This is a genomic window from Legionella rubrilucens (assembly GCF_001468125.1).
Taxonomy (GTDB): domain Bacteria; phylum Pseudomonadota; class Gammaproteobacteria; order Legionellales; family Legionellaceae; genus Legionella_C; species Legionella_C rubrilucens.
This window is the reverse complement of record NZ_LNYT01000004.1, coordinates 1-102,663: the sequence shown is the minus strand read 5'-3', so window position 1 is coordinate 102,663 and position 102,663 is coordinate 1. Positions and strand designations below refer to the sequence as shown.

Sequence of the window (102,663 nt, the reverse complement as noted above, 5' to 3'; positions counted from 1 at the left end):
CTTTAATCTCCTTTTGATCGTCAAATCAAGGAGTTAGATTACTCTAACTTAGATTAAAGTGCCCCCTCAAATGAGAAAGAGCCTTTCTATTCAGTACAATCTGATGTATATTCCAAAATATCTCCTGGTTGGCAGGATAAATAATTACAAATGGCATCAAGGGTTGATAAACGAATTGCCCTGGCTTTACCGGTTTTTAATATTGATAAGTTTTGTTCCGTTATGCCAATTGCTTCTGAAAGCTCTTTTGAGCGAATTTTTCGTTTAGCTAACATGACATCTAAATTTACTATAATAGGCATAAGTGTTTCCTTATACAGTCAGCTGTTGTTCTTCGCGTAATTTACATCCTTCTACCATAATCCAGGAAATTAGAATTACAATCAGTGCTATTAATACCACTCCAATGTTTGTTTGATCTAAAGTTATCGCCGCAAAACGGTGTCCTGGCGGGTTATATCTTGTTAATGCAAAACCCATCGCCCCCTGATATATGGGATCAATGATTTGTGTTATTAATAAGGCATATCCGATATTCCGAATATAGCGAACATTATTAATGGAGAAGATTTCGCCGTTTTCGTATAACTTAAATAATTTGATTAACGCAAATAAAATATATAATTGAACAAACATTGGAATACTACTGAGGCATAAACCCAAGAATTTTTCTGAACCACTTAGTGTATGTAAAATACGATTGGCATAAGCAGCGGGAATATAATTGAGATTAATAGCCCCACCTATGATCATAAGTGTTCCTGACGATTTGACCCATGCCACAATTAAAAATAGAGGTAAAGCAACAAATAGCACTTGAAATAACACTCTGAAAAATAAACTTATTCGTTGAATTTTTCCCATCTTGATCTCCTCAGTTAACCAAAACAGGGCACATTGTGTGCCCATTGCTTACCCAAACACTCCACCATAAGAACGACAACTAATTTCATGCGCTGATAACGAAAACGCTAATGTGCCAGTAGCTTTTGTTTTATCTGTCGTCATTGAGCATTGCTTTGGTTGATTAAATTGATTAGCGGATAAGGGTAACTCATGGCCATTTACTGACAGAATAATTACTCCAGCTAAATCATAATTATTCATATCAATTGGGAAAGTAGTGTTTTTACTGATCTCCATCGATTGAGGCTCGCCAAGAACAGGCTGACTGTTATGATTTAGATGAGCAATGCGAAATATAATTTTCATTGACTGATTTGCAGTAAATAGTACTTCATTAGCATGAACTCCCATGGTTATTCCGAATAAACCACAAGCTAAAACACTTAATTTTCTTAATTTCATTTAGACCTCTTACTGTATAGAAATATAATTTATCATCGATGACGCGGAGAATATAAGCGATTAATTATCGAAAAACAATAAATTTTTATTAAATAAAATTAATATTCGAATTTTTTGGGTGTTCATTTCAATAATTCAGGAAGTATTATTGTCTAGAACTACCAGTAAGATGCTTAATTAACGATCAATTGTTGAAGTGACTGGTAGAGAACTTGAGGAAGTTATACTTCACCGGATGGCCTGCCGTGACTTAAAAACCTGCTACCCCTGATTGCCGAGCGACGGCACGTGTCGCAGTAGAGCTTATACGCTTGAAACGGAAGTTGCGACGATGCCCCGCCGCATGTCACTGGCCGGTATTCAGGACAAACAATTTATGCGCAGAGATTTAATTGAAGTGGTTTGGGTTTTTTACCTTTGACATTTACAAAAGCGCTGCTTCTTTCCAATTTGCAAACAGTAGGCTGGGATGTTGCTGAGAGTACAATCAAGTTCATGAGGTACTCCTACATTTTTAACCCTTGGTCGTTCTTTTGCATAAATGATGCCATGCTATCCAAAGTGTATATATGGATTTCTTTCTGTTATAATCCTGCGCAAAACCAATTGAGACAGCCATGCCCTCAGACACTATTGATTACAGAGAAAAGCTCATCCAAAACGGCATTAAACGGAATTTAATCCCTCCCGCGCTGACTAATGATCAATGCCAGGTGCTGTTTAACAAATTAAAATTTTTCCGCATCTCCTGGATTGAGGAAACATGGCAATTATTGGCGATTCTTGGTGATGAAGCAACGTATAAAAATGTCGATCGAAAAGACAGTTATGATTTGAACATGGCGCATTACGCTGTTTTGTCTGGCGATCTCCAGCGATTGAATCAGGTTCTGGCGCAAAGGCCCACTCTTTTTTATCAATTTGATGCAGAGAGAAGAGGCGCCGCGCATTATGCCGCCCTGTCAGGCAACCTTGTGGTGTTGCAATGGATTAAAGACAATAAGCCTGCCTTATTGAACACAATTGACAAGGCGGGCTGGACTATCGCGCATTATGCCGCACATTCGGGCAACCCTAAGGTATTGCGATGGATTAAAAAAAATCACCTTGAGGCATTATTGATGGATAAGAATGCTCGGGATACTTTCTTAATCGCTGCCGCGCATTCCGGTAATGGAGAGCAACTCAATCTGGCCTTGGCCCTTTGCGGTAACCCCAGCGAAATCAATTTCAGCCGTTTAACCGCTGAAAATTCCACTGCTCTTTCTACTCTGCGCGAGGCGCTTCAAAGCAATTACACATTAACGAGTGTGGTATACCCCTATTTCAGTGAGCTATGGGATGAAGTAGAGACGTTACTTGAAAAGAATGAAGTGATCATTCTTCGACTGAACAAGCTGAGTGACGATTTTACTGTTTTATGTCAACAGGATAAAACAGGTGCGCGAACCTGCCCTTTATCAAAAGACGCGTTATTAGCCCTGTTCACAACGGCTGCCCAGGCCATCTCGCCCCGTATTCCAGAGAAAGACATCAAAGCGCAGTTTTATAAAATCTATAACAACAGCATTCCTTTAAAACATGATGCTGCTTTGGCCGCGAAAGGAAAAATCCTGGACTTTAAAATTAAATCGGAGACATTAACTGGATTTCGCGCCTGTTTTATCAACAAGAAAGTGGCTCAGCTTAAACGGCACGCCATGTCTGATCTTAAGGCATTAATCCTTAAGGCCGATACGTTTACTGAAAACGACTTACGGCAGTGGTATCTGGAGCACCAAGAGTCAGTTAACCGACAAACCAATACCTTGACTGGGTTTTTTTTCAAAACACGTGAAACGGCCTCCCGCGCATTGGTGAGAAACATCTGTAAGGATTTTGGCTTTGATGAGCAACGAATCACGGCTAATCCTGAGAATGAGCATTCAGGTGAAGAGGCGATTGCAGTACTCCGTTAAATTGGCAATTAGGTAAATTTTTCCATACTATCGCTCAACAGAGCCCATTGAGGGCTGCATTTTATTGGGTATAACAATGAAATTTTTTTTATTTCAAATAGTAACGATGGGTTTAATGTCTTTCAATGCCTGGGCGGGTGATTGCAGTCAGGTTTATACCATTGGCGCTTACGACGAAGCGTTTGAGAACCATGCTGTGGTTTCAAAACTGGGAGCAATCCCCGCTTCGGAAGTACCGCCTGCAATACCACCCTCGTTTTTAGAAAATGATGGTTCCTATGGGGGTGGGGAAGCAACTTGTTCTATTGCAGAAGCCTGCCAATTACTCAAAACGCAACTGGCATCAGGTTTATTGGACAGTAAGGAAAATTGGCATATCTATCTTCTTGAGGCTGTCTGGGGTAAAGACACTTATTTATTACACCCGAATGATTATCGTCTTAAGCATCCTGTGAAGGTGGTGGCGCTCGTTAAGAAAGACTGTTAGTAGACCCCCGGGTTACAAGTTCCCGGAAACCCCTTTTTCAATCCTCGAAACCAACGTCCCATCCATCAAAAAACAAATAAACTGAATGGAGTAGCGAATATGCCACAGGTTGCTTTTGAATTTTCTGGGATTGGTCATCAACTTCTTCAGACAAAAGGCAAGCCAGAAATACCATTTGATTAACACGATGGGGAGGCTTTCAGACAAGGGGTTTTCTGTGGGGAGAGGGTAGGTGTCCATGAAGGCCTGCCGTTTCGTCTCATCCAGTGAGACGCTGCGATGATCATAAACCGTGCACCAGGCGAGCAGCGTATCGAGGTAATCGGCCGTCTGGTCAAACAGGCCCACCGTTTCCCAGTCGACCACCCAAAAATGGTCGTTTTCCCAAAGCACATTCTTAGGCTTTAAATCATTATGACAAAGGACGGTGCCTTTGAGCGCGCTCAGGGCATCCAATAAAGTATCCCTGTGGGTTACAAGGTAAGTCGAGAGGGCATTGATTTTGGGGAAAAAATAAGCGGGATGAGTACAGGACGACAGTTTATCCCACACCGAAAGGGTTATGATTTTTTCGCCAATCGCCTTGTAAATGGTAAATTTTTCCTGCGCCAAGGCCTCATTAAACTGCAATGGCGTCCGGTGCAGTTGAGCGAGAAACCCGGCAATCTGCCGCACATGGCTGCTCGACAGGTCATGATTTTCGCGTACCACGGCATCAAGCTCTGGATAGAGTAAAATTAAATCATTGGCTGTCTGAACAAGGCAATTGTCGCCAGCGAAATAAGCCGACATCACATGCCCTGTTCCTGATAACTGCGAGGCAATCTGTTCGCTAAACCGGAGTGATTCCGTCAGTTTTTCAAGTTCAACCGCGTAGTCCTGAACGTACTTCGCTTTATTAATTGTCTTGACCACGTAACGTGTTGAACCGCAGGCTGCCTGATAAGCCGAATTGACATCGCCGCCACCGAGCGGTTTGATGATTTTGAGTGGATTCGGCAACCCCAATGTTTGGGTTATAAAGGTCAGTTCCTCTGGTTTAAGCATACAACAGGTGGTCCTTGTTGTTTATTTAAAGTACTTATAGTAAGGATGGGTCGCATAATCAAGAATGGCCTTGTCCCCGCTGCTGTCGCCATACGCGTAAACCGTTCGGGGTGTATGACCGATTAATTGAAGAACCCGTTGCAGTTTTTCTTCACCATAACAGCTTTTTCCTTCCAGGGTACCTGTGGCCTGGTTGTGTTCATCAAAGGCAATTTTTGTGGAAGCCAGACCATTGAAAGCATGACACAGGGACCAATGCGTCATGTACAAATCGTAGGCCGCCGTAGCCAGGATGCAATAATGGCCCTGGCTTTTATGCCAGCGTAACCGTTGATAGGCGCTGTCCCTTATCAAGGAAGGCAGTACGGTGTCAGAGAACAGTTTACCCTGCTGAAAAAGATAATCACGGGAGAGGTTGGTAAAAAAAGAGCGGGCAATGATGTGATTTAACTCATCGAGTTCCATGCGATTGAAGTGATATAAAAGCAAGGCGTGCAATTGGCGCGCGGCTTTGATAAAGACGGAGGTACCAAAGACAAAGCGCAGAAACGGCACCGTCGTGCTTTTGCGAGTGATGGTGCCGTCAAAATCAAAAATAGCGACCGGTTGCCTGTCACCTGGCTGCTCAATCATGTCTACCCTCTTGCCTGTAAAGCCATTGGTTTTGCCGATACCTGCATTGATTATAGCGTATCCTGTGATTGAGCCTTTATCCAGACGAACCACGAGATACCCGCTCTGCGGTGAAAATGCTCCATAGTTAAACATTATGTCTTTTTTTGGTTTTAATGATGGTCAATCAGTTAGCAACGTTGTTACTTGATCGAATCCTTCGTCATGCTCAAACCCAACCCGAAAAGATAGCCTTAAAATTTCTGAAAGAGGATTATAAAACCAGCCAGACACTGACTTACGCCCAACTTGTTGACCAGGTGGTGTCTTTAACCGACGCCATACTTCAAGCCCAGCAGCAAAGAAACCTGCCCTTAACCCAGCAATCGATATTATTAATTTTTGATTCAAGCATTGAATACATCATCTCCTTTTTAGCCGTTATACACTCTGGAAATATTGCCATCAAGGTCTACCCCCCCATCAGGCGATGACCAGCGACACCCGCGAAGGCCCGTACTTAAGAACGGGCGATTTGGGATTTGTTTTCAATCAATACAAAGTGGGTGAGGATAGTCGGCTGTTTCATTCAGCCGATTATCTTATTCCTTCGCTCCTTGAAAAAGGTGAAAGGAAAGTCACCATTTGGAATTATCCTAACCCTGAAAAATTGAATCTGCTGGTGCGAAGCAGTTCCTTGGGAGACAGGATGGGACTGGCCTTCAACCCACGTTTTTTCAGTGAGGAAGAAGCTGGTTTATTTTTGAACAACCTCTTGCATGCCATCCAGTCGAGTCTTGATTGATAGCGGGTGTTTGCCTTGAGTTTGGCAAAATCAACGGGTTTGCGCGCTAAAGTCCTGCGCAAACCCGGCTTCGCTGCTAGTAATAGTCATAGTCAATGGAGGTCGCGGAGATGTCCGTGTAAGTATCCATTGGTTCCTGTTCGATGTAGGTGACTGAATTGTAAACAGGCGTACTGCGTACAACGGTGGAGCCGCAGCAGCTGTTAGTCACGACCGGTGTAGTGACTACTGACGTACAGCATCGCTTGACAACGGGTCTGACGACTGTGGTGGGGCAACAGGCACTGGACACGTAGTTTGTTCCGCAACAGGGCCTGGTGACGACATAATCATTAACAGAGGTATTGACATAACCACAGGCCGTTAAGCCCATGATAATTGGCGCTAAAATGATCCCTTTCATGATGAATTCTCCCAGCCTTATTCACTAAGCATAAGTGTATAATATTTGATCACGAGTTGCCAGTTAGCCTTGGTTTATTTTTACTTTTTATGTGTCATTTTTAATCTGCAAGGGCTTGATAAAATCAATAATTTGCTCATTAAAAAAACAATTTGGCTAGTTTAAGTCAAAAAGCGGTCATTATGATCTATAATTAATCATAGTGGACAAACGGAGTTGGCCATGACTGAGAAACTGGAATTGGAAGAGTACTTAACGACCTTACTGTCTGGTGAATATCGCACATCTAGACCCTTCGATAAAAAATCCGATATTACTGCAGTAATGGGACCGGAAGCGAAAGCACTGAAAATTCCTGACATTCCCATGGAACAGATAATCCCACCTCGAGAGATGATCGTAAAAGGTATCTATCTTTTGCTTGAACCAGTATTGAATGAACTGGTAAAAAACAGTGCCTTTGATTGGCAATTATCATATGGCTCGTTATCAGCAAAGGATGTCGCTAAAGGGTACCTCTTCAACGCGATCACCAGTTCCATGCTCAGAGACAGACCCTTCACTCCTCAGGAATTGGGTTTACAGATTTTTCTGCGTCACGTCAGCGATGCCTATGTTGACGGCATCAGCGCAGAAAAAGCCATCTCTACCTTTGCTGGTAAACCCCATGTGCAAAGCCAATTCGGCTCCATGGTCATCTCCATGTCCCTTACGCGGCCGACCAAGCAGGATTTAATCAGGAGTTACCTGACCGATAACCGTTTTGTTATGGCCTATCAAGCCAGTTTGTTTGATGAAAGCGAGTTTGAAAAAGGGGTCTGCGATGATTTAAAGCAGACCCTGCTGGCGGTTATGGATATCGTCAAAAAACACTATAAACCGCATTTCTGGAATAAAACCAAAGAAGCATTCAGTTTAAGTCCCAGGATCATTCATGAGACGACGGGTATGCCCGCCTTGCTGTACTATTTTTCTACCGTATTGAAGGAAATCCGCAAAACCAATTCGCGTACGTTTATGGATGATACGTTAACAGAAATTAAAAAATCCTCCTTCTTCCTGCAACACAGTGTGGATTTAACCGATGACAGCCGTCAGGAATTAAAAATGGCTATGGATAAACTCATTAAAGAAATTGACGATGTGAATGAAAAATTAACCAGCAGCAAAATCAAGGAAGGTCTCACTTCCTGGACGCCTGCTTATCCGCAGCCAACAACCGGTTTCAGGGGGAGTATTTAACAAGGGATGAGCTTATCAACCTCAAAGAGTAGCGATTACTCAGGGTATTTTTACAGAATGTAATGCGTAATCCCTCTGTTCGCAAAATGCCAATTCCTCGACTATTCTTAAAGAGTGTTGTAAGTCGGAAGTGAATATGGATACACGTTTTGGATTACCTGTTTCTACCAGTTCAATGGAAATTGTTGCCGCGCTTGATCACTTTCACCACCAAATTATTGCTTCTGGCCCCGCAGCGAATGACATCCTGTCTACGGTAGAAAATAACCCCCAGGAGGTGCTGGTGCAGGTCTACTGTGCTGCTTTTTATCTTTATGGTCAGAACAGCGAATCGACGGCGCTTGCCCGCACGCATCTGCTTCAGGCTGAAAAGTATTTAAGCGGCGCTAATTTAAGGGAGCAATTGCTTTTTGAAGCGGTTAAAAACTGGATGAATCTGGATTATGACGCGGCGATCATCGTCTTGACCGCTTTAATTCGTCTTTATCCCCGCGACACGCTGGCCTTAAAATTTTCGGAATGGCTGTTTTACTGTACTGGTCAGGCTTATCAGGCTAAGCGCTATTTGGCGCTCTGTGAAAGCATGGTCAATGAAAACAAGGCAGACCCGCATTTTCTGGCCATGTACTCCTTTGCTTTGGAGTTAAGCGGTCACCTGACGCGGGCCTGTGCGGTGGCTCAGGAAGCCGTAGCGATAGAGCGTGTGTCCCCCTGGGCTCATCATACTCTGGCCCACTACTATTTAAATACCAATCAGATTGAATCAGGCCGTAAACACCTGGAAGACTTTAAACCTACCTGGGACAGCATTCTGCCCCTGCTTAAAGGCCACAATACCTGGCATATTGCCTTGTTTTATCTAGCCATGCGGGATGAAGAGCAGGTGATGCTGCTGTTTCCGCAGATTTTTGGCCCGCTGCCTGATCTGTGTACCGAGCAGTTAGACGGCATTTCCCTGTTGTGGCGGCTCGAACTGGCCGGCTTGCCGCAGGCCTATGGTACGACCTACATTGCAGAATACCTTGATAATTATCCTTACGAACAGTACACCGGATTTAATAATATTCATTACATCTATTGCCTGGCCCGCGCAGAACAGGAAGCGCAGGTACAGCGTGCCATCCAGTCCGTCATGGACTACGCCAGGAATTTACCGCAAGGGAAAAGTCATTCTCTATGGCAACACATCATCCTGCCTTTTTGCCAGGCGACTTATGCCTACACACAGGATAATTATGACCGCGCTCACCAGATATTAGCGCCAATCATTATGAAATTTAATCAATTGGGGGGAAGCGATGCCCAGGGTGAGTTATTTACCCAGACTTATTTGACCTGTTTGTTAAAGTTGCATAAAAAAGACGAGGCCCGGAAATTCTTCCTGCAATACCTGCCTCATTATCGAGGTACAGCCCTGGAATCGTATTGGTTTCAGTAATCTGTCAAGCCTTGCGTTGAAAAGGAAATGAGTATGGGAAATGATCGAATAACCAATGCAAAAAACTATTTTCTGGATTTACAAAGCAGGATCTGCGCACAGCTTGGCCGGTTTGAGGCAGTGCAGGAATTTAAGAAAGACCCCTGGTCCAGTGCGGTAGGCGAGGGATTGACATGTGTGCTGGAGCGCGGCTCGGTTATTGAGAAGGGGGGCGTGGACGTTTCCTATGTCCATTCGGCCACCCTACCGCCTGCATCCCTGGTGCATAGAAAAGAACTGGCCGGTTTACCATTTTCCAGCACGGGCATTTCCATTGTCATCCACCCGCAAAATCCTTACGTACCCACATCCCATGCCAATTTGCGTCTATTTTACATGGAAAGGGAAAACAAGGGGCCGCTTTGGTGGTTTGGCGGCGGCTTTGATTTAACACCTTACTATGGTTTCGTCGAGGATTGCCAGTTATGGCATCAAAAAGCGTTTGAAGCATGCGAACCCTTTGGCAAGGACTGTTATTTGGAATTTAAAGAGAGGGCCGATCACTATTTTTACATTAAACATCGTAAGGAACCGAGAGGGATTGGGGGGCTTTTTTTTGATGATTTAAACCGTTGGGATTTCGACACGACGTTTAATTTTGTTAAACGGGTAGGAGAAAAATACCTGGAGGCCTATCTCCCCATCGTTGAAAAAAGACACACCATAGACTATGGGGAACGGGAGCGTCATTTTCAATTGTACCGCCGCGGACGTTATGTGGAATTCAATCTCGTCTATGACCGTGGTACCTTGTTTGGATTGCAGTTTGGCGGCAGGACTGAATCGATTCTGATGTCGTTGCCGCCGTATGTGAGCTGGTCTTATGAAAACCCGGTTCAGAAACAGAGTGCTGAGGCAGAATTAGTGGATTATTATTTAAAAACCAGGGATTGGATTAATCTTTAACCCTTCTATACTTACATTTTCTACTGAATAACCCAGAGGGTTTATGATGACAAAGAACATTCGTTTGGCTACACGGGCATCGAAACTGGCCCTGATTCAAGCTGAGATTGTAAAAAGCAGGCTGGAGCAGTTTCTCGACAAGCGCGCAACCGTCTCGATCGTGCCATTAACCACACAAGGCGACAGGGATTTAACCAAACCCCTGCATGAAATTGGTGGTAAAGGGATCTTTATTAAGGAAATAGAACAGGCTTTGCTTGATGATCTGGCGGATATCGCGGTACATAGTCTGAAAGACATTACCACCAATCTCGCGAAAGGGTTGCAGTTGTCGGGGTTTTTAAAACCGGAAGGGCAGCGCGATGTTCTGGTGTTTAAAGAAAAAAAGGTGACATTCAATACCTTGCCGGAACAGGCCATCATTGCCACCGGCAGTTTAAGACGCAAAGCCCTGCTCAAGTATTTACGCCCGGATATCCAAACACTTCCCATCCGCGGCAATGTATTGACTCGGCTGGATAAAATAAAAGAAATGCCTGTTCAGGGAATCCTGCTGTCAGAAGCGGGTTTGATTCGCCTTGAATTAACCGATCTGATTCAGGAAGCGCTGGATCCCAATCGTTTTATTCCGGCACCAGGGCAAGGGGTTATTGCCTTGCAAACCCGACATGGGGATGATTTCGCCATTGAATGTTGCCAAGCCATCAATGACAGCCATCAGGAACTGATTTCCACCTCTGATCTTCATTTTTTAAGCCATGTAGGCCTCGACTGCAAAGCGCCGCTGGGTTTATACACCACGGAAGAGAAGGATTCATTACGGATGAAATTGTTTTTATCCAATGAAAAACTCACTCATTTTTATCTCAATGAAGTGGATTTCCCCAAAAAAGACCGTTTAAGGGCCATCGATGAATTGGCCAGAAACACATTGGAGTGGCTTAAAGCGCATGAACACTAACCCGCTTCCTTTGAATAACCGGCGTATTATCCTGCTTCGCAGCCCGGAGAAAAGCCAGAAAATAGCTGACATGGTGAGAAAATGGGGAGGGACGCCCCTGTTTCATCCGATGCTGGACTTAATCCCCACGCCATTTCTTGAAAAAGTTACACGCGAATTGATCAACGCGCATGACACCATCATTTTTGCCAGCGCCAATGCCGTCGATTTTTTTCTTAACCAACTTAAACAGGACAATGACAATCCTCAGGGTCTCCTGGCAAACCACCGCATCATTCCTGTAGGCCAGGAAACAGCCAACCATCTGCTTTCCCTGCACATCAAGCCGTCTTTGGTGCCTGAAGAGTACAGCCAGGAGGGCATTCTGGCGGCTTTACCGACTGATCTGGAAGGATGGAGAATATTGCTGCCCAATAATCTCGATTCAAGAAAGCATCTGGAAGACGTCTTGCGTGAACGCAAGGCCAAGGTGACCTCCCTGCCTGTTTACCAGAGTGTACCGGTCTCTCATGCTTCGCCGCTGACACTGAATGACCATGATTTTATTGTGTTCAGCAGCAGTCTCATTGCCCGATTTTTTTTTGAATCCCAGGGAAAATTACCCCACATTATTCCAGTGGCGCTGGGGCAGTCAACGCTTCAAACCATTAGCAACTATTATCATGGCCCAGTCTTGTTAGCCAGGGAAAGTTCCCTGGCAGGAACGATAGAAGCCATCCGGGTTTATTGTGAACAGACGGCTGAAAACCATTAGCCAGAAGCGCCATGGAGGCAGTGATGCCCGTGTTCTATAGTTAATTAACGTGCTGAATTATCAAGCCACTGCATAAGGAATATCAACCATGACCTTATCTACTCAATACTTTGATCAGGCACAAACCCTTTTTCCGGGTGGTGTGAACTCACCGGTGAGAGCCTTTAAGTCGGTGGGTGGAACACCTGTTTTTTTTAAAGAAGGGCGAGGGGCTTATCTGATCGATGTCGATGGCAATGAATACATTGATTATGTCGGTTCCTGGGGACCCATGATTTTAGGGCATTGCAATAAGGACGTGGTGGAAGCGGCCCGTGAAGCGCTGGGTCATTTTTTAAGTTTTGGCGCACCCAGCGTACAGGAAATCCAATTAGGCGAACGAATCACTGAACTGATGCCTGCTCTGGAAAAAATCCGCCTGATGAATTCAGGCACGGAGGCGGCAATGACCGCCATTCGGTTGGCGCGTGGCTACACCGGGCGCAATAAAATCATTAAGTTCAAAGGCTGTTACCATGGTCATAGCGATTGCCTGCTGGCAAAAGCCGGATCGGGTGTGTTGACCTTAGGCATCCCCTCAACCCCGGGCGTTCCGGCCAGCGTCACGGAGCATACGCTCATTGCCAACTACAATCAGTTGGACGAGGTGGCCATGCTGTTTGACACCTACAGTGAGGATATCGCCGCCATCATTGTTGAGCCCATCTGCGGAAACATGGGATTTGTATTGCCTGAGGACGGGTTTTTGCAAGGGCTTAGGACTTTGTGCGACCAGCATGACGCCGTATTGATATTGGATGAAGTGATGACTGGGTTTCGGGTGGCCTTAGGCGGGGCGCAATCCCTGTTTAACATCAGGCCCGACCTGACCATCCTCGGTAAAGTCATCGGTGGTGGGATGCCGGTGGGGGCGTTGGGCGGCCGTGCGGACATCATGGACTGCCTGGCCCCGGTAGGCGGCGTTTACCAGGCTGGAACCCTGTCGGGTAATCCTTTTGTTATGACCGTGGGGTTAGCTACGATCAATCAATTGACTGAGCCTGGCTTTTTTGAACGCCTTACGCAAACCACCGATTCATTAATCCAGGGTTTTAATGACCTGGGCGAACGGTTAGGGGTTCCTCTGCATGCCGCATCGAGAGGGGGGATGTTTGGTTACTTTTTTAACCCTGATAAATCGATTGCCAATTTTGATGACGTGGCCAAGGGCGATGAAACGTTATTTAACCGTTTTTTCCATGGCATGCTTAACAAAGGAGTCTATCTTGCTCCGTCCATGTTTGAGGCAGGATTTGTTTCCATCTGCCATGGTCGTCAGGAGATAGAAAAAACCCTGTCGGCGGCCGAAGATACGTTAAAAGAAACCCTGAAAAAATAAAGCCTGGGAGTTAAACGCCGCTGGCATCGCGGATGGCCCCATCCATCAGCTTAATGTCTTTGTCGGCGGTCCTTGCGTAATCCAGGTTGTGAGTGACCACCAGCACGGCTTTTTGTTCTTCATGCGCGAGCGTCATCAACAGATTAATGACAATTTCGGCATTGGTGGAGTCCAGGTTTCCAGTCGGTTCATCCGCGATGATAATGGCAGGATTATTCGCCAACGCTCTGGCTATGGCCACGCGTTGCCGTTCCCCCCCTGAAAGTTCATTGGGTCTTCGGTTAATTTTTTTCTCAAGCCCAAAATGTGCCAACAGGCTTTTGGCCCGATCATAAGCCGCGCTATCCCCGTAGCGATTGAGCCTGCGCATCGGCAGCAAAACATTTTCGATGGCCGTAAATTCCTGGATTAGGAAATGAAATTGAAACACAAAGCCTATTTTTTCAAGCCGCAACTGCGCCAATTGTTCCGAATTCATTTGATTGGTGATCTGGTTGTCAATCATCAACGTGCCGGAGGTGGGTTTGTCCAGCAGCCCCAATAGAAAAAGCAGGGAGGATTTACCGGAGCCGGATGGTCCGGTGATGGTGGCAAATTCCCCGGGGTAGATGGCCAGATCCACTCCCCTTACCAATTGAACGGGTTGCGGTTTTAAGTGCAGGACTTTATTTAACGCGACCGCTTGCAGTACGGGTTGTTGCTGGCTCATCAAGTGTCCCCCCGAATAATATCAACTGGCAATAACGCGGAAGCCTTTCGAGCGGGCAGGATGGCGGCTAAGATGGAGATGCTGAAGGCAAACAAGGCGGAAATGAGGTAATTGGAATAGCTTTTGTTCAGAACAAACCCTTGTGTTCGGGTAAATCCTGAATTCTCAAAGCGAATGGCGGATAAGCCTTCCACCAGGGTAAAACCGATTAACCAGCCGAGCAGGCAACCTGTCACGCCGATGGTGATGCCCTGAAGTAAAAAAATGGTTCGAATGTCGGTGACCTGAAAACCCATGGATTTTAATATGGCGATGTCTTTCTTTTTTTCATTGACGATGGTGGAAATAATGTTGTACATACTGAACAGGGCGATGGCCAACAAGGCTGCGGTACAGGTGTACAACACGCCATTCTGAATGGTGAAGACTCTGAAAATGTTTTGATTGAGCTCTTGCCAGCTTTGGGTTTTGTATAAATACGTGTTTTCAATCTCTTCGGCAATGTTGTTGGCTTTTTGGACATCGCCAGTCACCCGCATTTTAATCTGGTTCAACGTGTTTTTTTTCTTAACCAAAACCTGAACTTTATTCAGCAGCATGTAACACTGCTGGTCGTCCTGAGAAGCAATGCCGCTGCGGAATAAGCCGATGACTTTGGTGTTCAGTTTATTCCCTTGATTGGACGTCGCAAACAGGCTGTCCCCTTCTTTGACGCCAAGCTTTTTGGCCAGTCCCTCGCCAAGAATAATGCCATTGGGCGTGGTGTAGAAGTCCGATAATTTGGCGCCGTTGAGCAGTTGTTCGTTCAGGTGGGTGATCTTTTCTTCTTTTTTAGGAATGATGCCATACAACAACGCAGTCACCGTCCGGCTGCCCACCTGTAAAAAGATTTCCTCACTCAATACCGGAGATATTTCTATGTCTGAACGCTGCGTCAAGCCGCTGATGATCTTTTGAGAGCCGCGTATGCCGCGGTTATCGTTTTTGGGTTTTAAACCCATCATCTCGACGTTATCCGGATTGGCAAAGTAGAGTTCGGAAGGTTGTTTGGATACTGTACGGAACTCGTCTTTCAGGACGATATGCGGCGAGTTATTAATCACCTGCTCGGTAAAATACTGTTGCAGTCCCTGCAGCAGGGCCGCGAGCGCGATGTAAAATCCTACGCCAATCGCTACCCCAAGCACTGCCACGGTGGTTGCGCGGCGGTGATAATTTAAATACTTGTTTGCAATCGACAACAGGAAGAACATAATCAGTGCCTCAACGATTGGGCAGGGTTTAATAGCAGGCGGTCTGTTGCTTTGACATTGTCGGTGATGATTTGGACTTTTTGCAGGGTGGTAATGCCGGTCTTGACGGCAATCGGTTCATAGCCCTGTGCGGTTTTGCGGTAGACTTTTCCTTCATAGACGGCACTTAAGGGAACCATCAGTGCGTCATCCACCACCTCGGTCACGATGTTGATCTCCACCGTCATGCCTATCATTAACGGGGTATTGTTGGGCAGACTGATCCGCACCCGGAATTGACGGGTTTCAGGATCCCCCTTGGGTGTCATTTTCTTTATTTTTCCAGTCATGACCTGATTGGGGTAGGCATCCGATTTAATGAGGACCAACTGGCCAATCTTCACCAGGGGAATGTCTTCTTCATCCACGAGTGCGGTAATTTGCAGAGGTTTGGGCTTACCAACCCAAAAAATGGTGGTGCCGCTTTTGGCCAACTCGCCAAGCTCAATGTCTTTTCGTAACAGGATGCCGTCAATGGGTGACACCAGCGTTATCCGGTCAAGCAATTTCTTCTGGCCCTCGTAATTGGCCAGGGCCTGTTCATAATTACTGAGCGCTTCTTCTGCGGCAGTGACGCTGACTAAGTTTTTTTTGAGCAGGGTCTGATACCGTTCATTTTCTTTTTTTAAATAATCCAGTCGTGAAAGAAAACTCGTGAGAGCGGCTTTTTCAACCCGATTATTCTGGTAGGCCAGCACCTGGCCTGCTTTAATTTCCTGTCCCTCGACCACATTGATTTGTTCGACAGTCGCGGTTTTACTGGCGGCAATCTTGGCCCACTTGACCGGTTCGACTTCGCCCGTGGCATAAACGATTTTTTCGGCTTTTTCTACCCGGGGATGAATGGTTTCTACTTCTTTAGTACGTAGAAAAAAATAAAGGGAGAAACCAACCAGCAGAAATAAAGCCATGAAGACTATTTTTTTCATGTCGTTTTCTCTTGTAATGGCTGGGTTGCCTTAAAACGGCCTGACCTCCACCATAATGACGATTAAAATCAACAGGAGCGTTGGAAATTCATTGAACGCCCGAAAAAAAAGGGTGGATCGGGTATTTTTATCTTCAGCAAACAAACGCCTATAATGCCCGGAAAGCAGATGGTAAGCCCACAAGACCACCACGGCCGTGAGCTTGACATGCATCCAGGTCTGAGAAAGGTAGTAAGACCAATTGGCGTACAACAGGATTAAACCCAACACGGTGGCAATAATGCCGGCAGGATAAATAATGCCGAAATATAAACGCCGTTCCATGATTTTAAATCGCTCAATGCTGATTTGATCGCTGCTTTGTGTATGGTAAACGAATAACCGTGGTAAATAGAGCAAGCCGCCAAACCAGGCGACAATGGCAACGATGTGAAACGATTTAACCCATAAAAACCACATACCAGTTCCTTGTTGTTATACCAATGGTTTTTTTATTATCGATTGACATTTAAGCCAATGCATTCTCTTATCCATGATATAACATCTTCACAGGATGAATTCAAATTAAGTCATGTTCAGCTTGCTGGCTGACAGTTGAATCAGCATGCGCCTCAACGATTCGTATTTCATCTGTTCAGGTTGGAATTCCTCGTCGGAAGAATACCTTAAGATAATGGATTTATTGACCATGATTTCAGCAATGTATCCCATAGACCAGAAGGGAAAATCCCTTTCGACGATGTCTTGACAGCCAATCAGTAAGACATCGTGATGCCTTTTATCCTGGGTAATGAGATGATACAGGCTCGATATGGCGGCGCAATCCCCCTCCAGTATCTGCACAAATTTAAACTTATTAAACAGTAATACACCAGTGACGCCGTGTTTTTTATTATTCACCGTCGACTGCTCCCAGATGTCTTCAATGTCCTGAGTCTTGACTTGAGGTAGTGCCTTGCTGGTGTAAATCAACTGTTTTAAATGCATGTCATTCCCTTTACTGGTTACTTGCCTTTAACTGTCATTGACTTTTTTAGTCAACAAATAGTTGTTGTTGTGCTTTTCAATCAATGCCCGTAGGTCATTAATGGTTTTCATGTCATTGTCTTTACAACAACGCCGTAACAGTATAGTACACAAATGCAGCATGGTACCGGACAATTCCTTAGTTAATTTTTTGACATGTTTTTCAGGGTTGGCCTTGAAGTCGGCATCGTTAATGGTTTTAGCCACAACATTGTCCAGGTATTGTTTGAGAATTTCCCGTTGCGGCTCGATGATTTTGCTCATGTAAGATTTGTCCAGTATCTGTTGCAATGAAAGAACTTCTCTATTAATAAGCCCGTCGAGATATTGGTCAAGATTACCATATTTGCTTTTATTCTCTTTTTCAGAGAGAGAGGCTAAGTCATCGACATCAAAGTATCTTACATTGCCGTAACGTCGGATTGACGTGTCGAAACTGCGAGGCAAAGACGCATCCGCGATATAAATTTGCCTGTTCGGATTAAAATGGCAATAGTCCCTGTCTTTTAAAATAGGTTCAGTGGTATTCGTTGCAGAAAAAATAACATCGGTATTGAAAAGGTACGGTGCAATGTCGTTGATGTGAATCACCGTGGCCACCTGTCTTAACTCGGCGCAGACTCTTTCCGGATTATGGGATGCGACAACGATTTGGTTCGGTTGATAAGGAATGAGATTCGTCAGGACTTCCTTAACCAGTTTACCAGTCCCTATAAAAAGGTAATTTTTGTCATACCGGTCGCTGTATTGCGCTTCAAGTTCATGAAAAAAGCATTGCGTTATCGATGACATGGGTAATGCAATGTGATTTTGAATGGCTTTTGACACTTGAAAGCTGTAGGCGTAGATGGTTTCCAGCGTATGGCCTATGAGATTATTTTTTTTCGCCTCTAAAAAGGCCTGTTTGACCTGGCCATTGATGTTTTTTTCACCGTAGATTTTGGCTTCCAATCCAGCAACGACCCGCATGATGTGTTTTAAGGCATCCATGCCGGACAGGTCGACGAAATAGTTCAATAACTCATCAAGGCTGGTCTTCGTTCTTAACGAAAGCCATGAGAACACAATGCTGGGGTCGGAGACGATACAAACAATCTCAAACCGGTTACAGGTGTTGAGAATACAGGCCTCATTGACTGTTTCAAGCTCGCATAACTCATTCAAAGCGAGCGAACACTGTTCTGGGGACATGCTAAATCGACTACGCACCTGAATATCATAATTTTTATGAGATAAGCTGATACAATGCAATCTCTTCATACATACCGCCACCTTAAAAGTTAAAAAGTACTCGGCAATTAGGTTAAGATTTAAGGGACATACACAGGGTATAGCCAATTATTTGCCATATAGCAAGAAAATTGATCAGTTATTGTCTATAATTATTCCACATGTTTTCTCGTGGAGAATTTATGTCTTTTTTTCCCGGTACACGCCTCAGAAGACTGCGCCATAACCCTGGTATAAGAGACCTGGTACGGGAAAACCACATCCATTTAGACCATCTGATTTACCCCCTTTTTGTGACGCATGGTAAAAAAATAAAAAAGGAAATATCAGCCATGCCGGGTTGTTATCAATTGTCGAAAGACATGCTGCTGCTGGAACTGAAGGAGGTCATTGCGTTAGGGATCAAAGCGATACTGTTATTTGGTCTGCCCGAGCATAAAGACAACCTGGGTTCCGGTGCCTGGAATAAAGAGGAAGTCATCCCTCAGGCGGTGGCCGCCATTAAAAAGGAATTTCCTGAATTAGTCGTGATGACCGATCTGTGTTTTTGCGAATACACCACCCATGGCCATTGCGGTGTCGTGGACAATCTGCTGGGTCATCCGGATGTCAACAATGATGCCACTTTGCCCCTGTTGGCAAAACAAGCCGTCGTTCATGCTGAAGCGGGGGTGGATGTCGTCGCGCCGAGCGGCATGATGGATGGCATGATTGATTCCATTCGCAAAGGATTGGACGCCGCCGGTTTTTCACATTTACCCATTATGAGTTATTCAGCCAAATATGCTTCTTCGCTCTACAGTCCCTTTCGAACGGCGGTGGATTCAATGCCTTCCCAGGGCAATAGAAAATCCTATCAGATGGATCCGGCCAATAGTGCTCAGGCCTTCAGCGAAACCGCTTTGGATGTTGCCGAAGGCGCGGACATCGTGATGGTGAAGCCTGCGCTGTTCTACCTGGATATCATTGCCAAAATGAAAATGTCGTTTCCCCACGTCCCCCTGGCTGCTTATTGTGTAGGGGGGGAATATGCCATGATAAAAGCGGCAGCTAAAGCCGGGTGGATTAATGAGCGTGATGTGGTTCTCGAACAGACGCTGGCGGTTAAAAGAGCCGGTGCGGATTTAATCATTACCTATTCAGCCAAGCAGATTGCGACCTGGCTTAAACCGATCTGAGCATTGTCACTACTGAGGAGCGGCGGTATGGATACGAATTATCGATTCATTCGGGCATTAAGACGAGAACCGGTGGATAAAACCCCCATCTGGATTATGAGGCAGGCCGGGCGGTATTTACCGGAATACTTAAAGACCCGCGACAGGGCTGGTGATTTTATGACGCTTTGCAAAACGCCCGAATTGGCCTGCGAAGTGACCATGCAGCCCATTACCCGGTATGAGTTGGATGCGGCCATTTTGTTTTCTGATATTTTAACCATTCCCGATGCCATGGGCATGGGGGTGAGTATTATCGAACAGCGGGGACCGGTCTTGGCGAAAACCATTCAATCTTTGGCTGACGTTGAGGAGTTGCCGTCCATCGATCCGGGCAGTGAGTTAAAGTATGTCATGGATGCAGTCCAGTTGATTAAAACCTCATTGGCAGGCCGCCTGCCGCTCATTGGTTTCTCCGGCAGCCCGTTTACTCTGGCGACGTACATGGTGGAAGGGCAGGCGACCCATGCCTTTTATGCCATTAAAAAAATGCTTTACAGCGCGCCGGAGGTCCTGCACCGGCTGCTTGCCAAACTAACAGCCTCTGTTCAGTCTTATCTGCATGCACAAATCAGCCACGGGGTGGATGCCGTCATGGTTTTTGATACCTGGGGCGGGGTGCTTTCCACGCGGGATTACCAACAGTTTTCTTTGGTTTATATGCAAAACATTGTCCATTATCTTAAACAACATGCCCCGGATATTCCCATCATTCTTTTTACAAAAGGCGGGGGGCAATGGTTGGAGACTATCGCGGAAACGGGTTGCCAGTGTGTGGGGCTGGATTGGACCACGGACATTAATGACGCGAAACGCCGGGTAGGGAAGCAGGTTGCCTTGCAGGGCAATCTCGATCCGGTGACGTTGTTAGCGCCTCCTTCTGTAATAATCGAGAGAACCAAACAATTACTGGACGATTACGGTGAGGGATCCGGTCATGTTTTTAATCTTGGCCACGGCATCCTTCCTCACATCCCGCCTGAACACGTAACGGCACTGGTTGAAACAGTCAATGAATACAGCCGGAAGTTTCATAAAAGTCGACTGTGAACAGGTTTCTGGTTTAAGCAGCGTGCCTTTCCGTACCTGAAGGCACGCTGAAAAAAACTTAAGCCGTGATGCCCAGGGGCAGGATAATATTAATGGAGTTGCTCGATTGCCATTGCACCGCACCCCCTTTGCCATTAGTCAGGTAATAGGAGACGGTAAAGCGGGGTTCAGTCGGCAGATTGCTGACGTAACCGCAGGTGACACGGCCTGTGGTGCTGTTGTAATTAACCATTTCATTGAAATAATTAGTCAACTGTGTCGGTAAATCCGTGGGCACTGAATCGGATTTAAAATAAATCAGATTATTCTGTGACAAGAGATTTTCATAACCGTAACCGGCAATGTAATCACCAAAATTGGTTAACGCGTTGCTTCCCATCGCCATAGGGCAGAAAATATCCACGGTCACGCCAATGGGGCTGGCATGGACAAAGGAAGTTAACGCCAAACCAGAAATTAACGACACCAACGCTTTCTTTTTCATTATCCGTCCTTCTGTTGTTAATACCGCTTCCGTAAAGTGAAAATTAATAATGGGGGAGGGCGAATGCGTTGTCAATCCGCCTAAAAAAATATTTATTTTCAGTGAGATGGGTATCGATGATGGGGGCTAGACTGTTCTTTATTGTAAGGTGTGTGTGCCTGAATGGCCCACGTAATGATCATCGGTATAGTGCTCGACAATGTAATTGACCATCGCAATGAAGGGCAAATCGTTGAGGTAAAGGGGGTTGCTTTTCAAGGAAAAAATGATGTCACGAATAATCTGGCTTTCCTCCTCGTCCTCGGGATAGCCTCTGGCTATGGAAAATGCCACCTCCTTCAGGTGTCCAATCGAATCCTCATTTGCTTTAAAAAACGTGGAAAGGTGATTTTCCGGCGGAAGATAATCTTTCAACAGGGAGAAAACAGCGGCTAACGGTTTAAGGCAGTCTGAAGCGATGAAGTGGGCTTTAAGGTGGCAGGCTATCGCGAGTTGTTTTGTGGCTTTCGCGATAGCCATGGCTTCCAGAAGGATGTCTTTCGCAACGGCATTATCCGTAGTCAGTTTGCAAAGTTGAAAGACAATCGCACTCTGTCCGGCACGGACGGCCATTTTTAAAAACTGACCTGCAGCCTGTTTGCCAGGTTCCTGCAGGGCGATTATGTTCTGAAAAACATCCCATTGTGCGTTTTTCGCCGCATGATGAAGCATGAAATCGACGCCGAGTTGGTGTGGTCTTAATCCGGCCGCATAGAGACTGTCGATGGCCCGCCATTGCAAGGCCTTGGCGAGCTCTGTAAAAACCAGAGTACGCCTATCTTCGCTGATTCCCATGCGGCATAAGCAGATCATCAATTCCCATTTGTGTGAGGAGTTCAGGGTTATTGCTGTCTGAAAGGCGGCATGGATGGTGTCGGTGCCCGGAAAAAGAGGGGGTTTCAGCTGCAAAAGACGTCTGACCACTCCGGTTCGTTCGGAAGAAACAGCTGCAAGCAGAACCTTGTCGAGGCATTTCTCACTGACGTGGTGGTCGTGACATCGGGCATGGCATAATATGTCAACGATTTGCCAGCACTGCTCCGCCTTCAGGGGATTGTTATCTTTAAAAAGAACCGCTCCCTGCAGGGCGTTCAACACCGCCTGGTCCAATACATCCCTTGGAATGTGGATCAACCTATAGGGCTCGCAAAGGGATTGAACGGTATTGATCAAGCCATTTCCTGATGCGCGAATCAACCGTTCAGGGTTAATTTTAACTGCCATGCGTTACAACAACTCGATCAGGGGCTCCTTTAATTTTAGACCATATATAAATCACAGGATGGGCATCAACGAGCCCTGGATAGTGCATTTGAAACCACGCTGTTAATCCTTGATCACTTAATGTCCCTCCAAGAAAGTGCTATGCTAGTGCCTCTGAAATTTGATCTTGAATGCCTATGCTGGTATCGAAACATACCGCTGTTCTGATTGAGAACTGCATTAAACAGACTCACATCAATGTGACATGCTCCTATCCCGCACAGGCTGTTTTGAATATATCCGGCGGGGCAGCCTGTTTTTCTGGAACAGACTCGTTTCTGACGCAGGTGATTGGTTGGGGATTTGCCACCGAAAGAGCACAGTTTGGTGATGACATTGCAGCGATAGAACAATTTTATCGTCAACAGGGTAATCCTCAGGTGGATATCGAGCTTTGCCCCCTGGTGCCTGATTGGTTGCCTTTACAACTCGGCAAACGCGGTTACCGGTTAACGGAAATGAATACCGTTTCGATTATCGACTTAAGGCAGCAGGAAGGGCAATGGCATTCAAACACTACCTCTTGCCTTATACGTCCGGTGGAAAAAAGTGAGTTGAGTGCCTGGGCAAGAGTGGTCGCGCATGGCTTCAACTGCCTGGAGGCAGAGGAGCATTTCTATCATTACGCCAGTGCAGCCAATGTGACGGCATTTGCTGCCCTGGTAGACAACAACCTGGTGGCGGGAGGAACGATCGCTATTCATGATGGCATCGGCGATTTGGGAGTTACCAGTACCCTGCCCCTTTACCGAGGGAAGGGCCTGCAAAAAGCCCTGCTTTTAAACCGGCTGCAATTTGCAAAAGAGCAGGGCGCCAAGCTTGCAGCCGTGACGACCGCGCCTGGATCGGTGTCTGAATTAAATTGCCAGAAAACGGGGTTTCATTGTGCCTATACCCGGGTAAAATTGACGTTAGGTCTTGAATAATAACCTCTTTTTTAATTTTTGATTGCCCTGTCGTGATTTATTTTGATATTATTTGTTAAATTTTTAACCTTTTGAGGGGCTATGAGCTATTTAGCCAGTGCATTGGCCATGGTGCTTAGTCTGTTCATGGTCAGCGAATCGGAGGCTTCAGACAGCCGTTTGCGGGACAAGATTGGGCAAATGCTTATTGTGGGTTTTGAAGGGAAAACCGTGGGTAAGCACTCCCCCATCCTCCAGGCCATTGCAGAAGAAAACATTGGTGGGGTGATTTTATTTGACTACAGTGACCAGACCGAGACCTTTAATAAAAACATTGAAAGTCCCAAACAGGTTCAGCGCTTAAACCGGGCGCTGCAGCACGCCGCAGACAAGGCCAACCGCCGCCATCATCGCAAACCCTTGCCTTTGCTGATTTCAGTCGATTATGAGGGCGGCGAAGTGAACCGCCTGAATGCAAAATACGGCTTTCCAGCCATCCCGTCAGCGGAGGCTTTCGCCAGACTAAACGATGCCAAGGCTCATCAACTGGCCGAAACCATAGCGGTGACCTTAAGCAGCAACGGCTTTAATCTGGATTTTGCCCCGTTGATTGATGTGAATGTGAACCCGGACAACCCTGTTATTGGTCAGTTGCACCGCAGTTTTTCCGCTGATCCCACGGTGGTGGCCCATTATGCCGGTGTCGTTGCCAGTCATTTACGGGCGCATGGTCTGCAATGCGCCTATAAGCATTTTCCCGGTCATGGCAGTTCGACTGCCGACTCGCATGTCGGATTTGTCGATGTGTCTCAAACCTGGAAAACCATGGAATTACGTCCTTACCGGCAATTACTGCATCAGCAGTCCTCCTGCGGTATGATCATGACTGCCCATATCGTTAACCGCCAACTCGACGAATCGGGTTTACCTGCCACGTTATCCCACAAAGTATTAACCGGACTTTTACGTGACAAGTTAAAATTTGATGGCGTGATTGTCACCGATGATATGCAAATGAAAGCCATCAGCGATCATTATGGTCTTGAGAAGGCACTGACATTGGCGATTAATGCCGGCGCTGACATGATTATGTTTGGTAATCAGTTAAGCGATAAGCCTCAGGAAACCAAAGCCCTGGTTGATCTCATTGAAGCGAAAGTCAAGGCAGGTGAAATCAGCGAAAAACGCATAGACGAGGCGTATCGGCATATCGTTGCTTTTAAGAGCTCACTTAAAAAGGATTAATTTCAATTGCAGAAAACACTGGCACGTTGCATGGCCCTGGATGTGTTTCGCGGATTGACAGTGGCTTTGATGGTTATTGTCAACAGTCCTGGAAACCAAACGGCTTATCCCTGGCTTGAGCATTCACCCTGGCATGGGTGTACCCTGGCGGATCTGGTTTTTCCGTTTTTTATTCTGATGGTGGGGACGTCCTCTGTATTCAGCTTGTCTCAGGCCCTGTCACGTGGTCTTACTGTCAGGCAATTGCTGCCAAAAATAATTAAACGCACGGCCATGCTGTTTTTAATCGGTCTGCTGCTGAACGCCTTTCCTCATTTTGATTGGCCTAATCTGCGCGTTTATGGCGTATTGCAGCGTATCGCCCTGTGTTATTTGGCTGCTTCCCTGTTGTATTTAACCTGTACAGTAAGAACTCAGGCTTTCCTCGCTGCCGCCTTATTGCTGGGGTATTGGCTTCTTCTTTGTTTTATTCCTGTGCCTGACCAGGGTTTCATTACCTTAAGCCTTAAAGGAAACTGGGTAGGATATATTGACCGTGTGTTATGGGCTCCCGGTCATTTATATACCGGCCCTTTTGATCCGGAAGGTTTGCTGAGCACTCTTCCTGCAATCGCCACGGCCCTGATAGGGAATTTATTAGGCGTAAGGCTGCTTGACGAATCACGCCCTGATCACAAAGCCCGCCTTATCCTGATCATCGGCTTGGGTTTAATGTTTGTCGGGGCGCTCTGGGGCCATTTTTTTCCCATTAACAAGGCGTTATGGACAAGCTCCTACGTGGCGTGGACGGGTGGTATGGCCTTACTCCTTTTCAGCGGTTGTTACTGGCTTATGGATGTCAAAGGCTTAAGGGGTTGGGGACAACCTCTCGTGGTGTTGGGTACTCAGGCGCTGGCGGTTTATGTTCTCCACGTCCTGTTTCTAAAACTCCAGGCCATGATGAAATGGACTCTGGCTGACGGGACGGTGGTGAGTGCAAAACTGATGATCACCCGAACGTTGTTTAGCTGGGCGAACGAAGAAAATGCCTCTTTGTTCTATGCCTTGCTTTACTGCGCCTTATGGTGGGCCGTGGCCTTTATAAGACAGAAAAACAGGGCATCAGGCGGGGTCCTGCGTGTGACTCCGGGCGAGCCGTAATTATTTTTTATTAATGACCAGTGTTAACCCGTGTCGGTAAGCCTGGCAGGCACCTGCCGGATCATTTAATTCCTGCAGCAATTGCCCCAACTCGTTATAAGCCTGGGGGGTGGGTTCCAGCTCCAGACTCTTTTCAAAATAGGTGCGGGCTTTCCCCCATAAATGATTGTGTGTGCTTAATCGGCCGAGGCAAAGCAACAGCTCCGGGGAATCCGGGTATTTTTTTAACAGGGATTCCGCGAAGGTGAGTTGGGATTCGCTGACTTTCAATTGCCCATACAGATCAATCAGAAGCGGACTGTATTGTTTACGCAGGGCTTGTCTTAAAATGGATTCTGCCTGCGTTTCCTGCCCCTGTTTGGCTAAGTAGCGGCTATATTCAGCCATCAGTTCAGGATCATAAGTCAAGGCTCTGGGCAGGTTGTTTACCAACTGGGTCAGGGCGTCGCTTTGACCGGCTTTTGCCAGATCGCACAGGGCCTGCAGATAAGTCTGATGCTGTAAATTGTCATAGTCGGCACCAGTGACCACACGGTATTTTTTCAATTCCGGCAAAAGCGCAATCAATTGCGGCCAATCCCTCACTTCCCGGTAAAGATGGATTAACAGCTTTAAAACATAGGGGTGTTTAGGCGCTAAATCCTGAAGATGCCTTAACGTGGCCAAGGCCTGTTCCCATTGTTTGTTGGCCAACTGCAATTGGGCCTGGGTTAGTTCAACGGCAATTTTAGCTTCAGGCATGGATTGCTGGGCCTCACGTAAATAATCATCGCGCAGTTGATTGTCGCCCATTTCCTGCGCCGCACGTGCGGCAGTCAGGTAATTCAGTAAAGGGGTTTCCGCATTGGGAAGGGCCTTTATCAGGTTATTGCGGGCCTCTGACCAATAGCCCTCACTGAATTCAATCAAGCCCCGCCGGGTCTGTTCCTGTGCATGCTGGGTACGCCGTTTATGCCGCCAGGCTTTGTAGGCGCGGGGAGTTCGGCTTAGACGGGCGCCTAAAAGAAGCAGGTAATGAAGCAGAAAAAAGCCAAGCAGCGCTAAGATTATCGCTACCCACAGGGTGGTTTCCACTGTCCAGTGATTAATGGCAATCAGCAGATAGCCCGGGTCGTGGCTTAATTGAATGCCCAGCCAGACGGAGGCTAAGAGGACAATGAAAATGAAAAAGAGCCGTATCATCATCAGTTATCCTTTTGAGTGGAAGCCGGTTGCTCGGCAGAAGGGGTGGCTGCCGTGTTGCTTTCAATCAATTGATTCAAAAGCGGCAGGGATTGGCCGATCACCGGGCGGGCAGGATTTAATGCCGTTTGTTTTAAGGTATGCAGTTCGTTGAGCAACGATTGAGTGGCCGGCGCCTTTTTTTCAAAGGTGCGGTTGATGTCTTTCAAGGCCTGGGCCAGTGATTGTTGATAAACCTGCTCGTTATTCTGCAGCAGTGCCCACTGGGCTTCCTGCAGATTCATACGGATGCTTTCCCTGAGCAAGGCCTGATGGAGCGGTGAAAGAATGGGTTTGATGTCGTCTGTCTGATGGCGGACCACGACCAGTTTTTCCAGGAGGTTCAGGCTTTCCCTAAGCCTTTCCCGCCAGGCGGAAGGCGTGCCTTTTTGCGCGGCAGGCAGCGCATTGGACGAGGGACTGCTGATACTTTGCTTAATCGGCAACTTGGAAACGAGGCTTTGCGCCGCATCGAGCTGGCTCATTAATCCAGCAATATCCAGGGTGGGAGAGGATTTCACTTCGGCAATTTCTTTGGCAATGGCCTGGCGGATCTCATAGATGCGCTGATCAGACAGGGTTTTCAGCAATTCATCGGCCTGTTGCAAAAGAGCCGCGGTGGTTTCCTGATTGTCTGTCCAATGCGCGTTGATTTGCGCCAGTTCAAGATAATAGCGCGCCTTAAGCAAGACCCAATCCTGCTTTTGGTAGAGCCGCTGTGCCATGGCGGTGTTGACGTGGTTGTTTAACTCAGTCAGGCGCTCCTGCAACCGGGTTTGCGCGCTTTTAACCTGTTGCTGTAACTGGCTCAGTTGCTGCACATGACGTTGCTGCTCCTGGCTGATGTTTTCAAATGCAGTCTGAAGATTCTGCTTGTCTTCATTGAACTGGCGGGACTCTGAAAGGGCATACCAGGCTAACATCAGTGACAGGACCGCGACCCCCAGGGCGGCCAGAGAGAGCGGCGACCAGTGTGAACGACGAGACTCGCTTTTTGCTTCAGGACGCTCAGGCATTGCTTCGGAAGGCAAAGAGGGATGAGCGTCATCACGGTGTTTAGTCATGGGCAAGTCCTTGTTGAATTTGATTGAATATCCATTATCGCGTGAAGTGACGGACGATAATTGTTCCTATAAGAAACAGGAAGTTATAACCTGTTCTTAGTATAATATCCAAGGTGCCATTGCGCCACGCCGATTATGCAAATTTTTACGTAAGATGAAGGGTACATCCTGTCGCGGCTCAGGCTTGACATTGAACGGGCGGTAGTCAATTCTTGCTGTTACAGTCAGTCTGAAGGGATGCGGATGGGCAATTTCAAAAAGGCGGTGACCTATCTTGATCATTCAATGCAGCGCAGCCTGTCGCATGCTGCACACCAGCTCGTTGCTGTAGGGATACTTGCTTTTGCAGGGTTTCCTTTATTCTACTGGATTTGGACAGACTGGTTTCCGCAACCCTATGAAAATTTAAGCTTAAGGCTTGTTGCAAGCCTGCTGGGTTTAGGTCTGGCCTTAACGCCGTACTGGCCTTTGCGATTAAAGCCGTACCTGCCCTGGTACTGGTTCATAACCATTCTTTATGCGTTGCCTTTTTTTTATTCCTACTTCTTTTTAATGAGTCATGCCAGCGTGATATCGGCCATGTCGCTTTTATGCAGTGTGTTTCTTCTGGTGTTGCTCGTTGATGTGCCCACGATGATTATTCTGCTGGTGCTGGGCTGGGGATTGGCACTGCTTTGCCATTACCTGTCAGCGCCCGTGGTCTATTTTGGCGAAGAACATGTCGAGATGCTGCTGGTGGTGAGCTTTGTCATTATTGTGGGTTCAACGGTAAACTACAAAACGGCCATGCTGCAACAGCAGCGTTTAGACGGGATGGCAGCGGCTGCCGGAATGATTGCGCATGAACTGCGAACGCCGCTGCTCGGCATTAAAAGCGGGGCTGTCGCCATGGCACGGTATTCGCCGCAACTTGTTCAAGCCTATCATTTAGCCAGTGAAAACGGGTTGCTCAACAACGCCATCAGGCCCAACCGATTGCAACAATTAGCCGGTATCCATGAGCGCATCGTCAGTGAAATTGATTATGCCAATACCATCATTGACATGCTGCTGGTCAAAGCTGGCCGTGAAAATTCGCTGCAAAACTGTACGCTGGAGGCCTGCTCTATTGCGGATTGCCTTGAGCAAGCCCTGGAGCGTTATCCTTTTAAAAGCAATGAAGAACGTCAGCTCATCAGCTGGCATGGTAATTTTAACTTTTATGGTTCAAGGCTGTTAATGCAGCATGTGTTATTTAATCTTATTAAGAATGCTTTGTATGCCATCGCCACGGTGCAGAAAGGGGATGTGGTGATCTGGGCTGAGCAAGGGGAAAAGTGCAATTTCCTTTATTTCAGGGATTCCGCAAAAGGCATGTCTGAACAACAATTGGCTCGGTTGTTTAATCATTTTTATACCACCACGTTTATGGGGACGGGTCTTGGATTGTCTTTTTGCAAACTGGTTATGCAGCGTTTTGGGGGGGATATTCAATGTGAATCGCAAGAAGGGGTCTATACTCAGTTCTTATTGACATTCCCCAAGTACGACTGATTTTTATTTGGCAAAAAGATTAGCCTATGTTATTTTTTATAAACACGTTGTAAGGCCTGATCATTCAGGTGACACGGACATCACCTGTTCCGCAGTAAATACCATTTTGTCAGCGCTTATAACTGGTATTGTTATTGGAACGCTTGCTCAGGAGGAGCTATGCAACATTATTCAATTCCCACCTGTTATTTTCCAAGTACTGCCCTGTTTGTTGACGACAGCCGCGATTTTTTGCTGAATTTCGTGCTGCAATTGGATGAAGGATTGGCTTATCGCATGTTCGATTCACCGTTTGATGCACTGGATTGCATTCACAGAAAACGGGGTGAATCCGAGATGCTGAGCCAGCGCTGCTTAAGCGAATACACGGAAGCTAAACATTGTCCGCTGACCAATCAAACCATTAATTTGAATCTGGCAGCCATTCACGCGGAAATTTATAATCCCCGACGGTTCGCGGAAATTTCCGTGGTGGTCGTGGATTATGCCATGCCCGGCATGGATGGCATTGAATTTTGCCGCCGCATTGCCGACACCAACATTAAAAAAATACTGCTCACGGGTAAGGCGGATGAAAAAGTAGCCATTGAGGCCTTCAATGAAGGATTGATCCATCGTTACATTCAGAAAAGTGATCCGCTGGCAGCCGAATTGATCACCAAGAGTATTTATGAACTGCAATGGCAGTATTTTCAGGCGATGTCGGAAATGATTGTGCGCATGCTGTCAGTGACTTCGCCCAGTTGCCTTTATGATAAACATTTTGCCGAATTTTTTAAGCAATTGCGCGAAGAAAAAGGCATTGTCGAATATTACCTCGCGGATAATTCCGGCAGTTTCCTGTTGCTGGATGACGATGCCCGTGTGAGCTTCCTGATTGTAAAAAACCAATCGGATTTACGTTTGCACTATGATCTGGCACGTGACAACGGAGTGGATGGGCCGGTCCTTGAGCAACTGTTAAGCGGGGAAAAAATTCCCTGCCTCTGGCAGGCCAACAGTTTAAATTCAAACTGGGAGAATAATCTCGTGCCTGCCTACCCACTCAAGGGCGAGGACACCTATTATTACGCCTATGTTCAAGGCACGGCATTGTTTGATGTCAAGGAAGACAGGATACTGTCTTATCATCGTCACCTCGAGGAGGTGGATGCTGAGGAATTGCTGTTGCTTTAATACTGATTCCCGGTGTGCCTTGACGCTGGAAATGCGCCGGGCTTACCGGTATCATTTTGATTAATTTATTTTATGAGGTACACGCCATGCGCTTTGGCATTTTTATTTTGCTCATAGCCTTATCATCAGGTATCTATGCGGTGGATGATTTTGACAAGCAGCAGATTATTAACCGCATCAAACCAGTAGGCAGCGTGCGTGTCCAGAAAGAAGAGCAGGCGCAAACGCCATCCACGCAGCCCGTGCAGACCGCTGCGGTAGAAAAAAAGGAACCGGGTCAGGCGGTTTATGATCAGTATTGCAGCGTCTGCCATCGTGACGGTGTGGCCGGGGCGCCCAAATTTCGTGTCGAAGCCGAATGGAAAGCACGGATCGCCGCTCGAAAAGATATTAATGGTCTGACAGCCTCCGCGATCAAAGGCATCAATGCCATGCCGCCGAAAGGAACCTGTGTGGATTGCAGTGATGAGGACATCAAAAACGCGATTTTATACATGTTGCCTCAATCATGAATTATTCGTTTTACCGTTACTGGCAATTGTTCCTGGTGTTTGTAACCCTGTTTGTGCTGGCAGCCTCCTTCTATTTTCAACTGGTCAAGGACTTAACGCCCTGTCCGCTTTGCCTGATGCAGCGTTTCAGTGTCATGGCCTTATTGGCTTTCACCATGATGTCCTGGTTTTGGGGAGTAAGTCGTGGAGGAAAATACATCGCGGGATTGATCATTGCCTTTGCGGCAGCAGGGTTTTATTTTGCAGCGCGCCAGATCTGGCTGCAATCCCTGCCGCCGGAACAAACCCCGGCTTGCCTGCCGGGTCTGGATGTCTTAATCCGCTATTTTCCCTGGCAGGATGTGGTGCATGCCCTGTTCTTAGGCGCTGGGGATTGTGCCGAAATCACCTGGACCTGGTTGGGATTGTCCATGCCGGCCTGGTCTGCACTTTATTTTCTTGGCATGATCGCCGCCGGAGTAATCAACTGGCTGGTGTTGAGCAAACGCTAGAGTTTCTGGTCAAGTGGCGCGCAGTTGGCTATTATGGCTTATTTGCAACAGGCATTAACCAATCATGAGTTCATTTCACTGCGAAGTCCTGCACGCTTATCCCCATAATAAAGCCCGGGTGACCCGCGTTAAAACAGCCCATGGCGAATTCATCACGCCCGTATTCATGCCGGTAGGCACCCGTGCCGGGGTAAATAATATGATGCCGGACGAATTAACAGAGGCCGGCAGCCAAATCATATTGGGCGGCAACACCTACCACATGCTTTGCGCACCCGGAATGACAGTGATTGAAAAGGCGGGTGGCATGCACCCCTTCATGAATTGGCATGGGCCGATGTTGACCGATAGCGGCGGTTTTCAGGTATTCAGCCTCTCACGAAACAAGGAGATTTGTACGATTGATGAAGAGGGGGCGCATTTTAAATTACCTGATGGCGACCGGGTTATTCACATGACTCCGGAAATGTCGCTTGAAACCCAGAAAATCATTGGTGCCGATATCATCATGGCTTTTGATCAATGCACGCCCGATGCCTTAAGCAGAGAAGAAGCTCAGCACATCATGACGCGTACTCACCGCTGGCTGAAACAATCCATTGCCTACCATCAGGAACATCCCGATTCACGCTACGGTTATTCCCAGGCTTTGTTTGGCATTATCCAGGGCGGCATTTACGAGGATTTACGCCGCGAGAGTGCAGCGTTTGTCAGCTCGGTTACGACTGACGGCGTGGCAATTGGCGGCGAAACCGTTGGTTTTGACATGGAAAAAACGGTGGAAATCATCCGCTGGGTCCATGCGTTTCTCCCCGAAAACAAACCGCGTTATACCATGGGAGTCGGCATGTCGCCTCAGGATTTACTCGATGTTGTCAAAGAGGGCGTTGACATGTTTGATTGTGTGGCCCCTACCCGCAATGCCCGCCATGGGGCCTTGTATTGCGGCGAAGTGATTAAAGAAGGGCATTGGCTTAAGTTTGACAGTCCTCATGAAAATCAACGGATCCAGATAAAAAAGGCGCAATATGCCAAGGACGATAGCCCAATCATGCCGGGATGCCAATGCTACACCTGCCGACATTATTCACGGGCTTTTCTGCACCATCTGTTCAAACAGAAAGCCACGTTATTTACCGCCTTGGCGAGTATTCATAATATTCATGTCATGCACGATGTTTGTGCTAAAATGCGTGATTTGATTTTATCGTCGTCCAATGACGAGCGTCATGTTTAACTGAAGAGGAGTAAGAATGGTCATTATTTCAACGTCAATGGGCGATATCCATGTCGAACTGGATAAGGAAAATACCCCGGTTACCGCCGATAATTTTCTGGAGTATGTCCGCAGCGGGTTCTATAACGATACCCTGTTTCATCGCGTGATTGATAAATTCATGATCCAGGGTGGTGGATTGACCGCGGACATGGAGCAGAAAAAAGGCAATGCGCCGATCAAAAACGAAGCAAAGAATGCCAAGCCCAACAAACGCGGGACGATTGCCATGGCAAGAACCATGGATCCGCATTCCGCTACCTCCCAATTCTTCATCAATGTGGTGGATAATGCCTTCCTGAATTTTACCGGGGAGCACCCGCAAGGCTATGGTTACTGCGTATTTGGCGAAGTGGTTGAGGGTATGGATGTGGTCGATGCCATCGTCAAAGTCAAAACAGGCCAGCGCATGGGGCATGGCGATGTACCGCTTGAAGACGTGGTCATTCGCGAGGTCCGCGAAGCCTGATGCAGGAAGGCAATAAACACCCCGTTTATTGCCTTCGCCGTTTACTTAAACTGGCAGAATAATCGAATTTTGGCATTTCAATATGAAAGAAAATGGCCACTAATCGAGTGATAAAGATGGCTGCCATGGTGATTAAAATGGTCAGATGGTTGCTGACTTGAAAATGCTCAAGGGTAATGTACAGTACAGCGCCAGCCAGTGCGATGACGGCATAAAGTTCCTTACGAAGTACCAGGGGAATGTCATTGCACAGAATGTCGCGTAACATCCCGCCGCTGATGCCGGTCAACATGCCGCTGATGACGGCAATGCTCGGGGTTAACCCATTGGCCAGTGCCTTTTGTGTGCCAATGATCACAAAAGTAGAGAGGCCTAAGGCATCAAGAATTAAAAAGACTTTCATGATACGGGCTAATGAGCTGGCAATAAAAATGGTCAGAAAGGCAAAAAGACAGGTGTATAACAGGTATTCCGGATGGGCGACCCAGGTAATTGGATGCGTATTAAACAACATGTCTCGAACAGTGCCGCCACCCAGTGCAGTGATGCAGGCTATCACCATCACGCCAAAGAAGTCCATTTTTTTGCGCCCGGCAGCAATGGCGCCGGTCATGGCCTCAACACAAATCCCGAGAATGAATAACAAATGCAGTAACATGATGAGCGCTGTTCGTAAAAAAGACAATGATAGCATTTATTGCCAAACTGACAAACCAGGCTGCATACGCTAATCTAAATACATAAACCGCGTGATGATGGAGAGAGAGAATGAGTGATAATCCAGCTGTTCAAATTCAGAATGTGGATAAAGAGACCCACGATAATATCATGCGTCTTAATCAAAAATTAAAAGGCCTTCAGGTTGAAATTGAAGCCAAAATGGAGGCGTTGGCGATGGAGCCTGCCAATTCACAAACAAACGAACGACGCCAACGCCTGCAAACCCTGGCGGAAGAGGTGCAAAAGGCCATTGATGCGATCAAAACCTTAGTCAGCATGACCACTGGTCCTGATCAATACGGATTTAGCGGCGATGATCTCCACTCCTTCAGCAACATGCTCAAAGACAGCGTCGATCAACTGGCCAAGATCAGAGAAAACTTCTAGTCGGTCGACGCGGCTAAAACAGGCTGTGAGGGTTTTCATCGATTGCCTGCATTTCCATCATGGTTTCCAAACCCAGTTCAATGGCAGCAGTCACGGCGTGGCTGGTTGCCTCCTTGTTATCGGAAAAGGAAGCCCTGTCATCGCCAATGATGGCAAGAATGGCGCCGGCCAAAATGGTTTGATCTGGACTTTGGGGGTGCAATTGCCGGTTGCGTGCAGACAATAACGACGACAAGGTAAATAGCTGGGCACATTCCATTTCAGTAGCCAACACCCCGGCCTGGCGTATCCCATCCATGTAATGGCGGTTTTCTTCTGTCAGGCTTAAATTAAATTCCCGTGCAAACAGCGAGCTTTTGGAATGCACCAGACCAAAATGGGCTTTACTGGAAACCGTCTTTTTTTTAATTGCCCGACCTGCGGCGACTTGAAATTCCAGAGAAGCCACGGCCGGGTATTCACGATAAATATAGTCCCAGGAGGCTTTGTCATCACGAACGGCGCCGGTAGCGATGACCAGATCGCCAACATTGACCCGTTCAGCCTGGAGGGAGGCGGCAGTGCCGATTCGTAATAATCGTCGGGCGCCCAAAGCGATCAGTTCATTAATGATAATGTCGGCGCTCGGGCCCCCCATCCCGGTGGAAATGGCACCTGCGTCAATCATGCCGTTTTGGCCTGGCAGGGTGCCTAGATAAAAGTTATGCTGGCGAGGGTGGCGTTTGACAACAGCCTGGGTAAATCGCTCGCTGATCTGTTGCGCTCTCTCATCAGAACCGGTCAGAAAAAGGTAGCGTCCCTTTCCGCCGTTGCCAAGAAGGTCATCCATCGTGGCATTCATGTGCTGGGGTTTAACTTCGCTCATGCGGGATCCTCGTTCATGACGTCTCCTCAACGGAGGCAAGTTTCATACCATGTGGCCACTCATATGTTATATAATGAACACTTCGACAGTATTAGTCACACATTAACGCAGGCAGGTCAGCTATGGGACTCTCCAAGAACGAAAAACAGCCCCTTGATTTTCAAGTCTTGCAGGAGAAAGCTGTAAAATGGATGGATGAAAAAACCAAACTGGCTCCCAGTGCATTAGAAAAATACAGGAAAAAAATAGGTGATTTTTTTAGTTTGCCGGTTAATGAACAGTTGGAATTGATCAGTGATTTATCGGCGATTAAACATTTACCCAAAGCAATAAAAAACCTGACGGACCACTATCCCTATTTTCAGACTATGCCTAACGATGCCCTGAAAGTCATTAGCTCTTACTTTGAAAAAGAGAAGGATATCAGCGCCTTCATTGCGACTCATAAACGATTCCGTACCTTACTCCAGCCAGCGAGACTCGATGATCTGTTACTACTGAATGTTGTCAATGGAAACCAGAAAAAGGTAGAGGCCATCGTAGCCATGCATCCTGAATTACTGTTAGTACCGAGTACAGTCACGGATTATTCGTTGCGAACCTTCAAACAGATTACTCCCTATGAATACGCCTACTGGGCAAAGGACACTCACATGCGTCGTCTGCTTGAGAAGTATATGGATGCCGATACGGCCGCTGAGATACTTACGCGTTGTGAGGACATGGATAAGAATGGGGTGAGCTACATGCAAAACGGAGTGGAGGTGAAAGGCTCTGTTCATTTTGATTTCACCCCGCTTAAAACAGCAATGAAAGAATATATCGACATCAGACTTCACACTCATAATCCGGATGCACTACAGCAAATCTGGTTAAAGGTCGGTATCGCGCAATACGACGCACCCGTCCATGTAGCCAATGAATATTGCCGGACTGATCAGTCGTTTCATTCGTCCAACTTTGTTCACAAGGAGCTGCCTAGAAAACTCTCCCTTTTCAAGCATGGAACGGGCAAAAATAATCCTTGTTTTTATTCCAGTGAACTGGGGACTCAATTTGCTTACCTGCGTGCAATGAGCCACCAGGTTGAGACGCTGCAACACCCTCATGGCGATTGGGTCGCGATTGATCTTGCTGCGATTGAGCGTCTGGATAAGGTGAGAACCGGGGAGCTCGCTGAGTCGCTGGAAACCCTGCGCTCCCTATCGCAAAAGAAGCCAACCAACTCAGGCTGACATGGAGTGCGCTATTAATTTATGCCATACTCGAACGTGTAAGCTTGGCATCTTTAGCGACCATTATTGCGCTTGTACTATAAGGATAGGGTATGAAAAATAAAATTCTTGGTTTTGCCTTATTGACTGTCGCGGCAGGGTATGTCATTCCCACGATGGCTAATCATGACAGTGAACAATTGTCGAAACAGGGGTTGCAGAAAGTCATTGACAATTATTTGGTTCACAAAGGGAAAATCGAAGACGTCACGGGTATTGCTGCTGCCGTTTTTTTGCCTGAGAAAAAAGGTGCTGACAAAGGCTCTGTTTATAGTTTTTATGCTGGCGTCAGTGGCCGTTCACCCTACAACAAGCCGATCAATTCAAGCAGCCTGTTTGAGATTGGCAGCATAACCAAGTCGTTTGTGGCCGCGATTATTTTACAACTGGAGGGCGAGGGTCGATTATCGATTAAGGATCCAGTGGGCAAATGGTTGCCGCAATACCCTCACTGGAAGGACGTCACCATCGAACAGTTGCTGAATATGACCAGCGGTATCCCTAATTACACCGCGAGTGAAGAATTTGGAAAGAAAGAAGACGAGTCTGATTTTAAAGTGCAATGGACTGATGCGGAACTGTTGAATTATGCTTCCCCCGCCAAGCCGCTGCCGCCTCCGCCAAAGAATCGCTTCGATTATTCCAACTCCAATTATATTCTCGCGGCCCTGATTATTGAAACGGTCACCGGCAATTCATTTGCACAGGAATTGCAGGAGCGGATTATCAAGCCGCATCACCTGCAAAACACGTTTTACCCTGCTGGTGCGGAAGGTGAGAAAGTGCATGAGCAAATCATGCCGCGCATGGCGCATGGCTATGTCTACGATACCGATAAAAAAGCGCTGGTGGATATTACTGAAAATAATTTATCCTGGGCAGGCGGCGCAGGCGCCATCATTGCCGACATGCCGGATGTGGTTCACTGGGTGCAACTCCTCTATCATGGCAAATTGTTTCGTCCTGAACACCGTGAAAAAGCCTTGCAGGAATTAAAATCGGTTGTCTCCATGGAAACGGGAAGCCCCATCGACACGGTCACTGCCGATGATCCGCGAGGCTTTGGGCTGGGTGTGGGTTATTATTACGATAAATCAACAAAAAACCGTTTCTGGGTATACGAAGGGAGTACTTTGGGCTATCGCGTGATGTACGTCTGGAGTGAATGCAATAACATCGCGGTGGCTGTGGCGCTTAACAGCAAGGCCGGGGAAGGCAATCCCGACTCGAAAAAAGGGGATGGCATTCCCGATTTAACCCTAGAACTCTACCAAAATGTCATCGCAACCCATCCCTCCTATGCCTGTACGAATTGATCGCGTCAAGGTCAACCGCCATATCGTGGTTGACCTTGAACAGGCCTTGTTAAAAACCCAATGGCTCAACCAGTGGTTGCAATAATTGCGCACAGTAGTAACCCATTTTGCCGAGATCCCGGCTGATGTCACCCGTTTCGGTGTCCTTATGGCTGGCATAAGAAAAAACAAGCGGCTGGTGTTTATTGGCAACGGCGAGTGAATGCCCTCGCCGGTAATGGGTTTTTAACTGCTTGTAGTAGAACAACTCATGGTAGCAGGCCGGATGATAAAGACTCTGCCAGCCGGCAAAACCCTGTTTGGTTATCCAGGTAAGCGAATAACTTTGATCAAAGCGCCACAAATGCCGGCTGAAGAGATTAAATTCAAGCGCCGGCGTAGAGGACAGGATAAGCAGTTGCTGCTGCGGGCTGACGAAACCTATGGCGAGATGATCCACGTCATGCAGGCCCAGCACATCATTAAATACACGCGCGCTGCGTTGTCTGCAGGCAAACAACACCTCCAGAAGTTGGGGATGGGGTGTTATTGAATTGCAGCCGGTATTCATGAGGTTCCCGTGACGCCCGTGTTATTGGTTGAAGTAATTGGCGGAAGACAGGGCGAGATCAATGATCTTTTTTGATTGCTCCTCCGAGGCGCTGATCAGACTGACATCATTGACCAGATTGGTCAGAAAGGCCGCGGTATCTTCCGTTTCGGCGGCATTATATAAAGCCTTAGCCTGTAAAAAAATATAGTGAAGTAGTTTCTTGTCAATTGTCAGTTTTTGCGCATTTTGCGAAGGGTAAGGCTCGCCAAAAAGCAGCCACCCTGGTGAGGTGTTTAATTTTTCAGCCAGTTCAATCAGCTTGATGGGCTCAGGAATGGCTTCTCCCCGCAGGTAGCGCCGGCAAATCTGTAAGGAGTAACGGGTAATTTCGGCCAGTTGATGAATACAGACGCCGGAAGTCGAACGGGTAGAGGTTAGGCCGGCGCTTATCATGGCCTCCTTCAGACGGCAGGCGAATTGTTTGGCTAAACCGGTTTTATCCATGCTTGAACTTCAATGGTAAAGGAATGAAGTGTAGCAAAGCTTGACTTTGGCTGTAAATCATAACCAAACGAAACTGATGGTTTCGTTTGGAAATCAATGGTTGACAAATCGGGGGTGTTTGCTACCATTGCCGCGAAACCCAGTGTTTCGAGTCCAGCAGAAGGGAGGATGCAGGGAGCGCCTTACCTTCCAGAACGAAGTGGTTTAACCATAGCGGTTAACCTCGCCAAGCCGGGCCTTGGGGCCTGGCTTGTTTTCACGGGATAAGAGCGGTAGTGAGATGAAAATAATGTTTGCTTTGTCGAGATAGCTTTTATATAATCTCCGCCATTCGCAAATAGTGACGAATTCTAGGCACGTAGCTCAGTGGTAGAGCACCACCTTGACATGGTGGTGGTCGGTGGTTCGATCCCACTCGTGCCTACCATCTTAACCCTGCTTTGCAGGGTTTTTTTTTGGGTCTTGCGTCTGACAAAAAATGGATGGGAAATGGTCCAGTGACCGTATGTAAAACCCGATTGCTATCGATCCCTAAATTCAGTATAAATGAGAGCCTGGTAGGGGGAAGGAGAACAACATGCCAAACATTAAACTGCCTGATGGTCAAATAAAGCATTTTGAACAGGCTGTTTCTGTCTTTGATGTGGCTAACAGCATTAGCCCGGGTCTGGCTAAAGCCACGCTTGCCGGCAAGGTGAACAATCAATTAGTCGATACCAGTTTCATCATTGAAAACGACAGTGATTTGCTGTTAATCACCGACAAACAGGAAGAAAGTCTGGAGGTTATCCGCCATTCGACTGCCCACCTGCTTGCCCAGGCGGTGAAAAGTTTATTCCCCAGCGCTCAGGTTACCATCGGTCCGGTGATTGAAGACGGTTTTTATTACGATTTCGCTTTTGGCCGTCCATTTACTCCGGACGACCTCGATCGCATCGAAGCTAAAATGGCCGAGTTGGCCAAAGCCGATTACCCGGTCACACGACGGGAAATGCCGCGTGATGAAGCCATTGCCTATTTCCGTAGTATAGGCGAAGAATATAAAGCAAAAATCATTGCCGACATCCCTGCCGGTGAAGTGATTTCCCTTTACAGACAAGGCGATTTTGAAGATCTATGCCGTGGTCCGCATGTGCCTTCTACCGGCCGTTTAAAAGCGTTTAAACTCACCAAGGTGGCGGGTGCCTACTGGCGCGGTGATGCCAATAATGAAATGCTGCAGCGCATTTACGGTACGGCCTGGGGTGATAAAAAAGCGCTGGAAAGTTACCTGCATCGCATTGAGGAAGCCGAAAAGCGCGACCATCGCAAACTGGGCAAGGCTCTGGATTTGTTTCATTTTCAGGAAATTGCTCCGGGAATGGTATTCTGGCACCCGAAAGGTTGGACAATTTATCAAATGCTTGAGCAGTACATGCGCGAGCGCCTGCGTCATTTTGGGTATCAGGAAATCAGAACACCTCAATTGGTGGATAGAACATTGTGGGAGAAATCAGGCCACTGGGATAATTTCCGTGACGAGATGTTTGTCACCGAGACGGAAAATCGTCATTACGCAGTTAAACCCATGAACTGCCCCTGTCATGTTCAGGTCTATAATAATGGTTTAAAAAGTTATCGGGATTTGCCCTTGCGCTTTTCCGAATTTGGCAACTGTCACCGTTGCGAACCTTCCGGCTCCCTGCATGGTTTAATGCGGGTACGCAACATGGTGCAGGATGATGCACATATTTTTTGTACGGAAGAGCAAATCCAGTCGGAAGTGGCGATGATGCTCGAGCTGGTTCAATCGGTTTATGCTGATTTTGGTTTTAATGAAATCAAGTACCGTCTTGCGCTGCGTCCTGAAAAGCGGGTAGGCAGTAATGCCGTTTGGGATAAAGCGGAAGGTGCTTTGCAGGAAGCGATGCGCAGTCGCGGCATTACCTGGGTTGACGCGCCGGGAGAAGGGGCTTTTTACGGTCCGAAAATTGAATGCTCGCTGGCTGATTCATTAGGCCGTATCTGGCAGTGTGGTACAATTCAGGTTGATTTCTCCATGCCGGATCGCCTGGAGGCCAGTTATGTGGCTGAGGATGGCAGTAAAAAAACACCGGTCATGCTGCACCGGGCTATTTTAGGTTCGTTTGAACGCTTCATGGGCATTCTCATCGAACATTACGCTGGGAAGTTCCCTTTATGGCTGGCGCCGGTCCAGGCGATGGTGCTGACCATCAGTGAAAAGCAGGATGCTTTTGCCACGAAAGTTACCGAAATTTTGCAAAAACAAGGTATTCGTGCAAATTTTGACTTGAGAAATGAGAAAATAGGCTTTAAAATTCGCGAGCATACTCTGCAAAAGGTTCCCTATTTGCTGGTTATAGGCGACAAAGAAGTCGAAAGCGGCTCTGTTGCTGTCAGGACTCGTGAAGGAGCTGATCTGGGAGTCATGAGTATTGATAAAATTGGCGAGACTCTGCAGCAGGAAATCGCTGCGAAGAGCCGCATGTAAACCCAAGTTTGGAGGATAAGACCATTAGTGTAACAAACAAGCGTGATAATGATCGCGCACGAGTTAATGAACAGATCAATGTACCCGAAGTACGTTTAATTGATGCTGATGGCAACCAAGCAGGTATTATTTCAACGCGTGAAGCGTTGCGCGCAGCGGAGGAAAGCGGTTTAGATTTGGTGGAGATTTCACCGACTGCCAAACCTCCTGTTTGCCGCATCATGGATTATGGTAAATTTCTCTTTGAGTTGAGTAAAAAACAGGCTGAAGCACGTAAAAAGCAGAAGCAGATTCAAGTTAAAGAGCTGAAATTCCGTCCTACGACGGAAGATGGGGATTATCAGGTCAAGCTACGCAACCTGATACGTTTCCTAAATCATGGGGACAAAGTCAAAGTCACGCTGCGGTTCCGTGGTCGTGAAATGGCTCACCAGGATATTGGTATGAAAATCATGGAGCGTTTGCAACAAGACACCGCCGAATACGGCGTGGTTGAACAGCAGGCGAAACGTGAAGGACGCCAGTTATTGATGGTGTTGTCGCCTAAGAAAAAGTAGAGTGGTTTTCTGACGTCCGGGATGTAATCACCCCAATTGTCCAGCAGTCACTTCATCGTGTATGTAGCAAAATAAAAATGCGGAGTATATTTTTATGCCTAAATTAAAGTCACATCGTGGAGCGAGCAAACGCTTCCGTAAGACAGCGAGTGGTTCTATCAAGCGTCGCGGCGCTTACAGGAATCACATCCTCACTAAAAAATCCACCAAGCAAAAGCGCCATTTGCGTGTTGCGTCCGGTCGTTTGAAAGATTGTGATGCCAAGTTGGCCGCTCGTATGTTGCATGGTAGTTAAGGGGAGGATAAAAAATGCCAAGAGTTAAACGTGGTGTGACTGCGAAAGCCCGTCACAAAAAAATATTAGATCAAGCCAAAGGGTATTACGGTGCCCGGAGCCGGACCTATCGCGTAGCCAAGCAGGCCGTTATCAAAGCGGGTCAGTATGCTTACCGTGACAGACGTCAGAAAAAACGCCAGTTCCGTGCTTTGTGGATTACCCGTATCAATGCCCAGGCGCGTGAGTGCGGTATTTCTTACAGCCAATTGATTAATGGTTTGAAAAAGGCCGCAATCGAGCTGGATCGTAAAATCCTCGCCGATATGGCTGTTTATGATAAACCTGCATTTGCAGCTCTTGCTGAGCAAGCGAAAGCCGCCCTTGCAAAATAAACTGAGTGTTTGTTGAATAACGAGGAGGCTTTTGCCTCCTTTTTTACATGTAGGCAAAATCATGCAAGATATTATCGAGTTGCAGCAACATGCGTCGGAAGCCATCCGCCAGGCCCAGGATATCAATGCGCTGGAAGGGATACGTGTTGACTATTTGGGTAAAAAAGGTCGGCTTACAGAAATTCTGAAAGGATTAGCCGCTCTGCCGCCCGAGGAAAAACCGCGTGTTGGTCAATTGGTTAATCAGGCGAAGCAAGCCATCAGCGCGCTGATTGAAGACAAGATGCTGGCATTGAAAGAAGACCTGCTTCAGAAAAAACTCGAATCAGAACGCATTGATATCACCTTAAAGGGTCGGCAGCCCAAGTATGGTTCTCAGCACCCGGTCACCCAGGTTAAGCAATTCATTAATGATTACTTCAGCCGATTGGGTTTTGATATTGTCAGCGGCCCGGAAATTGAAACTGAATTTTATAATTTCGAAGCATTGAATATTCCTGGACATCACCCCGCACGCGCGATGCATGATACCTTTTATTTTGGTGATGGCCATTTACTGCGTACTCATACGTCCCCGGTGCAGATTCGCACCATGGAAACCCGTCAACCGCCCCTGCGTCTTATTGCGCCCGGACGCGTTTACCGTTGTGATTCCGATTTAACGCACACCCCCATGTTCCATCAGGTTGAAGGATTGCTGGTGGATAAGGAAGCGACTTTAACCGGACTACGTGGCCTACTGCATGATTTCTTCGCCGCTTTTTTTGGCCGCGAACTGGCTTTACGATTCAGGCCGTCTTATTTCCCTTTTACAGAACCTTCAGCGGAAGTCGATATCGAATGCACCCAATGTTCTGGAGCGGGTTGCCGTTCCTGCAAATTCACTGGCTGGCTTGAAGTCTTAGGCTGCGGCATGGTGCATCCTAATGTGTTGGCTGCGGTGAATATTTCACCCGAAGACTATCAGGGATGGGCATTTGGTATGGGTATGGACCGATTGGCCATGCTGTATTTTGGCATTGACGATCTGCGCATGATGTTTGAAAACGATTTAACCTTTTTAAAGCAATTCTAGTCGTTGCCAAGCTCGGCAACGGATGGAAAGTCTCCAAACAGTGGACAGGTATTGACGATGAAAGTTAGTGAATTATGGTTACGTGAATGGGTAAATCCTGCAAAAAACGCAGAAGAACTGGCTGCACTTTTAACAATGGCAGGTTTGGAAGTCGACGCAGTCAATCCGGTTGCCGGGGCTTTTGATAAAGTCATTGTGGCGCAGGTGAAGCAGACGACGCCCCATCCGCAGGCCGATAAGCTGACTTTGTGCGAAGTGGATACAGGCAGCAAGCGGCTTAAAGTGGTTTGCGGTGCCTCCAATGTCCGCACGGGCTTAAAGGTGGCTTTAGCCCAGGTGGGCGCCACACTCCCGGGAGGATTGACCATCAAGGAATCGACCCTGCGCGGTGAATTGTCACAGGGCATGCTGTGTTCTGCTGCTGAGCTTGGGTTGGCGGATGCGTCAGAAGGCATCATCGAATTGGATGAGGACGCGCCTATCGGACAGGACCTCAGAGACTACCTGATGCTTAATGATCAGGTACTGGACATTGATTTGACGCCTAACCGTGCTGATTGCCTGAGTGTGTTGGGGATAGCCCGTGAGGTAGCGGCCATCAGTCGATTACCCTTAAAAAAACCGGCTGCGGCCCATTGCCCGCCCGCCATGGATGAAGAAATCAGCATTGAACTGCTCGACAGGGAAGGTTGTCCGCAATATTACGGCCGCGTTATCCGCGGTATTAACCCCCAGGCGAAAACGCCTTTGTGGATGCGTGAAAAACTTCGCCGTTCAGGAATTCGCGCCATTCATCCTGTGGTTGATATCACCAACTATGTGATGCTGGAACTTGGACAACCCATGCACGCATTTGATTTAAAACTGGTCGAGAGCGGCATCCGGGTACGTAAGAGTCAGAAAGGGGAGGTGATTGAGTTACTCGATGGTCAGCAGGCCGAACTGACGGGCAATGAACTGGTCATTGCCAATGCCAGTCAGCCGGTGGCTATTGCCGGAGTCATGGGCGGCGCTCACAGCGGTGTGACAGAAGAAACCGTGGATATCTTTTTGGAAAGTGCTTTCTTTAATCCGGTTACCATTGCTGGCGTTGCGCGGCGTTACGGTTTGAGTACGGATTCCTCCCAGCGTTTTGAACGCGGTGTGGATCCCGCTTTACAAGGCTTAGCCATCGAAAGGGCTACCGAATTGTTGCTGAATATCACAGGAGGAAAGGCAGGTCCGGTATCGCGGGTCAGCCAGGTTGAACATTTGCCGCAAAACAAAGTGATTGAATTGAAACCCGGCAAGGTCAAACAATTGACTGGCCTTGAGGTGGGGCCCCAGGACATGTTGGACATGCTGCAGGGATTGGGCATGACGGTTGATCATCAGGGCGCTGTCTGGAAAGTGACCCCGCCGACTCATCGTTTCGACATGCGGCTGGATGTCGATCTGATTGAAGAAATCGTGCGTTTATACGGTTATGATCGGATTCCCGGCGATAAAATGATTACCACCGTGCAGGCTGGCGTCATTAACCCGCTGGAAACCCTGAGCAAGCAATTGTCACAGTTTTTTATGGCTCGCGGTTATCATGAAACCATCAGCTACAGCTTTGTTGACCCTGAATTGCAGGCCGCCCTTTATCCGGCCAATGAGTTCATGAACCTGCTGAATCCCATTTCTTCGGAACTGTCGCAAATGAGGGCAGGCATGTGGCCTGGCCTCATCGCATCGATGGTGTACAACATCCATCGCCAGCAGCCAACGATTAAATTTTTTGAAAACGGCGTTGTTTTTGATGTGAAACACGGCAAGCTGACCGAGCAGGCTTGTTTTGCCGGTCTGTTAACCGGACAGAGTGGGGCGGTAAACTGGCTTGAGCAGACGCGTGCTTTTGATTTTTATGATGCTAAAGGGGATTTGGAAGCGCTGTTTGCTTCGCTGCATCTCAAGGACATTGCCTTTCAAAAAGCAGATCATGACGCGCTTCATCCCGGTAAATCAGCCCATATCATGCGGGATGGGAAAGCCATCGGCTGGTGCGGTGTGCTTCACCCCCGATTGGCACAGGCGCTGGATGTTAGCGACGAAGTCATTCTGTTTGAGCTGACATTGGCAGCGCTTGCTCAGGTGGCGCCAGTCAGGTATCAGCCGATTTCGAAATTCCCGCAAATCCGCCGTGATTTATCCCTCCTGGTCGATGAACAGGTCTCTGTGGCTGCCATTGAAGCCCTGATTCAGAGTACCGTTGCCAACGGCTGGCTTAAATCATTTGATGTGTTTGACGTCTACACCGGCGATTCAATCCCGGCTGGCAAGAAAAGCATTGCGATCGCACTGACCCTGCAGGATGATAAGCGCACCCTGATTGATCATGAGATCAATGAGATAATCAGTGCTATAATCAAAAAACTGGATGAGAAATTTGCTATAACATTGAGGGAGTAATCGTGAACGCTCTAAGTAAAGCAATGATCGCAGAAACATTATGCAATGAATTGGGGCTGCCTAAGCCGGAAGCCAAAATCATGGTGGAACAGTTTTTTGAAACCATTCGCCATGCCTTGGAAAACGGCAGGCATGTGAAACTCTCTGGTTTTGGTAATTTCACCCTGCGCGACAAACCGCAGCGTCCAGGCAGAAACCCCAAGACCGGGGAAGAAATTCCAGTGGTTGCCCGAAGGGTAGTGACCTTTAAACCCGGGTTGAAGTTAAAAACAAAAATTGAAGAACGAGGCAAGTAACCCTTGAATCATTACACCCGACATGTTTTTCTGTGCACCAACCAGAAGCCGGCAGGTAAAACCTGCTGCGCCAATCACGGTGGTGAGCCTTATTTTGCCTACCTGAAAGAGAAATTGCTGGAACTTGAAGTCCACGGTCCAGGCAAGATCCGCGTCAGCAAATCCGGGTGTCTCGGCCGTTGCAGCTTAGGCCCCTGCGTTGTGATTTACCCCGAGGGCGTGTGGTATACCTATTCATCATTTGAAGACATAGATGAAATAATTGATACTCACTTGCTGAAGAATGGCACAGTGGACCGACTGTTAATTCAGGGTTAAGGAGTTTGGTTATACCTTGCATCCTGTTTACTGATCCAGTGTCTGCTTTTCGGTCTGGATTTTACCCCAGATTAAACCCAATACGGCTGCTGTAAATGAGCCAATTAATACCCCAAGCTTTGCCGCATTTTGTAGATTGTGATCCTCAAAGGCCAGCATTGTAATAAAAATAGACATAGTAAATCCTATGCCAGCAAGAAGACCTACTAGCGTGATACCTTTCCAGGTCACATCAGGCGGCAATTGGCCCCACCGCATCCGAACAGAAATCCAACTCATGCTCAGAATGCCAACTGATTTTCCTATTACCAGAGCAATGACAACGCCAAGAATAATTCGTATTTCATGATCACCAGAAAAAGACTTGCTACTTATGCTCACACCAGCATTGGCTAATGCAAATAATGGCATGATTATGTAAGCAACCCAGGGATGCAAAGCCTTCTGAACACGAACAACCGGGGGCAACAATTCACGCTGTGCGAGCTTAAGCTTTCGAAGCGAGCGGGCCAACTTGTGTTCGTATTCCATTTTTATATTTTGACCAGTGAGTTCGTTTGCAATACGGGATAGAGTATCCAAAGGGCGCTCCGGCATGGGGACTGATACGACGGGTGTCATTAATCCAAGAACAACACCAGCGAGAGTGGGGTGGGCACCGGTGATCAGCATCCCAGTCCAGATAATGGCTCCGGGAATAATGTAACCAAAGGCGGAGCCGATGCCAATGCGCTGAAAGCCCAGTACCAGCATGATGCCAAAACCAGCTATCAGAAAACCTGTGTAATCCAGGCCGCCGGAATAAAACAGGGCGATAATAAGTACAGCAATAATGTCGTCAATGATGGCCAGGGTTAGCAGGAATATGCGAATATTTCCCGGTATAGAGCGTCCCAGCAATGCAAGCATACCCAATGCAAAGGCTATATCGGTGGCTGTTGGAATCGCCCAACCATTTCGCAGAATCGGCTGAAAATTAAATCCTAGAAAAATCAATGCAGGTAAAACCACTCCCCCCAGCGCTGCAATAACAGGAAGTATCGCCTGCCTCCTATCGCTTAATGAACCTTCATGAATCTCACGGCGTATCTCCATTCCCACTACGAGGAAGAAAAAAGTCATTAGGGCATCATTGATCCAAAAATGCAGGGAGTGAGAAAATTCAAATTGACCTAAACGGATTGAGAGAGGGGTGTGCCAAATACGTGTATAGCTTGCAGCAAAAGGTGAATTAGACCATACCAATGCGATAGCTGCTGCGATGAGCAGAACAATGCCACTGGCGGCTTCGATGTGTAGAAAGCGTTCGATTGAAGCGAAAGCACGCGCTGCTAAAAGTTGAGTACGAGGCAACTCAGCCTGCTTACGTGGGGTTTTCATGCTCATAAATTGTGTCAATCCTTGAAATCAGCAGCCTTGCATAAAAACGGGGTATATCGCATAAGACGGTCTGACTCATGCTATCAAAGATCCCGTTATTCGCCTAGTGACGGTGGTTATGAAATCAAATGTGTCAGCCGCACAATGTTAAATGAACGAGTATGATATTTATGTCGTTACTCTCAACCGGGGGTCTATAATCAACCGTCTGTGCCCCTGCCAACAAGACTCAGTGCAAAAAATTTGCATTCCTGTGCGCTGCACCAAGAAAACAGGACTTGAAAAATTATTCATAGTTGAGTATTCTTCGAAGGTTTATAAGTATTGTTTTCTTCCAAATTGTATTCAAATCCAGCTGCTCCAGCGGGGCGTCTGCGACGAGGTTGTGTCGGAGTTAAACAAGAACTTTTATTATTGATGACCATTAATTACAAGTTTTATTTGTAATTGACTTGTAGGTTATTGCAGTTTTGGTTAAAATCGCCCGTCCAAGATTGAAAGATTACCAATGTAGGCGGTACGGAGTTAATTAATGAAGACATTTAGCGCCAAGTCTCACGAAGTCAAACGTGACTGGTACGTAGTCGATGCGAGTGATAAAACACTAGGTCGCCTGGCTACTGAAATTGCACGTCGCTTGAGAGGCAAGCATAAGCCTGAATATACCCCGCATGTTGATACAGGCGATTATATCGTTGTAACAAATGCTGAAAAGGTGACAGTCACAGGCCGAAAATTCAAAAACAAGATGTATTATCATCACACCGGTTTCCCCGGTGGTATCAAGTCAGAATCCTTCGATAAAATGCAGGCCCGCAAACCCGAGCGCATTATCGAACTGGCTGTTAAGGGCATGCTGCCTAAAAATCCTTTAGGTAGAGAAATGTATCGAAAATTAAAGGTTTACGCTGGCAATGAGCATCCCCATGCTGCACAACAACCTAAGCAACTAGAGATTGAGGAATAAGTATTATGGCTGAAATGCAGCAATACTATGGCACTGGTCGTAGAAAAAGTTCAACGGCTCGTGTGTTTTTACGACAGGGCAAGGGTGAAATCAAGATTAACAATCGCAAGCTGGAAGAGTATTTCGGCCGTGAAACGTCTTGCATGATCGTTCGTCAGCCTCTTGAGACAGTTGATCAATTAGACAATTTTGATCTTTACATTACAGTAACCGGCGGCGGTATCTCTGGTCAGGCCGGTGCTATTCGCCTGGGCATAGCCCGTGCATTGGTCGCTTACGATGAGGAAGGTCTGGCGGAAGACGCAGAAGCCAACCCCAATTCTTACCGCAGAAAATTACGCGCCCGCGGATTGCTGACTCGTGATTCACGTCGTGTTGAACGTAAAAAAGTGGGTCTGCACAAAGCACGTCGTGCTACCCAATACTCAAAACGTTAATACCGATTTTAACCCCGCTTCAGCGGGGTTTTTTTTTAGTCGTCTTTTTTCAATTCATCAACTGGTTTAATCCATCCCCCATGTGTTCTCCGATTGGCAGGGTGAGCAGCGGAGTGCCGCAGCGTGTCAGCGAACCTGTGATTCTGTCACTTAAGCTTAGGATGTCTGGACGGGCATTTCCAAATGTCTAATTCTTTGATATAACAGAAGATACATTACCTGCTCCTCACTGCAGGCAGCATTTCAGGGAATTTGAACAGGACGATAGCCGTGACAGATACCAGCATACCCGGTCACACTGAACCCCCTAATGAAGTCAATGAAGAAATCATTGACGAGCAGCGCCGAAAATTTCTTTTGACCAGTACGGGCATACTTGGCGGAGTGGGCGTGGCCTGTGCGTTAACCCCCTTTGTTTCATCCTGGCTTCCCAGTGCCAGGGCGCAGGCCGCCGGGGCGCCGGTTGAGGTCGATTTGAGCCATCTTGAACCGGGTCAGCAAGCCACGGTGGAATGGCGGGGAAGACCGGTGTGGATCATCAGACGGACGCCGGAAATGCTTAAGCAGCTGGATAATCATAATGAACAATTACGCGATCCGGACTCGCTGGTCGATCAGCAGCCGGAGTATGCCAAGAACAAATACCGCGCCATCAACCCGGAATACCTGGTGCTGATTGGCGTGTGTACGCACCTCGGCTGTTCACCCAAATACACGCCCGATGAAAATACCCTGGGTCCTGATTGGCCGGGCGGCTTTTATTGCCCCTGTCATGGTTCAACGTTTGATCTGTCCGGACGGGTATTTAAGGGGGTTCCTGCTCCCATTAATCTGGAAGTGCCGCCATACCGCTTTGTCAGCGAGCGTGTCGTTATTATTGGTGAAGATGAAAAACAAGGATAATCAAGCATGGGCGCTTTTTTAAACTGGATAGACGCACGTTTTCCTCTCATCAGCACGTGGAAACACCACGTCAGTGAGTATTATGCTCCAAAGAATTTTAATTTTTTCTATTTTTTCGGTTCGCTGGCTTTATTGGTGTTAGTCAATCAAATTGTCACCGGCCTGTGGTTAACCATGTTTTATACGCCCAGTTCCGAGCAGGCTTTTAATTCCGTGGAATACATCATGCGCGAAGTCAATTACGGTTGGCTTTTGCGTTACATGCATTCGACGGGTGCGTCGGCTTTTTTCATTGTAATTTACCTGCACATGTTTCGCGCCCTGCTGTATGGGTCTTATCAAAAGCCCAGGGAATTGCTCTGGCTAATTGGCATGGTGATTTTTATTCTGCTGATGGCCGAAGCTTTTTTTGGTTATCTTTTACCCTGGGGACAAATGTCTTATTGGGGGGCGCAGGTCATTACCTCGCTGTTTGGGGCGATTCCTTTTGTTGGGGAAACGCTGGCCACCTGGCTTCGCGGTGATTTTAACGTCGCCAATGCAACCCTGCAGCGCTTTTTTGCTCTGCACGTGATTGGTGTTCCCCTGCTGCTGGTGATTCTGGTTTTTCTGCACATGGTGGCTTTGCACAAGGTCGGTTCCAATAATCCGGAAGGAATTGACATCAAGAAACACGTGGATGAGGAAGGCAAGCCCCTGGACGGCATTCCTTTTCATCCTTATTACACCGTCAAGGATCTGGTGGGTGTGATTGTCTTCTTAATTGCTTTTGCGGCTGTCGTCTTCTTTATCCCGGAAATGGGCGGTTATTTTCTGGAGCATGCCAACTTTGCGCCGGCCAATCCGATGGTGACGCCCGAGCATATTGCTCCTGTCTGGTACATGACGCCTTTCTATACCATTTTGCGGGCCATACCGAATAAATTATTAGGTGTTGTTGCCATGGGGGCTTCCATCGTCATCCTGTTTTTTCTGCCCTGGCTTGACAGAAGCCCTGTCCGTTCCATGCGCTACAAAGGCAACCTGTCGCGCCTGGCCTTAGCGGCATTCATCGTTAGTTTCATCGTCTTGGGTTACCTGGGTACGGTGATTGTGACCCCGCTTAAGCAGACAATCGCTTTTCTCTGCACGGTCATTTATTTTGGCTACTTTTTATTGATGCCCCTGTATACCCGTTTTGAAACGCACCGCACTGTCCCTGACAGGATAGAGAGATAATCATGAAAGGACTATTGACCGTATTGTTAGTGTTGTTCATTTCGGTAAGCCATGCCTCGGTTGGCCATGAAGTGGCATTAAAGACCTTCGACCTCAACGTGCAGGATGAAACCCGTTTGCAGCGCGGTGCAAAATTGTACATGAATTATTGTTCCGGTTGCCATTCTTTACGGTTCATGCGCTATAACCGCATGGCGCATGATCTGGGGTTGACTACCTTTGACGGTGAATTGGACACCGACTTACTGTTCAGTAATTTAATTTTTACTCAAGCCAAAGTATTTGACCCCATCCAAATCAGCATGCCGCCTGAAGACGCCATGCAATGGTTTGGTATTGTTCCGCCTGATTTGTCGTTGAGTGCAAGGGAAAAGGGACCGTTTTGGATTTACACCTATTTGACCAGTTTCTATGCGGATAAAACCCGGCCTTTCGGTTCAAACAATTTATTAAAACCGGACGTGGCCATGCCCAATGTGCTGGAACCTCTGGCAGGAAAAATCATTGCTGTGGATGATAACAATAACCCGAATCTGACAACCATCTCGCATCTTCTGCAAGTGGAAAAAGGCGAGATGAATTTGGCAGAGTTTGAAAGTGCTGTTCAGGATTTGGTGACTTTCTTAGCCTATGTATCAGAACCCGCCCAGTTGGTGCGTTATGATATCGGCAAGGGCGTTCTGATTTACCTCGTTGTTTTTCTGGTATTGGCCTACCTGCTCAAGAAAGTCTATTGGCGTCGGTTGCATAAGTGATTCATTTGAATAAAAATTGTCCAAAAGAATAAAATTATGTAGTAATCGGCAATCATCCGACAAATTGTGATAAAATGCTTGCCTTTGAGCGCAATTAGGCGTGAACTAACGATTGACGAGGAGTTGCTGATGGCTATTGTAGCGAAGCGTACAATTATGTCTTTGTATTCAGATAATGATGATGTATACAGTCATCAAGTCCGAATCGTTTTAGCCGAAAAAGGGGTCAATGCTGAAATTTTACTGGCAAAACGTGACGAGCCATCTTCCGAATTATTAGCGGTTAATCCTTACGGTACTGTTCCTACGTTGCTGGATAGAGAACTGGTATTGTATGAAGCCAGAATTATTATGGAATACCTGGACGAACGTTTCCCTCATCCTCCGCTGTTACCCGTTTACCCTGTCGCGCGTGCTGAAGCCCGTAAAATGATGCACCGCATTGAGCAGGATTGGTATCGACTCATGCAGGACATCCGAGCCGAAAACCATGCAGATGAAGCCAGAGCGCTGCTTCTGGAAAGTTTAATCAGCCTGGAGCCGATTTTTAATGACAAACCCTATTTCCTGAGCGACGAATTTTCGTTGCTTGATTGCGCCCTTGCACCTCTGCTTTGGCGTCTTCCCCAAATGGGGATTGATGTGCCTGCCAAATCAAAGGGCTTAAATGCCTACATGCAGCGCATCTTCAAACGCGAGTCGTTCCAGTTAAGTTTAACGGATACCGAGAGGCAGCTAAGGGCAGCATAATCATGAGCTTGAATATGACTCCGAACAAGCCGTATTTAATTCGAGCTATCTATGACTGGATAGTGGATAACAATTTAACCCCTTATATTCTGGTTAATGCCGATTATCCGGGCGTTCAGGTTCCTGTCGCTCATGTGAACAATGGGCGTATCGTTCTTAACATTTCGCCGCAGGCATGCCGAGGTTTGCACCTGGAAAATGATCGGATTGTGTTTACCGCCCGGTTTTCAGGGCAGACTGTGCAGATTTTCGTAGTCCCTGCCGCAGTGATTGCTATTTATGCCAAAGAGAATGGCCGTGGTATGGAGTTTGGTGTTGAAACCAGTGAACCGCCTCCTTCCCCGCCAATGGGCAAAATAGAACATCGGGGAAAAACCAAACCTGCGTTAACCTTGGTCAAAAAAGACTGATTCTTAAAAGGAGTCTGCCATGACCAGCCCTGCCCATTCATTGTACACGACCCGACAAATCCGTCTCTGTGAAAGCGAGGCGATTAATCGCCTCGCCATCTCGGCAGATGAGTTAATGGAAAGAGCCGGGCAGGCCGCTTTCCGGTGCCTGAAAAACAACTTTCCTTCAGCGCGAACCCTTACGGTTTTTTGTGGTGGCGGCAACAATGCCGGCGATGGCTATGTTCTGGCCCGATTAGCACAGGCCGGGGGCTATCGCGTGATTATTCATCAATACCGTGCCATCGAACAGCTGCCTGACACAGCACGTCACGCGGCCTTGCGGACTGTAGCGGCCGGCATTATCTGTCAGGATTTGGACGAGCCCATCGATGAAGAAACGGATGTGATTATCGATGCCTTGCTCGGTATCGGATTACAGGGTGAGGTGCAAGGTCCCTTAGCCCTTGCCATTACCCAAATCAACAGCAGCGGTTGCCCCGTTCTGGCACTCGATATTCCCTCGGGTTTAAACAGCGATACCGGTGAAGCAATGGGGGTTTGTGTGAGGGCGTCGGCCACTGTCACGTTCATTGGCAAAAAAATAGGTCAGATGACGCTGGATGGTCCTGACCATTGCGGTGCTCTTTTTGTGGATACGCTGCAATTGGAAACCTGCCTTTCCTCCCTGGTTCCAGAGGTAGAAATCCTGGATGGCCAACAATTAAGGTCATTATTAACACCACGGCCACGCAATTCACACAAAGGTCTGTTTGGTCACGTGTTGATCATTGGCGGCGGGCCTGGCATGCCTGGGGCGGTTTGCCTTGCCGCTTCTGCCGCTTTGCGAGCGGGGGCAGGCTTGGTGACTGTGGCGACACGTCCGGAACACGCCGTGATGATTCCTGCTGCATTCCCCGAGGTGATGGCGGCCGGCATTGATGATGTCCACGAGCTGTTGCCGCTGCTTGCCAAAGCGACGGTTTGTGTAATTGGACCTGGCCTCGGGATGGACGAATGGGCTGTTCATCTGTTTAATCTGGTCATTGCTTCGCAATTGCCCATGGTCATTGATGCGTCAGCCCTTCATCTTCTGGCCCAAAACCCGCAACACGATGACAACTGGATATTAACACCGCATCCCGGAGAGGCGGCTGCCCTGTTAGGATTAAGCACAGCGGACATCCAATGTGATCGTTGTGAGGCTGTTTCGCAGATTCAACAACGCTATGGCGGTAATGTTGTTCTTAAAGGCGCAGGCTCGTTAATTAAAACCGATAAAATGGAAACCTACCTCTGTGCAGCGGGCAATCCTGGCATGTCGAGTCCGGGAATGGGCGATGTATTAAGCGGTATTCTCGCCGCATTGGTGGCTCAGGGATTGTCCTTAAGCAATGCCCTGAAACTGGGCGTGCAACTGCATGCGCAGGCGGCAGATCGGGCTGCTCTGAAGCAGGGTGAACGAGGCTTGCTGGCCAGTGATCTTCTCCCCTACCTGCAAAGGCTGGCGAATCAAAAAGAAACCGATGTATGACTGCACAACGCTATTACCTTGCCGATGAAAATGACACCATGGCGCTGGCTTTCAGACTGGCCTCGTGTTTGACATTTCCGCTGACACTCACGCTAAGCGGCGAAATCGGCGCAGGCAAAACCAGTTTTATGCGATCCCTGCTACGGGCTTTGGGGGTGACGGGGGCGATTAAAAGTCCGACGTTTTCTCTGGTTGAGAGTTACCCGTGTCAGGACTTGTCAATTCACCACTTTGATCTGTATCGTATTCATGATGAGGCCGAATTGGATTATATTGGCTTCAGGGAATTTTTTACTGAGCGGTCGTTTTGTTGTATCGAATGGCCAGAACGGGCGCCACACAGTTTGGTGCATGTGGATATACATGGTTTGTTAGCAATAAAAGGGGACGGGCGTTTAATGAGTTTGTATGCATCAACCGTCGCTGGAGAAGCGATATTAACTTGCCTGGCGGACCAACAATGAAAAGCAGAATACTTGTTTTATTGAGTTTGTTACTCCTTTGCGCGACTCACGCCATGGCCGCACGCCTGCAATCCGTGCAAGTCAAACAGCAGGCGGGTAAGACGTCGTTGTTTTTCACCTTAGACAGTGCGATCGCCCATAAAGTATTTACATTAACCAACCCTGATCGTGTGGTGGTTGATTTTGAAAACACGAACCTCGCTTTTAATCTGAACCAACTCAATCTCAATAACGAATTAATCAAACTGGTGCGAAGCGGCCATCCTAACCCACACACGCTGCGGCTGGTGTTTGAAGTGCGTGATGCCGTTAAACTGCGTGCCAACCCGTGGAAAGGGGGCAAGCATGCTTTTGCACTGGATATTTCTGCCAATGGCGTTAAGCCTTATACCCCGCCGAGTGTAAAACCACTCGCTGTGTCTCGCCAACCGGTAAGCAAACCGGTGCCTGTACGCAACATGCCTAAAAAACCCTTGAGGGATGTGGTCATTGTTCTTGATCCCGGTCATGGCGGTAAAGACCCGGGGGCCAGTGGGCCGCACCGTACAGCGGAAAAAAACATCACTCTGGCCATTGCCCTTAAGTTAAAGCAAATCATCGACAGACAACCCGGGATGCGGGCTGTATTGACCCGCCGCGGCGATTATTATGTCGGTTTGCGTGAGCGGCTGAACATTGCCCGCCAGTACAATGGCGATGTGTTTGTTTCCATTCACGCGGATGCGTTTATTAATCAGCAATCGAGCGGTGCCTCCGTTTTTGCCCTCTCGCAACGCGGCGCCACCAGTGAAGCGGCACGCTGGTTGGCGGAGAAGGAAAACTATTCGGAATTAGGCGGCGTTAATCTCAAGGATCTCGATGACCAGAGCGGCCTTGTGCGGGAAGTGCTCATTGATTTATCGCAAACGGCAACCATTGGTGCCAGCCTGCACATGGGCGAGCGGGTTTTACGCAATCTCAATACCGTCACCAAACTGCATAATCACAAAGTGGAACAGGCACGGTTTATGGTGCTTAAATCACCGGACATTCCCTCCATTCTGATTGAAACAGGATTTATTTCAAATCCAAGAGAGGAGAAAAACCTGACCGATTCACGTTACCAAACGCGTTTAACGCAATCCATTTTCCAGGGGCTTAAACGCTATTTCTGGGACTATCCGCCGCACGGCAGCCGCATTGAAGCCATGTCCGGCAACAGCCTGCACCTGGTTAGACGGGGTGAAACCTTGCCTTCCATCGCGTCTCAATACCACGTGTCCATGACCGCTTTAAAAAATGCCAATCATTTATCAGGAAATCAGGTAAGAGCCGGCCAACGTTTGGTTATTCCTTCATCATGGTCGTAAGGATTAAAGAACTACCCATTACCGTGGCTAATCAAATCGCGGCGGGTGAGGTGATTGAGCGTCCAGCATCGGTGGTGAAAGAATTACTGGAAAATGCCTATGATGCAAAAGCGGATACCATTCATGTGGACATTGGTTTTGGCGGTTTGAATCAGATAAAAGTCAGTGATAACGGCTCAGGCATTGTCGCTGATGATTTGCCCTTGGCCATTGCCCCTCACGCCACCAGCAAAATCAGTCAACTGAATGATCTTTACATGATCCACAGCATGGGATTTCGCGGCGAGGCGTTAGCCAGCATTGCTTCGGTCAGCCGTTTAAGCATTACCTCGAAAACGGCAGAGCAGGCGCATGCCATGCAATTGACGGCTGAAAACGGCATCCTGCAAATCAACCCCTGCGCCCGCAGCCAGGGCACGACGGTGGATGTGAAGGATCTTTTTTTTAATGCGCCGGTACGCAAGAAATTTTTAAAGAGCGAACGGCAGGAATTTCAAGCCATCGAATTGTTGATTAAACGGTTTGCCTTAAGCGCACCGCAGTTAGCCATTCATTTAACGCACAATGGTAAAAAGCACATCGACCTACCAGCGGCTAAGGACGAGCAGGGGACGTTGTGGCGCATCAGAAAAATCCTTGGCAAGGAATTTGTCGAACAGACGGTTTACCTGGACGTGGAGCATGCCGGTGTTGGCCTACGGGGATGGGTGGGCAAAGCGGATTACCAGCGCAATCAAAACGACAAGCAATGGGTGTATATTAATGGGCGAATGGTCAAAGACAAATTGATTCATCATGCCATCAAACTCGCCTTTGAACCGGTGCTTTATCCGGGAAAACATCCGGCCTGCCTGCTGTATTTAACCCTTAATCCGGCGGACATCGATGTCAATGTTCATCCCACCAAACACGAGATACGTTTTCAACAGCCGCGATTCATCCATGATTTTCTGGTATCTCAATTGCAAAAAGCCCTGGATCGATGTGAAAGCCCTGACATTGTTTTGCCAAAGGTGTTTGGCAGGAAAAACCCTGTCCCGCCGCTTCAGGAAAAGAGACCTGTTTTTTTGACGTCGGCCGCGATGCCCCCACCGACTGATCGTTCCATGCTGGCTATTGATGAGCAATTTATGGTGTTTCAAAGCGCCAGGGGTCAGGTGTATCTCGCGGATTGGCGAGCCCTGTATCGGGAGTGGCTGTTAAAGCAATTGGCGGTTCAACCCCTGCCCCTGGCTTTTCGCCCTCTGCTTGTACCTGTTCGTTACCAATATGAAAAAATAATAGACAATTTGCAGCAGCAGCGTTATAGTCAACTGCTCGGTCAAATCGGCATCCGGGTGGAGTGGTTTAACGAGTGCCAACTCCTCATTCAAACCCTGCCCGTGTTAACCCCGCATCTGGCCTTTAACGATTTTTTTTCCAGGTTGTTGAACGCACCCATGCCGACTGAGAGTGAATTAATTCATTTACTGACAGCGAGTCAGAAATTGCCTGAGCTTAACAGCAGCGTGCATGGCGATTTTAAAGACTTCCTGCATCAACAGGCCGAAACATTGGCCTTAGAGACATCATTCTGTAAACCCTTGTCTACTCTGTTTTGCCGGGAATTGCTGCATGCCTGAGACGGTGTTGTGTTTAATGGGGCCGACGGCCTCGGGAAAAACCGCCCTGGCCTGTGATCTGGTGGAACGGTTTCCTGTGGAAATCATCAGTGTCGATTCGGCGATGATTTATCGCGGCATGGACATTGGGACAGCCAAGCCAACCCCTGATGAGCTTCTGCGCGCACCGCACCAGTTGCTGGACATTCTTGATCCGCCCGACTCGTTTTCTGCCGCTGAGTTTTGTCAGGCGGCAAACCGTTTGATTGAGAGCATTCATGCCCGCGGTAACATCCCTCTGCTGGTTGGCGGGACTATGATGTATTTCCATGCCCTGCAACAGGGATTGTCCGATTTACCGGAAGCCGATGACGGATTGCGTCAGCAATTACTGAGGCAAGCCGAGGACAACGGGTGGGCGGCCATGCACCGTGAATTGGCCGATGTCGATGCCGTCGCTGCCGCGCGTATACACCCCAATGACACGCAACGGATCCAGCGTGCTCTGGAGGTTTTTTATTTAACGGGTAAGCCCTTGTCCCATTTTTTAGAGCAGGGAAAAGGCAGGCCGCGTCATCATTTTGTCAATTGCATTCTTTTTCCAAACGAGCGCGCCTGGCTGCATGAACGCATTGCTCTGCGTTTTGATGCCATGCTTAAACAGGGTTTTGTTGACGAAGTCAGGCAATTGCTGGAACGCTGGCCTCGGTTAACGCCGGCCAACCCATCGATGCGTCTGGTGGGTTACCGTCAGGCGTTGGATTATCTCGCTGGAAGGGATGATCATGAGCAGTTTCGCGACAAAGGCATTGCCGCGACACGGCAATTGGCCAAGCGTCAGTTAACCTGGTTGCGCGGTTGGCCGGACGGGTGTTTTTTTTCCTGCGACAAACCGGACATCACCGGCGAATTCATGGCAAAGCTTGCGGAAATATTGGATAATAGCCCGCAAAAAACGAATGATTATGAGGATAGACATGTCGGAAAATGAAAAAAAACAGCCTGCCTGCACTGAAAAAATGTATGTGGTTCATCCCTGTGATCTGCCTTTGAGCTGCCCCACGGATGAAATGCAATTATGGAATGCGCATCCCAAGGTGTATTTGCCCATTGAAAAAACAGGCCAGGAAGTATGCCCTTATTGCGGCTCCCGATTTTTGTTGCAAGATGATTAATTCCATTTGTGTCGTTCGTATTTCGGCCTTGGGTGATGTCTTAATGGCGGTGCCATTGATACGCACCCTGCAGGCTCATTATCCTCAAGCTAAAATCACCTGGGTTATCTGCCGCCCGGCCTATGATCTGGTTGAAGGCATGGATGGCGTTGAGTTCATCGTGATTCCCAAGCCCGATGCGTTTAAGGATTATTGGCAGTTCCGAAAACAAATGCGTCATCGGCAATTTGATGTCCTGTTGGCCATTCAATCCAGTTTTCGTGCCAACCTGCTTTACCCCTTTATTAAAGCGACGCGTAAAATTGGTTATGACCGTCTGCGCGCGAAAGATGGGCATGCCCTGTTTATCAAAGAAACGATTCCCCCAGGTCATGATCATACCCTCGACGGCTTTCTGCGTTTTGCGCAAGTGCTTGGTTTATCCTCCATGACTATTCGCTGGGATTTGCCCATCGCTGACGAGCAGGTGCAATGGGCGCGTGCGCATTTGCCTTCCCAGGGACCGATTTTATTGGTGAATCCCGCAGCCAGTAAACCCGAGCGCAGTTGGCTTATTGATCGGTATGTGGCAGTCATTAAAGAAGCACAGCAGCGATGGAACGTGCAGGTAGTCCTGACGGGCGGGCCTGGGGATTATGACCGGCAACTGGCAGATGCCATCTTACAGCAGGTTCACTGCATCGATTTGGTAGGTAAAACCCGGCCAAAACAGTTATTGGCGGTAATTCAACAGAGCCAGGCGATGCTTTGTCCCGATACGGGCCCCTCGCACATGGCGGCAGCAGTGGGTACTCCGGTTGTGGCCTTGCACGCTGTGACCAGTTCCAATGTCTCAGGCCCCTATACTTTTCGCCATTTGGCTGTCGATTGTTACCCGCAGGCCGTTACCGACGTGCTTAAAAAGACCGAAGAGACCAATGTCTGGGGAACGCATGCCCACGGGGAAGACACCATGAAATTAGTGAGTGTGGAAGCAGTGTTGGTTAAACTGGAACAGCTCTTTACAACGTATTACTCATTACCCTCAAATAAAAAAGCAGGAACCTAAGTTCCTGCTTATGGATGGCTGCTTTCTCTGCTTATTGACCGGTGCCTGTGCTGTTACCGCCATCCAGAGCCGATGAAGACAAGGATGGGCTGGGTTGAGCGGCACGTGCGTTTTGAATCAGCAGCATGGTGTTGGTTAACAGGATACGCTCCTGTTGCTGACGGCTTAAGTACATCTGGTAATTAATTTCTGCCAGAAGAATGGCAATCTCTTTTTGGACGGTCGCTGACGACGCTGTATTAATGCGCTGAATCCACTGCTGGTTTTCAGAACCGGAGGTCGTATTGGCATTGTATAGCCGCCAGGTGGCCATGTTGAATTCATTCAAAGCCTGGCTGCTTGTCTGTCCCTGATTTTGACCGGACGCAGCGCTTTGTTGCGGCATGCGCTTGGAGAGGATGTAATACAGGTTGCTGATGCCGACAGAGCTTTGTGCCGCATAAATGCGCAGGTTAGTCAGGTAGTTGGATAAAGTCGCCATGGCCTGATCTTTCATGGCCTGAGTCTGGTTGGGGTTATTCTTATCAACCGGTGTGGTGGCCGTGAGGTAAAGTTGGCTGTAGGCGTCACGGCTTGGCAATGTCAGAGGAGCCACCATGCCGGAGGCGTAGCGGATAAAATTAGTCGCCGTCTGCAATTGGTTGTTGGCCACCAGACCGCTGTTGCTGCCGGGTTGACTGGATGAACTGCCGGTACTGAATAATAACGGACCAAGCAAACTGTCCATACTCAATTGCGCCACTAAATTCTCGTTTTGTTTACCCAGAGGGAAAAAGCCTGTGCCTGGCGGTGTACCAATCACATTGATCATCACCTGGTTTTGTGAAATTACCGGTCCGCCGCCATTGTTGCCGGAATTGTTTTGGCCGGTGAAGCAATCGCCCTGTACATAACCACCATTTTGATCCATGCAGTAACTGGCATCGGGGGTTGACAGGATGTTTAGAATGGCCTGATTAACCGGATCCGCCTGGTAGGGGGTCTGATCGATTAAGTCGGAGACGGAGACGGTTGCATTCGAAGGCGAATTGTAACCGGGGAATGTTTTACTGGCGAAGTTTTGAAAAAGCGACTGATAAGTACTCATGGTGGCTGGGATTAAGGATGATTGACTGCCCTGATCCTGAGTAGCACCTGCGGTGCTGTTGGCTGGCAACAGCGCACCAATGTAGGAGGCCAGCAGATTAATCTGGTATTGGGAAGCAGTATTGGTGTCGATGAGGAAATTACTGAATGCGCTCTGGGTTTGATTCGGCTCCAGTTGGCATTGGCCGCCTACCGTGGGGCAGAATGAGTTTAAATCATACCCAAGGTATTCACCCAGTACTTTAAGGCGATGGGATAAACCATCAATGCTTTGCTGGTTATTGTCGTTGGGATTTTGGGCGCCGGCATAGGAGCTCAACACCAACAGACCGGGCAGTACAACGTGGCGTAACGTTTTTTTCATCATTCTTCCCCTTCAAGAGCGCGTGCAACAAGTTTTAAGCGATATTCAGAAAATACACGGGCAAGCAGGCGCAGCCGTTCAAATGTGATATTGCGCTTTAGAAAAAATCCGGCGGGGTCAAAGCTGCCGGCGCTGTTTTCCTCGGCGTGAATTAAAATGCGTGAGGCACTGCCCGGGTGGACAGTATCAATGGCCTGGAGCAAACGGAGACCGCGCCCTGCCTTGATATTACCCACCAGCCGGATAAAGACATCTTCCTGGCCCAGTACACCCAAATCGATTTTTTCGATGTCATCCAGCTCGGTTCCCAAACGGGTTAAAGCCTCTTCAAGAGCCGGGTCACCATCCAGGGTCCAGTCTTCGACACTTTCCATAAAAGTAATTACCCGATAGATCATCGGATCCACGTATTCAAACCAGTATTGAGCGGAGGCCTGGTGGCTGAGATCGGGCATATTTTACTCTTTTTTTACGGTGTTATGAATTGATGGACTGCGCATGTTCTAACTACTATAGTATAGTAAGAAGGGTAAAAGTCTAATAGTGAAAAGTAAATTTTATGAAAAAAGAGTCGCCGTCAAGAATAGTGACTGTTTTAAAGAACATTTTTGATGTTCGCAAATGGTCTGATTTCGACAGAATGAAGTCGTTTACACTGTATCTGGGGGACGGCTTTAAACGGCTTTTCGTGCCGCAAAAAACAACGAGCAGCGGTGAGTCATTTAAGATGGCCATGGCCAAATACAATCTCTCTGAAAAAGATTTAATCGCCCAGCAAAAAGCGCTTTTCCGATTGAGTGTTTTAATGTTTATTGCGGCCATTCTGGTCTTTTCCTACGCCGTTTATCATGTGATTTATGGATCAATCAGCGCGGTGATCATCAGCCTCGTGGTGATGCTCATCGCCCTGACGTTGGCATTTCGTTATCATTTTTGGTATTACCAGATTAAAGTACGAAAACTTGGATGCACCTTCAGGGAATGGTTCAGGCAAGGTTTGATGGGTGAAAAACCATGAATAAAATTGTTAGTACGTTGTTAATGACGTTGTTCCCTGCGCTGGCTTTAGCAGCAGACAGTTCCTCTGGTTCACTGAGTTTTGCCCCGCCTCCCAGTGATTACTCTGTGGTTTTCCTTGGCAATATTTTTGGTATTGTCGACGGCGTGCTGCATGGCAGCGGCAGTCAGATCATGGGCAGTATGTTTTCCGTGTTTAACTCGGCGGTATTGGCATTAGGCGGTATTGTCATCATGTATACCCTGCTGGTATCGACTATGAATACCGCGCAGGAAGGGCAGATGCTCGGCCAGAAATGGTCATCCATCTGGGTTCCCGTTCGTTCGACTTTAGGTCTGGCTTTATTAATCCCCAAGGCATCCGGCTATTGCCTCATGCAAATTTTTGTGATGTGGGTGGTGCTGCAGGGTGTGGGTGCCGCGGATAAAGTGTGGGAAGCGGCCTTGAGCTATTTAAACCGCGGGGGTGTGATTGTTCAGACCCAGATTAATCCATTGACGTCGTTGCAGGCCGGCGGTAACAGTGTAGCTACCGGTGCATCCAAGATTTTGGCCGGTCAGGTGTGCATGGCTGGTATTCAACAGGCTTTGGAAAGCCAGCGTCAAACCTTAATGAGCCAAAAAAGCAGCGGGGAAGGGGTTTGCTCCGGCACGCCTTCTGCAGCCATGGCGCCTTTCTGTAATACGGCAGTTCCTGATTTTATTAATTCCGTGAATATGGTCGCGGTTCAGAATGCGGATCCTTCCAAAAACACGTTCACAGCCAAGATGCCGAATTTTGATTCCAATAATCCCTATGCGGTTTTAAACGGCATTTGCGGCTCGATTACCTGGAGTTCCATTGCCAACATCAATACGGTGTCCGGGGTGGTAAAAAACAATGATCTTGAAACCGCCAAGATGTCCCGTGCCATTGCCATTCAGCAGATGTACCTGGACTTGGCCATGGTGGCCCAGGTGATGGTCAATAATAACCCTTCGCTGAACCCTTCTTCGTCTGGCGCGAACACCAACAATAAACCGTTCGCACCCGGTGTTGCCCAGCAACAGTTTGGCGTGCCTTACCTCAACTCCGGTTCGGCCTGCGATGGCCCTTCGACCGATTGCGTCAGTTGGGGTCCTGACTCCTCCAATTCCAACGCCCCCTTGTTTAGCGGCACCGAATTTCAGGGCGCCATAACGGATTATAACGGCATCATGATGCCAACGCTCAATCTTATCCGACAGGCCCAGGACAGCAGTAACGCCAATAAGCAGCGCGCGTTTATTGCCCAGGCGCAGCAACAGGGTTGGCTCATGGCCGGCAGCTACTTCTTTGACTTAGCCCGCCTGAATGCCTCTGATTTGCAGACCGCCAATCAGACCGACACCAACACCGGCTTGGAGGGTAGCCAGTTTGACAGTCAGATTCCACTCAACGCGTTTAGCCAGAACAAGCAATGCAGCGGGACTTATGCGGCCTTGTGTCAATGGTTAGGCGGTAACCAGACGGCAATCCAGAACATGGTGGGATTGATTAACGGTTCCACACTGGTCGGTCCCAATAACCCGCCGCTGAGCCCACCGACCTTTGGTAACAATGCGGCTCAAAAAGCACAAAGCGGGGTTCTTTCCTCAACCGTTTATGGCTTCATCAATAACTCGGTTATGGTCAATCTGCCGGGCCAACCCGGACTGAATCCGCCCCAGTTTGCCATGAAGTTTAATATGGATTTGTCGCCCGGACCCATGTACTTAAAATCGCAGGATTTCCCTTGTGGTGAAGTCAAGATTGTCTTCTTTAAATTCTGCCTGGGGCAATTGTTAGGGGACATCTTCTACAACCTCATCATCAGGAACCTGTTCAACTTCTTCCTGACCATGATGTCAACCATTATTAACATGATTGTCATGTCGTTCCTGTCCCTGCCGTTACTCGGTATGGCGGAAATCTTCAAGCACGGGGTGTCCTTCATTCAGCAGCCGACGGTTAACCCGGTGGTGGCACTGGCCAACATGGGGGTTAACTACATTAACTTCGCCAATGAATTATGGATATACCTGATGGGTCTTGCCATCATGAGCGCCATTATTCCCTGGTTCGGTATCTTTATTTTCCCCTTGCTGGCCATGGTCATGCCCCTGCTGTTCGCCTGGTTAAGCACCATGGTGAGCATCGGCTTCCTGACGGCCTACTACATTCCGTTCCTGCCGTACATGATTTTCACCTTTGGCACCATCGCCTGGCTGATTGCGGTGATTGAAGCCATGGTGGCCGCACCCATTGTCGCTTTGGGTGTAACTCATCCGGAAGGGCATGATGCCTTCGGTAAAGGCGAGCAGGCGATCATGATCCTGATGAACGTTTTCCTGAGACCCGCCATGATGATCATCGGTTATATTTCAGCCATTGCTCTCTCCTATGTGGCAGTGTGGGTGATTAATGCCGGTTTTGCCAATGCAGTCACCTTCGTTCAGGGCGATCCCAATGCGCCGACCTGGAATGTCACCGGGGCTTCTGATTTTGGCAAATCCATCATTGCCGGAGCGCCTACTGGCAATGGCAGCTCCTATCAACCGGATCAAAATTACGCAGCTCAGAAAGCAGCAAGAATTGATACGACCATTGGTTACACCGGCTGGGCGGGTATTTATGGATTCTTCTTTGCTATCCTCATCTATACCACCATGTACATCACAGCAGTGCAGAAATCGTTTACCTTAATTACCTACCTTCCCGACAAGGTGCTCCGGTGGATTGGAGGGCAGGGCGAGAGCATAGGCCAGGAAACGTCGCAATGGGCTGAAGAAGGCAAAAAACAAGTCGAGGGTGCCGGCACCAGCACGATGAAGGCTGCAGGCCAGATGGATCAACAGCTGCAGGGTTACGCCATGAAGGGTATGAAGAAACTCACCGGCCAAGGGGCTTCCAAAGGCGCCAGTGTCAGTGGTAAGGGGGGGGACACAGGTTCAAAGGCGGAAGCGACTCCTAGCAAAATGAAACCTCCGGTCGAATAGCCGGAATATCGCATAGAGCCAGAATGAACTGGCTTTATGCTGCAAGGAGTCGCTGCTGTATGAAAGTTTCAATACACCCTTGTTCAAGGTGTATCCTTCTAGTCGTATTGCTCTTTGGTACCAGCCAGTATGAGTTTATAAACCCGTTCACTGATCATGCCCTGCTCAAATTTATCCTTGGCATCAATGGTCATTAACTGGCCGCGTTGCCTCACCAGTTTTCGGGTGGTAGAGGTTACTTCATTGGGATCGCTTTCCAGCAGGATATCCCGTACTTCTTCATCAAAAACCAGGTATTCGCGTAAGGCGACCCGCTTTTCATCCACTGTCGGTACCAGCTTTTGCCAGATACAAAGGCGAATGGTTTCAAGAATATCAATGGTGCGGCCCAGGCGCTCTTCGCCGGAAAAGGAGGTGACCAGACGGCGCATGGTTTCTGCTACACCGGAGGTATGCAGTGTGGTATAGACTGGATGGCCGGTTAATGCCGCTTCCAGCGCCGCACTGATGGTTTCAGCATCGCGACACTCTCCTACCATGATGAGACGAGGCTTGCGGCGCAGGGCGTTACGCACCCCGTCAGCAAAGTCAGGCAGGTGGCGGGGAATCTCGGATTGGCTGACGACAGAAGAAATGGTCTCAATTTCGTCATACACAAATTCAATCGGTGCCTCATACGTCAGTACCTTGCGGTTAGAATCGTCTTTTTCAATCAAGTCACGGATAATGGATGCCAGCAGTGTCGACTTACCCGAACCCGTAGCACCGGTGATGAACACAATGCCTTCCTGCGGAGCAATGGCTTTAATGATATTATCCGGCAAACCCATGGTCTCGAGTTTGGGGGGCGTGGTAGGAATTGTTCTTAAGGTAATCTGAATAGCGTCATGTCCTTCCACCAGACAGGAGGTCGCGTTGACCCGGTAGCGGTAACGTACGCCGCGATTGGGGCGGAATTCGTAATGGGTGTCAATGTCCTTGCCGGATAATAATTGCGTGGTGGCGTTCGGTCCGTAAATGGAGTTAATCAGATCACCCAACTCAGTGTTTGAAAGGCTGCGGTTAGTGATTTTAAGCAGGCGGCCATACACTTCAGCAAAAATGGGAGAGCCGGTTTGAATGGTAATATCCGAGGCCTTTAAACTTTCGGCATGTTCAAGCATTTTGTCCATAAAGACAGGTGTAAATCGCGTGGGTTCATCGGGCATTAAATTGATATTGCTGCTCATAAGTTAGCCTTGGCTGAAAATGATAATGAATTGAAACGGGTTTATTGGCCTTGCAGCCGGGCTGTAAGGCCTGTCAGGGATACCCCTTGTTGTTAAAAGTATATACTAACAAGGGGTTGCAAGCATGGAGAAATTGCTAATTAACAGGGGTAATGTCCTTACTGACCGGGGCAATGGTAGGCTGCCAGGATTTGTTGGTAATCACAATCTTGGCATTTTGCGCCAGTTTTTCCATGGTGCGGAAATGTTCCAGCGCTTCCTCGTCTTTAGCCACCGCCGCACGCCACTCTTTGCTGTTAATATTAAGGGCTGGCAGTGCGGTGATGCGCAGGACGCGATCATCAATATGAATTTCCGAGCCATCCCCTGTTACGCCGAGATCGGTGTGTGAAACGTAGGGGGGGGATACCATGTTCATCGCTAACAGCTTACGGTACAGAATCATGCCGTTATAGTCTTCTTTGATTCGGGCTACACTTTCTTCAAGAATGGTATTGGCCTGCTCAATGCCGTTTTTCCATCCTTTAGTGACATAAAAACTCCACAATTGCCGCTCTTCCTTGGTTTTGGGCAGAAGGGTAATGTTGGGGTATTCAGGTTTTTTATAATCCATCCACAGGTATTGGCGCCAATTGGGCGGCGTGGTGATAAAATGCGCCTGCTTAGCCACCTTGTACGTTCGGTCAGAAATTCGGATGGTTTGCATGTCCGCCAGATTGAGGGTATTGCGTCCCTCGAGTAATACAGGCGGCAGAATATTGTGCTCAAGAACCAGCGCATTGAAATCAAAAACAGCATCCAGATCGCGAGCCTTGCGGGTTAACTCTTCGTCAATGATCTTGGCCCGGCAGGCTAAACCGGATTGAGCGCCGAGACTCAAGGCCGTTTCTCGAAGCGCCATTTCGCGAATTTTGCTCATGCCGTTTTTATTGGACGTAACGCCGCGGGTATTGGCCATGGCCTGCAGACCAGCCAATGAGGCAGTATCGCCATTAATCACCACGGTTGTCTGATGCGAAGTAGAGTAACAACTCGCCAGCAAGGCGGTTGCGCAGGTCAAAGCGAGACTAGGAATAAATTTTAGCATAGCGTAATTCTACAACCTGACTGTTAGGGTAAACGTGAATGCTGGCTTTTCGACCTGCCTGATAATCGATATCACGCAGAATTTCAGCCAGGCTCTCGTCCTTGGCGGTAATGCTGATTAGTACCGGTACAGCCGGCTCTTTTCCAAGAATCCGCATGCGAAAGTGAGCGGCTTTGGCAATGCGCGCAGTAAGTTCTTCAATCGGTCCGGACCAGTCGACTGATGCCCGTGCCTGCAAAGTGTAGGCGTTGGGAATGGTCAGGGTATTATCCCGCACAGGGGGGGTGATGACTTTTTCCACACGAGCCATCTCCAGCATGGAATCACTGACAGAGGAAGCGGCTTCGGCGAGTTTGATGCTGGCATCATCGGCAGGGGCATTAATGGGGGGTTTTTTAAACGTGCTATGACAACCTGCTAATAAAAAAGAGGTGGTTAAAAGCATAACAAGCTTGTTGTTCATCTTCTGTGCTTTATTATCGATAAGTACTGCATTGATTGAAACAGGAGCATGGCCCCTTGTCAAGCACAAGTCACGGTATTTCAAACTCTTAGCTCTTTTTATAGAGGGTATAAAAAACCCGACCTGCCTGTTTGCTTTTTAAGGCCTGCCATTTTGTTGGATCAAGGGTGAGTAACTCGGGAGATTCAGCATAAACCAAACCGCCCGAAGGCAGGCAATCGCTCTGCTCAAGGAGGGTGAAACACGCCTCATGGAGCGATTGGGCAAAGGGAGGATCGAGGAAAACAAGATCAAAGGTGTCTCGGGTATTGCTTAAAAACGTCAGGGCATCGCTGTGAATGACCGACAGTTGGGATGTCTCGAACGTGCGGCTGACGGCTAACAAATGATTAAAAACAAGGCGGTTTTGTTCTACCAGAGTGACCCGGGCGGCCCCCCGGGAGAAGGCTTCAAAACCCAGAGCGCCGCTGCCGGCAAAGGCATCAAGGCAACGGGCTCCGCGGATGTCGTGCATCAACCAGTTGAACAGGGTTTCGCGAACCCTGTCCGGCGTGGGCCTTAACCCCTGCGCATCAGGAAAATCAATTTTCCTGCCGCGAAATTTGCCGCCGATGATGCGAACCTGCTGTTTCACTTTTTCCCTACGGTAACTAACAGCATTTGCGAGGGTTTCAGTGCTTCATCAAATGCTTTTTTTATGTCTTCAACACTGACGGCTTCAATTCGAGCCACGTAAGTGTCTAAATAATCATCTGGAAGATTATAAAAAGCGATGCGAAGCAGCATGCCGGCAATGCTGTTATTGCTGGCTAAGGATAGGGGGAAATTACCGGCTAAATATTGCTTGGCGGCTGTCAATTCCTCTTCGCTCGGCCCCATTTTTAAAAAGCCGTCTAGCGTTTCGCGGGTTACCTGTAGCGCTGTGTTTGCCTGATTATTTTCGGTTGCCAGGCTGATAATGAACGGACCGTCCCCCGGCATGGGCACAAATTGGCTGTAAATGCCGTAAGTTAATCCACGTTTTTCCCGAACCTCTGTTGCCAGTCGGGACACCAGGGCACCGCCGCCAAGAATGTAATTGCCCACCATGAGCGGGAAGTAATTGGGTGATGCATGATTAATACCGACCTGGCCCAGGCGCAGCATGGTTTGGGATGAGGGAAAAACAACGTCCACTTTTTCTGCTGCGGCTAATGCCTCGGCTTTTGGAATGGGGGCCGCATGTTCGCCTTTGGGTAAAAACTCAGTCAGTTGCTCAGTAATCTGATGCGCTTTTTCCTCATCGATGGCGCCAACCAGAACAATGACGGCATTGGCGCCGACATAATACCGTTTGTAAAAGTTGCGTACCTGCCAGGCATTCAGCATTCTTACGGTTTCTGTTGTGCCATTGACCGGATGGGCATAGGGATGATTTTTGTAAAGCTGCTTAAAGAATGTCATGTTAGCGACATCATCCGGTGATTCCTGCATTTGCGCAATGGTCATCAACAACTGATTCTTCTGGCGGTTAAAGGCTTCCTGTCGGAAAGCCGGTTTATTAATGATAAGGGAAAAAGCGTCGACCGACTGTTTTAACGCTGCCTCCGAGGTCAGTGTCTTCAAGCGGAACACAGCCATATCCCGGCTGGTTTCATAATTGTATTGCGCCCCGGTGTCCGCGATGGTTTCTGCAATCTGCGACGCATCCAGGCGGCCGCTGCCCTGATCAAGCATGCTGGCAGTCAGCGAAGCCAGACCAAATTGCCGGTCATCGTAAGCGGAGCCTGCGGCAAAGGCCACATTAATGTCCAGCATCGGCACTTCGTTCGCCTGATAAAACACCACTTTGGCGCCATGGCTGGTTTCCCATTTTTTGGTCTTAAACGTGTTGGCCTCAGTCGCAGCGGCGCATGAAAAAAGGAAGGCAATCAAAAACAATCGTTTCATTATCGTCTCTCAGGTTGGGACACTGGGAATAACTGGGCTTCAGTCATGGATTCAGCGCGGAAGTATTTTTTTGCCGCGTCCTGAATCTGCTGGGGAGTAATGCTGTTGATTTTATCCGTGTAGGCATCGGCTGTTTTCCAGCCCAGGCCTATGGTTTCCAATACGCCAATTTCCATGGCCTGGCCGAAGATAGAATCCTTTTCGAAGGTTTTCTGAGCAATGATCTGGGTCTTTACCCGCTGCAGTTCCTGGGCGCTGACCGGTTCTTTCTGCAGGCGCTGCAACTCCTTCAGTACGCCGGCCTTCAGTTCCGCAATGCTGTGCGACTGGGTTGGGATACCAAACAGTGTAAATTGCGTCTGGTAACGGGTATAAAGATCGTAGTAAACGTCAACGTTGCTGGCCACGTGCGAACCGCGCACCAGATTGCGTGCGAAGCGCGCGCTTTCACCGGCATCAAGAATCGCCGCAATGACTTCCAGGGCATAAGGCTCCCAATCGTTTTCGGCTGTTTTTACGCTGGGTACGCTGTAGCCGAACATCAGCATGGGCAGTTTGGCCGGCGCATGGATTTCAACGGACTTGGTGCCTAAGGCTGGCGGCTCCTGCTGAGGTTTGCGAATGAAGTCAGGCCGTCTTGGGATCTGACCAAAATACAGTTTGGCAAGTTCATGCACCTTGTCGGCGTTGACATCGCCTACCACCACCAGGGTGGCATTGTTGGGTGCGTAAAAGTTTTGATACCAGGATTTTAAATCCTCGATATTCATTTGTTTAATGTCGCTCATCCAGCCAATCACCGGGTGATGGTAAGGATCAGTGAGATGAGCCGCCGCGAGATAACGCTCGAAGGTTAAAGCCTGAGGATTATCGTCCGTACGCAGGCGGCGCTCCTCCTGGATGACTTTCATTTCTTTGGCGAATTCGTCTTTATCAAGCAGCAGATTCTGCATGCGATCGGCTTCAAGTTCAAAGGTTGTCGGTAATTGCGACGCGGCAATTTTTTCAAAATAGGCGGTATAGTCATAATTGGTAAACGCATTTTCTTCTCCACCGACATTGGCAATGGTTTTGGAAAAGGTGCCCAGGGGGTATTTTTCTGTCCCTTTAAACATAATGTGTTCCAGCGCATGCGAAACGCCGGTGATCCCGCCCGGCTCATCCGCCGAACCAATGTTGTACCAAATCATTGTCACGGCCACGGGCGCGCGGTGATCTTCCTTGACAACAATTTTCAAGCCGTTATCCAGGGTGTACTGGTGGACATTGCCAGCCGCATAAGAGGATAAAGCAGCGCAAAAAAGCAATAATGCAAGCCGCATGGATTAACTCCGAACCAAAAAAAGTGATAGAATTTCACATTTCCTTCGTTTTGTACACCTTATGATTAAATGGTTTAAAAGAAATCAGGATGAAACTTCGCTACCTTCTGCGGCTGATGCAGGACAAGGCGAAGATTTGACTGTAGAAAATTTGCCCGCCGACACGGGACAGGCGCTGCCGGCTGACAACGAGGCGCAGAGCAAACCGGGATTCTACGCCCGACTGAAGCGAAGCATGAGCAAAACCCGCCATCAATTGGGCGAGGGCATTGGCCGTTTGCTGCTTGGCCGCAAGGAGCTTGACGCGTCGCTGATGGAGGATATCGAAACCCTGCTGCTCAGTGCGGATCTTGGCATTGAGACGTCACAGGCCGTTTTACAGCAGGTCAGCGATAGCCTGGCCCGCAAACAACTGGCAGACGGGGAGGCGGTGTATGGGCTGCTGAAGGAACGCCTCACCGCCTTACTGGCCGCAAAAAGCCAACCTTTAATACCGCAGACCAATGATGGTACGCCGTTTGTCATTTTAACGGTCGGGGTCAACGGCGCTGGAAAAACCACCACCATTGGCAAGCTGGCCAGGCAATTCCAGCAACAGGGGAAAAAAGTCATGCTGGCCGCTGGCGATACCTTTCGTGCCGCAGCCGTTGAACAATTACAGGTCTGGGGGGAGCGTAACCAGATTCCGGTCATTGCCCAGCATACCGGCGCAGACAGCGCGTCAGTCATTTATGATGCCTTGCAGGCGGCTAAAGCGCGTGGTATTGATATTCTTATTGCCGATACGGCGGGTCGTCTGCATACGCAGGGCAATCTGATGGAGGAATTGAAAAAAGTCAAACGGGTGCTTCAAAAGCTTGAACCCCAGGCGCCGCATGAAACAATGCTGGTCTTGGATGCCAGTATTGGGCAAAATGCGCTTAATCAGGCACGCGAATTCCATCAGGCCGTCGGTTTAACCGGGATTACCATGACGAAACTCGACGGTACGGCAAAAGGAGGAATACTGTTTGCCATTGCCAATGAATTAGGGATACCATTTCGTTATCTGGGGATTGGTGAAGGGATTGACGATCTACGTCCCTTTGACGCAGAACAATTTGTCAGAGCCATATTCAATGATGATTAAATTCGATCAAGTGAGCAAACGTTATCCCGGCGGCTTTGAAGCGCTAAGTCAGGTTGACTTTACCCTGCAGAAAGGCGAGATGGCCTTTATTACCGGTCACTCGGGGGCGGGCAAAAGCACGCTGCTTAAATTAATTGCCAAACTGGAGTCCCCTTCTTCCGGTCAGCTGACCGTCAATGGCGTACGGCTTAACCAGCTTAAAAAACGGGAAATTGCCTGTTATCGCAGCAGTCTGGGCATTACCTTTCAATCGCCCAACCTTTTAAATGATCGCACCGTGTTTGATAACGTCGCTTTGCCTTTGCAGATTCAGGGCGTTCAACCGGCCATGATCGCCAAGCGTGTGCATGCCGCGCTGGACATGGTTGGCTTATTGACCAAGGAGAAAATGCAGCCCGTCCATCTGTCCGGCGGGGAGCAGCAGCGTGTCGGGATTGCCCGGGCGGTTGTGCACAAGCCTGCCTTGTTGCTGGCAGACGAGCCTACTGGAAACTTGGATCCCAGCCTGTCATCGGAAATCATGAGGCTGTTTGAACAGTTCAATCAGGTAGGGGTGAGTGTCTTGATTGCGACTCATGATTTGGCTCTGATTGCCGGCATGAGGCATCGAATCATCATGCTGAAGGGAGGGCGGGTATGTTAAGAAGCATTCGAGCACAGGCAGCTTACCACCTGCAGGCAGCAACCAACAGCTTTAATTTTCTCTGTCGCCGCCCGCTGGCGACGATGATGACGGTGATTGTGATCGCCATTGCCCTGGCTCTTCCTGCGCTCTTTTGGGTTTTCAGCGACAGTTTGAATCAATTGACCGCTGACTGGCAGCGTGGCGGCCATATCTCTCTTTATTTAAAACAGCCTTTATCCACGGCGGATCAAAATAAAACCCTGATCCAGATTCAGGAAACCGAGGGGGTCGGGCACGCCACCCTGAAAACACCGGAAGAAGGCATGCAGGAACTGCAGAAACAGGAAGGAATGAACGACATCATGCGCTACCTTCCTGAAAATCCACTGCCGGCGGTGATCGAGGTGATTCCAGCGGTGGGGATAGATACACCGCTTAAAGTGGATCAGCTCTATGCTCGTCTGAAAGCCTTACCTGACGTGGAGCAGGCCAAACTTGACATTGAATGGGTAACCCGGCTTCACGCCATTCTCGGGTTTGCCTCTAAAACGGCGCATGCCTTAATGGCGCTGCTTGCCTGCGCGGTCGTTCTTATTGTCGGCAACACCTTGCGTTTAGCCATTCATAACCGTCATGAAGAAATTCAGGTTCTGAAACTGATTGGCGCCACCGATGCCTTTATTGTCCGCCCTTTTCTGTATTCCGGGGTCTGGTATGGTTTAGTCGGCGCTATCTTTGCCGTGTTGCTGGTGAATATTTTCATGTTAAGCATCGCAGTCGCCGTTCAGGAGCTGGCGTCATCCTATCAAATGCACTACCCGCTGCTTGGTTTATCGGTCAAGCAGGCTTATCTCATTGTTTTTGCGGCCATCCTCCTTGGTTGGCTGGGTGCGCGATTGTCGGTTAAAAGGCAGTTGGCGGCGATAGAGCCTTATCATTAAAATGTTTAGAGGCTGCCGTAAGCGGTCTCTATTCTAATCAATGTTAGGGATGATAACTTATAGGTTATGAGGTACGTTGTAATAATTTAGTATTTGCTGTCAAAATGTGAATATGAGAGTTACAAAAATCACTATCATGAGTAACAAAGGTAATTCCCTTGTTTTTGCACAGCTCAGACAAAATTTGATCATTGAAATCAGTGTTTCCTTGCTCAAACTCTGACATAACTTGATTAATGTCTAACAATTCAAAACCACTTTCAATGCATTTGCAAAATCTTAATATTTTTCGAACATCCGATCCTATATCGGATGCAATAGTTGTAAAATCTGAAGTTTTTCTGAAGTCTTTAAAGGATAAGTCTTTCTCCTTTAATTGATGTGCATCCAAATGCAACCTATATTTAATCCTTGAATACCTATTTATAAATTCAGAAAGGATTAATGCATCAATAAAGATTTGACATTTGGCATTTAAAATCTTAAAAAGTGCTCGTGAGTATATGCCCACGTATGGTTCATTAGGAGGTTGGGGACCATTGTTATATAGCCAAATATTTGTATCTAAAATCACATTATCAGAGGGTTTAAAATTATAGTTATCTATGTTTTGTACATTCTTCATCTATTTCCCCAGCTTCTTTTAAAGAATCTTTAAATTTTTTGGGATTTTTAAAATATTGCTTGGCAGTATCTACTACACGTTTCAATAACCTTAAATCATCCTTATTACAATCTGTGACGCTTAATAACTTGGGTATCTGTGTTTCACTAAACTCGCCATACAATTGACCAATAGCTGCATTTAAAAATGCTGATGTCAAAAGCTGCACATTGAGAAAAGAAAGTTCAATTTTTCGTTCCTCTCTTAATGCTGGGCAAATCCGCTCATAAACTTTTTGCCCATCATCAGCGGCAACACATAAGGGACTGCCAACAATTTCGTATACTGAAATTGTAATAGTTGATTTCATTATTAGTCCTCAAAATATATCAGTGGGTGATATTTCCTCTGATAAAGTGTAGGAAACATCATCATGGGTAGCAATTTCAATATTTACTACTGTACCAGGAAATGGGTGTAGCAATTGACTTGCCCTATATGAGCTATTTTCTCTACAAAAATACCCATTTTCTGAGACTATCTGTATTCTACCACCATTTAAATCAATAAATTCGCATAACAGTTTGAGTCCCAGTCCCCCAGGAATTTCGCCTTTTTTTGTAGTATTACTACCTCTCGTAGCCCAAACAATTGCCTCATCAGCCTGCAAATTAATACCTATGCTTTCTTTAATATTCGTGCGAATCCCTATACCTAGATCGGAAATAGAAAAATTTAAGCTATTACGTTTTGGGAAAAATTGACCACAGGTGAAAATCCCTAGTTTCGTTTTTGAGTGGAGCACCGAATTACTAAATATTTCAAAAATACTTTCTTTGAATTTCTTTTTCAGTCCAATAGACATCTTAGGTACTTCGTCTCGGTCAATAAATTCACTTTCTACATATTCTGCAAATGAACGCCCATCTTTAACGTCAAAATGACGATATTTTATCGTGGTTTTCCAGCTATCAACGATGCTTTTTTTACCATAATGGCTAAGAAATCTATTCTTCAACAAAATGCTTTCTACCTGTGGCTGTAAATTAACTAAGTCGACATTATTGAGGTTACTTGTCACATGATAGAGTATGGCTCCAAATGATGAGCACATATCTGCATCAAGCCAGGCTGTGGTGTTCATGTCAATTTGAATGGTTTCAAAAGTATACTCTTTTGCTTTAGCATATAAATTGGTAAGTTCTTCAAAACCAGATTTATCATGTCTAATATCTGAGAGGAGAATTTTGGGCAACTGTATCCTCACTTCTAATAATGGGCTTGCCATAGATTAAACAAAATATATCCTCATTATAAGTTAATTCTAAGATTCAAGGTAATTTCTAGTCATTTGATGGTTCTATAATGGTTTTTAAGTTATTGCGTCAATGGAAGTGGCAGTGAGATTAACCCGCATCAACAGATACTAGCAAAGTTTAATCTATTAAAAGTATTTGAATTGTACAAAAAACAATCTATACTTAATTGATGGGTTAAATTCAATAACCGTTTAAATTCGTGTATAATAAGGCTGTCTGTAAGGAAACCGACAGACAGTTCATTAACCCTGTTATGGTTTTGATAACTGGAGGAAGTACCCTATGAGTCAACAACTGCAATTGGCATCGTTAAATTTGCCTATAGGCAGTATTGATGCGTACATTTATCGGGTCAATCAGATTCCGATGCTTTCTGCTGAAGAAGAATTGAACTATGCTGAAAAATACCATAGCGAAGGCGACATTGAGAGCGCCCGTCAGCTCGTGCTGGCACATTTACGCTATGTCGTTCGGGTAGCCCGAGGCTATCTGGGTTACGGTTTACCCTTAAACGACTTAATTCAGGAAGGTAATATTGGCTTAATGAAAGCCGTCAAGCGGTTTGACCCCAAAATGGGAGTCCGTTTGGTCTCGTTTGCCGTTCACTGGATTAAAGCGGAAATCCATGAATACGTGTTGCGTAACTGGCGCATCGTGAAAATCGCGACCACCAAAGCACAACGCAAGCTGTTCTTTAATTTAAGACAAATGAAAAAACGCCTCGGCTGGTTTAACAGCGAGGAAATTGATGCGGTGGCCAATGATCTGGGTGTCAGCCGCGAAGACGTGGTGATGATGGAACAGCGCTTGAATGCCATGGATGCGTCTTATGACGCTTCAGCCAATGACGAGGACGATGAGGCGTTTAAAGCCCCCGTGCATTATCTGCATGACAGCAGTAATGATCCGGCTCTGCTGATTGAACAGGAGCGCAGTGGGGTTCAGGGACGCGATCAGTTATTCCAGGCGCTCGACTGCCTGGATGAGCGCAGCCAGGACATTCTACAGCAACGCTGGTTAGCCGATGACAAAGTCACCCTGCATGATCTCGCTGACAAATACGGCGTTTCCGCTGAACGCGTGCGTCAGCTGGAAAAAAATGCCATGAAAAAACTGCGTCAATACATGGAAGAAGTGTCTGCCTAAGCCTTATGCCCGCCAGGGCATAAGCGATTCAGCTTCAGCGCGTTAATACTGCCAATATCAACATGTTCATGTTATCAGGCTGTTCCTGCCTTTACAGGAACAGCCAAATCAGTTTACCAAGCTCTCTTTCTCCGAACTTCTAATTCAAATGCTGCAAGAGTCTTTTGCGCGTCGCCTCATCAACGAAGGCGGTTTCAAGGGCCATGCGTGTAAAATGAAGCATGTCGTTATCCGAGTAATGGAAGGTCTGCTGTACACGCTCGTACTCATTGGCCAGGTTGGTATTAAAAAAGGGCGGATCATCGGAATTGATGCTTAACATCAATCCGGCATCCTTAAGACGGCGTATGGGGTGATTGGGGATATCCTTAAAGAGGCCAAGCCGCACATTGCTGGATGGGCAGATTTCAAGCGCAATCTGGTTGTCTTTGAGGCGTGCGATGGTTTCAGGCGAATGAATGCTCTGCACGCCATGGCCAATGCGTTTAATCGGCAAATAATCCATGGCCTCATTCATGCCATCCGCCGAGGCAAATTCTCCGGCATGCACCGTGGCCTGAAGGCCGCCATCGACTGCAATCTGATAAGCTTCGGCAAAGCGTTTCGGAGGATAGTTGATTTCATCACCGCCGAGGCCAAAACCCACGATGCAGGGTAAGTCTTCTTTAATGCCCTGTTTTGCCACCCTCACGGCAGCTTCTTCGCCGAAATGACGCACGGCCGTGATAAGGATACGCCCGACAATGCCGTGTTGCTGTTCGGCATCGTCAATGGCTTGCTGAATGGCTTTCAGGTGTTCACTGGATGGAATGCCGCTGACCATTTCCGCGTGATCGGGCGAATACATCATTTCGGTATAAATGCTGCCGCCCAAGGCACTTTCTTTGAGGTATTCAAAGGTTACGTCATAGTAATCCTCGGGAGAGGCAATAAGGGCGGCAATCTGGTCATAGGCTTTTAAGAAATCCATGAAGTCGCCGTAGTTGTAACTGGTGCCATTGGCATTAATGAGGCCGGTCGGTAATTGCAACTGGTTGCGCTTGGCTAGTTTTTGCGCCAATTGAGGCCTGATGGTTCCTTCCAGATGAACATGCAACTCGGCTTTTTTAATGGTCATACTGATAATCCCTGAGTTAATCTATAATCAATGGTAACTTACCATAAAAACCGCTAAAATGATTCGCTAAATTTTGTAGGATTCATTATGAATAAACATGACCTTGATAAAGCCTATGTCAGCCCAATCGACAAATTTTTACATCAATTTGATGCCGATCATGAAAAGTCAGCTTCACAATTGAAGGAAATAAAAAAATACGAACGCATCAATGCCCTGCGTGATAATCCCAATCTGCCTGAGTTAGAAAGCGAAATCTGGCGTGATTTCTAGCGATAGCCCGGATGTCCTGGCGACAGCCGGGTTGTTTAGTGACTGAGAGCGGCATTAACCAATCAGCAAGTGCAACAGCTTGTAAGCCAAGATCGTCAACAGTGACGCAGCCGGCAGAGTCAGTACCCAGGACATAAAAATATTACGAATCACGATCAAATTTAATGCGCCAATACCGCGTGCCAACCCGACGCCTAATACGGCGCCCACCAGCGTCTGAGTTGCAGAGACCGGGATTCCCGTACTGGTCGCGACGACGACCGTTGTCGCGGCAGCCAATGTCGCAGCGAACGCGCGGCTGGGTGTCAGTGCGGTAATGGAACTGCCTACTGTTTCAATGACACGGCGTCCATACATGAGAAATCCGGTTACGACGCCAAAACAACCCAGAAAAATGATCCAGGCCGGGTAATTGGTCGTCGCAAACGAATTATCCGGATGCATGACCAGGCTATGAACAATAGTCAGCGGTCCGACAGCCAGTGCCACGTCATTGGAGCCGTGAGCAAAGACCATGGCGCAAGCGGTTAAGGCCATGAGCACGGCAAAATATTTCTCCACCTGAATGAAACGTTCGCGGCGGCGAATTCGCGGCATTTCGGGGATGCGTTTAATAAAAAGAACCCCAATGATGGTGATGGTGATGCTGGTCGCCAGCGTGACTGCCAAATCCTGCTTTAAATTCAAATGGATATCAAAATGGTTTAAGCCTTTAAAGACGGTAATGAACGACAGGACCGATCCAACTAAAAACAGGTAAATGGGGATATAAAGTTTGGCTTTCTCCAAAGGGTCGGATTTGACAAAAATGGTTTGCTGAATGCTGATAAACAGGGTGTATGCGGTAATACCGGCAATCAGAGGCGATGTAACCCAGCCAATGGCGATATGGTAAACCTGACTCCATTGAATGGCTTCAGGACCAAGGACCACGGCACCGAATCCTACCATGGAACCTACCAGGGCATTGGTAATTGATACGGGAACGCCAAGGTAGCTGGCCAGATTCATCCATACTGTACAGGCCAGTAAGACACCCAGCATGCCTTCAATCAAAATTAAGGGCTGGCTGGATAACTCGCTGCTGGTAATGATGCCGTCACGCATGGTTTCTGTCACTCCGCTGCCGCCCAGAAAAGCACCGGCGAACTCAAACACAATGGCAATGAACATGGCCTGGCGGACGGTAACCGCTTTGGAACCCATGGTTGTACTCATGACATTGGCGAGATCATTTGCGCCGACGCCCCAATTCATTAAAAAACAAAGCGCAAGCGCAGCAAATAACAGATAAATAGAATAATCCATAGACAAAATTACCGGGCAATTAAAATCTGTAAACGGCCGCCGACTGTTTGAGCATAATCTGCCAAGTCACCAATCCATTGAACCAGCTTATAGAGAAAGATAATCTCGAGAGCGGGCAGTTCTTTTTCCAACTCAAAAATACGGTGCCGGATGTCAGCAAGCTTTTCGTCGCTGTCGTGTTCAATTTCATCAAGGGTGACAATCATTTCCTCAACAATTTTGACCTCGCTGCCGCGAAAACCGCTTTCCAGCAATTCATCAAGTTCATTGATGGCTTTGCAGGCTTGTTTGGCGGCATCAAGGCATCGCTCCAGAAAAGGCATGAAGACGGAAGAAAGGGCTTCAGGAATCACCATCTGCCGGCTGACGATAAGCCCGGCAATGTCCTCAGTGCGGTTGGCAATGCGATCCTGGGCACTGAGAAGTTCAAGAAGATCGGTACGGGATACAGGAAGAAAAAGGCCAGTGGGCAAATGCAGACGCAGGTCGCGTTTGATTAAATCGGCTTCTTTCTCAATTTGGGAAATTTTCTCTTTGATGGCTGCAGCGGCAGGCCAGTCCAGTTTGAGCACCGCCTCAAAAAAAGGGTGCAGCTGCTTGGCACAATGATAGGTTTTTCGCATGTGCTGTTCGATAGGGCGGATTGGAGAAGGCCCAAACATATTAAATATGCTACCCATAGTCATTATGCATGCTGGAAGAGTTGGGCTGATTATAGCGAAACTTTTGTAAGAACTAAACCATTACTGCAAAATTCGCGCGATTCAGGCGTTTGTACTGCTACACTAATAATATCTCACAGGAGTGGACATCATGAAAAAATGGTATCTGTTGTTCTCTCTGGTTGTCGGCAGCGTTTTTGCAGAGCCAATGATAACCAAGGTGATTGAGCTGCATTATCAGAATGCCGCTGAAGTAATTCCCTTGATTAAACCGCTCCTGAAGGAAGGAGAGCAGGTCACCGGGACAAAACAGACGCTGATTGTCAAGGTGTCGCCGGACACTCTGACTACGCTTCGGGCGGTACTTCATAAACTGGATACGCCGCCTGTGGTGTTTGAAATCACCGTTTTTCAGGGCGACCCTGACTGGTTATCCACGCAGGACAGCGACACCATCACCATCAGTACCCCCTCCCAAATCAACCAGCGCCGCCGTCAATCCATTACGGTGATGAACGGTGAATCGGCCTTTGTCAGTACGGGTGAAAATCAGCCGGTAATCCGTTCAGTGGGTTTGGGATTATGGACAGGCGTCAGTTTCGATCGCCGGCTGGTGCAGAGCGGGTTACTCATTGAACCGATTCTGCAGGGCAACAAAGTAAAAATACTCATCAAGCGCGTTCGAGAGCAGACCAGTAATATGAGCAACCAGGTGTTTCATGAACAGAAAGTGGAAACGACCATGCTGGTTCCCCTTGACCAATGGGTGGCCTTAGCCAGTGCGCAGGGCAGCGCTCCGGCGGAGCCGGGAACGGAAGTCATTCGCGCAGGCACCCCTTTTGCGCAAAATTCAACACTCTATATCAAGGTTAAAATCCTCTCAAAGAAAAGTTCGGGAATTAACAAGGAATAGCCAGGGGTTATTTTGATTTCACCAACCACAGAAAAGTATTGCCGAATGCTGTTTTTACTAAGCCTGCTGGTGTTAACGGTAACTTATTTTTTAAAAGACCGATTACCCGATCCTGGTTATTATGATATGACAACGCTGTCGCCGCCATTGCAGGAACCGACCAGCCAGAAAGCATTTACTCTGACCGTCAATCATCAGCATTATGTTATTCGTCCGCAGTATGAATACCAATTGAATGGGGTGGTGGTGTCTTATAACAATTCGGATGGTTTTGGCGATATCTGGCATCATAAACGCTGGCAGGATTTTATTAACCTTCGCGATCTTTGCGTGGTGTGGGGCGACAATGTCCGTACCGGGGTTTATAAAAAAGTGCATTTCAACAGCGACAGCTGGACCTGCTGGGTGTCCTGGTCAGATCGCCAGACCGGGGAAATGTTTAAAGGCAATGCCTTGTCCAATAATCATTTGCTTACGGATAATCTGGCCATTAAAAGAACATTGATGCAGGCCGAAGTCGGTGATCAGATTCGTCTGCGCGGCGTGCTGGCTGAGTATGCCAATCAAGACACGCGCTTTAAACGCGGAACCAGTGTCAGCCGCGACGATACTGGCAATGGGGCCTGTGAAACCATCTATTTATCGCAGTTTATCATTGTAAAAAAGGCCAATCCGGGGCTAAGAGCGCTTTATACGGCGGCCCTGTGGAGTACGATACTGAGCTTTATTGCCTGGGTTGTGATGATTTTTATTGCTCCTCACAGGAAATATCAACGTAGATAACACGTTTTTTAGCCTGTTAACTTGACAAGAGTAACCAATGGCAAAACAATGATTCTCCTAATGAGCAGACAGCAAGAGGATGATGATGCAAATTGCCAGTATTTCGGGCCGTGAAATTCTTGATTCACGGGGAAATCCCACCGTTGAAGCCGATGTATATCTTGACAATGGACTCATGGGCAGAGCCTGTGTTCCCTCTGGCGCCTCAACCGGCAGCCGTGAAGCCTGCGAATTACGGGATGGCGAGCCGAATCGTTACCTGGGCAAAGGCGTGCGGCGTGCGGTGGGCCATATTAATCAGGAAATTAACCAGGCCTTGAAGGGCATGTCAGTGGACAGGCAGGAAGCCATTGATCAACAACTCTGCCAACTCGATGGCACAGAGAATAAGTCCCGCCTCGGTGCCAATGCTATTTTAGCCGTGTCTTTGGCGTGTGCGCGTGCCTATGCCAAAGCCAGGCAGCAACCTTTGTTTGTCGCCCTGAACGAAGGTGAAATGATGACCATGCCGGTACCCATGATGAATGTACTTAATGGCGGGGCGCATGCCGACAATAACGTTGACATTCAGGAGTTCATGATTATGCCGGTGGGTGCGCCTGATTTTACTACGGCATTGCAAATGGGCACAGAAACCTTCCATGTATTGAAATCGGTTCTCAAAAAGCTGGGCTTAAACACGGCTGTTGGCGATGAGGGCGGTTTTGCTCCCGATTTAAAATCAAATCGTCAGGCGCTTGATGTGTTATCGCAGGCCGTAGAAACGGCCGGATTTAAATTAGGCCGCGACATGGTGTTTGCTCTGGATGTCGCCGCGTCCGAACTTTACACCAATGAAGTGTATCATCTCGCCTCGGATCATCAGCAACTGGATAGTGATGGATTGATTGCCTATTACCAGGAGTTGGTGAATAGCTACCCCATTGTCAGTATCGAAGACGGCCTTGACGAAAGTGATTGGGCAGGGTGGCAGCGTTTAACCGCTGCATTAGGCGAGAGAATCCAATTGGTTGGCGATGATTTGTTCGTCACAAACCCGGCCATCCTGCAGCAGGGGATTAACCAGAAATTGGCCAATGCCATTTTAATCAAACTCAATCAAATCGGCACGTTAACCGAGACGCGTGAAGCGATTCGTCTGGCGCAGACGAATCAGTATCGCTGCATCATGTCGCATCGCTCCGGTGAAACGGAAGATACCTTTATTGCTGATTTGGCTGTCGCCACTGGATGCGGCCAAATTAAAACCGGTTCCTTATGCCGTACGGATCGAGTTGCGAAATACAATCAGTTATTGAGAATTGATGAGTTGGCAAAATTACCCTATGCCGGTAAAACGGCCCTGGCAAGAGGCTAAGACTGGTTTGGTGTTCTGGCTGCCAGAATTAACGGCAGCCGAAACCAGGGAACAAATTAAAAATCAAAAACTTAGGCAACCTGTTGGGCTCAATCCATCAAAAAGGTACAAATTCTCGCCAAACGGTCACTTGCGCGTGTATAATTAAGAAAATAATTCTTTCTGGCTAATCCATGCGATCCATTGTGGTCATTTTGATACTTGCACTCATCGGCCTGCAATACAAATTGTGGCTGGGCGATGGCAGTGTTTTACAGTGGCGACAACTTGAGCAAAAGATAATCGAACAGCAAAAGGAAAATAAAAAGCTGGCTGCACGCAATCACGCCATTGAAGCCGACATACTCGAGCTCAAAAGTGGTGAACAGGCTCTGGAAGAGCAGGCTCGGTATGAACTGGGCATGATTAAAAATGATGAAGTGTACTATCAGTTTGTAGAGTAATTCGTCGGTGTGGACATTTTAAGTATCCTCATGCAGGATTGGACACATCAACCTATGACGCATGTTGCCCCCCCTCTGTGTGACCGTGCACACCGAGGAGAGGCGGATTATCCCGTTATTCCCCCCAGGCCTCATTTTGCTTTTTTTAATTCGCGTTTCAGTTGCCTGCGAAATTTCTGATAATCCACTTCCAACGCATGACGCACACTGGTTTTGAAACGGGAGCGGGACGCTTTGATTTCCTGGCTGATTTTAGCACTCAGATCGGTGGGACGGGGCAATGCACCGGCAATGATTTTGGCCGCAATTTTAGCCTGGTAATCAGCCAGTGGCCAGATGCACCCCTGCGGCTGAAACAAGCCAATAAAATAAAGATTGTCCCATGTGGCATGCATCATTTTGCGATAAAGCGGAATGTGAGTGAGTTGACTGTAATCAAGAAAATCCTTATCAAAAAAAGGAAAACTGATTTGATAGCCTGTGGCAAAAATGATGACATCAAACTCATCCTGACGGCCATCCACAAAATGCACGGTGTTGCCTTCAAAACGGGCAATGCCTGGCTTCGGAAAAATCTTGCCGTGACGAATAAAATAGAGCAACTCAGAATTGATGGTGGGGTGAATGGCCAGCGGTCTGCAATGCGGCTTTTGTAATTTGTATTTCGGGTAGCGGCCCTGCAGGATGCGGATAACACCGGCAGCCAGAAGCTGTTTGGGCCAATCGGGCATCCAGCGAATTTTGTTAAAGGCAATATCCGTCGGTTTACCAAAGATGAATTTCGGGAAAATATGTTGACCCCGGCGCATGCTGATGCAGGTTTTGGGGGACAGGCGTGAGATTTCTACGGCAATATCACAGGCGGAATTGCCGCCGCCGACAACCAGGACCCGTTTGTCTTTAAAGGGCGCCGCTTTTTTATAATGATGGGCATGAAGGATCTCGCCGCTAAAGCGCCCGGGGTATTCCGGCATGCGGGGATCCCAATGGTGGCCATTGGCAATCAGGAGGTAGTCAAACTCGCGCTCATGCAATCCATCCTGATTGCGATAAATGACCTGCCATTTTTTATCCTGTCGCAACTGTATTTGTTCAACGGTAGTGTTAAAGGCGATGTATTGACCAATCCCAAAATGTTCAGCATATTTTTCAAAGTAGGTCAGAATTTGCTGATGAGAGGGGTACTCCGGGTAGCCGGGCAGCATTGGGAAGTCTTCGAACTGGGACAGGTATTTGGAGCTGATGATGTGCGTGGTTTCATAAACACTGGAATGCTGGTTATTTTCATCAAAGACCCAGTTGCCTCCGAGACGTGCATTTTTTTCAAAAACCTGAAAATTGGTTAATCCCTGCTCGAGTAAATTTTTAGCTGTTGTAATACCGCTTGGGCCTGCGCCCACCACACAAATACTGGGTGAATCATTACCTGGTTTCATAAAATACTTAGTTCAGTTTAAAATTTTAGTGCTGCCGCGTCTTTTGAGACTTGTGCACGACAGCCAGAATATTATTCAGCATGAGCTGTTGGATTTCTTTGTTTTTCTCAATAGTAAAATGGTTAACGCCGACGTTTTTCAACGTGGTGACGTTCATATTATCCACCTGGGTATACTGAGGATCGAGCGCCTTGACGCGAAGACCGCTAAACATGGGAACAAAAGACGGTTTGTAGAGATTAATCACATGCTTGACGTTGGGCGGTACAGCGAGGGGCGATACGGCATCGACGGTAATCAACAAAGCGACTGGAATATTGGCGGCATTTAAGATACGGGCTACTTTAATCTGGTCATTGGCGCCCAAGGAGTGGCCGACCAAGATAATAGGGGGATGTAAATGGCCGGCGCGGTATTGCCGCACGATGCTTCTGCCTAATTCACTGGATCGAAACCAGACTGTGCTTTCCGTTTTAATATGATGGTTCTTTTCAAGATTAGCCTGCAGTTGATTCATGCCGGTACTAAAGATACCGCCCAGACCGCCCCGCATGACATACACGCTTGCTGCCTGGGGGCTCTCATTGGATTTCCCTGCAATGGTGCTTCGGGTGGTCGCCAGATCCAGACATCCTGCCAAAGACAGAGCCGCTAAAAGCAACGCTACAGAAAAAATCGCATGCTTGTTTTTTTTCCGATTATTCCTGTTCATATCAATTGTCTTATCACAAAGAATAAGTTGATTTTACCTAAATTCATAACGAGATAAAACCTAAATCAAGCCCGTGGTATGAAGCTGTCTGTGTAGCAATCAATAATAATTTGCCAATTAAATGCGCATGTGTCGCCTTTCCTTAAGGTTTACATAATATTCAGGCAATAAAATAGCGACTTTGGTAAAGGGCGTTCCGGTCCTTTAAAGCCAAGGCCGGAGGGCGCGGAGAGGTAGTATGCAGACTAAATCAGAAGAAACGAGTGATAATCAACATTTTATCGGCGTGTTTATTAAGGACACCAAAGAAGGTCCTGGCCATGCCTCCGTCTGTACAGTGAAGAAAAAAGCGGATGGCGAAACCAAAGTCACGCACACCAGTATTTATCCGGGTCCCGTCGGCTCGTTGATTAACGGCATGCTTTTTGGTTCTGTTCCGGTGCGGGCGATGTTGGCAAGAACACATGAACAGGATTTGGATGAATCCGATCATGTGCTGTTAAAACCCGTGGATGAAACAGCCTATAAAGAGGCTAAGGCCACTCAGCAACAGATTGAACAGAATACCTCCAAAGGTCATACAATGTATGGTGTGTTTGGAAAATTCAATCCGCTTGCCACCATGACTTCCAGAGTGTTTGAGGCGCATAAAAGTGCTCACAAAACCATAAGGCATTACCAGGAGCATTTAGGCGTACATCCCCCGGAAGATATGTGCGGTATTGTTGTTTACCCGAATCATTCCCATGTTGTCGAACCGGTTGAGGTTCATAACTGCACTTCCACTGTGGGAGAAGTGTTGCGTGGTGCCGGTGTGGAAGTGCCCGAGACGTTAGTGCCTTCCTTTTATACACCCAGGTTGGAAAATACCGGTTTTACCCGCATGGATAAAAAGGAGTTCACTGGCCGCTTCTTCGACAGTGCAACGTCAACCGCTGAGTCGTCTTCGGATTTCCCAAGTTCATTCAAGCCCTCCTCCTCCAGCCTGTAATGATTGGCCATTCACCCGTCTGTTAACAGGTGAATGGCCTGGCTTTCAGTTCAATTTGGCGCCTGAATGATGAAGCTCGTCCGCGAGTCCGTCAGGCGTAATTCCCCAGGGCTTATTGGTTTGAATGTCAGCTCCACCGGCATTTAAAACATCAGCGACCAGGGTGCTGCAATTGGTTACCGTCGACGGCGGGACAGGCAATTGCCGCCGTTTTTCCATGTGTAAATGAATTTCGATGGGATCGTGACTGATGAAATGAGGTGAATCCCGAAAAAATCGGGCTAAATCAAGCCCGGGCAGCAATTGGTAACGCAGGTGGCCTTCAGCAATGTCTGCTTTGACCTTCTGAAGCCGTTGCTGCATGGCGTTGGTATCAAGATGATTAATTTCAAATGTCAAATCCGGTTGTTTGGGTGTTCTGTCTGCCTGTGTGAGAAGCGGTGGTGGCTCCATGTCGTTTGTAACCGTTTTTTGATCAGCACAGGCTTCCAATAGCATATCCTGGGTCAAGGATTCCGCTGTATCGGCTTTAAGCGGCAGGACAGCCAGTGGACCCATGGATGGAAAATTTTGGGGATGGATGCTGCCGTAATCGCCCTCATCATCGGTATGGAGTTTGGGTTCTGAACCACCAATCTGAATTGCGGCATGTCCTGGCCCATTCCTGGTCTTACGCCATATAAAAACATAGGAATTCGGTTGCTTTTTTGATTGAGGCTGTGCCGGTAATACGTCGGTTGAGGCAGTGTCACCGGTGGGGGGATAGTCTTGTTTTTCTGAGATTTTTTTTTCTAATGATGCGGCAATCGATTTGTCAGGAACAGTATTCAGCGTGCCGTGTCGTTTGTTCGGTCCAGAAAAATAGGCGGTAAGCCATTCAAACATAAGAATTCCTTATCGGATAGGGTCAGTTAATCATCTGAGCCGGGATGAATTGATGACGATGGTAACCTGTGGTTGATTTGTACTCAAGATGTTTGAAAAAATTTTAAACATTTATCAGTTCAACGGGTACAGAAACAGGTGGTGCCTGCCATAAACTTAAGACATACCCGCCACTGCCTGAGCCAGTCGGTTTAACAGCGAGCGCCCCATGATCATAGAGCATGGTCATGTGCTGGTGCAGCGTTTCACTGACCAATCCCCATTGTTTAAAGCATTCCCCCCCCAGACGGATTGCCTCAGCCAGTAAGGGCAATGCGTTGTCATCGATGCGGCCAAGCGCCTGTCGAGCGTCATGCACGGCCTTTTCCATTAAATCATCAATCCGTTGGGCCTGCTTTTTATCTTTGGCCCAAAGGGCGTTCACCTGTTGAATGCAATGCGAGGTAATGCCAATTTGGCCGCAGGACGATAAATACCAATGAGGCTGCCACTTTTGTTGAACGGGTTCAACCTGACCATTTTGAAAAAAAACAGGCTTATTGGCTGCCACGCCCGCAATGTCCAGCCCGCTGCTTTGGCCATGAAATAAATTTTCCAATTGCCGGGCAAAACTGGCAATTTCCTTTGATGGAATTAATTGTTGAGCAGCAAACCAACGCGCCATGGCCACGCACAGAACCGCAGAAGCGCCCATTCCGACGCCAATAGGAATGTTGCTGTCCAAGTGAAAATGCCCGGTTAGTTGATGAAGCGACGTCCCAAGCAGTTGATGGCCTTGCTCGAGAACACTCCAGAACAACATCCGCATTTCGGCGCCGCTGCTGCCTTCGCTGTCCGCACTTAATTTTGAGAGGGAAGGGGTGTATCGCAAGGTCAGTTTTTTTTCCTTGATTGGGAAGACCAAGGCGCCTTTGCCGCGTAAGACGGCATGTTCACCAGCGAGAATCCATTTACCATGGGTTGCTGTCTCAAAATCATAATACATCGTAATGTCCTGCTAAATGATCCTGCTTGAATTGCCTGGCCATATCGGCCTGATCGACACGGTAGAGCAAATGGATGTTAGGCCCTGCATCCATGGTCACCAGCGGGCCGTCACCCTCGCGCTGCCAGAAGTCCTGCAATTCGTTAAGGATTTTATTCCCTTTTTCAGTCATGTAGGTAAAGGGCTTTTCGCAGGTTGAAAACAGGCGGTGCATGTCTTGAAATTCCCGCCAACAGATTTCATAAGCGCTTTTCCAGTCTTTAGCCTGAAAGGCGTTCAATAAGGCATTTAAGTTATCAGAAGCGCGCTGACTGCGGCCAGGATAGAAAGGGCTGCTTTTTATCTTACGGTGGGCCTGGCTTGAGGGCACCTCTTTTTCGGCATGACTGATAATCACAACCTGGTGAATCAACTCCTGGTAGGGTAAAGCAATCCCCTTCACGGCCTCCCCCTCCCAAATGGCCCAGGGTGAAAAAAAGGAGCGGCAGGAAGAACCGGAGCCTACACGACTCAGTTTTGCCTGTTCTTCCACTGGCGGCAGCGGTTTGCCGCTTAATTCACTTAAGGCTTTCACTGCGCATAAGGTGAGGGCTGCAAAACTGGAAGCTGAACTGGCAAGGCCGCTGCCATGGGGAAAATTATTTGACGAACGCACCCGAAACGCGCCCTCGTAGTGAAAGCTCTCCTTTAGAAAGGCGAGGTGTTTTAAGTAACGCTGCTGCGCCAGTTGAGAAAGACTGAACGGTTTTTGACCGGGGACTTGCAACGGTTCCCAAACGTCCTCTTTGCCGTGATGTTGTTCCAGTTGTACACTGGTGATGAGGTTATTCAGCGTATAAGACAGGGATGGATTATCAGGAATATTGTTTCCCTCATCCTGTTTTCCCATGTACTTAATCAGGGCAATGTTTGCTGGGGCTTGGGCAAACCAGGGCATTGGTAGTCTCCTTCGCTTAGTGGCCTTTGGCGTCATTCCATAAAATTTTATGCAATTGAATCTGGAAACGGACAGGCAATTGATCCTGTATTATCCAATCGGCCAGGGTGGTGGGATTCATTTGATTCCAACTCGGTGAAAAAAGAATCTGTACCTTCTCAATCAACTGGTATTTTTTGATGATTTCGCACGCCCAAAGATAATCTTCCCGGCTGCAGATAACAAATTTGATTTGATCGGTGGCTTTGAGGTAAGGAATATTATCAAAGCGATTTTTATCGCACTCGTTGGAGTCGGGCGTCTTAAGATCCATAACCACCATGACCCGGGGGTCTACCTCTGCAATGTCTCGGGCGCCGCTGGTTTCTAAGGAAACCTGGTAACCTGCATCGCAGAGATTGGTCAGCAGAGGAATGCAGCCGGGTTGGGCCAGGGGTTCGCCGCCAGTGACACAGACATAACGGCAGCGAAAACGGCTGATTTCATCAACAATGGCAGTGATGGGCTTTAATTCCCCGCCCGAAAACGCATAAGCCGTATCACAATACTGGCAACGCAGTGGACAGCCGGTTAAACGAATAAACACGGTAGGAAGGCCTACCGTGGTGGATTCGCCCTGTAATGAGTGAAATATTTCCGTAATTCGTAATTGACTGGCTGCACGGGTCATGAGGCATTAAGCGATTTTAATTTTGCCGCAGCCAATTGGGCTGTGGGGGTGTCAGGGTAATTGCTGATAACCTGCTGTAAACGCTTTTTTGCTTCAGCAGGTTTGCCGGAAGCCGCGAGCGCATAACCTATTTTCAAGCTGCAGGCGGCGGCCTTGCTGGACGTGGGGAACTGTTTCAGTACCACGTCAAAGTGCTCGATCGCTTCCGGGTAATTTTTCTTGACCATGTGCAGTTCGCCTAACCAATAATGTGCGTTGGCGGTGTAACCTCCCTGAGGGTAATTGGTCACAAAATTTTTCATGGCGATTAATGCGTCATCAAAACGTTTGTTTTTAACCAGTTCGTAAGCGGCAAGGTAACTGATTTGCTCATCAGCAGGGTTGCTTTTGCCGGGAACGGCGGCTGCAATAGGCGTGGGTGTTGGCTGGGGGGCGGGTGTTGCTGCCGGCGTTGGAGCCGGTGCGGGTGTTTTAACCGCCGGTGTCGCGCTGCCCATGGATAATTCAGTGGGTGCTGCCGGAGTGGAAGCCTGGGCTGATTTGGCCACGGCGGGATTGTTTCTCAACCGGGCATCCAAATCTTTATAAAAAGACAATTGTTGTTGCTGTAATAATTTTAAATCATGGGCCTGCACTTCGAGTTGACCGCGCAACTCCTGAATTTCCTGCTGCATGCCTTGAATTTTGTCTAAGAGTTCGGCATTGTCGCCGTTGCCCTGGTTGTCATCCTTAGCCAGAGGAATTTCTTCGTCCATGTCCAATTGTGCTTTGGCAACAGACTGCTCCATGGCAGCCTGTTGTTCATCAAGAATTGCAAAGTTTTCGCTGTCATCCACCACGGGTGCTTCTGCATGGCTATGCAGAGGCAGGAGGCAACAGAAAAACAGTGCAAGCAAGCGTTGATGTGCGCTCATCATCGGGTGGCCTCGTAAGTAAGCTCAACACGTCGGTTTTGACGGTGAGAGGCTTCGTCATGACCGTAGTTGGCTGGACGCTCTTTACCATAGCTGACCACACGGATTTGGCTGCGGCTTACACCGGCCATACGCATCAGTTCTGCCACGGTGTTGGCACGTCGCTCGCCCAGGGCAATGTTGTACTCGCGGCTGCCGCGTTCGTCAGTGTGACCGGCCAGCAGGATGCGTGCGCCTGGATGGGACTTCAGGTAGTCAGACTGGGCATCAAGAGAAGCCATGTATTTGGGATTGAAAGTACTGTCATCATAAGCAAACAGGTACAGTTGGTTATGAGGTGCCTGGGTCGTGTAGGATTCACCAGGTTCTTGACCTGCAAATCGACTAAATTGCCCCAAACCGTGAGCTGATGCTTCGCTATCACCCATCATGTCTGCGCTACCCGGTGTTTTTTTCGCACAGGCAGCGAGCAGGACGATGCTAGCAGCAACAAGACCCAGTTTTAGAAACGATTTGCCTTTCATCCTTTTCTCCTTGTTATTCGTAATATACAGATAAGTTAAAGCGCCACAATGGCGGGTCATTGTACAATTGTTTTAACGATTTCGCCATCAACAAACGCAAATCAGGCCAGGTTTTTGTTATTTGTGCCGATCATGGCGGATATGGCTGACAATAAATTCTGTCAGCTCGGCTGTAAACCGCACGGTGATCTGATTGGCGGCCAGTACACCGCCGTAAGGTGTATCGGCTGGACAGGGGATTTTAAAGCGAAAATCGCGCGAAGCTAAGACCTGGTTGTCGCTGATGCGGGTAAGAACAGCCTTGGCAACGAACGCCATGGTGCTGGGGCACGTCAGGAAATTTTGTTCAAGCTCGATTAACTGCGTATCGAGACGGTAATCGGTTTTATCCGAGATGGGGCTTGTGGCGACAGCGTAAAAATAGCCGCTGCGCTGCAGGCTTTGCGAAATGAGCGGGAACAGCATGTCAGCGGGCGGCTCTATCCAGGCATTGTGAACAAAAGGCAAGACTTCAAAGGGTTTTTTGACATAAACCATCTGCGATGTGTCGTATCCTGACACAGCTTCCGGTGCGGTCACCAGAATGGATACGCGGCCCGCAGGACGTCCATACTGTTTCTGGCTGTAAGCATCCAGTTTGTACTGGTTGGTCACCGGCTGCTTGACGGAGCACCCGCCAAGCAGGGTCAGAATCAGTGAAGCAATAAGCACTTTTTTCACGTCTATTCTCCCGGACCTGGTTTTAAGGGTTTGGTGCCCCGTATGAGTACCGATGGATTTTGCCGCATCTGGTTGCTGACTTGCTCGAGATTGGCGGCAATGGTATTCAGACGCCTTAACAGAATAATGGCTGGCGGAATGGTTTGCTGCGAGATCTTGTCGATGGTGGATTTACCGGAATCCATGGCGGAAGAAACCCTGTCTCCAGCAGTGGAAATGCTGTCAGCCATCCGCGTAATGTGGGCGATGCTGATTTTCAGATCCTGGCTTAGGCGCGGCAATTCCTTACTGACCTGAGCAATGTTGCCCACCATGATGTCGGTATTTTCAAGGGTGCGATCGATGTGCTGTTTATTGTCAGCCAGAATGCCGGTAAATTTTTCGAGGTTAACCAGGGTGTTATGCAGGCTTTCAGCATTTTTTTTATCGAAAATCCGTTTAATCTCAACACTCACGCTGTTGATATTCTCAGACACTTCTTTAAGCACGCTGTCGAGTTGATTAAACAGTGACGGACGCGCTGGAATAATAGGGTAAGGTTCTTTGGGAATTTTTTTTAAGGGCGTCAGATCAGACGAGGTGGCTGACAAGCCCACATAAGTGGTGCCGGTGATGCCCTGGGAAATCAAGGTGGCCGTGGTGCTGGTGGTAATGGGGGTACCGTCTTCAATGTCCAGCAGGATTTTGACCTGTTGCGGGTCGAGGCGGTTTAATTCAATTTTTCGGACGTAACCTACCTGCACTCCATTGTATTTAACCGGTGATTCTTCACTTAAACCGGATACGGCTTCGTGTATATAGACGGCGTAAATAGTGTATTTTTTCTGGTCAAATCCAACCGATAACCAAAGAGCGGCTGCAAGCAGCGCCGCGGTCAGGATCAGCACGGTTAAGCCGACCATGGTGTAGTTGGTTTTCGCTTCCAAAAGGATGCTCCTGTAGTTCTATCCCACCAGTTTAGAGTTTACTGAAGTAATCAGCAATCAGCGGATGAGGATTTTTCTGCAATTCTTCAATCGGCGCCACGCATAAAATCTTCCCCTCTCCGACAAATGCGACCCGATCCGTGATGCTTTTTAACGACTGGATATCATGGCTCACCATCACCACGGTGAGATTCAATGCATCCCGCAAAAAACGGATCAATTCATCAAACTGCCTTGCACTTCGCGGATCAAGACCTGTTGTCGGCTCATCGAGAAACAACAATTCGGGATCCATGGCAATGGCCCGCGCCGCCGCGGCCCGTCGTTGCATTCCGCCGCTTAACTGAGCTGGAAATTTGCTGGCTGACTCTTTGGGAAGGCCGACCATGGCGATTTTAAGCATGGCCAGTTCGTCCATGAAATTTTTTTCAAGATCGGTAAATTCCCGCATGGGAAACGTGATGTTTTCCAGTACCGTCATGGCTGAAAAAAGGGCGCTGTGCTGAAAGAGCATGCCCCAACGCCTGCGAAGAGCGTCTGCCTGGCGGCTGTCCAGCGTTGATAAATCCTCGCCAAAAATTTTAAGCGAACCCGCGGTGGGTTTAAGCAGCATCAGTAAACTGCGCAGGATCGTGGTCTTACCGCTGCCGCTACCGCCAATGATGGCTAAAATTTCCCCTTTTTCCACGGTTAAATTGACATCAGTATGCACCCACTGGCCGGCAAGGCAGTTTTTTAATCCTTCAATTTCAATGATGGGTTCGGCCATTTAAATACCCATCCAGCTGTAAACCACGGAGAAAATGGCATCGGCAATGATGATGAGAAACAAAGCCTGCACAACGCTGCGGGTGGTCTGACTGCCGACACTGTCGGCATTGGCCTCGACCAGAAAACCCTGGAAGCAGCCGACTAATGAAACAATCAAAGCAAACGCCGGCGCTTTATAGAGGCCGAGCATGAATTGATCAAGACCCACTGAGTCTTTAAGGCGTGCCAGAAAATCAACGTAACCGACATTGAGCATGGATTTCGACATCATCATGGCACCGATGATACTGAAAATATCGGACCAGAAAATCAGTAAAGGGAAAATGAGTAAAAGTCCCATGACTTTGGGCATGACTAACAGTTCTACCGGCGATAAGCCCATGGTGAGCAGGGCATCAACCTCCTCGTTGATTTTCATGCTGCCGATTTGCGCAGTAAAGGCCGAGCTGGTGCGTCCTGCAACAATTATGGCGGTGATTAAGGGAGCAAACTCACGAAAAATAGCCATGCCCGACAGGTAGGCGATAAAAATGTTGGCACCGTAGGTCTGAAGCTGCAACCCCATCTGGTAAGCCAAAACCACCCCTATCAAAAAAGACAGCAGGCCGACAATGGGCAGCGACTGAATCCCCGCGGAATCGATGATGGAGGCGATACTGGGCAATTGAAAACGCCGCCATTGTGCGCAGGCTTCAAAGAATTTAGTGGTTAAATCACCTAGCAGGATGATAAAGCCATCGGCCTGAGTGAGCTTATGGATGGTTTCCTTTCCGATACGATGAAGAATATTCTCCTGTTTAACCGGCGGAATTTTGTATTCAATGGCATCATGCTTGGATTGAATCAGTTCCAGTAAGGATTGTTGTTCAGGATTAAAACCAACCAGTTTGGTTTCTTTGCCGCGTGCTTTAAATATGGCGATGCAATGGACCAAAGCCAGAGCCCCTGCGCTATCCAACTGAGACAATTCCGCTCCGCTGACGGTCACCTGAGGCTCATTGGGTAATTCAATGGTATGAAAGGAGTCAACCAGCCCATCCAGTTTGAGAACAGACCAGGGGCCTTTGCAGAAGAACGCCTTTTTTTTCTTGTTGAAAGCAAACTCAGCCGCAGCCGTTCGTTTAGCCATAATTGTCATTTACACGAGAAATAGCCTAGGATAATACGAAATCCCTTGCGTTCGCAAAAAACTACGTGATTTATTTAAAACGTTGGCAAACCCTGCTTTGGAGTCTCGATCCAGGCTATTTTCAATTAAAGCAAGCCGTTAAAACACTGGTGGCCATTCTTATTGCGTTGTGGTTTATGCGTCATGAAACCCAGTTAACTCAAGTCATGGCGGCTTTTGCTGCCGGCATGTCCATGCAGGGCATCGTCGCGACCACCTGGCTGTCCCGTCTTTATCAGGTCTTGTTATTTGACAGCCTTTATTTTGCCCTGTTCATTGTGGGGCTGCTTTGCCGCGACTCGCAGGAACTCACTGCCGTTGTCCTCGTGATTTTAGGATTTGCCGTGAACTATGCCCGGCGTTTCGGCCTGCAAACCAGCATGGCGCCGATGATTGCCTGGATGCTTTGCTTTGTAGCCACAATCCTGCCTTTTCAATCAACGACTCAGGCCCTGCTGCACATTTACGGGTTATTGGCCGGTTTGTTAATTGCTGCCGTGGTCATGATGCTGCTGTTTCCGCAAAATTACCGGCGTCTATTCATCAACAACAGCAATCAGCTTTTTAAAACCCTGGGACAGGGCATGCTGGATGTGCGCCGTTACCTGTTACTTGGCGTGAAGGCCACGGATTTTGAAACCCTGCCCTTTGCGAAAATTAAAACCAATCTGCATCACCTGCTCGACAGCAATCAGACCATTGAAGAAAACTGCGATCTGGATGATCAGAAAAGGGTGGATGATATCCTTATTCATCTCTACGTGCTGGTTAACGCTTACCTGATGATGCTCGAGGCCTATCGTGCCCTCCATGCCAAAGCGTACCCGCTGTCACGCGCTGGCCGTTGCTGCTTAAGTAAAATCAGCAAGCAATTTGCTCATTTATTTTTCAAAATGCGCATGCGAGGTAATTTCCTGGTAGTGGGCAGCCCAAGCAAAGTCGACATCAATACACTGGCTGAAAAATTCAATGAACTGTCATTGCGCGATCCCACGCTGGTGATTGCCCTTTTGCATCTCAAATTAAGCTTTACCCTGATTAACCGGCATGTCTGCGAATTGATACGGGGTAATAATGGAACTTAGAGGAACAACACGCATGGCCTGGCAGGCAGCCATTGCCATCAGCATTGCGGAGTTAATCAGCCTGACTCTGAATCTGGAGCGAGGATACTGGACCACCTTGACCGCCATGGTGCTGACTACTCAGACCTGGGGAGAAAGCGTGAAACGCTCGCTTGAGCGGGTCAGCATGACGATTTTAGGCGGCGTGGCCGGCACGATGCTTTATTTTCTACTCCCGCCTGAAAGTGCGATGATTCCAGTGATCCTGTTAATTTTTGTGTTTTTTACCGTGTTTTTTTTCCCCATCTACCACCTGCTTGCTGTCTTTGCCTTGACTGGCTTCATTGTCTTTTTGTTTGCCATGATCGGCGCCTGGAATCTGGTTTTACTGGAGGAACGTATCCTGGATACGGCCCTGGGCGCATTGATTGCCGTGCTGGTGGGCTGCTTTTTTTTACCGGTTAAAACCGACATTGCCGGCTTATTTATCGGCCATTTTGAAAAAATGAAGGCGTCGTTAAGCCTTGGCTTTCTCAATCAGTCGCCGCTTAGCTTGCCCGTTATCAGTTTTCCTCTGGCTGCTGATTTTCAGGCCATTCGCAAAAAGGCCATCGCTATTCGTTATGAAGTGTTGTTTCATTACATCAACCGCCATGATTTTGGCGTGCTGCTAACCCAGACGGCAATTTGCACCCAATACGTTGTCGGGGTGCTCGACGCGTACCAGTGGTTGATGAATTATTTAAGCAGGGAAGACAAACAGCGTATCCGGCAAGTGGTGGAAACGACCCAGCATAATATTGAAACCTTAATCAAACAATTAAAGCAGGAACCGCATGACGCCATGAAGCCGCCCTGTGATATGATTGAGCTGGTGACCAAGGCGATTGAAGAAGAGCCAACGCGCTTTATTCATCTCGACAATCAGGGGTTGGGCTATTTTAATCTGATGCATTTTTTCACCCGGTTAAATACCCGCTTAAATGACATTTACACGCTGCTGAACAAAAGCAAGGATTAGTTTAGTAGTTTTATGGTTGATACCCGCCGATTGTGATAAGATCGCTACCATTTTCTGTGGCGTTGTGAGCCAGCATGCAAAATCGTTACAGCCAATTTGAAAAACGCAAGCAGGACCATATTGAATTGGCCCTTATGCCGTGTAACCAAACTGAAGAAATGAATGATCTTGATACCATTGATTTGGTTCATGACGCACTTCCTGATCTTGATTTTGCCGACATTTCCCTGCACGGCATCCGGTTTGGCGAACCGGTCCGCACCCCTTTTCTGGTCAGTTCCATGACTGCGGGACATCAGGACGCTGCCCGCATTAATCGCAGCCTGATCGCAGCCTGTGCAGACAAGGGCTGGGCAATGGGGGTGGGATCACAACGCCGCGAATTGATGGATGATGAGGCGGCTTTTGAATGGTTGCCGTTGAGGCGTGATTACCCGCAGGTCACATTAATGAGCAACATTGGTATCGCTCAGCTGATTGATACGCCGGTTAAACGCATTCAACAGTTGACTGAAGCCCTTGGGGCACGGGCTTTGATTGTGCATTGCAATCCTTTGCAGGAAGTCATTCAACCGGAAGGCACCCCGCAATTTAAAGGATGCTGGCAGGCCATTGAGCGTGTAGTGACCGCTTTAACCATTCCCGTCGTCATCAAGGAAACCGGTTGCGGGTTTTCAGCTTCCACCTTGAGCCGTCTGAACAATCTGGGCATTGCCGCGGTCGATGTCAGCGGTTTGGGCGGTACGCACTGGGGGCGCATTGAGGGCCATCGTGCGTCGGACTCGCCTGAACGGCAACAGGCTGCAAAAACATTTGCCAATTGGGGCATTACCACTGTCGCCAGCGTTCAGCAGGCGGCGGCACTTAACCCTCAGTATGAACTGTGGGGTTCCGGCGGAGTACGCCATGGGTTGGACGCGGCCCGACTAATTGCATTGGGCGCCTCGACAGTGGGCTTTGCCAAGCCCATGCTTGAGGTGGCGTTAAAGGGGGTTGAGCAGGTAGTGGAACGCATGACCACCATAGAATACGAGTTAAAAGTCGCTATGTTTTGTACGGGTAGCTTACATTTGTCTGATTTAAAGGGGAAGGCATGTCCATGAACCATTTGGCTGATGAGTTATTTCAGGGCTTCTCCCGGTTAAACCGTGAAGAGCGATTTCAACGCTTGCTCCAACTCGGTGCATTAACCAAAGAAGATGTTCATTTTCTCCGTGAAGGGGGGGTGCAGAACACCCTGCTCGCCGATAAATTGATTGAAAACGTGATTGGCTATTTTCAATTGCCGCTGGGCGTGGCCACCAACTTCCGCATCGATGGGCGCGATTACGTGATTCCCCTCGCCGTGGAAGAAACCTCCATTATCGCCGCCCTGTCGAAAACAGCCAAGTGGATAAGGCAATGCGGGGAGATTGAGACCTGGGTGGAAGGCGAATGTATTCTGGGTCAGATTCAGTTTGCCAAAGTGAAAAATTTTGCCCATCTTGCAGCCATCTTCGAGGAAAATAAGCAATTTCTCATTGAAAAGGCCAATGAAGACGTGGCCATGACTATGGTGAAGCGCGGCGGCGGCGTGGTTGATCTTGCACTGCGTCATTTACCCCGTGAAGACGGCGGCGACATGGCCATTATTCACCTGACCATGAACAGTTGCGACGCCATGGGGGCCAATATTATCAATCAGGTGCTTGAGTATTTAAAAACGCCGCTTGAACGATTAACCGGTGAACAGGTAACCATGTGCATCCTGTCCAATTTAAATGATCAGAAATTAACGACGGCCCGGGTGACGATCAACGGCATTGATCCGGAACTCGGCGAGCGTCTGCAGGAAGCCTCCTTATTTGCAGAGTCGGATCCTTACCGGGCGGCTACCCATAACAAAGGCGTAATGAATGGCATCGATCCCGTATTGATTGCCACGGGCAATGACTGGCGGGCGGTCGAGGCGGGTGTTCATGCCTATGCCACCCGTTCGGGTCGTTATCAGGCGATTTCGCAGTGGCGTTACCAGCAGGGGCAGTTGATCGGACAGCTCACGGCGCCCATTGTGGTAGGAACTGTAGGCGGCGTAACCGCCCTTCATCCTACGGCAAAGATGTGTTTGCGCATGATGGGCATTGAATCAGCCAATCATTTATCCCGTATTATTGCTGCCGTCGGCTTGGCGCAAAACCTCGGTGCTTTACGGGCACTTTGTACGGAAGGGATTATTCAGGGGCATATGAAACTGCACATTGATAATCTGGTGCTGGTTGCCGGTGCCACCGACAAGGAAATGCCGGTTTTGAAAGAAAAATTAAAAAGCTGGCTTCGTATTAATAAACGAATCAGTGTGAATAATGCCTGCGAATTACTGGCGGAAATCCGGCAGGCGGCGGGCTAATATGAAATGGTCTATCCCGGCAAAAACCTTTCTGGTCGGTGAATACGCCGCCGTCGCCGGCGGTCCGGCCATGGTGTTAACCACGTTTCCCTGTTTTGAAATGACCCTGGTGGATGGGGATCGCCATGAGGGGATTCATCCGGATTCCCCGGCAGGTCACTGGTGGGCGACGCATCGCATCCCGGCAAAAAGTCTTCTCTGGTATGATCCCTATGCCGGTAAAGGCGGCCTTGGCGCTTCGAGCGCCCAATTCATCGGGGCCTACCTCGCCAGTTGCGGTCTGCTGCATGTCAAAGCCAGTCGTCAGGTGTTACTGGAAGCCTATTATCAGACCAGTTGGCGAGGGGAGGGGATTCGCCCCAGTGGTTATGATGTGGTGGCCCAAACCCAGCATCGCTGTGTTTACATCCATCGCCAGAAAGACGTGATTGAAAATTACGATTGGCCTTTTAAAAGCCTGTCTTTTTTGTTGCTGCACAGCGGTCAGAAGCTGGCCACGCATTACCATTTGCAACGCGTGGCCTTGCCGCAGTCGACGGCCAGGCTATCGGACATCGCTGAAACGGCGCGCCAGGCCTTTATCGAGGCTGATGACGAAAAATTGCTCCATGCCGTGAATGACTACCAGCAGCAGTTGACGGAATTGCGTTTAATGGCGCCCCATACGCTCAATTACCTGCAGACCTTGAGAGCCAATAATCAAATCCTGGCGGCCAAGGGCTGCGGCGCCATGGGGGCGGATGTTTTATTGCTCATTGTACCCAGCGAATCCTTGGTTGAACAACAAAAGAAATTAATTGAAGAAGGGTGGACGGTCTTAGCCAGCAATCATGAATTACACACCGGCAAAGCCCTTTTAAAAAATAATCCACCTAAAACACTTGAAATTTTACCCTGATAAGGTATTATTCCAGCCTCTTTGGGCCGTTAGCTCAGTCGGTAGAGCAGAAGGCTTTTAACCTTTGTGTCATAGGTTCGAATCCTATACGGCCCACCAGTTTTGGTGGACAAAAGTCCCAAAATAAAAGTTGTCGTACACCCGTATCGGGCCGTTAGCTCAGTCGGTAGAGCAGAAGGCTTTTAACCTTTGTGTCATAGGTTCGAATCCTATACGGCCCACCAGTTTCCCCTTTGCGCTCGTAGCTCAGCTGGATAGAGTACTTGGCTTCGAACCAAGGTGTCGGGGGTTCGAGTCCCTCCGAGCGCGCCATTTAAAATCAAGCACTTACCTCTTTTTTGTGTCCTTAAAACCCATTTACTGTGGCAAAATCGTGGGGTCTTTCCCAATTACGGGGGCACTCAATCAACAGCATAGTACTTTAACTCTGGTTCTATAATTTTGGGTCTTTCCCAATTACGGGGGCACTCAATCAACAGCATAGTACTCTAACTCTGGTTCTATAATTTTCAAAGTTTTTAAAGC

General features: G+C 48.1%; 111 protein-coding genes and 4 tRNA genes. 68 read left to right on the top strand and 47 right to left on the bottom strand.

All coding sequences use genetic code 11. From position 1 onward, the window contains the following. Positions 1 to 86: 86 nt before the first annotated feature. The 3 genes from Lrub_RS01845 to Lrub_RS01835 are packed head-to-tail and all read right to left on the bottom strand — an operon-like array spanning position 87 to position 1,308. Positions 87 to 302, bottom strand: a complete 216-nt coding sequence (locus Lrub_RS01845; protein ID WP_058530496.1) for a helix-turn-helix domain-containing protein — start codon at positions 300 to 302, stop codon at positions 87 to 89. 10 nt (positions 303 to 312) lie between these two features. Beyond that, a complete protein-coding gene (locus Lrub_RS01840) occupies positions 313 to 864 on the bottom strand; it encodes a DUF2975 domain-containing protein (RefSeq protein ID WP_058530495.1) in 552 nt (183 codons plus the stop codon). Positions 865 to 912: 48 nt separating this feature from the next. After that, positions 913 to 1,308, bottom strand: a complete 396-nt coding sequence (locus tag Lrub_RS01835; RefSeq protein WP_058530494.1) for a hypothetical protein — start codon at positions 1,306 to 1,308, stop codon at positions 913 to 915. Between the two features lie 617 nt (positions 1,309 to 1,925). On the opposite strand from Lrub_RS01835, the gene Lrub_RS01830 reads away from it, so the two are divergent. Both Lrub_RS01830 and Lrub_RS01825 read left to right on the top strand, forming a co-directional pair. Further along, positions 1,926 to 3,266 (top strand): ankyrin repeat domain-containing protein, encoded by a 1,341-nt coding sequence (locus Lrub_RS01830; protein WP_058530493.1) that lies wholly within the window; start codon positions 1,926 to 1,928, stop codon positions 3,264 to 3,266. Between the two features lie 106 nt (positions 3,267 to 3,372). Continuing rightward, on the top strand, positions 3,373 to 3,753 hold the full coding sequence (locus Lrub_RS01825) for a DVU_2496 family lipoprotein (RefSeq protein WP_133134151.1): 381 nt from the start codon (positions 3,373 to 3,375) through the stop codon (positions 3,751 to 3,753). Positions 3,754 to 3,765: 12 nt separating this feature from the next. Here Lrub_RS01825 and Lrub_RS01820 read toward each other — a convergent pair whose 3' ends face one another. Then, a complete protein-coding gene (locus tag Lrub_RS01820; RefSeq protein WP_058530491.1) occupies positions 3,766 to 4,800 on the bottom strand; it encodes an aminoglycoside phosphotransferase family protein in 1,035 nt (344 codons plus the stop codon). Between the two features lie 21 nt (positions 4,801 to 4,821). Further along, a complete protein-coding gene (locus Lrub_RS01815; RefSeq protein WP_237760727.1) occupies positions 4,822 to 5,568 on the bottom strand; it encodes an HAD-IB family hydrolase in 747 nt (248 codons plus the stop codon). A gap of 20 nt (positions 5,569 to 5,588) precedes the next feature. On the opposite strand from Lrub_RS01815, the gene Lrub_RS01810 reads away from it, so the two are divergent. Together Lrub_RS01810 and Lrub_RS01805 are read left to right on the top strand one after the other, a co-directional pair. Continuing rightward, positions 5,589 to 5,906, top strand: coding sequence for an AMP-binding protein (locus Lrub_RS01810; protein WP_058530489.1), 318 nt, complete (start codon positions 5,589 to 5,591; stop codon positions 5,904 to 5,906). Beyond that, positions 5,903 to 6,217: a hypothetical protein gene (locus tag Lrub_RS01805; protein ID WP_058530488.1), complete on the top strand. Its 315-nt coding sequence runs from the start codon at positions 5,903 to 5,905 to the stop codon at positions 6,215 to 6,217. Before Lrub_RS01810 ends, Lrub_RS01805 begins: the two co-directional genes overlap by 4 nt. A 76-nt stretch (positions 6,218 to 6,293) precedes the next feature. Here Lrub_RS01805 and Lrub_RS14710 read toward each other — a convergent pair whose 3' ends face one another. Continuing rightward, positions 6,294 to 6,620, bottom strand: coding sequence for a hypothetical protein (locus tag Lrub_RS14710; protein ID WP_133134152.1), 327 nt, complete (start codon positions 6,618 to 6,620; stop codon positions 6,294 to 6,296). Between the two features lie 222 nt (positions 6,621 to 6,842). Here Lrub_RS14710 and Lrub_RS01800 point away from each other — a divergent pair, with 222 nt between their 5' ends. From Lrub_RS01800 to hemL, 6 genes are all read left to right on the top strand, one after another. Further along, positions 6,843 to 7,862 (top strand): hypothetical protein, encoded by a 1,020-nt coding sequence (locus Lrub_RS01800; protein ID WP_058530487.1) that lies wholly within the window; start codon positions 6,843 to 6,845, stop codon positions 7,860 to 7,862. Positions 7,863 to 7,998: 136 nt separating this feature from the next. Next, positions 7,999 to 9,300, top strand: a complete 1,302-nt coding sequence (locus Lrub_RS01795) for a tetratricopeptide repeat protein (RefSeq protein WP_058530486.1) — start codon at positions 7,999 to 8,001, stop codon at positions 9,298 to 9,300. A 33-nt stretch (positions 9,301 to 9,333) separates the two neighbouring features. Next, a complete protein-coding gene (gene hemF, locus Lrub_RS01790; protein ID WP_058530485.1) occupies positions 9,334 to 10,245 on the top strand; it encodes an oxygen-dependent coproporphyrinogen oxidase in 912 nt (303 codons plus the stop codon). A 43-nt stretch (positions 10,246 to 10,288) separates the two neighbouring features. Then, positions 10,289 to 11,206 carry a hydroxymethylbilane synthase gene (gene hemC / locus Lrub_RS01785; protein ID WP_082651411.1) on the top strand — a complete coding sequence of 306 codons (918 nt, stop codon included), beginning with the start codon at positions 10,289 to 10,291 and terminating at the stop codon, positions 11,204 to 11,206. Then, positions 11,196 to 11,960 carry a uroporphyrinogen-III synthase gene (locus Lrub_RS01780; protein ID WP_058530483.1) on the top strand — a complete coding sequence of 255 codons (765 nt, stop codon included), beginning with the start codon at positions 11,196 to 11,198 and terminating at the stop codon, positions 11,958 to 11,960. Before hemC ends, Lrub_RS01780 begins: the two co-directional genes overlap by 11 nt. 88 nt (positions 11,961 to 12,048) lie before the next feature. Next, entirely contained in the window at positions 12,049 to 13,338 is a 1,290-nt protein-coding gene (gene hemL / locus Lrub_RS01775; RefSeq protein ID WP_058530482.1) for a glutamate-1-semialdehyde 2,1-aminomutase, read from the top strand. Positions 13,339 to 13,348: 10 nt separating this feature from the next. Here the strand turns inward: hemL and Lrub_RS01770 are convergent, their stop codons facing one another. From Lrub_RS01770 to Lrub_RS01745, 6 genes are all read right to left on the bottom strand, one after another. Beyond that, the gene (locus tag Lrub_RS01770) at positions 13,349 to 14,047 is read right to left on the bottom strand and encodes an ABC transporter ATP-binding protein (RefSeq protein ID WP_082651409.1); all 699 of its coding nucleotides are present in this window, start codon (positions 14,045 to 14,047) and stop codon (positions 13,349 to 13,351) included. Beyond that, positions 14,047 to 15,300 (bottom strand): ABC transporter permease, encoded by a 1,254-nt coding sequence (locus Lrub_RS01765; protein ID WP_058530481.1) that lies wholly within the window; start codon positions 15,298 to 15,300, stop codon positions 14,047 to 14,049. The genes Lrub_RS01770 and Lrub_RS01765 overlap by 1 nt, the downstream gene beginning before the upstream one ends. Positions 15,301 to 15,302: 2 nt before the next feature. Continuing rightward, positions 15,303 to 16,268 (bottom strand): efflux RND transporter periplasmic adaptor subunit, encoded by a 966-nt coding sequence (locus tag Lrub_RS01760; RefSeq protein ID WP_058530480.1) that lies wholly within the window; start codon positions 16,266 to 16,268, stop codon positions 15,303 to 15,305. A 30-nt stretch (positions 16,269 to 16,298) separates the two neighbouring features. Next, positions 16,299 to 16,727 carry a protoporphyrinogen oxidase HemJ gene (gene hemJ, locus Lrub_RS01755; RefSeq protein ID WP_058530479.1) on the bottom strand — a complete coding sequence of 143 codons (429 nt, stop codon included), beginning with the start codon at positions 16,725 to 16,727 and terminating at the stop codon, positions 16,299 to 16,301. 105 nt (positions 16,728 to 16,832) lie between these two features. Next, complete coding sequence (locus Lrub_RS01750) at positions 16,833 to 17,255, bottom strand: BLUF domain-containing protein (protein ID WP_058530478.1); 423 nt, start codon at positions 17,253 to 17,255, stop codon at positions 16,833 to 16,835. A gap of 27 nt (positions 17,256 to 17,282) precedes the next feature. Next, entirely contained in the window at positions 17,283 to 18,554 is a 1,272-nt protein-coding gene (locus Lrub_RS01745) for a glutamyl-tRNA reductase (RefSeq protein WP_082651408.1), read from the bottom strand. 152 nt (positions 18,555 to 18,706) lie between these two features. Here Lrub_RS01745 and hemB point away from each other — a divergent pair, with 152 nt between their 5' ends. Both hemB and hemE read left to right on the top strand, forming a co-directional pair. Beyond that, complete coding sequence (gene hemB, locus Lrub_RS01740; RefSeq protein ID WP_058530476.1) at positions 18,707 to 19,702, top strand: porphobilinogen synthase; 996 nt, start codon at positions 18,707 to 18,709, stop codon at positions 19,700 to 19,702. Between the two features lie 27 nt (positions 19,703 to 19,729). Beyond that, a complete protein-coding gene (hemE, locus tag Lrub_RS01735) occupies positions 19,730 to 20,791 on the top strand; it encodes a uroporphyrinogen decarboxylase (RefSeq protein WP_058530475.1) in 1,062 nt (353 codons plus the stop codon). A 58-nt stretch (positions 20,792 to 20,849) separates the two neighbouring features. Here the strand turns inward: hemE and Lrub_RS01730 are convergent, their stop codons facing one another. Next, positions 20,850 to 21,275, bottom strand: a complete 426-nt coding sequence (locus Lrub_RS01730) for a hypothetical protein (protein WP_058530474.1) — start codon at positions 21,273 to 21,275, stop codon at positions 20,850 to 20,852. Between the two features lie 138 nt (positions 21,276 to 21,413). Beyond that, positions 21,414 to 22,538, bottom strand: a complete 1,125-nt coding sequence (locus tag Lrub_RS01725) for a hypothetical protein (protein ID WP_058530473.1) — start codon at positions 22,536 to 22,538, stop codon at positions 21,414 to 21,416. A gap of 176 nt (positions 22,539 to 22,714) precedes the next feature. On the opposite strand from Lrub_RS01725, the gene Lrub_RS01720 reads away from it, so the two are divergent. The 3 genes from Lrub_RS01720 (at position 22,715) to Lrub_RS01710 (ending at position 25,867) form a co-directional block, all read left to right on the top strand. Next, on the top strand, positions 22,715 to 23,503 hold the full coding sequence (locus tag Lrub_RS01720) for a GNAT family N-acetyltransferase (protein ID WP_058530472.1): 789 nt from the start codon (positions 22,715 to 22,717) through the stop codon (positions 23,501 to 23,503). 81 nt (positions 23,504 to 23,584) lie between these two features. Next, positions 23,585 to 24,727, top strand: a complete 1,143-nt coding sequence (locus Lrub_RS01715) for a glycoside hydrolase family 3 protein (protein ID WP_058530471.1) — start codon at positions 23,585 to 23,587, stop codon at positions 24,725 to 24,727. A gap of 6 nt (positions 24,728 to 24,733) precedes the next feature. Beyond that, positions 24,734 to 25,867, top strand: a complete 1,134-nt coding sequence (locus tag Lrub_RS01710; RefSeq protein WP_133134153.1) for an acyltransferase family protein — start codon at positions 24,734 to 24,736, stop codon at positions 25,865 to 25,867. On the opposite strand, the gene Lrub_RS01705 is transcribed toward Lrub_RS01710, so the two are convergent. Together Lrub_RS01705 and Lrub_RS01700 are read right to left on the bottom strand one after the other, a co-directional pair. Further along, positions 25,868 to 27,049, bottom strand: a complete 1,182-nt coding sequence (locus Lrub_RS01705) for a heme biosynthesis HemY N-terminal domain-containing protein (RefSeq protein ID WP_058530505.1) — start codon at positions 27,047 to 27,049, stop codon at positions 25,868 to 25,870. It abuts the gene before it with no gap. Between the two features lie 2 nt (positions 27,050 to 27,051). Next, complete coding sequence (locus Lrub_RS01700; protein WP_058530469.1) at positions 27,052 to 28,152, bottom strand: uroporphyrinogen-III C-methyltransferase; 1,101 nt, start codon at positions 28,150 to 28,152, stop codon at positions 27,052 to 27,054. Positions 28,153 to 28,395: 243 nt separating this feature from the next. Here Lrub_RS01700 and Lrub_RS01695 point away from each other — a divergent pair, with 243 nt between their 5' ends. From Lrub_RS01695 to Lrub_RS01670, 6 genes are all read left to right on the top strand, one after another. Further along, positions 28,396 to 29,685, top strand: a complete 1,290-nt coding sequence (locus Lrub_RS01695; RefSeq protein ID WP_058530468.1) for a sensor histidine kinase — start codon at positions 28,396 to 28,398, stop codon at positions 29,683 to 29,685. A gap of 159 nt (positions 29,686 to 29,844) precedes the next feature. Further along, positions 29,845 to 30,861: a response regulator gene (locus Lrub_RS01690; RefSeq protein ID WP_058530467.1), complete on the top strand. Its 1,017-nt coding sequence runs from the start codon at positions 29,845 to 29,847 to the stop codon at positions 30,859 to 30,861. 86 nt (positions 30,862 to 30,947) lie between these two features. Beyond that, positions 30,948 to 31,373 (top strand): c-type cytochrome, encoded by a 426-nt coding sequence (locus Lrub_RS01685; RefSeq protein ID WP_058530504.1) that lies wholly within the window; start codon positions 30,948 to 30,950, stop codon positions 31,371 to 31,373. Then, a complete protein-coding gene (locus Lrub_RS01680) occupies positions 31,370 to 31,864 on the top strand; it encodes a disulfide bond formation protein B (RefSeq protein WP_058530466.1) in 495 nt (164 codons plus the stop codon). The genes Lrub_RS01685 and Lrub_RS01680 overlap by 4 nt, the downstream gene beginning before the upstream one ends. Positions 31,865 to 31,928: 64 nt before the next feature. After that, positions 31,929 to 33,101 carry a tRNA guanosine(34) transglycosylase Tgt gene (gene tgt / locus Lrub_RS01675; RefSeq protein WP_058530465.1) on the top strand — a complete coding sequence of 391 codons (1,173 nt, stop codon included), beginning with the start codon at positions 31,929 to 31,931 and terminating at the stop codon, positions 33,099 to 33,101. Between the two features lie 16 nt (positions 33,102 to 33,117). Further along, a complete protein-coding gene (locus Lrub_RS01670) occupies positions 33,118 to 33,609 on the top strand; it encodes a peptidylprolyl isomerase (RefSeq protein WP_058530464.1) in 492 nt (163 codons plus the stop codon). Between the two features lie 25 nt (positions 33,610 to 33,634). On the opposite strand, the gene Lrub_RS01665 is transcribed toward Lrub_RS01670, so the two are convergent. Further along, on the bottom strand, positions 33,635 to 34,267 hold the full coding sequence (locus Lrub_RS01665; RefSeq protein ID WP_058530463.1) for a trimeric intracellular cation channel family protein: 633 nt from the start codon (positions 34,265 to 34,267) through the stop codon (positions 33,635 to 33,637). 110 nt (positions 34,268 to 34,377) lie between these two features. Here Lrub_RS01665 and Lrub_RS01660 point away from each other — a divergent pair, with 110 nt between their 5' ends. After that, positions 34,378 to 34,716: a hypothetical protein gene (locus Lrub_RS01660; RefSeq protein ID WP_058530462.1), complete on the top strand. Its 339-nt coding sequence runs from the start codon at positions 34,378 to 34,380 to the stop codon at positions 34,714 to 34,716. Positions 34,717 to 34,729: 13 nt separating this feature from the next. Here Lrub_RS01660 and Lrub_RS01655 read toward each other — a convergent pair whose 3' ends face one another. Then, a complete protein-coding gene (locus tag Lrub_RS01655) occupies positions 34,730 to 35,581 on the bottom strand; it encodes a nucleoside phosphorylase (protein ID WP_058530461.1) in 852 nt (283 codons plus the stop codon). A 122-nt stretch (positions 35,582 to 35,703) separates the two neighbouring features. Between Lrub_RS01655 and Lrub_RS01650 the strand changes: the two genes are divergently transcribed. Together Lrub_RS01650 and Lrub_RS01645 are read left to right on the top strand one after the other, a co-directional pair. Continuing rightward, on the top strand, positions 35,704 to 36,816 hold the full coding sequence (locus Lrub_RS01650; RefSeq protein WP_058530460.1) for a hypothetical protein: 1,113 nt from the start codon (positions 35,704 to 35,706) through the stop codon (positions 36,814 to 36,816). A 92-nt stretch (positions 36,817 to 36,908) separates the two neighbouring features. Next, positions 36,909 to 38,171 (top strand): serine hydrolase domain-containing protein, encoded by a 1,263-nt coding sequence (locus Lrub_RS01645; RefSeq protein ID WP_058530459.1) that lies wholly within the window; start codon positions 36,909 to 36,911, stop codon positions 38,169 to 38,171. Positions 38,172 to 38,220: 49 nt separating this feature from the next. On the opposite strand, the gene Lrub_RS14985 is transcribed toward Lrub_RS01645, so the two are convergent. Next, on the bottom strand, positions 38,221 to 38,721 hold the full coding sequence (locus tag Lrub_RS14985) for a hypothetical protein (RefSeq protein ID WP_065235695.1): 501 nt from the start codon (positions 38,719 to 38,721) through the stop codon (positions 38,221 to 38,223). Between the two features lie 21 nt (positions 38,722 to 38,742). After that, the gene (locus tag Lrub_RS01635) at positions 38,743 to 39,207 is read right to left on the bottom strand and encodes a helix-turn-helix domain-containing protein (RefSeq protein WP_058530458.1); all 465 of its coding nucleotides are present in this window, start codon (positions 39,205 to 39,207) and stop codon (positions 38,743 to 38,745) included. Positions 39,208 to 39,303: 96 nt separating this feature from the next. Between Lrub_RS01635 and Lrub_RS14705 the strand changes: the two genes are divergently transcribed. The 10 genes from Lrub_RS14705 (at position 39,304) to Lrub_RS01595 (ending at position 47,046) form a co-directional block, all read left to right on the top strand. Beyond that, positions 39,304 to 39,474, top strand: a complete 171-nt coding sequence (locus Lrub_RS14705) for a hypothetical protein (protein WP_156413023.1) — start codon at positions 39,304 to 39,306, stop codon at positions 39,472 to 39,474. Between the two features lie 85 nt (positions 39,475 to 39,559). Continuing rightward, positions 39,560 to 39,634, top strand: a tRNA-Val gene (locus Lrub_RS01630). Between the two features lie 150 nt (positions 39,635 to 39,784). After that, positions 39,785 to 41,698, top strand: coding sequence for a threonine--tRNA ligase (gene thrS / locus Lrub_RS01625; RefSeq protein ID WP_058530457.1), 1,914 nt, complete (start codon positions 39,785 to 39,787; stop codon positions 41,696 to 41,698). A 23-nt stretch (positions 41,699 to 41,721) separates the two neighbouring features. Further along, on the top strand, positions 41,722 to 42,255 hold the full coding sequence (infC, locus tag Lrub_RS01620) for a translation initiation factor IF-3 (protein ID WP_058526857.1): 534 nt from the start codon (positions 41,722 to 41,724) through the stop codon (positions 42,253 to 42,255). Between the two features lie 94 nt (positions 42,256 to 42,349). Next, positions 42,350 to 42,550, top strand: a complete 201-nt coding sequence (gene rpmI, locus Lrub_RS14480) for a 50S ribosomal protein L35 (protein ID WP_082651407.1) — start codon at positions 42,350 to 42,352, stop codon at positions 42,548 to 42,550. A 14-nt stretch (positions 42,551 to 42,564) separates the two neighbouring features. Then, complete coding sequence (gene rplT, locus Lrub_RS01615) at positions 42,565 to 42,924, top strand: 50S ribosomal protein L20 (RefSeq protein ID WP_058530456.1); 360 nt, start codon at positions 42,565 to 42,567, stop codon at positions 42,922 to 42,924. A gap of 61 nt (positions 42,925 to 42,985) precedes the next feature. After that, positions 42,986 to 43,999 carry a phenylalanine--tRNA ligase subunit alpha gene (gene pheS, locus Lrub_RS01610; protein WP_058530503.1) on the top strand — a complete coding sequence of 338 codons (1,014 nt, stop codon included), beginning with the start codon at positions 42,986 to 42,988 and terminating at the stop codon, positions 43,997 to 43,999. A 57-nt stretch (positions 44,000 to 44,056) separates the two neighbouring features. Continuing rightward, positions 44,057 to 46,432 (top strand): phenylalanine--tRNA ligase subunit beta, encoded by a 2,376-nt coding sequence (gene pheT, locus Lrub_RS01605; protein ID WP_058530455.1) that lies wholly within the window; start codon positions 44,057 to 44,059, stop codon positions 46,430 to 46,432. Positions 46,433 to 46,434: 2 nt separating this feature from the next. Continuing rightward, entirely contained in the window at positions 46,435 to 46,728 is a 294-nt protein-coding gene (locus Lrub_RS01600) for an integration host factor subunit alpha (RefSeq protein WP_058530454.1), read from the top strand. A 3-nt stretch (positions 46,729 to 46,731) separates the two neighbouring features. Further along, positions 46,732 to 47,046 carry a (2Fe-2S) ferredoxin domain-containing protein gene (locus Lrub_RS01595; RefSeq protein ID WP_058530453.1) on the top strand — a complete coding sequence of 105 codons (315 nt, stop codon included), beginning with the start codon at positions 46,732 to 46,734 and terminating at the stop codon, positions 47,044 to 47,046. 27 nt (positions 47,047 to 47,073) lie between these two features. On the opposite strand, the gene nhaA is transcribed toward Lrub_RS01595, so the two are convergent. Next, a complete protein-coding gene (gene nhaA, locus Lrub_RS01590) occupies positions 47,074 to 48,432 on the bottom strand; it encodes a Na+/H+ antiporter NhaA (protein ID WP_058530452.1) in 1,359 nt (452 codons plus the stop codon). A 526-nt stretch (positions 48,433 to 48,958) separates the two neighbouring features. On the opposite strand from nhaA, the gene rplM reads away from it, so the two are divergent. From rplM to Lrub_RS01520, 14 genes are all read left to right on the top strand, one after another. Then, positions 48,959 to 49,393 (top strand): 50S ribosomal protein L13, encoded by a 435-nt coding sequence (rplM, locus tag Lrub_RS01585; protein ID WP_058530451.1) that lies wholly within the window; start codon positions 48,959 to 48,961, stop codon positions 49,391 to 49,393. 5 nt (positions 49,394 to 49,398) lie between these two features. Beyond that, entirely contained in the window at positions 49,399 to 49,830 is a 432-nt protein-coding gene (gene rpsI, locus Lrub_RS01580) for a 30S ribosomal protein S9 (RefSeq protein ID WP_058530450.1), read from the top strand. 270 nt (positions 49,831 to 50,100) lie between these two features. Beyond that, complete coding sequence (gene petA, locus Lrub_RS01575) at positions 50,101 to 50,733, top strand: ubiquinol-cytochrome c reductase iron-sulfur subunit (RefSeq protein WP_237760726.1); 633 nt, start codon at positions 50,101 to 50,103, stop codon at positions 50,731 to 50,733. A gap of 6 nt (positions 50,734 to 50,739) precedes the next feature. Next, positions 50,740 to 51,951, top strand: coding sequence for a cytochrome b (locus tag Lrub_RS01570; protein ID WP_058530449.1), 1,212 nt, complete (start codon positions 50,740 to 50,742; stop codon positions 51,949 to 51,951). After that, positions 51,951 to 52,706, top strand: a complete 756-nt coding sequence (locus tag Lrub_RS01565; protein ID WP_420324337.1) for a cytochrome c1 — start codon at positions 51,951 to 51,953, stop codon at positions 52,704 to 52,706. Before Lrub_RS01570 ends, Lrub_RS01565 begins: the two co-directional genes overlap by 1 nt. 129 nt (positions 52,707 to 52,835) lie before the next feature. Continuing rightward, complete coding sequence (gene sspA, locus Lrub_RS01560) at positions 52,836 to 53,456, top strand: stringent starvation protein SspA (protein WP_058530448.1); 621 nt, start codon at positions 52,836 to 52,838, stop codon at positions 53,454 to 53,456. Positions 53,457 to 53,464: 8 nt separating this feature from the next. Further along, positions 53,465 to 53,866: a ClpXP protease specificity-enhancing factor gene (locus tag Lrub_RS01555; protein ID WP_058530500.1), complete on the top strand. Its 402-nt coding sequence runs from the start codon at positions 53,465 to 53,467 to the stop codon at positions 53,864 to 53,866. Between the two features lie 19 nt (positions 53,867 to 53,885). Beyond that, entirely contained in the window at positions 53,886 to 55,379 is a 1,494-nt protein-coding gene (locus Lrub_RS01550) for a bifunctional ADP-dependent NAD(P)H-hydrate dehydratase/NAD(P)H-hydrate epimerase (protein ID WP_058530447.1), read from the top strand. Continuing rightward, positions 55,376 to 55,843: a tRNA (adenosine(37)-N6)-threonylcarbamoyltransferase complex ATPase subunit type 1 TsaE gene (tsaE, locus tag Lrub_RS01545; RefSeq protein ID WP_058530446.1), complete on the top strand. Its 468-nt coding sequence runs from the start codon at positions 55,376 to 55,378 to the stop codon at positions 55,841 to 55,843. Before Lrub_RS01550 ends, tsaE begins: the two co-directional genes overlap by 4 nt. Continuing rightward, entirely contained in the window at positions 55,840 to 57,192 is a 1,353-nt protein-coding gene (locus Lrub_RS01540; protein ID WP_058530445.1) for an N-acetylmuramoyl-L-alanine amidase, read from the top strand. The genes tsaE and Lrub_RS01540 overlap by 4 nt, the downstream gene beginning before the upstream one ends. Beyond that, the gene (gene mutL, locus Lrub_RS01535; RefSeq protein WP_058530444.1) at positions 57,183 to 58,814 is read left to right on the top strand and encodes a DNA mismatch repair endonuclease MutL; all 1,632 of its coding nucleotides are present in this window, start codon (positions 57,183 to 57,185) and stop codon (positions 58,812 to 58,814) included. The genes Lrub_RS01540 and mutL overlap by 10 nt, the downstream gene beginning before the upstream one ends. Then, positions 58,807 to 59,784, top strand: coding sequence for a tRNA (adenosine(37)-N6)-dimethylallyltransferase MiaA (miaA, locus tag Lrub_RS01530; protein WP_058530443.1), 978 nt, complete (start codon positions 58,807 to 58,809; stop codon positions 59,782 to 59,784). Before mutL ends, miaA begins: the two co-directional genes overlap by 8 nt. Further along, positions 59,771 to 59,968: a zinc-finger domain-containing protein gene (locus tag Lrub_RS01525; protein ID WP_058530442.1), complete on the top strand. Its 198-nt coding sequence runs from the start codon at positions 59,771 to 59,773 to the stop codon at positions 59,966 to 59,968. Before miaA ends, Lrub_RS01525 begins: the two co-directional genes overlap by 14 nt. Continuing rightward, entirely contained in the window at positions 59,961 to 61,016 is a 1,056-nt protein-coding gene (locus Lrub_RS01520; protein ID WP_058530441.1) for a glycosyltransferase family 9 protein, read from the top strand. The genes Lrub_RS01525 and Lrub_RS01520 overlap by 8 nt, the downstream gene beginning before the upstream one ends. Before the next feature lie 31 nt (positions 61,017 to 61,047). On the opposite strand, the gene icmX is transcribed toward Lrub_RS01520, so the two are convergent. Together icmX and icmW are read right to left on the bottom strand one after the other, a co-directional pair. Next, positions 61,048 to 62,469: a type IVB secretion system protein IcmX gene (gene icmX / locus Lrub_RS01515; RefSeq protein WP_082651405.1), complete on the bottom strand. Its 1,422-nt coding sequence runs from the start codon at positions 62,467 to 62,469 to the stop codon at positions 61,048 to 61,050. Next, entirely contained in the window at positions 62,466 to 62,921 is a 456-nt protein-coding gene (gene icmW / locus Lrub_RS01510; protein WP_058530439.1) for a type IVB secretion system protein IcmW, read from the bottom strand. Before icmW ends, icmX begins: the two co-directional genes overlap by 4 nt. Positions 62,922 to 63,025: 104 nt before the next feature. On the opposite strand from icmW, the gene icmV reads away from it, so the two are divergent. Both icmV and dotA read left to right on the top strand, forming a co-directional pair. Further along, positions 63,026 to 63,484, top strand: a complete 459-nt coding sequence (gene icmV / locus Lrub_RS01505; RefSeq protein ID WP_058530438.1) for a type IVB secretion system protein IcmV — start codon at positions 63,026 to 63,028, stop codon at positions 63,482 to 63,484. Then, a complete protein-coding gene (gene dotA, locus Lrub_RS01500) occupies positions 63,481 to 66,480 on the top strand; it encodes a type IVB secretion system protein DotA (RefSeq protein ID WP_058530437.1) in 3,000 nt (999 codons plus the stop codon). The genes icmV and dotA overlap by 4 nt, the downstream gene beginning before the upstream one ends. Positions 66,481 to 66,578: 98 nt before the next feature. On the opposite strand, the gene dotB is transcribed toward dotA, so the two are convergent. The 6 genes from dotB to Lrub_RS01470 all read right to left on the bottom strand — a co-directional run bounded on the left by dotB (position 66,579) and on the right by Lrub_RS01470 (position 72,510). After that, positions 66,579 to 67,709: a Dot/Icm type IV secretion system ATPase DotB gene (gene dotB, locus Lrub_RS01495; protein WP_058530436.1), complete on the bottom strand. Its 1,131-nt coding sequence runs from the start codon at positions 67,707 to 67,709 to the stop codon at positions 66,579 to 66,581. A 136-nt stretch (positions 67,710 to 67,845) separates the two neighbouring features. Then, on the bottom strand, positions 67,846 to 68,796 hold the full coding sequence (locus Lrub_RS01490) for a type IV secretion system DotC family protein (protein ID WP_058530435.1): 951 nt from the start codon (positions 68,794 to 68,796) through the stop codon (positions 67,846 to 67,848). Continuing rightward, a complete protein-coding gene (dotD, locus tag Lrub_RS01485) occupies positions 68,777 to 69,259 on the bottom strand; it encodes a type IVB secretion system lipoprotein DotD (RefSeq protein ID WP_058530434.1) in 483 nt (160 codons plus the stop codon). Before dotD ends, Lrub_RS01490 begins: the two co-directional genes overlap by 20 nt. 88 nt (positions 69,260 to 69,347) lie before the next feature. Continuing rightward, a complete protein-coding gene (gene rsmD / locus Lrub_RS01480; RefSeq protein WP_058530433.1) occupies positions 69,348 to 69,893 on the bottom strand; it encodes a 16S rRNA (guanine(966)-N(2))-methyltransferase RsmD in 546 nt (181 codons plus the stop codon). After that, complete coding sequence (locus Lrub_RS01475; RefSeq protein ID WP_058530432.1) at positions 69,890 to 71,188, bottom strand: M16 family metallopeptidase; 1,299 nt, start codon at positions 71,186 to 71,188, stop codon at positions 69,890 to 69,892. The genes rsmD and Lrub_RS01475 overlap by 4 nt, the downstream gene beginning before the upstream one ends. Further along, the gene (locus Lrub_RS01470; protein ID WP_058530431.1) at positions 71,188 to 72,510 is read right to left on the bottom strand and encodes a M16 family metallopeptidase; all 1,323 of its coding nucleotides are present in this window, start codon (positions 72,508 to 72,510) and stop codon (positions 71,188 to 71,190) included. Before Lrub_RS01470 ends, Lrub_RS01475 begins: the two co-directional genes overlap by 1 nt. A 61-nt stretch (positions 72,511 to 72,571) precedes the next feature. Between Lrub_RS01470 and ftsY the strand changes: the two genes are divergently transcribed. The 3 genes from ftsY to ftsX are packed head-to-tail and all read left to right on the top strand — an operon-like array spanning position 72,572 to position 75,205. Then, positions 72,572 to 73,639 carry a signal recognition particle-docking protein FtsY gene (gene ftsY, locus Lrub_RS01465; protein ID WP_058530430.1) on the top strand — a complete coding sequence of 356 codons (1,068 nt, stop codon included), beginning with the start codon at positions 72,572 to 72,574 and terminating at the stop codon, positions 73,637 to 73,639. After that, positions 73,632 to 74,282 carry a cell division ATP-binding protein FtsE gene (gene ftsE, locus Lrub_RS01460; protein ID WP_058530499.1) on the top strand — a complete coding sequence of 217 codons (651 nt, stop codon included), beginning with the start codon at positions 73,632 to 73,634 and terminating at the stop codon, positions 74,280 to 74,282. Before ftsY ends, ftsE begins: the two co-directional genes overlap by 8 nt. Beyond that, positions 74,276 to 75,205 carry a permease-like cell division protein FtsX gene (gene ftsX, locus Lrub_RS01455; protein WP_058530429.1) on the top strand — a complete coding sequence of 310 codons (930 nt, stop codon included), beginning with the start codon at positions 74,276 to 74,278 and terminating at the stop codon, positions 75,203 to 75,205. Before ftsE ends, ftsX begins: the two co-directional genes overlap by 7 nt. Positions 75,206 to 75,269: 64 nt before the next feature. Here ftsX and Lrub_RS01450 read toward each other — a convergent pair whose 3' ends face one another. Genes Lrub_RS01450 through Lrub_RS01440 form a run of 3 tightly spaced genes read right to left on the bottom strand, consistent with a single transcriptional unit; the run spans position 75,270 to position 77,097 of the window. Continuing rightward, on the bottom strand, positions 75,270 to 75,830 hold the full coding sequence (locus Lrub_RS01450; RefSeq protein WP_058530428.1) for a PIN domain-containing protein: 561 nt from the start codon (positions 75,828 to 75,830) through the stop codon (positions 75,270 to 75,272). Then, on the bottom strand, positions 75,805 to 76,179 hold the full coding sequence (locus Lrub_RS01445) for an STAS-like domain-containing protein (protein WP_058530427.1): 375 nt from the start codon (positions 76,177 to 76,179) through the stop codon (positions 75,805 to 75,807). Before Lrub_RS01445 ends, Lrub_RS01450 begins: the two co-directional genes overlap by 26 nt. A 9-nt stretch (positions 76,180 to 76,188) precedes the next feature. After that, positions 76,189 to 77,097: an ATP-binding protein gene (locus tag Lrub_RS01440; protein WP_058530426.1), complete on the bottom strand. Its 909-nt coding sequence runs from the start codon at positions 77,095 to 77,097 to the stop codon at positions 76,189 to 76,191. A 313-nt stretch (positions 77,098 to 77,410) separates the two neighbouring features. Here Lrub_RS01440 and rpoH point away from each other — a divergent pair, with 313 nt between their 5' ends. Beyond that, a complete protein-coding gene (gene rpoH / locus Lrub_RS01435) occupies positions 77,411 to 78,274 on the top strand; it encodes an RNA polymerase sigma factor RpoH (RefSeq protein WP_058530425.1) in 864 nt (287 codons plus the stop codon). Positions 78,275 to 78,413: 139 nt separating this feature from the next. On the opposite strand, the gene Lrub_RS01430 is transcribed toward rpoH, so the two are convergent. Further along, on the bottom strand, positions 78,414 to 79,391 hold the full coding sequence (locus Lrub_RS01430; protein ID WP_058530424.1) for an adenosine deaminase: 978 nt from the start codon (positions 79,389 to 79,391) through the stop codon (positions 78,414 to 78,416). A gap of 87 nt (positions 79,392 to 79,478) precedes the next feature. On the opposite strand from Lrub_RS01430, the gene Lrub_RS01425 reads away from it, so the two are divergent. Next, on the top strand, positions 79,479 to 79,664 hold the full coding sequence (locus tag Lrub_RS01425) for a CBU_0585 family protein (protein ID WP_058530423.1): 186 nt from the start codon (positions 79,479 to 79,481) through the stop codon (positions 79,662 to 79,664). A 54-nt stretch (positions 79,665 to 79,718) separates the two neighbouring features. Here Lrub_RS01425 and Lrub_RS01420 read toward each other — a convergent pair whose 3' ends face one another. Both Lrub_RS01420 and Lrub_RS01415 read right to left on the bottom strand, forming a co-directional pair. Beyond that, a complete protein-coding gene (locus Lrub_RS01420) occupies positions 79,719 to 80,972 on the bottom strand; it encodes an inorganic phosphate transporter (RefSeq protein WP_058530422.1) in 1,254 nt (417 codons plus the stop codon). 8 nt (positions 80,973 to 80,980) lie between these two features. Continuing rightward, positions 80,981 to 81,652, bottom strand: a complete 672-nt coding sequence (locus Lrub_RS01415) for a TIGR00153 family protein (RefSeq protein WP_058530421.1) — start codon at positions 81,650 to 81,652, stop codon at positions 80,981 to 80,983. 133 nt (positions 81,653 to 81,785) lie between these two features. Between Lrub_RS01415 and Lrub_RS01410 the strand changes: the two genes are divergently transcribed. The 4 genes from Lrub_RS01410 to ftsB all read left to right on the top strand — a co-directional run bounded on the left by Lrub_RS01410 (position 81,786) and on the right by ftsB (position 85,130). Next, a complete protein-coding gene (locus tag Lrub_RS01410; RefSeq protein WP_133134154.1) occupies positions 81,786 to 82,547 on the top strand; it encodes a type II/III secretion system protein in 762 nt (253 codons plus the stop codon). A gap of 45 nt (positions 82,548 to 82,592) precedes the next feature. After that, entirely contained in the window at positions 82,593 to 83,330 is a 738-nt protein-coding gene (locus Lrub_RS01405) for a hypothetical protein (RefSeq protein ID WP_058530420.1), read from the top strand. A gap of 79 nt (positions 83,331 to 83,409) precedes the next feature. Continuing rightward, a complete protein-coding gene (gene eno, locus Lrub_RS01400; RefSeq protein ID WP_475001222.1) occupies positions 83,410 to 84,687 on the top strand; it encodes a phosphopyruvate hydratase in 1,278 nt (425 codons plus the stop codon). 173 nt (positions 84,688 to 84,860) lie between these two features. After that, positions 84,861 to 85,130, top strand: a complete 270-nt coding sequence (gene ftsB / locus Lrub_RS01395) for a cell division protein FtsB (RefSeq protein WP_058530418.1) — start codon at positions 84,861 to 84,863, stop codon at positions 85,128 to 85,130. A 131-nt stretch (positions 85,131 to 85,261) separates the two neighbouring features. On the opposite strand, the gene Lrub_RS01390 is transcribed toward ftsB, so the two are convergent. Beyond that, a complete protein-coding gene (locus tag Lrub_RS01390; protein ID WP_058530417.1) occupies positions 85,262 to 86,566 on the bottom strand; it encodes a flavin-containing monooxygenase in 1,305 nt (434 codons plus the stop codon). 25 nt (positions 86,567 to 86,591) lie between these two features. Then, on the bottom strand, positions 86,592 to 87,278 hold the full coding sequence (locus Lrub_RS01385) for a hypothetical protein (protein ID WP_058530416.1): 687 nt from the start codon (positions 87,276 to 87,278) through the stop codon (positions 86,592 to 86,594). A gap of 238 nt (positions 87,279 to 87,516) precedes the next feature. On the opposite strand from Lrub_RS01385, the gene Lrub_RS01380 reads away from it, so the two are divergent. Beyond that, on the top strand, positions 87,517 to 88,269 hold the full coding sequence (locus tag Lrub_RS01380; RefSeq protein WP_058530415.1) for a hypothetical protein: 753 nt from the start codon (positions 87,517 to 87,519) through the stop codon (positions 88,267 to 88,269). 45 nt (positions 88,270 to 88,314) lie between these two features. Here Lrub_RS01380 and Lrub_RS01375 read toward each other — a convergent pair whose 3' ends face one another. The 10 genes from Lrub_RS01375 to Lrub_RS01330 form a co-directional block, all read right to left on the bottom strand. Further along, the gene (locus Lrub_RS01375) at positions 88,315 to 89,154 is read right to left on the bottom strand and encodes a hypothetical protein (RefSeq protein ID WP_058530414.1); all 840 of its coding nucleotides are present in this window, start codon (positions 89,152 to 89,154) and stop codon (positions 88,315 to 88,317) included. 103 nt (positions 89,155 to 89,257) lie between these two features. Next, positions 89,258 to 90,139 carry a mevalonate kinase family protein gene (locus Lrub_RS01370; protein ID WP_058530413.1) on the bottom strand — a complete coding sequence of 294 codons (882 nt, stop codon included), beginning with the start codon at positions 90,137 to 90,139 and terminating at the stop codon, positions 89,258 to 89,260. Continuing rightward, on the bottom strand, positions 90,129 to 91,076 hold the full coding sequence (locus Lrub_RS01365; protein WP_058530412.1) for a diphosphomevalonate decarboxylase: 948 nt from the start codon (positions 91,074 to 91,076) through the stop codon (positions 90,129 to 90,131). Before Lrub_RS01365 ends, Lrub_RS01370 begins: the two co-directional genes overlap by 11 nt. Positions 91,077 to 91,092: 16 nt before the next feature. Then, a complete protein-coding gene (gene queE / locus Lrub_RS01360) occupies positions 91,093 to 91,746 on the bottom strand; it encodes a 7-carboxy-7-deazaguanine synthase QueE (RefSeq protein ID WP_058530411.1) in 654 nt (217 codons plus the stop codon). Continuing rightward, a complete protein-coding gene (gene ybgF, locus Lrub_RS01355; protein ID WP_058530410.1) occupies positions 91,743 to 92,663 on the bottom strand; it encodes a tol-pal system protein YbgF in 921 nt (306 codons plus the stop codon). Before ybgF ends, queE begins: the two co-directional genes overlap by 4 nt. Next, positions 92,660 to 93,184 carry a peptidoglycan-associated lipoprotein Pal gene (gene pal / locus Lrub_RS01350; protein WP_058530409.1) on the bottom strand — a complete coding sequence of 175 codons (525 nt, stop codon included), beginning with the start codon at positions 93,182 to 93,184 and terminating at the stop codon, positions 92,660 to 92,662. The genes ybgF and pal overlap by 4 nt, the downstream gene beginning before the upstream one ends. A gap of 117 nt (positions 93,185 to 93,301) precedes the next feature. Beyond that, positions 93,302 to 93,904: an ABC-type transport auxiliary lipoprotein family protein gene (locus Lrub_RS01345; RefSeq protein WP_058530408.1), complete on the bottom strand. Its 603-nt coding sequence runs from the start codon at positions 93,902 to 93,904 to the stop codon at positions 93,302 to 93,304. A gap of 2 nt (positions 93,905 to 93,906) precedes the next feature. Further along, positions 93,907 to 94,830 carry an MlaD family protein gene (locus tag Lrub_RS01340; RefSeq protein WP_065235694.1) on the bottom strand — a complete coding sequence of 308 codons (924 nt, stop codon included), beginning with the start codon at positions 94,828 to 94,830 and terminating at the stop codon, positions 93,907 to 93,909. Positions 94,831 to 94,861: 31 nt separating this feature from the next. Then, complete coding sequence (locus Lrub_RS01335; RefSeq protein WP_058530407.1) at positions 94,862 to 95,599, bottom strand: ABC transporter ATP-binding protein; 738 nt, start codon at positions 95,597 to 95,599, stop codon at positions 94,862 to 94,864. Then, a complete protein-coding gene (locus tag Lrub_RS01330) occupies positions 95,600 to 96,730 on the bottom strand; it encodes an ABC transporter permease (RefSeq protein WP_058530406.1) in 1,131 nt (376 codons plus the stop codon). A 65-nt stretch (positions 96,731 to 96,795) separates the two neighbouring features. On the opposite strand from Lrub_RS01330, the gene Lrub_RS01325 reads away from it, so the two are divergent. The 8 genes from Lrub_RS01325 to Lrub_RS01290 all read left to right on the top strand — a co-directional run bounded on the left by Lrub_RS01325 (position 96,796) and on the right by Lrub_RS01290 (position 102,450). Beyond that, positions 96,796 to 97,854, top strand: coding sequence for a hypothetical protein (locus Lrub_RS01325; protein WP_058530405.1), 1,059 nt, complete (start codon positions 96,796 to 96,798; stop codon positions 97,852 to 97,854). Continuing rightward, positions 97,844 to 98,854: an FUSC family protein gene (locus Lrub_RS01320; RefSeq protein ID WP_082651404.1), complete on the top strand. Its 1,011-nt coding sequence runs from the start codon at positions 97,844 to 97,846 to the stop codon at positions 98,852 to 98,854. The genes Lrub_RS01325 and Lrub_RS01320 overlap by 11 nt, the downstream gene beginning before the upstream one ends. Positions 98,855 to 98,928: 74 nt before the next feature. Then, entirely contained in the window at positions 98,929 to 99,957 is a 1,029-nt protein-coding gene (fni, locus tag Lrub_RS01315) for a type 2 isopentenyl-diphosphate Delta-isomerase (protein WP_058530403.1), read from the top strand. After that, a complete protein-coding gene (locus tag Lrub_RS01310; RefSeq protein WP_058530402.1) occupies positions 99,948 to 101,240 on the top strand; it encodes a hydroxymethylglutaryl-CoA reductase, degradative in 1,293 nt (430 codons plus the stop codon). The genes fni and Lrub_RS01310 overlap by 10 nt, the downstream gene beginning before the upstream one ends. Before the next feature lies 1 nt (position 101,241). Then, positions 101,242 to 102,138 (top strand): mevalonate kinase family protein, encoded by an 897-nt coding sequence (locus Lrub_RS01305; protein WP_058530401.1) that lies wholly within the window; start codon positions 101,242 to 101,244, stop codon positions 102,136 to 102,138. 23 nt (positions 102,139 to 102,161) lie between these two features. Further along, positions 102,162 to 102,237 (top strand) — tRNA-Lys (locus Lrub_RS01300). Between the two features lie 49 nt (positions 102,238 to 102,286). Further along, positions 102,287 to 102,362: transfer RNA gene (locus tag Lrub_RS01295), tRNA-Lys, on the top strand. Positions 102,363 to 102,373: 11 nt separating this feature from the next. Next, a tRNA-Arg gene (locus tag Lrub_RS01290) sits at positions 102,374 to 102,450 on the top strand. Positions 102,451 to 102,663 lie beyond the last annotated feature (213 nt).

Coding starts and splice junctions, on each gene's coding strand:
- dotD (WP_058530434.1), bottom strand. CDS start 69,259: ATGAACAACAAGCTTGTTATGCTTTTAACCACCTCTTTTTTATTAGCA.
- Lrub_RS01725 (WP_058530473.1), bottom strand. CDS start 22,538: ATGGCAGTTAAAATTAACCCTGAACGGTTGATTCGCGCATCAGGAAAT.
- Lrub_RS14705 (WP_156413023.1), top strand. CDS start 39,304: ATGGTTGACAAATCGGGGGTGTTTGCTACCATTGCCGCGAAACCCAGT.
- Lrub_RS01835 (WP_058530494.1), bottom strand. CDS start 1,308: ATGAAATTAAGAAAATTAAGTGTTTTAGCTTGTGGTTTATTCGGAATA.
- Lrub_RS01320 (WP_082651404.1), top strand. CDS start 97,844: ATGGAACTTAGAGGAACAACACGCATGGCCTGGCAGGCAGCCATTGCC.
- dotB (WP_058530436.1), bottom strand. CDS start 67,709: ATGAGCAGCAATATCAATTTAATGCCCGATGAACCCACGCGATTTACA.
- hemB (WP_058530476.1), top strand. CDS start 18,707: ATGTCTTTTTTTCCCGGTACACGCCTCAGAAGACTGCGCCATAACCCT.
- rpsI (WP_058530450.1), top strand. CDS start 49,399: ATGGCTGAAATGCAGCAATACTATGGCACTGGTCGTAGAAAAAGTTCA.
- Lrub_RS01760 (WP_058530480.1), bottom strand. CDS start 16,268: ATGAAAAAAATAGTCTTCATGGCTTTATTTCTGCTGGTTGGTTTCTCC.
- Lrub_RS01425 (WP_058530423.1), top strand. CDS start 79,479: ATGAATAAACATGACCTTGATAAAGCCTATGTCAGCCCAATCGACAAA.
- Lrub_RS01370 (WP_058530413.1), bottom strand. CDS start 90,139: ATGTATTATGATTTTGAGACAGCAACCCATGGTAAATGGATTCTCGCT.
- Lrub_RS01330 (WP_058530406.1), bottom strand. CDS start 96,730: ATGGCTAAACGAACGGCTGCGGCTGAGTTTGCTTTCAACAAGAAAAAA.
- eno (WP_475001222.1), top strand. CDS start 83,410: ATGATGATGCAAATTGCCAGTATTTCGGGCCGTGAAATTCTTGATTCA.
- Lrub_RS01445 (WP_058530427.1), bottom strand. CDS start 76,179: ATGAAATCAACTATTACAATTTCAGTATACGAAATTGTTGGCAGTCCC.
- Lrub_RS01365 (WP_058530412.1), bottom strand. CDS start 91,076: ATGCCCTGGTTTGCCCAAGCCCCAGCAAACATTGCCCTGATTAAGTAC.
- dotA (WP_058530437.1), top strand. CDS start 63,481: ATGAATAAAATTGTTAGTACGTTGTTAATGACGTTGTTCCCTGCGCTG.
- Lrub_RS01765 (WP_058530481.1), bottom strand. CDS start 15,300: ATGTTCTTCCTGTTGTCGATTGCAAACAAGTATTTAAATTATCACCGC.
- Lrub_RS01745 (WP_082651408.1), bottom strand. CDS start 18,554: ATGAAGAGATTGCATTGTATCAGCTTATCTCATAAAAATTATGATATT.
- tgt (WP_058530465.1), top strand. CDS start 31,929: ATGAGTTCATTTCACTGCGAAGTCCTGCACGCTTATCCCCATAATAAA.
- Lrub_RS01645 (WP_058530459.1), top strand. CDS start 36,909: ATGAAAAATAAAATTCTTGGTTTTGCCTTATTGACTGTCGCGGCAGGG.
- Lrub_RS01375 (WP_058530414.1), bottom strand. CDS start 89,154: ATGTTTGAATGGCTTACCGCCTATTTTTCTGGACCGAACAAACGACAC.
- Lrub_RS01405 (WP_058530420.1), top strand. CDS start 82,593: ATGCTGTTTTTACTAAGCCTGCTGGTGTTAACGGTAACTTATTTTTTA.
- Lrub_RS01380 (WP_058530415.1), top strand. CDS start 87,517: ATGCAGACTAAATCAGAAGAAACGAGTGATAATCAACATTTTATCGGC.
- thrS (WP_058530457.1), top strand. CDS start 39,785: ATGCCAAACATTAAACTGCCTGATGGTCAAATAAAGCATTTTGAACAG.
- Lrub_RS01825 (WP_133134151.1), top strand. CDS start 3,373: ATGGGTTTAATGTCTTTCAATGCCTGGGCGGGTGATTGCAGTCAGGTT.
- pheS (WP_058530503.1), top strand. CDS start 42,986: ATGCAAGATATTATCGAGTTGCAGCAACATGCGTCGGAAGCCATCCGC.
- Lrub_RS01750 (WP_058530478.1), bottom strand. CDS start 17,255: ATGCATTTAAAACAGTTGATTTACACCAGCAAGGCACTACCTCAAGTC.
- Lrub_RS01490 (WP_058530435.1), bottom strand. CDS start 68,796: ATGCTAAAATTTATTCCTAGTCTCGCTTTGACCTGCGCAACCGCCTTG.
- Lrub_RS01820 (WP_058530491.1), bottom strand. CDS start 4,800: ATGCTTAAACCAGAGGAACTGACCTTTATAACCCAAACATTGGGGTTG.
- Lrub_RS01700 (WP_058530469.1), bottom strand. CDS start 28,152: ATGACTAAACACCGTGATGACGCTCATCCCTCTTTGCCTTCCGAAGCA.
- ftsB (WP_058530418.1), top strand. CDS start 84,861: ATGCGATCCATTGTGGTCATTTTGATACTTGCACTCATCGGCCTGCAA.
- rpoH (WP_058530425.1), top strand. CDS start 77,411: ATGAGTCAACAACTGCAATTGGCATCGTTAAATTTGCCTATAGGCAGT.
- Lrub_RS01770 (WP_082651409.1), bottom strand. CDS start 14,047: ATGAGCCAGCAACAACCCGTACTGCAAGCGGTCGCGTTAAATAAAGTC.
- Lrub_RS14710 (WP_133134152.1), bottom strand. CDS start 6,620: ATGAAAGGGATCATTTTAGCGCCAATTATCATGGGCTTAACGGCCTGT.
- Lrub_RS01680 (WP_058530466.1), top strand. CDS start 31,370: ATGAATTATTCGTTTTACCGTTACTGGCAATTGTTCCTGGTGTTTGTA.
- nhaA (WP_058530452.1), bottom strand. CDS start 48,432: ATGAGCATGAAAACCCCACGTAAGCAGGCTGAGTTGCCTCGTACTCAA.
- icmX (WP_082651405.1), bottom strand. CDS start 62,469: ATGATGAAAAAAACGTTACGCCACGTTGTACTGCCCGGTCTGTTGGTG.
- Lrub_RS01780 (WP_058530483.1), top strand. CDS start 11,196: ATGAACACTAACCCGCTTCCTTTGAATAACCGGCGTATTATCCTGCTT.
- Lrub_RS01420 (WP_058530422.1), bottom strand. CDS start 80,972: ATGGATTATTCTATTTATCTGTTATTTGCTGCGCTTGCGCTTTGTTTT.
- icmV (WP_058530438.1), top strand. CDS start 63,026: ATGAAAAAAGAGTCGCCGTCAAGAATAGTGACTGTTTTAAAGAACATT.
- Lrub_RS01550 (WP_058530447.1), top strand. CDS start 53,886: ATGACCAGCCCTGCCCATTCATTGTACACGACCCGACAAATCCGTCTC.
- Lrub_RS01415 (WP_058530421.1), bottom strand. CDS start 81,652: ATGGGTAGCATATTTAATATGTTTGGGCCTTCTCCAATCCGCCCTATC.
- Lrub_RS01690 (WP_058530467.1), top strand. CDS start 29,845: ATGCAACATTATTCAATTCCCACCTGTTATTTTCCAAGTACTGCCCTG.
- Lrub_RS01795 (WP_058530486.1), top strand. CDS start 7,999: ATGGATACACGTTTTGGATTACCTGTTTCTACCAGTTCAATGGAAATT.
- ftsE (WP_058530499.1), top strand. CDS start 73,632: ATGATTAAATTCGATCAAGTGAGCAAACGTTATCCCGGCGGCTTTGAA.
- Lrub_RS01310 (WP_058530402.1), top strand. CDS start 99,948: ATGTCCATGAACCATTTGGCTGATGAGTTATTTCAGGGCTTCTCCCGG.
- Lrub_RS01335 (WP_058530407.1), bottom strand. CDS start 95,599: ATGGCCGAACCCATCATTGAAATTGAAGGATTAAAAAACTGCCTTGCC.
- Lrub_RS01720 (WP_058530472.1), top strand. CDS start 22,715: ATGCTGGTATCGAAACATACCGCTGTTCTGATTGAGAACTGCATTAAA.
- Lrub_RS01665 (WP_058530463.1), bottom strand. CDS start 34,267: ATGTTACTGCATTTGTTATTCATTCTCGGGATTTGTGTTGAGGCCATG.
- Lrub_RS01810 (WP_058530489.1), top strand. CDS start 5,589: ATGATGGTCAATCAGTTAGCAACGTTGTTACTTGATCGAATCCTTCGT.
- Lrub_RS01815 (WP_237760727.1), bottom strand. CDS start 5,568: ATGTTTAACTATGGAGCATTTTCACCGCAGAGCGGGTATCTCGTGGTT.
- rpmI (WP_082651407.1), top strand. CDS start 42,350: ATGCCTAAATTAAAGTCACATCGTGGAGCGAGCAAACGCTTCCGTAAG.
- Lrub_RS01685 (WP_058530504.1), top strand. CDS start 30,948: ATGCGCTTTGGCATTTTTATTTTGCTCATAGCCTTATCATCAGGTATC.
- Lrub_RS01800 (WP_058530487.1), top strand. CDS start 6,843: ATGACTGAGAAACTGGAATTGGAAGAGTACTTAACGACCTTACTGTCT.
- fni (WP_058530403.1), top strand. CDS start 98,929: ATGCAAAATCGTTACAGCCAATTTGAAAAACGCAAGCAGGACCATATT.
- rplM (WP_058530451.1), top strand. CDS start 48,959: ATGAAGACATTTAGCGCCAAGTCTCACGAAGTCAAACGTGACTGGTAC.
- Lrub_RS01540 (WP_058530445.1), top strand. CDS start 55,840: ATGAAAAGCAGAATACTTGTTTTATTGAGTTTGTTACTCCTTTGCGCG.
- hemE (WP_058530475.1), top strand. CDS start 19,730: ATGGATACGAATTATCGATTCATTCGGGCATTAAGACGAGAACCGGTG.
- icmW (WP_058530439.1), bottom strand. CDS start 62,921: ATGCCCGATCTCAGCCACCAGGCCTCCGCTCAATACTGGTTTGAATAC.
- Lrub_RS01570 (WP_058530449.1), top strand. CDS start 50,740: ATGGGCGCTTTTTTAAACTGGATAGACGCACGTTTTCCTCTCATCAGC.
- sspA (WP_058530448.1), top strand. CDS start 52,836: ATGGCTATTGTAGCGAAGCGTACAATTATGTCTTTGTATTCAGATAAT.
- Lrub_RS01650 (WP_058530460.1), top strand. CDS start 35,704: ATGGGACTCTCCAAGAACGAAAAACAGCCCCTTGATTTTCAAGTCTTG.
- Lrub_RS01440 (WP_058530426.1), bottom strand. CDS start 77,097: ATGGCAAGCCCATTATTAGAAGTGAGGATACAGTTGCCCAAAATTCTC.
- Lrub_RS01305 (WP_058530401.1), top strand. CDS start 101,242: ATGAAATGGTCTATCCCGGCAAAAACCTTTCTGGTCGGTGAATACGCC.
- Lrub_RS01845 (WP_058530496.1), bottom strand. CDS start 302: ATGCCTATTATAGTAAATTTAGATGTCATGTTAGCTAAACGAAAAATT.
- Lrub_RS01840 (WP_058530495.1), bottom strand. CDS start 864: ATGGGAAAAATTCAACGAATAAGTTTATTTTTCAGAGTGTTATTTCAA.
- Lrub_RS01830 (WP_058530493.1), top strand. CDS start 1,926: ATGCCCTCAGACACTATTGATTACAGAGAAAAGCTCATCCAAAACGGC.
- queE (WP_058530411.1), bottom strand. CDS start 91,746: ATGACCCGTGCAGCCAGTCAATTACGAATTACGGAAATATTTCACTCA.
- rplT (WP_058530456.1), top strand. CDS start 42,565: ATGCCAAGAGTTAAACGTGGTGTGACTGCGAAAGCCCGTCACAAAAAA.
- Lrub_RS01660 (WP_058530462.1), top strand. CDS start 34,378: ATGAGTGATAATCCAGCTGTTCAAATTCAGAATGTGGATAAAGAGACC.
- Lrub_RS01520 (WP_058530441.1), top strand. CDS start 59,961: ATGATTAATTCCATTTGTGTCGTTCGTATTTCGGCCTTGGGTGATGTC.
- Lrub_RS14985 (WP_065235695.1), bottom strand. CDS start 38,721: ATGAATACCGGCTGCAATTCAATAACACCCCATCCCCAACTTCTGGAG.
- hemJ (WP_058530479.1), bottom strand. CDS start 16,727: ATGTGGTTTTTATGGGTTAAATCGTTTCACATCGTTGCCATTGTCGCC.
- hemL (WP_058530482.1), top strand. CDS start 12,049: ATGACCTTATCTACTCAATACTTTGATCAGGCACAAACCCTTTTTCCG.
- mutL (WP_058530444.1), top strand. CDS start 57,183: ATGGTCGTAAGGATTAAAGAACTACCCATTACCGTGGCTAATCAAATC.
- Lrub_RS01450 (WP_058530428.1), bottom strand. CDS start 75,830: ATGAAGAATGTACAAAACATAGATAACTATAATTTTAAACCCTCTGAT.
- Lrub_RS01475 (WP_058530432.1), bottom strand. CDS start 71,188: ATGAAACGATTGTTTTTGATTGCCTTCCTTTTTTCATGCGCCGCTGCG.
- Lrub_RS01695 (WP_058530468.1), top strand. CDS start 28,396: ATGGGCAATTTCAAAAAGGCGGTGACCTATCTTGATCATTCAATGCAG.
- ftsY (WP_058530430.1), top strand. CDS start 72,572: ATGATTAAATGGTTTAAAAGAAATCAGGATGAAACTTCGCTACCTTCT.
- Lrub_RS01715 (WP_058530471.1), top strand. CDS start 23,585: ATGAGCTATTTAGCCAGTGCATTGGCCATGGTGCTTAGTCTGTTCATG.
- tsaE (WP_058530446.1), top strand. CDS start 55,376: ATGACTGCACAACGCTATTACCTTGCCGATGAAAATGACACCATGGCG.
- Lrub_RS01705 (WP_058530505.1), bottom strand. CDS start 27,049: ATGATACGGCTCTTTTTCATTTTCATTGTCCTCTTAGCCTCCGTCTGG.
- Lrub_RS01670 (WP_058530464.1), top strand. CDS start 33,118: ATGGTCATTATTTCAACGTCAATGGGCGATATCCATGTCGAACTGGAT.
- hemF (WP_058530485.1), top strand. CDS start 9,334: ATGGGAAATGATCGAATAACCAATGCAAAAAACTATTTTCTGGATTTA.
- hemC (WP_082651411.1), top strand. CDS start 10,289: ATGATGACAAAGAACATTCGTTTGGCTACACGGGCATCGAAACTGGCC.
- Lrub_RS01470 (WP_058530431.1), bottom strand. CDS start 72,510: ATGCGGCTTGCATTATTGCTTTTTTGCGCTGCTTTATCCTCTTATGCG.
- pheT (WP_058530455.1), top strand. CDS start 44,057: ATGAAAGTTAGTGAATTATGGTTACGTGAATGGGTAAATCCTGCAAAA.
- miaA (WP_058530443.1), top strand. CDS start 58,807: ATGCCTGAGACGGTGTTGTGTTTAATGGGGCCGACGGCCTCGGGAAAA.
- Lrub_RS01655 (WP_058530461.1), bottom strand. CDS start 35,581: ATGAGCGAAGTTAAACCCCAGCACATGAATGCCACGATGGATGACCTT.
- Lrub_RS01730 (WP_058530474.1), bottom strand. CDS start 21,275: ATGAAAAAGAAAGCGTTGGTGTCGTTAATTTCTGGTTTGGCGTTAACT.
- ftsX (WP_058530429.1), top strand. CDS start 74,276: ATGTTAAGAAGCATTCGAGCACAGGCAGCTTACCACCTGCAGGCAGCA.
- Lrub_RS01525 (WP_058530442.1), top strand. CDS start 59,771: ATGTCGGAAAATGAAAAAAAACAGCCTGCCTGCACTGAAAAAATGTAT.
- Lrub_RS01635 (WP_058530458.1), bottom strand. CDS start 39,207: ATGGATAAAACCGGTTTAGCCAAACAATTCGCCTGCCGTCTGAAGGAG.
- Lrub_RS01805 (WP_058530488.1), top strand. CDS start 5,903: ATGACCAGCGACACCCGCGAAGGCCCGTACTTAAGAACGGGCGATTTG.
- ybgF (WP_058530410.1), bottom strand. CDS start 92,663: ATGATGAGCGCACATCAACGCTTGCTTGCACTGTTTTTCTGTTGCCTC.
- Lrub_RS01390 (WP_058530417.1), bottom strand. CDS start 86,566: ATGAAACCAGGTAATGATTCACCCAGTATTTGTGTGGTGGGCGCAGGC.
- Lrub_RS01385 (WP_058530416.1), bottom strand. CDS start 87,278: ATGAACAGGAATAATCGGAAAAAAAACAAGCATGCGATTTTTTCTGTA.
- Lrub_RS01430 (WP_058530424.1), bottom strand. CDS start 79,391: ATGACCATTAAAAAAGCCGAGTTGCATGTTCATCTGGAAGGAACCATC.
- Lrub_RS01410 (WP_133134154.1), top strand. CDS start 81,786: ATGAAAAAATGGTATCTGTTGTTCTCTCTGGTTGTCGGCAGCGTTTTT.
- pal (WP_058530409.1), bottom strand. CDS start 93,184: ATGAAAGGCAAATCGTTTCTAAAACTGGGTCTTGTTGCTGCTAGCATC.